Source organism: Dyella subtropica, from assembly GCF_026283965.1.
GTDB classification, from domain to species: domain Bacteria; phylum Pseudomonadota; class Gammaproteobacteria; order Xanthomonadales; family Rhodanobacteraceae; genus Dyella_D; species Dyella_D subtropica.
Genome location: NZ_JAPDPD010000018.1, coordinates 1 through 115,343, shown reverse-complemented (window position 1 = coordinate 115,343; position 115,343 = coordinate 1). Strand labels below are relative to the sequence as shown.

The following is a 115,343-nucleotide window of genomic DNA, read 5'->3' as shown; positions in this document are numbered from 1 at the left end:
CCTTGCGCAAGCCGATCAGCTCCATGCCGCCCCCCTCCATCGCCGGCGGCGTGGCATGGCCGCGATCCACATCCATCTGCGCCTGCCGAAAACCATGCGGCAAGAGCTTGTCGACCCGCTCGCCAATCAACTCGTCTCTGGGGTAGCCAAATACGGCCTCGGCCTGGCGATTGACCAGCGCAATGACACCGGACGGCGCGATCATCACGACCGCATCCGGTGCGAACTCGAAGAGCATGTGGAATCGTTTGTCCACGCGCTTTCGTTCGGCGATCTCGGTGGTGAGCTCGGCAGTTCGCTCGTCGACGAGCCCCTCCAGATGTTCGTACAGGCGGGCGCGCTCCAGCGCGACCGCTACTTGGTGGCCCACGCCGTAAAGCGATTCCAACTCGCCTTCTTTGAAAACGCCCTGCTCCGCCCTGACCAAATTCAATATGCCCAGACTCTGCTTGCCGCTCCACAGCGGTATGTAGGCGTGGTGACTTGGGCGGCGCTTCTTACCCCCCGCTGACTTCAGACGTTCACACTCCTCCATGTTGCTTGCGCACTGCCTTTCACCCGCCAGGAAGCGGCGTTGGCATTCACAACCGCCATCCATCGAAATGCTCCCCTCGGGAAGATTGAGCGCCGCGCCTAAGCGAAAGGAACCCCTGCCATCCCAAAGCGCTATCCACCCAGCCTGGACCCCCGGGAGGTACATGGCATGTTCAAGCGCCTGCTCGCACACATCGCGTTCGCTCAAGGCGAGATTCAAGCCTTCGGCAACGTGGTACAGGCCAGCCAGCATGCTGTTCGAGTCCGCCAACTCACGCTGCCGTTCCTTGAGATCCTCGCTGAGGTGAATGGCCTCTTCGTACACCGAGATGAGCAGGTCGACGATCTGTTGCCGCTCGGCCGTGATGAAATGCTTTTCCCCGCCGAGATAGATTTCCACTCCCATTCGGATCTTCTGGTTCCTGCGCAACTCGTTGGTCATGAGCAGGCAATCGATCCGCGCGAGCAGGTAGCGGTCCTCGTAGGGTTTTCGGATGAAATTATCGGCACCGCACTGCAGTCCCTTCATGATGTCCGACACGTCGGACAGCGTCGTAAGGAGCACGATCGGGATGTCCTGAAACTCTTTGTCTTGCTTGAGTTCCGTGCACAGTTCGAAGCCGTCCATCCCTGGCATCATGACGTCGCTGACGATCAAGACGGGCTTGCGCTGTCGGCATGCCTCCAACGCCTGCAAACCGTCAGTGGCGACCGTCACCGTATGACCATGCCCCTCCAGCAAGAAGCGCAACCTCTCCGCCTGGGTCGGGCTGTCCTCGGCCACCAGAATCTCGACACCGCTCGTCTTGTTGCTGTGTTTCATGGATCGGGTTCCATGACTGATCGTTCGCGATGACTCGCTAGCGTCATCAGCCAGTTGGCGATTTTGTCCGGAGCAAGCACATACATCGCCGCGTCGAGCCGAATGGCCTCACCAGCCATGCCATGCACGACAGAACTGGCCTCGTCCTGCGCGAAGGTGATAGCCCCCAAATCTCTCAATAGCCGCAATTCCGCGGCACCGTCGCGGCCCATCCCGCTGAGCAGGCCGGCGACGGCGTCGCGACCGTAGACCTCGGCGACCGAACGAAATAGGCAGGACGCCGAAGGACACACGCTGTTCTCGCCCAGATCCTTGAGCAGGAGGATTTTGTCGCCGCGAGCCACTTTCATTTGATAGGCATCGGGTGCCAAGTAAACGTGACCCGGGCGGATGGCTTCGCCTTGCCGGGCCACATGTATCGGCAGCTTGACCGACTGTCTGAGCCATTCGGCGAACCCATAGGTAAAGCCATCCGCCATATGCTGGACCACCAACACGGGAAGCGGAAAGGTCTCCGGCAAGCCCGCCAGCAAGATCTGCAGCGCCATCGGCCCCCCGGTCGAAGCGCCGATGGCGACGATGCGCTGCCTCGTCGTTACGGCAGCGCTTGCTTCTCCCCGGCCTGCCCCAGGTGCAGCCAGCCGCCCCTGCGGCCAACGCCGCACGACCCTGACCTCCGACATCAGCTTCATGGTCTGCAGCAGTTCTTTGGCCATCACTTCATGCAGGGCGTGGCCGATACCTGCCGGCCTCGGCTGCACGGTCAAGGCGCCCGCCTCAAGCGCTTTGAAGGTCGTCGCCATCTCCCCAACGTCGCGACTCCCGCTGACGATGACGATGGGGGTCGGCTTGGTTTCCATGATTCGCCGCGTGGCCTCCAGGCCGTCCATGTTCGGCATATGGATATCCATCGCGATCACGTCGGGCCGATAGCGGCCGACAGCCTCGATCGCCTCTACGCCGTCGCATGCCATACCCACTATTTGTATGTCGGGGTCGGCACCGAGAAGGCCGGCGAGCATTTCGCGTATCACGGCCGAGTCTTCCACTATCAACACTTTGATCATGGCGTGGTCTCATGATGCGTCCAGTTTCATCACAACACGGCATCGACAGGCGGATTCACTGGCGCTCATCCTCAGGCACTCATAGAAGCCTGCGAATCACTTCCAGCAAATTGCTCTGGTCGAAGCTACTTTTGACGATATAGGCATTGGCGCCGACGTCGATCCCGCGTTCGCGGTGCTCGCGCGACCCCAGCGCCGTAACCAGTACGATCGGCAGCTCGGCGAGCTGCTTGTCGGCTCGCAGTTTGGCGGTAAGGTCGAAACCATCCATGCGCGGCATCTCCACGTCGGAGACCACCAGGTCGAAGGATCCGGTTTTCAGCGTGGTATAGGCGTCGGCGCCATCCACCGCCGTGGTCACACCAAAGCCCGCCGACTCCAGGATGCCCTTGAGCAGCGAACGCGAGGTGATCGAATCCTCCACCACCAGGATCGATGGATTTTCCACCTCAGTGCCGTTGCCAGCCGAAACGCTCGTCCCGACCGGCATCGGTACTGACACATGTTTGATCGCGGACTTCAGAAGATCGGAAACATTCAACACCGGCACGATCTGTCCGGTTCCGAGCACGCTTGCGCCGGCGACGTTGCGCACGCGCTCAAGCTGCCGGCCGATATGCTTGACCAGAACCTCGTGCTCGTCGATGACCTCTTCCACGCGAAAAGCGACGCGCAGATGCGCCATGCCAAGCACAACCAGCCATACGTAATCGGTCTGCTGAGCATTGGCGTGCGGGCGCGGCAATTCCAGCACATCGCTGAGCCATACCAGAGAAACCGCCTCGCCATCGACCAGCATCGTTTCCCGGTTTTCCACGGTCCGGATGTCGCTTTGGGCGATGCGCGACACGCGTTCGATATGAACCGCGGGGATGGCGAATATCTGCCCGCCTGAGCGAACCAGGACACCGCGAAAATTGGCAAGCATCAGCGGCAGCGCGATGCGAAAACGTGTCCTGGCACCCGCCTGGGATTCGATGGCGATGTTGCCGCCCAGGCGCTCGACCTTTTCACGCACGATCGCCAGCCCGAGTCCGCGGCCGGAGACATCGGTGATGATGGGGCTGGTGCTGATGCCGGAGCGAAACACGAGCGCCAAGGTTTCCTTTTCGTCCACCTGCCCCGCATCCCGCGTGGCGGCGACACCCAGCTTGCGGGCTGCCGCCTGGACCGACGCGGCGTCGATCCCAGCGCCGTCGTCAGCCACGACCACCTCTACCTTGCCGCTGTCTATCTGGGAGATCGACAAGGTGACTCTTCCGCGTGGTGGCTTGCCCTTGGCCTCGCGGACTGATGGCTTTTCGATGCCGTGATCGACACTATTACGCAGAAGATGGATGAGAGGATCTTTCATGGCATCCAGGATGCGCCGGTCGATTTCGATCTCGCCGCCCTGAATCACCAACTCCACCTTCTTCCCTTGCTCGCGAGCGAGTTCGCGGACAAGCCGCGGAAAGACCTCGATCAGCGACGAAAACGGCAGCAACTGCATTTCTTTGACGTCGCGCAACAGACTGTCGGTCATACCGGCCAGCGTACGCTGATCGTGCTCGGCCGATTGGCTCAGCCGTGCCAATCGGTCCTCCAGAACTTTCATTTGCACCTGCTCGGCATCCAGGTATTCGAGCAATCGGGAGAGTTCCTGCGTCCTGCCGGCTACGCCGTTGCCCGTGCCATCGCGGCTGCCGTTTGGTTGCATTCGCCTGGACTCGGATAAGAAAGCGCGCTCGAGCAGACGCAAGCTCGGCTGCAGGCGCAAGCGCTGCTTCTTCCAAAGCGCGAACGCCGCGCCGGCCTCGCGCAGCTCTTGAGCGCGCTGACGCGCTGCCAGTCGCGGCCCCAGCAGTTCCTCCACATGATGCATCACGGTGTCCAGCTTCGCGATGGAAACACGAACCGTCTCAGGCGCCAGAGAGAGCTGCACGGGCTGCGCCTGGGTAACGTCGTCCGCGGAAGGCTCGACCGGCATATCCGGGTCGACCGGCACGTCGATCAAGGCATCGTCCAGACGCCGGACGATGGTCGCCGCCAGCGGGGGCCGCCGCTTGAGCGCGACTTTGTCCATCGACAGCAGCCGACCTATCGCATCCACCGCGTCGTGCAACAAATTGAGTAGAGGCGAAGTCACGCCGAGGCGCCCTTGCTTCAACGCGGCGAAAACGCTTTCCAGCGATTGGCAGACGGACTCGATGGGCTTGAGGTTCACCGCGCGCGCGGCTCCTTTGAGACTGTGCGCATCGCGAAATATCGTTTCTATGATCGCCGTCGACGACTCCCCCTTCGGCATTTGCTCGAGCACGAGCAAGCCGGACGACATCGACTTCAGATGCTCGTCCGCCTCGGACCGAAAGGTCACTAGCAGCCTTTCCAGTGGATCGTCGTTCTTTTCGGCCATGATGTACGCCTTTGTAAGCTCATCGTCGATTCAACTGGCACCGTGGTGTCAGTCCACCTTGCCAGAGCTTCGATCAGGCACTTCGACTCCCGATCAGGTCGCCAAGCCGCTGCCCTAGCGTATGGAGATCCTGTGCGGCAGTTTCCGCCTGGCGGGTTCCTGCGACGTTCTGCGTGCTGGCCAGCTTGATGCTCTCCATCGCCACCACGACTTGATCCATGCCCACCATCTGCTGCTGGCTGGACGCGGCGATCTGCGTCGCCGCCTGCGCAGCCTCGCCAATGCTGTCGGCGAGCAGGCGGATCGATTCGCCGGTTTCGCCGGTCTGCTTCACACCCGCATCCACGGCCTTATTGCTCTGCTCGGTAGCGAGCACCGCCGTGCTGGTGGCCTTCTGAATGTCACCGAGTATGGTCCGCACTTGGGCGGTCGCCTGCTTGGACTGCTCGGCAAGGCTTTTGATTTCCTGTGCCACCACGCCGAAGCCTTTGCCTTGCTCGCCCGCCTTGGTGGCCTCGATGGCCGCGTTCACGGCAAGCAGGTTCGACTGTTCGGCCAGCCCGTTGACGGTGGCGATGATCTCGCCGATCGCCTGACCCTGTTCGCTCAGGCGCACAATGCTGTCGGCAACAGACTCCATCTGTTCTTGAATGCGATGCATACCCTGCACGGCATCCCCCACCGCAGTACGGCCGACGGTCGAGACGTTTGCCGCTTTCTGCGCGCTATCCGACACGTAGCGTGCCTTCTGGTTGGTGAGCTGCGCGGTCTGCTTGACTTGCTCGACCGTCGCGGTCGTCTCGCTGACCGCGGTAGCCGTCTCCATCGCACTCGAAGCCAGCTGGGTGGTCGTTGCCAGAATCTCGGCCGCCGAGGACGATAGTTGCGCGATACTCTCCCGTAATTGATGGGTAATAGTGCGCGTGACCAGAAGACCTAAAAGTGACAGCGTTATAGCGGCAACCGGTATGCCATAAACGATGCCGTAAATAGACATACGCGATCGCGCACTGATTTCATCATCAAGCTGTGCCACCGACATGCGAACCCTGCCACTCATCTGACCTACTATTTTTCTAATATCGTCCATAATTTGTTTACCGCGATCGGTCTGCACCACCTTCAACGCGGCGTCGAAGCCCTTGGATTTTCGAAGTTCAATCGTTTCCTTCAATTCATCCAACTTTGCCGCGACAAGTGGCTCAAGCGCGTCGAGCTCGCGCTGCTGGTCCGTATTGGCTTCAGTCAGCGACCGGAGTTTGCTCAGGTATTTATCGACCGCCGCGATCCCGGACCGGTACGGCTCCAGATAGCGATCCTCGCCGACGATGAGGTAGCCGCGCTGACCGGTTTCGGTATCCTGCATGGCCGACATCACACCTTGGAGGCTATCGATCAACTGATAGTCACTCACACGACGCCCAATGGCCTCCACATAGCCAGTCGCATTTCGATATGAAAGTATGCCGAATGCGGCGAGAACCAATAACGCCAAGGCATACCCGGCTCCGATCTTCACGCCCACGGTCAGTTTCATCTCGCCATCCCCCTTCGCGATCCAGAAGTCTGAGTTTCGTGCTATTCGTACACCTGCTCGTTCACGACGATGTTTGCGTCGGACAGTAGTTTTTCCGCGTCGATAATCACGGTCCGGGCCGAGGTCAAACCCAGCAGATAGGCCGCCCGGATTTTCGTAAGCGTGGGCAGGGAGCGCTGAATATCAGCGGCGGGGACTTGGCGGACGCCGACAACCGAATCCGCCAGCACGCCGAAGATCATGTTCCCGGCCTGCAGAACAATAACCTTGTTCAGATCGGTCAAGCCTGGCGCAGGAAGCTCGAAGAAGATCTTGATGTCGATGACCGAAAGAATTTCACCGTGTAGATTGATGATGCCGAGCACGAACTTTGGCGTACACGGCAGCGGCGTGAGGTTTTCGAGCGGACAGACCTCGCGCACGTAGCGCGAATCGATGGCGTAGCGCTCGTAGGCGAGGTCGAACTCCACCATCTCGATGTATTCATCGGCGCGGGCATCCGGCTCGGCCTCTTGGGCCAGATGCTGCGCCCTCGATTGCAGGATGCGTCGACTCTCGTCTGGCGAGGTCGCCCAGCCATGCTCGATCGCGTGGCGAGCCGTCGCCAGGCGCCGCTCCAGCTCGCGCCAGTCTACGGCCGCTCTTTTCGCCGCTCTTTTTCCCGATGTGCCGGTAGTTGGTTTTGAGCTTGGCATGCTGCTTTCGCCCCTTATGCGTCGGCTGTCTTAGCGCTTGGCAGACTGGAAAGTACGGAGCTGACGATCTCGGCGAGCCGGCCGGCACTCAAGCCTTCCGATTCGGGGACGATGTCGTCCGGTGGGAGCTGCTGCAGGAGTTCGAGCGCATTCCTGAAATGCCGGCCCGCCTCTCGGCGGCGCCCAAGCGCCAGATGCAGGTTGCCCAGCGCGAAATAGGCCAGCACGAAACGGGAGTCGAGATAGACGGCACGTGTCAACGACTGTATGGCGAGATCGTATTGACCTTGCTCCTGTTGGATAACGGCATACAGGTAATGCGGCGCCGGATTCAGTTTGTCGGCGGCCATCGCCTTCTCACAGCATTCGGCCGCTTCGGCGAGCCTGCCTTGGTTGGCATACTCTCGTGCCTTACTACCGTCCATCGCTTGCGGCGGCGGCGATAGCGGCGGCGATGGTCCGTCCGGTAACACCTCTGAACTGGCCGCAACCCAAGACGTCGCGGAGATCTCGAACGAAGCGTTCTGCGGCAGCGCCGTCTCGGCGATTAGTTCCACAGGAACCATCTCGCGCCACGGACCGATCTCCATCCTGTCCAAGGCCGTGTGCAAGGCCGGAGGTTCCGGCAAAGCTTCCGCTTCCGATTTGCGATAGAAAATCGCCCCAGGGAATTCGACGCAGGCGAATCGCGCGTACATGCTCGTCGATGTTTCGGCGGGTGCCACCACCAGCCATCCGCCGTCGACCAGCGAGAGCCGTAGATTCTCCACGACCTTCCTGGCCTGATCCGCCGTGAAATACATCAGTACGTTGCGGCAAACGATCAAATCCATCGCATTGGTATGGTTCGACAGCGATGGGTACACATCGTCGACCAGGTTGAGATAGGTAAATGTCACGCGCTTACGGATGGACGGCCGAATTTCCAGGCCAGATTTGTTATCCCGTGCAAAATAGCGCGCCTGCACCCAGGCCGGTGTGGTGCGGAAGGACCATGCGCCATACACCCCACGTGCCGCCTTTCGCAGCGCCACCGGGTTGATGTCGGTCGCCAGTATGGTCACGTTCCAGTTGCCGAGCCCCACGAGCAGCCGGTCGAGCAGCATGGCCAGCGAATACGGCTCCTCGCCCGTGCTGCAGCCCGCGCACCAGATACGCAAGCGTCGATCGCTGTGCATATGCGCACGCAGCCGCTCCGGAAAGACTTGCTGCTCCAGCGCCGCGAAACAGGCGTCGTCCCGAAAGAAATAGGTTTCGCCGATGGTCAGATGACTGGCCAGGGTCTCAATCTGGTTTCGTGTCAGCGGCGCGGATAACAGCCATTCGGCGCAGGACTCGGCATCGGCGCTCCCGAAAGCGGGCGCAGCGGCGGCAATGCCACGCTCGAGATCACCCCAATGCTCCCGCGGAAAATGCTGGCCAGTCCGCACGGCGAGCAAATCACTTAAGCGCGATAGGAGTTCATGCGGCAAGGTGGTTTGCATAAGGTGCCTTAGGCGGCTCCCATGGCACGATCCACCGACGCCTCTTCCTCCAGGGAGAGGAAAGCGTCGAGATCGTGAACAAGGATCAATCCGTCCTTGAGCCTTATCACCCCTTCAACATAGTCGATGGCTGGGGCCATATTCCTGGCCACGATCAGGTCCTGCTCGGCGCACTCGACGATGTTGATCACTCTGTCGACGAGCAATGCAACGACGCGTCGCGCCGTACGCGCGAAGATGAGTTGGTCGGTCAGAGCGATCGCTCGCTCAAGATGACGAAACCGGCGACGTACATTGATGACAGGAACGATGCGCCCCTGCATGCTGATGACACCGAGAACAATGTCCGGCGCCTGTGGAAGCGCGGTGATGTGGACCGCATGCACCACCCTGTCAACAACAGACAAGTGCAGCGCATAGCGCTGTTCATCGAGGACGAAAACGACATACTGATTGATCATGGCGATAGGCATCTCACGAATCAGTATTCAGTTTTAACGTTGACTTCTCTTCCCCGTCATCCCGACGACGGCCATCAATGGGCGCGAAGCTATACCCAGACGTATGGGTAATCAATACGAGCCTCAGTCTTCACGAACTCTAGACAAAGTTCAGCGCGATGCTGAACTCGTCCCCTCGGAGGCGGCGAGGCACCGACCCGACACTAGGCTTCACCCTTTGCTCACACCTTCAGGCCGTCCTGCGGACGTTCCTCGCGTTAGTCCGCCCCCCCCGGACGGGGATTTGCCCATACCTTCCCAGGCGTCCTGATTAGCGTCGAATCTCAGTTGGCGCGATGCCCCTCCCTCTGCGTGCCCCGAAAAGGGACTTCCTTCGGTCGCAAGGAGGGAGCCAAGAGCTCGCGTCGCTGAAATTCGACGCTAATCAGGCGAGAGGGATGGCCTATTGGGGTGACAACGAATCTGATGCAGAGGCTGTAAATACACCTCATAAATACATTTCGTATGAGACGCTAAAGAATTCCGTGCTTATCAAAGCGAGGTCATGGATAAACATATTATCCATGGCAGTGTCTAACAAGCGTAAGCGGCATAACTAGAAGACCCGAATATTTACTTCCCTCACTTTAACTGAGGAGAGGTCAATGCGTAGGTACGAAGGTCATACGCTGGAACGCACCGCGATCGATGGCCTCCGCTGGGAAGCGAATGCCTCGGCGATGCTTGGCGCGGCCGATCTGGTCGGGGCAAGCCCGGGTCCCCAGGTGGCCGAAATCGTGACTCACGAAGCGGGTTTCACCAATCACCATTACGGCATCCATATCGGTCAGATCGATCGCTTGACGTTCTTCGGCCAAGCCGGGCAACGCATCCACGGCAGTTTTATCGACTGCAGAATAGGTTCGCCGACACTGCACCGGAAGGTATCGCTGGTGTTCGAGCCTTCGCCATTGCGTAAGCTGGTGATCGATCGCGGTATTGCCCATACGTTCAGCCATATCGAACACGTTGTGACACGCGACGAGCCGCTATGGCTGCTTACCGAGCACAATCCCGCCTATAGCTTCGGCAACGATTTGCTTAACTTTCCGCTCGACGTCAGCGGTGAGGCGATTCCGATCGTTCCGGTGAACCACCTGCCCATTCCTGACTGCTGCTACAAATACGTTTTGGAAAGGCAGCATCAGACCTACTTGAAGCAAGTTCCGGTGTATGGCACGCGTTACCGGATATGGGAGGACGGTGCGGAGCGCTATGCGCTGGTCAAGCAGAATACTTGGCAGATGCCCCCTGGCCATGGCGTACCCTGCGCCATACCTGACTGGCTGCGGCAGGCTGCCTGGAGACCTTCCTTCTTCGCTGCATCGGGCGGCGACAGCTACTACATCATCCAAAGTCCCGGCGTGGAGAAGGTGGATTTCATCACTCCCGAACAAACCGGCACCGCATCGCAGATCACCTGGCGGCAGGACGACGGCGGCGCGCTGCTCACCTTTTTCGGGCGCGGCCGTATCCGTGTCACGCTGAAGAGCCCTGGCCGCCTGAGTCCAACACTGCAATTCGCACCGGACCCGCTGCATAGCCTTCGTGTACCGGCCGAAACGGAAATCACCGTGCACAGCAAGGGCTTTCTATTGATCCGGCGCGAGAACCTGGCGGCCTTGCATCCGGCCACCTAATCGCCACCAAGGTCGACGGAAGCATTCACTTGATCGAGAGTCTCGGCGGCGGCGTCTGCGACATGCTGTTTCAAACCTCAAGTGACGATTGCGCGTGGAAAACATTTGGTACATGGCGGAAAAGAACCCGGACTACGAGCTGGCCAACGACAACATCGTGTTCTGGGGCCACGAGCACCCGGACCATTTCCCCACCGTGACCGTCAACGATCTGCCCGTACCGGACACGGTGCAGCAATACGTGCTGGCGCAGCAGCGGCGCCACTGCAGCACCGGCAAGCAGCGTCCGGTGGCCGCCCGCGCCTTGCTCGGAAAAGAGCAGCGCCGACTGCACCTTTCCGCAAAGTGATCTTCATCGACATTGTTCAAGAGGGATGACGCCATGGATCTCGATATGTTGAAGAAACAGCTGGCCACTACCACCGACCCGCAGGAAGCCAAGGGGCTGAAGGCTTTCATTGCGCAGGCCGAGAAACTAGGCCCGGACGTGACCATCATGGGCAAGATCATGCAATCGCCGTTGGTCTTCGGCGACAAGAGCAAGATTGCCGGCGCCAGGACCTTCGATGACCTGAAGAATGCGTTCGGCCCCAACTTCACGGTCAAGCTCGAAAAGCCGTGACGCAGACCAAGCCGAAGTCGGCCGCTCCAACGCCATGCGGCGTCATCGCGGGCGTCGAGTGGAAGCCCAACCTGTGGTTCGACACGGGTAACGGCAACATTCACCTCATCGAAGGCGTGGGTGGTGGCGTCGTCGACGTCCTTCACTACTTTTCCGCCGCCACCTACTCGCAGTCTGCATGTCGGCCAGGTCGATCGGCTCACCTTTTTCGGCCCGGCGGATACGCTCATCCGCGCCTTCTTTGTGGATTGCCGGCGTGGCTCGCCAACCCTCCACCAGCGCGTCGACCTGACGCTCCACCCGGACCCGAGGTTTCATCTGGTGATCGAGCGCGGCATCGGCCACCTGCTCTACAACAAGAGCAGCGTAACGGTTCGCAATGAAACCTTGTGGTACGCCGCCCTCGACAATCCGGACTACGACCTGTCGAACGATTCGATGAACTTCCGCGTCGACGACGACCCGGCCAACTGGCCGGTGGTCGACGTCAATGATCTACCACTTCCCGACGCCGTGCTGCAATACGTCCTGTCTACGCAGCAGCGCGCCCTGATCGAACAGGGTGAGTTCTCGGAGCGAGCGGCCAGGGTCATGCTAGGCGGCGCCCGCAGCGTGGTGTCGGCGCGGGATACATCTATCGGCTAGCCAGTGGCCTGCCACCAGGCCGCTGGCTAGTGCCCTACCTCCATCGCCGTCTCGATAGCTTGACGTGCGAGGAGGTCGGACTCCGCCAGCCAGCGTCGACGCTCGTCCATCGAGCTGGTGGCGACCACGCCAAACAGCGCACGCACGACATGCTGCACGCCGCAGTAGCGCAGGATGCAATCTCTCCAGATGCGTTCGAGGGGATCGCCGAAGACAGCCGTTTCCCGATGGGCTGGCGTGTTGCCCGTGTTGATCACTAGCGCCACCTTCGCTTTCAGCAGACCGATGGGCTCATCACCCTGGTCATCTCCTTTGGCGAAGGTATACGCGGCGTTCGGAGCAAAAACGCGATCAATCCATCCCTTCACGATGGCGGGAGGGGCCCCCCAGCAGTTGGGATGGATCACGGCGAGCAGGTCGCTCTCGCGCAACTGCGCGATGTGCGCCTGGACCAAAGGGTCCGTGGATGGCTCTCCGCGTGCTTCGGCCGCTGTCAGGAGGGGATGGAACCCTTCCCCAGCAAGGTCGTGATACGACACGTCGCATCCGGCCGCCCGCCATGCATCCCGTATGGTCTCTGCGATGGAATGATTGAAGCTGGCCACGGCCGGGTGGCCCACAACAACAAGGGCTTTCATCGGTTATCTCATCCATTGAATGCCAAATATCCGGGCGCCCTATTGCTACCCGCTGCAACGAGGCATGCAACGATCTCCGCTCCCGCTGAAAGCAGAAAGTGTGCTGCCGGCACCGACATCGATCAACTAAGGGGGCTGCCTTCCTCATAACGGCTGATGACAGCAAGGAGCATCTGCGTCAGCTCATCTGCCGTGCCCTCAAAACCATCGACCCCGTCAGCCTCAATGCTCAGCTCCATCGCCGCGCAGGCTCGGGCTGCGTCGCGCTCGCCGAGCATGAGGAGCACACCTTTCAAGGAATGCAGCCGCTCCAACAGAACGGTTTCGTCGCCGCGATGCCAGGCTTCGAGCATAGCCTGGACATCTTGCGTGCCTGATTCGACGAACACTCGCCGCACCTTCTCCGAAGGTTTGCGTACGGGTGTCGGCTGCGGTTCGTTCTGCGCCGCAGCGGCGACATGGCGTGACATGGCGGCGTCGAGCTGCTCCAGCGAGATGGGCTTGAGCAACATGTCGTCGATGCCGGCTTCTTTGCAGCGGTGCTTCTCGCTGGCAAGGGCCATGGCAGTGATGGCAAGGATCGGCAGGGTCTCGCCGCGTTCTCGTAACGCGCGGGTCAGCTCGTAGCCGTTCATGTGCGGCATATTGATGTCGGTCAGCACGGCGGCGTAGAGGCCGGCGTTCCACATGCGCAAAGCCACCCCGCCATCTTCAGCGCCATCGACGCCAAAGCCCAGTTCCTCCAGTTGCTGGAAGATCAATTCGCGATTGACGGGATTGTCGTCGACCAGAAGTACCCTGCCCCGTGTCTGGCTGCCACGTGGCTGCACGCCCATCGGCGCGACGTCATCGGCCAGCGGCCCGGCGGCGCTTTCCTGCAGCATGGCGATTCGCAGGGCGTTGCTGGAATAACAGGAAATATGTACGGTGCCATCGTGCCAAACGGGCGACAACGGCCCATCCGCTAGCGCGCGAACGACGTGTCGCGCACCGGCGATCAGGGCTTGCTCATCCTCGTCGCTCCACGCCGGTTGCGTGCCGAAGATCAGCAGCACGTCAGCGCGCTGCCGCCATGCCTGGTCGAAGTCGGATGGCTGCCCCGCAACGACGACATCGGCGCCCCAGGCGCTCAGCAGCGCGAAAATTTCCGAACGCCATTCCGCGGCGCCCGATAGCAAGGCAATGCGCTTTCCTGCGAGCAAGCTGCCGTTGACAGCCCGTGCCTCAGGGTCGGATTCCGCCGGAACTTCCAACGTGAAAACACTGCCGACACCCTGCGTACTTTGCGCACTGAGAGAGCCGCCAAGCAGTTGCGCCAACTGTTGGCACAAGGCCAGACCAAGACCGCTACCGCCGAAACGACGCGAAATACTGGCGTCCGCCTGAGAAAACGGTTCGAACAACTGCGCCAACTGCGCTTCGGACATACCGATGCCGGAGTCGACCACCTCGAAGCGCAGACGCGGCTTGCCGTCCGGCTGAGTGTCCGCCAGCGATGCGCGCAGGCTGATCCGCCCCGACTCGGTGAACTTCACCGCGTTGCTCACCAGATTGTTGAGGATCTGCCGGATGCGATGCGCATCGGCGATATAGCTCGCAGCCAGCGCGGGGGCGATGCCGAAGTAGAGCTTGAGCCCGCCACGTTGCGCCGACGGCGCGAACAGCAGGACGGCCTGTTCGATCAGTGGACGCAGCGCGAACGGTACAGGATCGATATCCAGCTGCCCTGCCTCGATCCTTGAGAAATCCAGCACGTCGCTGATGATCCCGAGCAAGGTGTCGGCGGAAAGACGGATGCGATCCAGCCGTTCACGCTGCGCCGCTTCCAGTTGCGAGCGGTACAACAGCTCCAGATGACCAAGAATGCCGTTGAGCGGCGTGCGGATCTCGTGGCTCATGGTGGCCACGAACGTGCTCTTGGCATGACTGGCCGCTTCCGCCGCTCGCTTCGCCTGCTCCGAATCGTGACGCGCCTGCCTCAAACGTTCTTCCAACTCGGCCCGCGCCGTCACATCGCGGAGTGCGCATAGCCATACCTGCCGATCGCGATGGCTGATAGGTGCGGCGGCCACGAGCAAATGGAGACGATCGCCATCCGGTCGATGCAGATCCAACTGGAAGTCGATGGCTTCGGGCGCGCCGTAGGCGCTGTCCCGATGCCGCGTGTGCTCGGCAAGTTGTGCGTACAGCGACGTGGAATCACCGACCTGTCCGGCAAGACGACGCATGACGTCATTCTGCAGAACGGGTTGTGCTTGCACGTGGTCGAGCAGGCACAACCCGACCGGCGAGGTCTCGATAATGACCCGGCTGAGTTCTTCGCTCTCGTACACGCGCGATGCGTCGGCCAGCGCGGGCGCCAGCACTCGCCGATCCATCCGCAACAGCAGCGTCCACAAACCCGCCAGAATCAGTAACACGGCCGCGACAATCAGCGCCATGCGCTGCCATATGTCGCCCAGCATCTGTCGCCACGTATAGGTATGGACAATGGCCCAGTCGATACCTTCGAGCTGATCCGCGATCAGATAGGTACCGCCATGGCGACGAAACACCTCGCCGGATGGCCAGGACGACCAAAGCCCGGCCGAACGCAGAAGCGCCTGAGTCTTTGCAGGCGTCGTTTCCCCTTGGCCGCTATCGACCACAATGTCGCCCGCGCGAGTGACGATGGTGAAAGCAGCAGGCGACGTCGAAGGCAAACTTTCCTTGACCCTATCCGCTGACTCAAAGGCCACTCGCCTGAGATAGATTTTCCCGTCCACGGCAAGCGTCATGGCGCACGCCAGCGATGGTTCGCCGGTCACCGGGTTACGTGCAAAGTAGAACGACACCTTGCCACCTCGCGCGAGTACGGCACCGTTCGAGCCCGCCATCGCCGCCTGCCACTGAGCGTCAGGGATGGTCAGGCGTGCGAACGCCTCCTCACGGGTGGAGACCTTCAGCGCGCTGAGCAACTGCGCCTCATCACGCACCCCAGTGATAGCAAACAGCGAGCCACCGGGCTCATAGGCGTACATGGTGAGCGGCTTGGTGGACTCCATCGCAGCGATGGTCGACGAGAGCACGGACGAGTATTCATAGATCAAGCCCATATAGGCGGCCAGGCGCGCTGCTGGCAGCGAGGCGGAACCGCGCCCAAGCACCAGAAAGGGCACCGCCGAATCGTTGGCTCGCAACGTCAACCGCTCGCCCTGAGCGGCGAATTGCTTCGCCAGCGGCTCGCCGTTCTGGAGTAGCAGCGGCTGGCGTGTCACCCACGAGGCGTTGTTGAAATACAGGCTGGCGGTGTAGCCGTGGTTCTTCCGGACGAGGAAGGTGTCGATCGCCTCCCGGCCATCCTGAAAGAGCTGTCGCTGGCTGGTGTGGTAATCATCGATACCGAGCAGGCAGCTGCCGATGGCTGCCAGCAAGATCACCAGCGTCAACAGTCCACCACCGCCATAAAGCAACTGCCGTTGGTGGCTGCGCAGCGACGCCAACTCACGATGACCACCCTGCGCAGGCAGGGAGTTCGACAATGGCCGCTGGTTTTCGGTCTGGCTCATCGATAACCCGGAGATTCGCTGCAGGACGAGGGAGGTTGAGCCTGAATTCGGAGCAATCTATCCGATTTTCTGACGATCTGTTAGCAGGCTGTTGAGAAACAGCCTGCTACTGCAGGCCAGGGATGGCCTGCCGTGAATCAAGCACTTCAAGTGCTTGATTCATCGGAGCCGAGTCCGGACATGCGCCGGACTCGGCGAGTTGGGAAAGGGCAGGAAAGCCCTTTCCCAACATCCTATTGGAACCGAACGGTATCCCTGCCAGAAGCCCTACCCGGCATGCCGCGACAACGACGCTCCGAGCTGGTCGAGCGACAAGGGCTTAAGCAGCAATTCGGTGACGCCGGCCCGTTCGCAACGCAGCCGCTCTTCCTGTTCCGTGCTCGCGGTAAAGGCCAGGATCGGCAGCGTCGCGCCGCGATGGCGCAGGGACCGGGTCAGGTCGTAGCCATTCATCACCGGCATGTTCACGTCGGTCAGCACGATGTCGTACCTCCCTGCCCCCCAGCGCGCCAAGGCGGCGGCGCCATGCTCGGCAGTCTCTACGGCATAGCCCAACAGCTCCAACTGCTGCTGCGCCAATGCCCGATTCGCTGGATTGTCGTCGACGAGAAGGATGCGGCTGCGCCCATGGTGGTTGTTCGGCTCCAGCACGGACACCTGATCCACTCCCCCAGCCGCGTAGCTTGGTTGCAGCGCCCGCAGCAGCGCGTCGCTGGAATAGCAGGACACGGTGGCCCCACCCTCGTGCCATTCGGGCAACAGTGGGCCGTCACTCTGGGCCCGTACGACGCGTCGCGCGTCCAGAGCCGCCTCCTCGTCATCGGTCCAGGCGCCCCACGGCATGTCGAAAATCACCAGGGCCGATGCCGAGGCAATGGCGTCTTGGTTCAGCTCCTCGGGATGCGCCGCCGCGTCAACCAAGGCACCCCATGCCGCGAGTCGATCACCAATCTCATCGCGCCATTCGGGCACACTCGACAGCAACGCCACTCGCATACCCTCCAACGGACGTTCGTGCGTCTGCGTATTGTCGTCAACCTGCAAGGGCAGTTCGACAACGAATGCGCTGCCCACCCCCGGCGTACTGAGCACCGAAATGGATCCGCCCAGCAACTCGCTCAACTGCCGGCATAACGCCAACCCAAGCCCCGTGCCGCCGAAGCGGCGGCCGATGCTGGCGTCGGCTTGCGCGAACGGTTCGAACAACTTCGCTTGCTGCGCTTCAGACATGCCGATGCCGGAATCGACCACCTCGAAGCGCACGCATGTGTGCGAGCCCTCCATCGCAGATACCGGCGACACCCGTACCACCACCTTGCCCGACGCCGTAAATTTGATCGCGTTACTGACCAAGTTGCGCAACACCTGCTCGATACGCGCCGAGCCACCGCGATACCTGCAGTCCAAAGTGGGGTCGATGCGGAAGGACAACCGAATGCCCTTGGCCAGCGCGGCAGGCGCATACAGCAGCGCGACTCGCTCCACCATGGCACGCAGATCAAAGGGCAACACCTCAATATCCAGCTGCCCCGCTTCAATCTTGGACACATCGAGCACATCGCCGATCACCACCAGTAACGCATCGGCCGATTGGCGAATGCGGGTCAGGCGATCGTGCTGATGGGTGCTCATCGGCGTTCTTGCAAACAGCTCCAGATGGCCAAGCATGCCGTTGAGCGGCGTGCGAATCTCGTGACTCATGGTCGCCACGAACACCGACTTGGCACGACTGGCCGACTCCGCCACCTGGCGCGCTTGGCGCAGGGATGCTTCCATGTCAATGCGCGAAGTGAGATCGCGCAGCGCGCATAGCAACACCGGGCGCTCCTGATACATCGTAGGCGCTGCCGCTACCAGCAGATGTCGCTGCGCGCCCGAGCCCCCAAGCGTCAGCTTGAACTCACGCCCTTCCGGCCGTCCCCTGGGTAATTGCGAGGGCGATTGCGCGGGCGATTGCGTAGCCGCCGCATAGCCTTCCACCAGCTGGCGATACAGCGTTCGGTGCGTGTGGTGGACTTCCGTTGCGTACTCCCGCGCCAGGTCGTTCTGAAGAATGAGCGCACCGTCATCCGCAGCGATCAAGCACAAACCCACCGGCGATGTTTCGATGATCGCCCTGCTCAATGCTTCGCTCTCGTACACCCTCGATGCCCGCGCCAGCGCGGGCTTGAAGGTCGAGCGGTCAAGCCAGATCAGCAGAAGCCAAACGCCGAGCAACACCAAACCGGCGAGCGCAGCATCGATCGCTACGGACGCCCCCCGTTCTCGCACGAAATCACGCCAACTGTACGCATACACCAACGACCAGTCCGTGCCCTTGACGCGATCGGCAATGAAGAACTGCCCGCCATATCGGTGCGCCGTGACGCCACTGCGCCATGCGGACCATCCATCTGCCAGGCGAAAGTTCTTCACTATCGTCGCGGTCGCCTGCACAGGCCCGGTGCCGAATACGATGTCTCCTTCGTGAGTGACCAGGGTGAAGTCGCCTTGCGTCACTTCACGCAGCCTATCCACGAACCGCTGCGCCGGCTCGAACATCACCAGTGCGCCAATCCGTTCGTTGCCATCCATCACCGCGAAGGCACCGGTGATGGCCGGCTCACCGGTCACCGGATGCTTGCCCAGAGACATCCGCACCCAGGGCAACTTCGTGCCGTGAGGCGACCACACCGGATGGCCCTGCTCCGCGAGCCGGGCAAACATCGAAGCACGATCAGCCCGCCCGGTGGCTGCACGCCACCCATCCTCGTCAAGGCCGTTGCCGAAAGCGAAGAACGACCCACTGGGATCAAAAAAATAGCCGATGGTCGAGTCTGGCCGACTCTGTTCTGTGATCGGGGTCTGCACGATCGTCGACAGCTCAGTGACCAAGCCAAGGTAGCGATCCAGTGTCGTCCGCGGCAGGGTTGAAGCCCCCTTTCCCAAAACCAACCAAGGCAGGGCCCCCGGGCCAGCACTCACGATCGCCTGCTCACCGTGATCGAGGAAGTCACGCAGGTACGTGCGCCCCTCTGCTGTGAGCGTCGCCCCGCGATGACGCCAGGCATACTGAAGCGTGTTGCGCGTGCGCGCATAGCCCGCGTCGCGTTGAATAAATTGCGACTCGACCGCCAACCTCGCCGTGTTGAACTCATCCAGCTGACCGGTCTGATAGTCCGTCATGCGCTGCGCCAGTACCGCGCCTAACATAAGCACGACCACGAGGCTCAACACCAAGCCGCCGCCATACAGCAGCTGTCGTTGATAACGCCGAAGAGCCGCCAGGTCGCCATCACCCGATACGTGGGTGCGACGCCGGCCAAAGGCGACCATCAGCTTGTCGAGTCGATAGGACATAGGAAACGGTGAGTGACCCTGTGGCGCACTTCGCGCCAAGTCATGCCTCTCTGGGGTGGATATCAGCGGTGTCCGCGCACCGCTCCTCCAGCCGTCCTGGCCTGACTACATCCGTTCAAAGCGGTTATGGGCACACATACGCCTGCGGCTTCGCGTCCATGGCGTGATGAGACAAGGCTAGGGATTAGCCTAATCTGTAGATATCTGACAGGTCCTAAATCGACGGGCTGACGGTAAGCCATTCACACGCTTAGCCGTGCTTCTGGATTATCTATCGCCGATTTGGCCATAAAAAAAAACCCGAATGCGTCGCATCCGGGCCGAAACTTCAACTTCAGGGCACCTCGAATAATCTCTCTTCGCTCGTCATTCCGGCGAAAGCCGGATGCGCTTTACAACAGCGAAGCTGGTTATCCAGTGCCTTGCTCTTCAAGAACGTAAAGTCGCCGGGATGGCGAACTTGATAACGAATTATTTGACATTCCCGATAGCGATCGGTCGTGGTGATGACACATTGTGTGTCGTTATGGAGTCAACCTCGCCGCATGCGTTACCAGCTCGCCATAGTCGCCAATGCTGGTGAAATGCACCTCCAACTTGGCGTCGGCGGTTAGATTCACCTCCTTGAGCGAGAAACGCTGCGTCGCATGGGGGGCGATCATGTTGACATCTTCGCTCTTGATGTCCCTTCCCTCGACGGCCAAAGCCACGCTCTCGAACGAAACGTGATAGGCACTGGGGTTCTCCGCTTGCAGGGCACGCCCCGCGCCATCGGTCACCAGAGTCCAGCGCAATTGGCTCGGCGCATCCGCGGCACTGCCCTTCAGATCTTCAGGCCGGTAGAACAGCTTGATACGCGTGCGGAAGGCCAGTTGCAGCGTGTTGCTTTCCTCACCCTTGGCCACCTTGGGCTTGGGTGGCACTTCCAACACATTCAGCCAGAACACCGATTCTCTATCCGCCGGCAACGGCCGATCTTTGAGGTAGACCACCCGCAGCGCCTGCCCTTTACCCGGATCCATGCGGAACACCGGCGGTGTCAGCAGGAACGGCACATTGAGCTGGTCGGGCGTGCTCTTTTCATTGCCATCATCTATCCAGGCTTGAACGAGGAGTGGCGATTGCTTGTCCTCATTGATCAGCTTGACGGTGACTTCGCGCTGCTGCGCCGGATAGATGACTCGCGTATTGTCGATCACCACGCCCGCCCGGGCTGGCGCTGCTGACAGGCAGGCCAGACACCACGCAGCCAGCACGCATACATAGCGAAAGTAGTGGCTCTTCATCATCCCGTACCTATCGTTAGTCGACATCTCGAAGACCGTCTTTTGCTTGTCGTTCCGGGGAAGGCCGAAATGACGAGCCATAGGGCACCACGAATAACCTCTCTTCGCTCGTCATTCGGGGTTTCGCCGGGATGACGAACTTGGCGCGGAGTTTTTCGAGGTGTCCTATAACAGAGCTTCGACATTAATCCGATTGCAATTTGGCCGCGTAGGTTTGCTCACCGCCATAGTCGTCAACGGCCGAAAAATGCACTTCGGCCGTGGCATCAGGCGTGTGGGTCAAGCCCTTGAGCACGTACCGCCCGGTGCTGCCCGGGCTGAGCATGGGGGGCGCGTCGCTTTGAATGTCTTTGCCGCCCACCCGCAGCGCGACCTTGGCAAACGAAATGTGATAAGCACTGGGATTATGGACCTCCAGCGCCGGTTCGGCGCCGCTGGACACGAGCTTCCATGTCAACTGCGCCGGCGCACCGTCGGGTCGCCCCACCAACCCTTCGGAACGAAAGAACAATTTGATCCGGGTGCGGAAGGCAAATTGCAGAATGTTTCCATCTGCCGCGTCGGCCGGCTTGGGGGGTACCGCCAATACGTTGAGCCAGAACACCGATTCCTTGTCCTTGGGCAACGACCTCGCCTTGTCGCTTCCTGGGATATACATGATGCGCAACGCCTGACTCCTGCCTGCATCCAGGCGAAACATCGGCGGCGTCAGAGTAAACGGCACATCGATATGATCAGGGGGTTCATGCACGTCGCCGCTGTCGATCCAGGCGCGCACTAAACGCGGGTCGGTTTTCTCATCATTGGTAAGCTGGACTGTGACCTCACGCTCCTTGGCGGAATAAATCACACGCGTGCCGTTGATGACGATATCGGCCCGCGCCGGCACGATCAGCAAGCCGGCCAGACAGACCGCAGCAAATACACGGAACAGAGGGGCGAAAAGCACTCGGATCATGTCGTCTCCAAACATAAGATGGGAACATCCATGGCGAAAGAACCCACTAGTTGTACGACAGCATGACGGTTACCACGCTATTGGCCGCACCAGGGGTGACGGCGTCCAATGTTTGCACATAACGTGCGCGCATGGGGTATGTGCTACCTACACCGACCGGGGTCCAGTTCAATAAATCGGTAGTGCTGTTGGGCACCACCGTGGCGCTGCCATCCTGGGTCTGCAGTTGTATGCCGATGCCCCTAGCGCCACCGGTAATCGCAAATAAGCCCTTGTTCGTAGTGTCGGCGTTGCCGTCAAAACCCATATGCAGGGTCACGATATCGGCACTGCATCCCTGCGAGGTGATTGGGAAATTGACCCAGCCCGAGGATGGCGAGGAACCCACGTCGGTAAATTCGCTGGCATCATGCGCGCCCAGGTCCACCGGATTCGTCGAGATGGCACAGGCGCCGCCGCCGATGACGCCGGTGACGCCGATAGCGGCGCTCCCGGCCTGAGCCAGTACAGCGCCGGGTGTCGAGACGATCAAGCCCGCCAATAAAGCGATAGCCCGGCGACGATGCACTAAACAGGACTCATGAAATAGGCGCATGCTCTTCATGTTCGGGCCCATCAGATATAGGTGATCAAAACGGTTATGGTTGCGTTAGCCGGGCCGGTAGTGATTTTGTCAGCGGTTTGTACATAGCGAGCAGAAAAACCATAGCCTCCGCCAGACGCGGCCGGTGTAAACGTGACGGGATACGTTGTGCTGTTGGGTATGGCTTGCCCGCCGCCGGGGCCGCCATTCGTATTGTTCTTTTGCAATTGTATACCGACACCTGCCGCGCCGCCGGTGACCGCAAATAAGTCTGCGTTGCCAGGTGCCGGTGTGCCAGTAAACGTCATCGACACCAGGGAGGCATCGCAGCCAGATGAAATCAAAGATTGATTCGGCGCCCAAGCCGAAAAACTGCCTATATGCGTAAATACCGATTTATCTACGGTACCTATAGGAATCGTGATATTCGACGTACTTAGCGAGCAGGTTGCTCCGGTAATCGTGCCGGTGACATTAATCGTTGCGTTGCCGCTGCTCTGTGCGAAGGCAGCACTAGATGCCAAGGCCATGCCGGCCGCCAACAAAGCGGCAACCCATCGACGCTGGCCTGAACAGATGTTGGCAAATACGTATGTGTTTTTCATGTCGGGCATCTCATCAGGTATACGTGATCAACACAGCGATCGTCGCATTGGCCGGCCCTGTGCGAATGGCGTCGTCAGTTTGCACATAGCGCGCAGCGAACTTGTAGAGCCCACCTGCTGCCGCCGGTGCAAACGTCATCGGGGTACTGCTATTGGGTATGGCTTGTTGCCCACCGCCAAACTGATCCAACTGGATGCCGACACCGGCAGCACCCCCGACAACCGCAAATAATTTGGGATTGCTGGCATTGGCCTGCGCAGTGAAAATCATCGATACCAGGGAAGCATCGCAACCACCGGAAATCAGATCGCCATTCACCCACGCCGAAACACTGCCTACACCTGTAAAGACCGATTTGTTCACAGTCCCCAAAGGAATGGTGATATTGGAGGTCGATAGAGAACACGTTGCCCCGGTAATTGTTCCGGTGACTTTAATCGTTGCGTTGCCGCTGCTCTGTGCGAAGGCAGCACTAGATGCCAAGGCCATGCCGGCCGCCAACAAAGCGGCAACCCATCGACGCTGGCCTGAACAGATGTTGGCAAATACGTATGTGTTTTTCATGCCGGGCATCTCAGGTATAAGTAATCAACACAGTGATCGTCGCATTGGCCGGCCCTGTGCGAATGGCGTCGTCAGTTTGCACATAGCGCGCACCGAACGAGTAGAGCCCACCTGCAGCCGCCGGTGCAAACGTCACCGGGGTACTGCTATTGGGTATGGCTTGTTGCGCCCCGCCGGCCTGGTCCAACTGGATGCCGATACCGGCAGCACCCCCGATAACCGCAAATAATTTGGGATTGCTGGCATTGGCTGGGCCGGTGAAGGTCATCGATACCAGGGAAGCATTGCAACCACCGGAAACCAGACTACCCCCCACCCAAGCCGAAACACTGCCTACACCTGTAAAGGCCGATTTATTCACCCCCCCCAAAGGAATGGTGATATTGGAGGTCGATAGAGAACACGTCGCCCCGTTAATCGTTCCGACGAAATATATATGTGCCGTATCCGCGGCCGAGACCGAACCGGTAGCGATCAAACCTGCCAGCAGGGTGCAATGAAATAGGGGTCTCATCTTCATCCCTTATTGATAGTTGACGGTGACCGTGGCGGTCGCGCTGACCGAGCCGGTGGTGACGACGGGAGCTGTTTGGATATAGCGGGCGGAGAACCTGTAGTTTCCGCCCGCGCCCTGAGGCGCGAAATTGATCGCCCCGCCATTGGGTATGGCTTGCGCGCCGCTGGCTTGCCATAGCTGCATGGCAACCCCTTTCGCGGTACCGGCATTGGCAAACGCACTGGCGTAGGGCGCTGGCGCGGCCGTACCTGCGAACGTCATGGACACCGTGCTGGCATTGCAGCCGCCGGATACCAGGGACTGGTCGGCGACCCATGGATACGTGCTGCCAGCACCGCCGGTAAAGGTCGACGTTGCCAAAGTGCCCATGTTGAAGGTGGCACTGGAGGTGGAGAGGGAGCAGGTGGGGGTAGGCTTTACAATTGTGCCGCCGGTAATGTTGAGCCACATCATAGTTGTGCCTTGAGACATAACTCTGGATGCCATCCCGGTTGTAATGTTTCCACCCGAAGTAATATTTCCTGTTTTGAATAGCCTCACACGGAAAGTGGCGTTGTCATATACCCATCCTCTGGTACCCGGCCCCTGGAGCTCACTTGTTCCAGCATAACTAATCCCAGTAATTCGTATTCCCACCCCCGGTATATTTGTATTGTATACACCATCAATGCCGGATAACGTCGTGAATAAATCAGCAGTAGTATCAACCAATACATAAATACCGGGAGTGGTACAGTAAGGTGCTGATGAAAATCCTGGGGACGAGCGGTACGTTGTTTCTCCAAGCACGGAGCCAATCGGGGCTGACGCAGGCACCGTGATCGTGCCAAAATTGATGGTCTGATGCACCGTTTGTACGGGAAAAGGACCCCTGCACAAAGTTTGTGCTGATGCTGCTCGCGGGAAACACATGAATCCCAGCAAGCACCAAGCCAGCAGTGCGATAGATTTTAGCTTTAAGATGTTCATCCAGCGGCCCTCACTGACAAACCAGAGATTTGATGGTCGATGCGTGCAAGCGCAAAGCCATTCGCATGCATGGACGGTGTACCGTAAACACCCGGATAACGCTGTATCGGGGTGATCGTGGCAACGGGTTTACCTACAGGGCGGTCTTGTGCCTCGGACTTATGGACGGTCGCTGCATCTTCGATCTGGCAGGCGGCATGGATCGTTTGCAGATCGGCCTGACGCCCCTTGCTAACGGGTGGCAACTGCACGTTGATCCGGCACGCCTCTGTCGCGTCCCCGCCCCACTTCACCGTCAAAATGCCAGAAGCTGGCATGTCGCGAATAAACAGCCGACTGCCTTGACCGGCGACGCCGACGCTATTGCCTTGCGCATCGAACACGTCGGCACCGAACGGCACCGGATGTCCATCGGGCAAGGTGGTTTCAATCATCAGCGCACGGCCGCTGGTGGTTTCATAGTTCAACCGCACCACCGAACCTGCGCGCGGTGCGACGTTGGCGGTGGTGGTTTTCAGCTCCACGCCGGCATCGGTGCCCTTGGGGTCGAGCGTGACGGTGTTGAGCTGATACGGCATCAGGTTCGGCACCACGGCGTAGCCGCGTGAATCCACCGCTGCGCCTTGTCCGTTGGACACCGATGCACCGGTGGCGTTGGGCGCATGCACCAGGCCAATGGTTTCGCCCGTGGGCGGCGCGAACGTGATGCCGCCGCTATGCACCACCACGCTGCCCGACGCACCGGCATTGACCTGCTGATAGCCGCCACCCTGGCTGTAGCCCGCGGCGATCTGCGCGAGCGGGCTGCTGTATTGAGCGTTGACACCGCCGGTGGTGCCGCTGCCGTCGGTCTGACCGACGGTGGCACCGTAATTGAATCGATTGTCTGCACCGGCGGAGCCGCTCACCGTGGCCTGGCTGCTGCTGCCGCTGTCCTTGGCGCGATTGAGCATGGCCGTCAGCTGGGGGGCCTGTGCACTGCGGCCGAGCGGCACGCTGACGGTAAACAGAAAAAGGGTGTCGCGACGTCCGGGGGTTTGAAGATTGAATGCACTCGGCGCACCGGGAATCTCGTCGATCGGCGCAACACCTGGCACGCCAATCTGACTGGCACTGATCAGCTGCCGTTGAGCGGTAAAACTGTAGTTGAGCGATTTCCAGCGATTGCTGTAGCCGGCCGAAAAGTTGGTCTGACGCCCGCTACTGTTCCAGTAATCGGTTACCGAGCCCTGGAGAAACAGCTGGCCATAGCGGCTGCCAAGCGCCTGATTGATATTGACGTCCATTCGGCTTCGCTGGCGCGGTATGTAGCTGGCGCCCCAACCGCGTGCGGCCGCGTCGCGCATGGCGACGGCGTCATTGAGGCCGATATAGCCACTGGTCGAATAGCGGTACGCGGCCACCGCGAAATTGGTGCCGGTATCGATGATGTTTTTGTTGTAGCCCAGGCGCAGGCTGGTGCCGCGCGTGGCACTTTGGCCCGGCGCCTGGTTACTCGCGTAAGTGATGTCGGCGGAAAAGGCGCCAACCTTGGTGCTGAGCGCTGCACCCGCCAGCACAGCGCCGTAGCTGTTGGCGAAGGTAGCACCGCCATACGCGGTGACACTGTTGGTGATACCGCGCTGATAGGTGCCTTGCACCATCGTGGGCGTATTGAGCAGATTGAGCTGCTTGACCTTGCCGGCGGCGATGCTGAAGCGGCTTTGCCCGGGGCGAAGCAATTGTGCGACGGCGGAAAAGGGCACCGTAAAGCGCTGAACGCGACCATCGGCTTCGATCACTTCCACATCGAGATCACCGCCGTAACCGGTAGGGTAGAGATCGTCGATGGCGAACGGACCGGGTGCTACGTTGGCGTCGTAGATGATATAGCCGTGCTGCCGGATCACCAGGTGCGCATTGGTTTCGGCGATGCCACGCACGATGGGCGCATAGCCACGCATGGACTGGGGCAGCATGCGATCGTCGGTGTACAGGCGCGCACCACGAAGACGCACGCTGTCAAACATATCGCCGGGCGTGAAGGTGTCGCCCACCACGACCTGGGCCTGCAGCGAGGGAATATCGTGCTGCAGATACGTTGCGGTGTTCTGGTAGCGCTTGCCGGTGCGACTGGACCAGCTCAAGGAGCCCAAGGTATACGCTTGCCAGGAGCCCAGTTTGAGCGATGCGTTGAGGCCGACATAACCGCTGGTCTGGTTCTGGCCGCCATAATTCGAGCGATACAGATTGGTGTTGTAGCCGAGCACCGCCGCATTGATGCCCGCATCCCATTGCGAGGGATCGACATAGCCGCGCGCTGCTTGATTGGTGTAGATCTGCGGTACGGACAGCGACAGCTCCTGCGTACCGATGTCGAAGTCGGCCGTGGCGCCCGGGATGTAGTCCCCGATGGCGCCGCAGAACTGGCCCTCGGGTATTTTCTTGAGCGAAGGATCCTCGGTCTGCGTGAGGACTTTTTTCAGATCCACGCCGAGGCTGATTAGCGTGGCCGCGTCGAAACAGGGCTGTGCGTTGTCCTTGCCCGGCACGGCCACAAACACGAAGTCGTTGCGCGCCTTCCACACCTTGTTGAAGTACACGTCGCCGCGATAGGTGCCCGGCAAGACGACGTTGCCTTTCTCGAAGCGGGATAGATCGACCTTGGGTGCCATGCCGGCCGGAAAAAAGCTCGTATCGAAGCTAATGCCGCCCGGCGAAGCAGGTTCCACAGCAGGGCCGGCTGCCGGGTCGGCCGCATAGGCCGGCGTTGCCAGCGCGCTCAGGATCAGCGCAGGCATCAGAGCACGACGCAACGGCGTCACCGATGGGCCCACAGATAATCCATTAGCGTTGGCCAACATACGGAACCTCTCCTGCAATGACACGGATCAACCGTGATGACGGGCCGCGCCGTGCGCGACCTTCACAAAACTTTTTGGTATCGGTGGGAGCCACGGGCGCTTACGGCGCCAGTGGCTGCACGATCGTGTTGACGGCGCCGAAGTCCGTGATGACGTCGAATTGCGCTTTCACGTCGCCACTCGGCCGGCTGGCGAGGTGCGTGATGGGGAAGGTGGTGGTGCCACCGGGAGCCACCATGCCGCCGCCCTTCTCCATCACGCTTCGTTCGCCGATCTTCAGGCCGACATGCGCGAAGTTGACGTAGTACGGGGTCGGGTTGGCGACATGCAGGGCCACACCCTTACCGCCTTCGCCGTTGACCAATGTCCAGGTCAGTTTCTCCGGCGCGGCGTTGACTTCACCCGGCAAGCCAGCGGGACGGAAGAACAGCTTGATGCGCGTACGGAAGGCGAACTGCAGCAGGTTACGGCCATCATCGGCCGACTTCGGCGGCACTTCGAGCACGTTGACCCAGAACAGCGATTCCTTATCCGTCGGCAAGGGTTCCTTGGTGTACATCACGCGCACAGCCTGGCCCTTGCCTGGCTCCATGCGAAAAATGGGGGGCGACACCGAGAACGGCACCTTGGCAGTGTCGGGCATCGACTTCTCATCACCGGCATCCAGCCAGAACTGTACGAGCGCGGGCATGCTGCCTTGATTAGTGAGCTTGACCGTGACCTCTTTGCCCTCGGCGGGATACACCACGCGCGTGCCGCCGACGACCACCGTGGCTTCGGACTGGCTGGCAAAGATGCCCGTGCAGAGGAACAAGCCCGCCATGGCATAGCGCAATACGTTCGTCATACATCACCTGCTTTTGGGGGAAGGACATCGACGGCCGCCTAGACGGCCGTCGATGCGGGTCACGCAAGCGTGCTGATCGATCAGTTGTAGGTGACCGCGTACACGACGTTGGTGCTGACCAGACCCGGGGTCGCTGCGCCATTGACGGCCAGGTACTGCACGGAGAACGGGATCGTCGCCGTGTTGTTGGCGATCGTCGCCGTCGCGGCGTAGGTGCCAGCAGCCAGATTGATCGGCGTGCCGGCGGCGCCGCCGTCCAGCAGCTGGACCTGGGTGTTGGTGGCTTCGCCAGTCAGGGCGTTCTTCAGGGCGCCGGTGGCTGCATCGACATGGATGCTGGACGGCAGGAACGACATCGAAGCCACCTTGCCGTCGGTGCAGGTGCCCTGACCCGGGCCACCGATGATCACGCTGAAGGCCTTCTTGTTGGCCGTATCGCCAGCGGCTGCCAGCTGGTTGGCATTCACCTCGTCGAGAGCCACACTGAAATTACCGGTACCACCGTCCGAGCCCGCACCGCCCGAAACCGTACAGGTTGCGTCGGTCACCGAGCCGGTGAAGGTGATGGTGCCGCCGGAGGCGGCCTGGGCCGAACCAACCACGGCGATGCCCATGGCGAGTGCGATCGCGGAGGCAAGCTTGATCTGCTTCATAGGAAGGAATCCTTATTGGGTTTGTTGAACAGTTAGGTTCGCAGGGGACGCGAACCGCCTTCGTCGCCCGTCATGCAACTGGCAACAAAGAGGGTGGAACAAACGCCAAAGAAACCACGTTTGATCCGAATATCGGCCGCAAGGGAACGCTCAGAAGGGTTTCGCCTTCTGATGTCGTCTCACCTTATGGAGTTGGTTCTGTTACTGCGAAGCAGGCGCCGATGCGCCTGTGTTATTCGCGGATTTCGTGCCGCTACGTCTTGCTGAATAGACTAAAAAGCGTAACGAACGCATAACATCAGACACGGCTTAAATTGCGTTTGCGATGTCATCAATCGACGAAACTTTTTCCCGGGTGCGGACGATTCTGCGTTGCTCACACCCTGGACACGTCGATCGCAGCCACTAGAAACCCAGAGCCCCGCTCCGAACGATCGAGCAAAGTACCGCGGTGCTGAGTTAGGTATTTCTGCCAGTACGTCTTCGATGACCTGTCAGATTTCTTTGATGTCGTCCGATTTACTGATGAGCGCATTTACATCAGTGGAGAGCATCGCGTGATAGATGGCGGGCTCGCCTGTGGTGGTCGTGACCACCGATGGGAATAACGGATATGCGGTGCGTATGTCTTGCAACCATGCGAGCCCGCCAGCCATGTCGGATTGCGGCATGCGGAAATCGATGACGATCCAATCTCAGGGCTCCGTTTGCGGGAGATGCTGCCATCCATGTCACTTGCCTCACCGGCCACCATGACAACGCGGCCCTGTGTAATGACATCGGCCATGCCTATGAGGGCGACTGGAGGGTCGCTTGCGAGAAGGATGCGGGGAATCACGACTTCACTCCGAGCGCTGTCGTTTGCCGGCAACGAGATGGCTCGCCCCCTCCTCAGTCTTTCCCTGCACACAGGGGGAAAGAGAAGCGCTAAGCGTCTTCTCGCAAACGGAGCATGCTCTTGGCGTTTTCGGCCTTGCTGATCCGCTTCCACCGCTCGATTAACTGGCGACGTTTGCCAGGGGACACAAACAGGAACCCGTTCAATCCATCAACGAAAAGGCTCTGCTCCGCCTTGCTCAGGCTACAGAAGCCTAGCAATAGCAGTGAGACCTCTGCCTCGTTGATTTCTTCCACGTCCTTGCACCTACAGCGCGGCGTTTTTTTATGTGGGTCATGCCTAAATGACCCGTTTTTCAAAAGCCTAGGGACGAGTGGAGAAGAGGACTATGGGACAGCGCCTAATCGGCGCGCGATAGCACATCTTTGCGCGATTCGGCGACGCACATCACACTATTCGTCGGCTTCTTTCGCGCCGCTACGTGCTGACTCCGATGCCTGAACGAGGCCGTGGGCCACCGCGTATCGGAATATATCCGCATCGCGCTGCAGGCCCAGTTTCTTCATCCCGGTGACTTTCTGTGCGCTAACCGTCTTGCGGCTACGACCAATCCGCTCACTGATCTGCGACACCGAGAGACCCTCCGCAAAGAGCCGCATCACTTCCGTTTCGCGCTTGCTGAGCTGTCCACCTGCTTCAGGCGCGAGCGCACCGCTGGCTGACGCGGCCTGCAAGATGCGTTCTATGTCTGGCGAAAGAAAATCCTGCTTATCACGCGCCCGATGGATGGCCGTTTCCAGGCAGGCATAGTCGTCTGACTTGCTGACGATGACTCTGACGTCGATGGCAAGAATGCTACGCAGCACCGTTTCGCTTTCGACGCCGGTAAGCACAACCAGTCTCACCAAGGGGAACCGACGCTGTAGAAACCGCAGCAACGAGATGCCATCGCCGTAGCGCCCCTTGGGCATCGAGAAGTCGGTGATTACGACATCGCAGCTCTGGCTTCCCAGCAGTTGGACCAGCTGGGTGGAATCCGTCACCAGCCCAATAACCGTCATGCCCGCGAATCCAGCCATTAAGTGCTCCATCCCGGCCAGCATGGTCGGATGGTCGTCGGCAATCGCAACCCGAATGGTCAAATGCATGCTCCTTGGCGTTCTGTCGCCATGCGATGGTAACCGCGTTTGTCACGAGGCGGCGCCCGATGCTCACGGGCCATCATTGCGCCCGACGTGTCGATATACTACGGCCGCTCTCGCCATGCCAGTTGGCGGGGCGGCGTCTTCCTTGGACCCAACATTAGCGATCATCATGGATAGCAAACACATTCGCGTCGCCATCGCCGATGATCATCCGGTGATTCGGCTGGGCATGGAAGCTGCGCTGGATGACATCCCAACCATCCGCCGTGTGGGTTCCGCACGAAACTCGTCCGAACTGGTCGCCCTGCTGGATGAACACCCGTGCCACGTGCTGGTGACCGACTACGCCATGCCCGGCGGCAGCCACGGCGACGGCCTGAACCTGCTTTCCTTCCTTGCCGGGCGCTACCCGGAACTCGCCATCGTAGTGATCACCGCCATCGACAAGCCGGTGTTGATACGGACCTTGCTCGCCAGGGGCATTGATCACCTGCTCAGCAAAGCCGATGACATCTCGCACGTCGCCGCTGCCGTGCAGGCAGCGCATGTGGGGCGCCGGTATTTCTCACCGAGTATCGCCACCATCGTGCAATCGTTGTCGGGCGGCGCGCCCATCACCAAGTTGTCGGCACGCGAGACGGAAGTGATCTCGCTCTATGTAGCCGGCAACAGCATCACGGACATTGCCAGGCGCCTGGATCGAAGCAAGCAGACCGTGAGTACACAGAAGGTAAACGCCATGGCGAAGCTAGGCATTAGCTCCGATGCCGACTTGTTTAAATTCGCGGCTGAAGTGGGACTGGTACCACCACCCGAAATCTCCTGAACCCATATGGCAGGCGGAGGCCGCCGCGCTGTGCCTATCGCAACGTCACGACGCATGACCGGGTTCGGAGCCGTTCGGCTTGGGCGGCCTTGCATCTCTGCCGGCGCTCCCCCGGACGTGCTGGTTTCGCGATCGGGTAGTGCTGGGACGAGCTCGATATGCCAGCCCGGGTCGGCATGCTCCAGTGCGGTGACTTGCGCCTGCCTATCCACCTTGTCCAAATGGATGCCGTGGGCGACATGGAGCACAACTTTGCGCTCCATGTCGTCGATAGAGACTTCGCCAAGCTGCCGCAGCGAGAGATCGTGGATGCGTGAGGCAACATCTATGCCCGCCTGCATTTGCATCAGCGATGTAGTGCAGAACCAAACCAAGCGGAATGGCGAGTAGAAGAAAGGTCACCACGATCACGCCCTCCTGCCACGCTGTATGTCGCGGCGAATTGTCGATGCCGAAGCCGTACCAATAGGCGATCAAAGTGATCGCTCAACGCAATCGCCAGAAGATTGGTCATAGACAGGAAGAACGCGCCGCCAGCGATATGCATATCGCCCACGGCCTGCGGCGGCATTCACGCCGTAGCAATTGCCACGCTGACGATGGCCTCACCCTTGCGGGTGATCACCACATAACCACCAGCCACGCCGGAGAACACTGCCACCAGCAAGTCGAACAAGGTAGGCCGCGTTCTCGCCAGAATCTCGCAGGTCGGCTCGCGCAGCGGCGACACCCAGACAAAGCAGATCGCGATAAGCAGAGCCAGGCCGACGCCCACAACCAGCGCCAACAGGGCACGCCGCATCAGGCGGAAATCCACCACGCACAGAAAGAAGCCCAACTGCACAATCGGCCCCATCAACGGCGAGATCAGCACCGTACTGATGACCATCGCGGCCGACGACTGCAGCAGGTCGAGAATCACAATGCCGCATGACATTACTGCCATGGATGCATAGCGCGGCGTAAGGCTGCCCACCTCAGTGACGTTGAATATCACCGCACCATGATCGACACCGCCTACCATGGCTCCCCAACCCTATCGCCACCCGCGCCGCAGGAGAGCACTATCTGTTTAATCGCTGGCGGCTACGACGTGCATCGCGCGGGCTAGCAGGCTCGTCGTCTGCAACGTCAGCCAGCCCCCCCCAAGCTGCACCGGCAAGGTGCGTTATGGGCCCATGTGCACTCGCGGTTGCGGCTGCGCTGGTCGCCTGAGCAAATCGCCGACACACTCAAGGAGCGCTATCCCGAGCAATCAGCCATGCCGGGTGTCCCACGAAACGATCTACACCGCGATCTACGCGATGCCCCGGAGCGAATTGCGTCGCCAGCTCATCGGGCTACTTCGGCAGGCCCGGGGGACGCGCCAAGGCGACGAGACCCGCGACCGCTTGCCGGATCTGCCCAGCGCATTCACCTGCGCCCACCCGAGGCCAACGAGCGTTTGCTCCCGGGGCATTGGAAGGGGACCTGATCATCGGCGCCCATAGCCGCTCGGCGATCAGCACCCTGGCGCGCCACCATAGCCTGTTAACAATGCTGGTCAAGGTGGAGGACAGCACCGCGCTGGGCGTGCTGGAGGGCTTCGCCCGTACGTTCATGCCGTTGCCCGAAGCGATGCGCAAGACGCTGACCCACGATCAGGGCAAGGAGATGGCTTTGCATCACACGTTGAGCGAGCGGACCGGTTTGGCCATCTACGCACAGCCCCTGGCAGCGCGACTTCGCTAAGAACACCAACGGCCTGTTACGCCAGTATTTTCCCAAGGGCACCGATCTGTCCGTGCACAGTCAGGCGCAGCTGGACGCCGTCGCCTGGGAACTCGACACCCGGCCCTGCAAGACGCTCGGCTTGCGTTCGCCGGCCGAAGTGTTCTTCGAGCACTACATCAAGGCCCGCGATGGCTTGGTACCGGCTGATGCACTTGGAGGTTGAAACCGCCAACCGTAAAAAAACCTTCGTAAAAAATGGAGGTCGGGCGCATACAACTGTGCGCCCGATCCTATCCATCACCAGCTCATACGGAAGCCTATTTTCACGCCGTACGAACTGCTGTCGCCGTAGTGCTGCAGACTGGTCTGCGTGAGAGCTTCGCCGTATAGCCGGTAGCGGCCGCTGTTCCAGTTGAGGGAGCCGCCAAGGCCAACGCCGCCCCACAGCGGCGCGTCCTCGCTGACGAGGCCGACGCCCGACACGCCGGCCTTGGTGCCATCGAAGAAGTCGTAATAGAGGTTGGCGATGCCGTAGATGTGCAAGCGCGTCATGCTGCCGTTGTCGCTGCGCCATTCATTCTCGCGGTCCACGGCAAGACCGGCGCGAGCGAGCAGGCTGTCACCCTCCTGGCGTCGCACTGCCGCACCGTAGGGATCGACAAAGTTATCGAAGCGCACCGATGAATACACCAGCTGGCCCTGTGGAACCAACGACCAGCAATCGCTCAGCACGAATTTCTGGCCAGCTTCGAGGCCGAAGTTATGGCCCGTCCCCTTGTTGCCATCAGCTAGCAGGCGAGCCAGCGTGCGCGACGCCAGATCGGTATCGTAACGGTTCCACTGCGCCTGCGCGTCGACGTAGAAACCACCCGCGCCGTACCAGGTGAGCGTGCCGCCGATACCGTAGCCGGTGGTCTTGACCTGACCCAAGCCATAGGTGGAAGCAACGTTGGAATCGGCCTTGCTCCACTGCATGGTGCCGCCCACTACGAGCACACCGGCCTCGCTTTCGTGTACCGTGCCGTCCAGGCCAACCTGCACCTTCAGCGTGGTGGCATCGCGGTGCGTGCCAGTGGTGGAAGTTTCCGGCGTGAGGTCGGCATGGCCGCCATCCACGCGCACCCACGCAGCACTGGTGTTGTCCACGCTGGCGTCCTGCATCCGCGCCTGTCTCGTGAAGTCGCGGTTACCCACGCGCTGTTGCAGTGTGTCAAGTCCGTTGAGTTGCTGCAGCACAGCGGCGTAGGACTCGTAGAGCGGCACACTGGGCGCGTAGAGTGGCGCGGGGGAATGGGCGTCGGTTGGCGAGTTGAGTGAGGAACGCAGATACCAATCACCGTCGTTGGGTGTACTCACACCGTTCTTGTAAAGGCGATAGGCATAAGCCCCCGACACGATGGCCGGCTCGCCCTGGAACATGTAATCCCCGACCAACTCAAACGCGCCGTTCGACGCACCCCGCACGTCGACCACCTTGACACCTTTGAGGGTCGGCGCCCCCTGTTCGCCCGTCTTCAATATCTTCACGTGCGTGCTGCCGGACGTATCGCCCATCACTATCAGCCGGTCTGTCGCCGCGTTGTCGCCGCCCAATGCAGCCTCGATTTGCAGCGTGCCACCCTGGCCAATGTAGTTACCTTTGACGGTGAGCGTACCGCTGGAGTTGCCCGGTGCTACCGTGCCGGCGTTCGTCACATTGCCGACGATGGTGCCCGAACCCCCAAGCGTACCCGCAGCACTCACCATCACGGGGCTAGTGATCGATCCATTGACAGCCAGCTGACCTGCTTCGATCGTCGTAGTGCCGATGTAGGTGTGCATGCCGTTGAATACCGTCGCACCCGTTCCAGCCTGCACCACACTACCGCTGCCGGAGATGGTGCCAGCAAAGGTAACGTTGTCGGAGCGGTTGAGCACGAGCGTGCCGTTATCCACCACATTGCCCGCAATGCCGCCGCTGGCGCCGCCGTTGCCGAGCTGCAGCGCACCGGTGCCAATCGTGGTGACGCCGCCGTACGTATTGTTACCGGTGAGGATGACGGTGCCGCTGCCGTTCTGCATCAGCGCGCCGCCGCCGGAAATCGTGCTGGCGACGATGAGGGTGTCCGTACGGTCGAAGGCCAGCGTCGCGTTGTCGACAATGTCGCCCGCGATGCTGCCGGAAGCGCCGCCATTGCCGAGCTGCAACGTGCCAGCGCTGATAGAACTGCCGCCGGTATAGCCGCTGCCGCCGCCCAAAACGAGCGTGCCGTCACCCGCCTTGGTCATGCTGCCGCTCCCCGTCACTGGGCCATCGAGCGTCAGCGTGGTGCCCGCCTCCGTGAGGAACGTGGCGGTGCCGCTCAGGTTCATCGCGCGCGACGTGGTGATGTCGGTCGTGGTGTGCAGTGTGCCGCCGGTGAAGGCGACTCCACCAGCGGCCGCGCCGAGACTGGTGTCGCTGGCGATGCGCAGCTCACCAGCGTTGATCGTCGTGCCGCCGGTATATGTGTTGGCCTTTGACAGCACCAGTGCGCCCGCGCCCGCCTTGGCGAGGCCACCATTGCCGCCGACCACTCCGTTGAGCGTAAGCGTGGTGCCGCTGTCGGTAAAGAACGTACCGTTACCATTCAATGCGATGCTTCGCGCTGTCGCCATGTCCGCGCTGGTGTTGAGCACTCCCCCGGTAAAGATGATGCCGCCTGCGGCGTTGCCGAGGTTGGCGTCGCTGCCGACGCGCAGCGTGCCTGATGCTATGGTCGTTCCGCCCGTGTAGCTGTTGGTGCCGGAGAGCGTGGCGATTCCGGCGCCCATTTGGCTGACCGAGCCTGTGCCGCTGATGTTGTTGGCGAAGGTAAAGGCATCGATGCGATTGAAGGCAAGCGTGGCGCCGCTCGCCAACGTTGCGTCGCCGATAAAGCTGCCGCTGGTGCCACCGCTGCCGACCTGCAGCGTGCCTTGCTGGACATTCCATGGCGTCGAGTCGGTGCCTTTGCCGACAAGGCTCCATGTGCTGGTGCCGGTCTTCTGAAACTGCTCAAACCCCTGATAGTTACCTATGAAGCGGCCGACCTGGGAGACGTCGAACGTCGCGTCCGTGTTACCACCCAGGCGCAGCGTGTCGTTTGTGGAACCGGTGGCAGAGACGATACCGGCAATCACAGAGCCCGCGTGCAGTTCAAGCGTGAGTGGCGCAGTTACACCAAAGGCCACCGCAATGGCGTAGGGCGACCCAGTGTCCGATCGAATCACGCCGCTGTTGATCAGGGTGATCGCTGCGTTCCCAACAATTACGACACCGCCTTCCATCGCGCCCGCATTGCTGATCAGATTTGTGCCCGAGCGAACGATGAGGCCGACGCCTCGACTCGAGCCTCCGGCACCACTAATGGACGCGCCACCACGGATCTGTCCGTAATTGACCAGTGTTTGGCTCGTACCCGACGCCCCCATGTCAATACCAATGCCACCGATTCCCAGTTGGGAACTTCCTCCTTCGATGGTGCCGTAGTTCGTCATCGAACTGCCGGATTGCACAACGGCGCCGGAGCCACCGGTGACGCTTCCGGTGCTGAGGCCTCCGGTCAGCGTTCCGTTGTTGACAAACGTCGTGGAGGCCAACGTCACGGCTGCGCCAGGAAGAGCAGTCGATGCGCCGCCACCGATAATATGGCCATTGTTGATGATGGACGAAGAGAGCGTGGTGCTCTGGGTCAGAATGCCGGCTCCGCCCATATTTGCGCCGGCCATTGAACCTGCATCGACGCCATGAAACGTGCCAGCAATGGTCAGTGGCGCTCCCGTGTCGAGGAAGGAGAGCGTGCCTGTGAGCGCGTGCGTTCCCGTGTCGATGATCAGCGGATTGACCAGAGTCGGCAACGAACTCGACGGGGTGAGCAGCGCGATGTCGTTCTGGAGCAGAATCGTGGAACTGACGCCGGTCAGCGAGTTCGCCAAGTAGACGGCGTTGGTGAAACTCCCCCCGTCGACCACAGGGTAGGTATCCGCCATTGCGCTTGTGGGCAAGACACAGGCAATGGCCAGCGCCATGGTGATACAGGCGAGCAGTTCACCTTTACAGGTGTTGTGTGACTCGACTGCGCTGCCTTTCCTTTTCATATCCAATAAGTGCTTCCTCGCCATGGGCTTCGCGTCCATAACCATATGGGCTTCGCGTCCATAACCATGCAGGGCCATTCCTGGGCGCCGGCGCGGCAGCAGTCATCCATCAACAACGGGCAACGTCGCGGCGCCCACTTACTCGGGGGACGAGGAAGTTCGACCCCACGCCCCTGCCGTACATCGATCAGACCAAGATCCTCAGGGCATGACCTGAAGCGCATTCGTCTAGCACCGCCTTAACAGATCTGCTGCTAAGTCAGCTCCATCTTCTGGGGGTATTTTTCCCTGGATACGTGACCATCTTGCCATATACCCCCAATTGTTGCGGGATTGGACGGGGCGCCATGAAACCTAATGGCACAAAAAACCCGCTAAATAGCGGGTTTCTTTAGTCTTTTTGGACTCCTCTGGACGTCCTTAGACTTCTTATTGGTGCCCAAGGGGGGACTCGAACCCCCACGACTTGCGTCGCTACCACCTCAAGGTAGTGCGTCTACCAATTCCGCCACCTGGGCAGGTGTCTTACTTAGTTTTTCTTGGCGGGTTCCGTTGCTGCTGGAACTTCGCTGCTGCTCTTAGCGCTGGCGTCCTTGGCTGCAGCCGGGGCCGTAGCGGCTGGCACTTCGCCAGCAGGCGCTGCGGGCTTGGTGGCCTGCGGAACTTCCGCATTGGCCTGGGCCGGTGCAGCGGGCTGCGCATTTTGCGTGGCGGCCGGCGGATTGGCAAGACCGGACATCACGCCGAGATCGTTGCCAGTATTTTGCGGCGCGCCATGACGGCTCAGGTAGATACCCATGCCGAGGCTGAGCAGGAAGAACAGCCCAGCCAGCACGCCGGTGGCGCGCGTCATGAAGCTGGAGGAACCGCGCGCACCGAACACGGTGGCAGAGGCACCGCCGCCGAAGCCGGAGCCCGCATCGGCGCCTGCACCGCGCTGCATCAGGATCAGCACGATCATCGCTGCGGCGATCAGGATGTAAAAGACGCTGAAGATGACGAACATGGGTCGTTAGGAGTCCGTGCGCTTAGTGCGCTGCGGCGCAGATAGCGAGGAAGTCATTGGATGCCAGGCAGGCACCGCCGATGAGTCCCCCGTCCACGTCCGGTTGCGCGAACAGTTCTGCGGCATTTGCCGCTTTGACACTGCCGCCATAAAGCAGCCGAGTCAGACGGGCAATCATAACATCTTCTTTTGCGAGTTGGCTACGAATGAACCCGTGCACGGCCTGGGCCTGCTCGGGGGTGGCCGTACGGCCGGTACCAATGGCCCAAACCGGTTCATAGGCAATCACGGCGGTATCGAAACTGCCGATGCCATTGAGCGCGATCACGGCCTGCAGCTGGCGGGCTATGACGGCTTCGGTCTCGCCGGCTTCGCGCTGAGTCAAGGTTTCACCGACGCACAGAATAGGGGTGAGGCCACCCGCGCGAGCAGCGGCGAATTTGCGGGCGACCAGCTCGTCGCTCTCGCTGTGATATTGGCGGCGCTCGGAGTGGCCCACCAGCACCCACTGCGCACCGCTGTCGGCCAGCATGGCCGCGGAAACTTCACCGGTATAGGCACCCTGCCCTTGGTGCTCGCTCACGTCCTGCGCACCGAAACCCAGGCCGGAGCCTGCGTGACTGTCAGCCAGTGCAGTGATGTAAGGGAACGGGGGAAACACAGCCACATCCACATCGGTCGGCTTGCCGGCGACGATCTCGCCCACCAGCGCTTCTGCCATCGAACGGCTGCCGTGCATTTTCCAGTTACCGGCAACGAGCTTCTTGCGCATGGCCTGCGTCCCTTGTTTCAAAACGCGAAAGCTTAGCGAGCGCTCCATGACACGGCAATGCCGAGCCGGCTGGCGGAAGTGGGTGCCAACCGGCAAGATCGCCGGACTTTATGGCCCAACCCGAGGCAGCTATGTCGCAGTCCCGCCCACTCAGCCTGATCACGGGCGCCTCTGCCGGCATCGGCGCCGCCTTCGCGCGCGAGCTTGCCGCGCGAGGACACGACCTTGTGCTTACGGCACGCCGCGCCGATCGACTTGAAGCCTTGGCCGAGGAACTGAGACAGAAGCACCGTAACCAAGTCACCGTGCTGCCCTGCGATCTCGCCGATCCCGCCGCGCCGCAGCAGCTATGCGATGCGCTCGCTCAACGCGGACTGGCCGTGGACTGGCTGATCAACAACGCCGGTTACGGCGTGCCGGGCACGTTCGAAGCCAATGCATGGAAGACGCACGCGGATTTCATCCAGGTGCTGATGACTGCGCCCGCCGAACTCGCCTGGCGTTTGCTGCCCGGCATGCGTGAGCGCCGCTACGGCCGCATCGTCAATATCGCCTCGCTGGCCGGCCACGTGCCGGGCTCGGCCGGCCACACGCTGTATGCCGCATCCAAGGCATATCTGATCAAGTTCTCGCAATCATTAGCGCTGGAAAACCAGCCACTGGGCGTACACGTATGCGCGCTATGCCCGGGCTTCACCTGGTCGGAATTCCACGACGTCACCGGCACTCGCGACCTGATGAACAAGATGCCTGGCTTCATGTGGCAGACCGCCGAAGACGTGGTGCGCGAAGGTTGCGATGCGGCGGAACGTGGCGAGGTGGTTCACGTCACGGGTCGCGTCAATCGCTTCATCAAATCGCTGGTGAAGCTGATGCCGGATCGGCTGGCATTGTGGCTGTCCGCGCGCGAATCGAAGCGCTATCGCCACGCTACGCAGAACTAACCGCCGATCCACCGCGCCAGCAGGAAGGCGGCCGCCGAAGCGATGCCGCCCACCAACATGGTCTGCACCGCACCACGCAACATGCCGATGCCGGTGAAGTGTGCCTTGGCGGCACCGAATAAGCCGAGCGCGACCAGCGTGCAGACCACCGACACCGATAACGCACGCGATAGCTCGCCGATCAGCATGTAGGGCAGCAGCGGCACCAGGCCACCGATGACGTAAGCACCGCCGATGGTGAGTGCGCTACGCAGCGCGCGGCTCGGTTCGGGCTGTTCCAGTCCAAGCTCGAAACGCATCATGAAATCGACCCAGGCGTCGGGGTCGGTGCGGAAGTGCGCCAGGATCGGTGCGCAGGCGGCGCGATCAAGACCGTAATGCGAGAAGATCTGCACCACCTCGTCCTCTTCCCGATGAGCCAGCTCGCGCACTTCGTAATGCTCGCGAGCGCGCTCCGATTGGTAATGGTCCGCATCGCCACGCGCCGCGAGATAACCGCCCAGCCCCATCGCAATCGCACCCGCCGCAATCTCGGCGACACCAGCCACCACCACGACATGGCTCGCCGCCACGGCGCCCGACAAACCCGCCGCCAACGCAAACGGGACAGTGAGACCGTCGGCCATGCCGATGACCAGATCGCGCACGGTATCCGACGCGGTAAAGTGCCTCTCGGTATGCGGCGTCAGGGGCATGGCGATGGTTCCTTGGAGAAAGGCGCCACTTTAAACCGCAGAGAAGAAAGTGCAGCGACTACGAAAGCGAATTACTGGCGTTTGCAGATCAGCGTATCGCCAACCACGAAATGCCCTTCGCGCATGATGTCCCAGTCAACCGTCAGGGTGCTCGCGTCTTTGCGCACATAGACAAAGCGCTGCGCCGGCTGCAGCTCCGGTGCGGAGGTCCAGGTCAGCGTGTCGCCGTTCCAGCCGTCGGAACTGAAACGCCGGGCACCACCGAAGCTATCCAGGATAGTGGCGTTGAAACGCTGGGCTTTGGCATCGTAACCCCAGGCTTCCACGGCGTGATAGCTCGCAGGCGGCGAGATGTCATCATGGTGCTTGAGCACGGCGTTGCCGCCGAGGTCGGCCTCGAAGCGCATGGTCGAAGCGATGGTCTTGCCGCTGGCGGGAAAGACGCCATCACATTGCCAATGGCCGATCAAAGCATCCATTGCGCGGATGGGTTGGGCTGAAGGCTCGGCAGCGAAGGCTGTGCTCGCACGACCTAGCGCAAGCGCCACAGCAAACAGCAACGGGTAGCGCATGGCTGAGCTCCTCAATGAAGGAGCCGAGGCTAGCCGACTTCCAGCCGGACGGAACCGACCGGAAGTCATGCGTGCCAGCGATCAGATCAGCTTGATCTCGCGCAATCGCTGCAACAAATACTCATGCGAAGTGATCGACGTGTCGTACCGGCTCGGATTCTCGGCTGTCACGCACTGCGGTAGCGGATCAAGCACCACGTCCGGGTTCGGGTGCAGGAAGTACGGCACCGAGTAACGCGGCTTGCGTGCGTTCTCGTTCGGCGGATTGACCACACGATGCGTGGTGGACGGGTACACGTGGTTGGTCAGGCGCTGCAGCATGTCGCCGATGTTGACCACGATGGCGTCACCCTCCGTGGTGATCGGCAGCCACTCGCCCTCACGGGTCAGCACTTCCAGACCCTCGGCACTGGCGCCCACCAGCAAGGTGATGAAGTTGATGTCCTCATGGGCGCCCGCGCGCACGTTCGGGATGTTTTCCTCGGTGATCGGCGGGTAGTGGATCGGACGCAGGATGGAGTTGCCCTGGTCGGTCTTGTCCTCGAAATAGTTCTCGGGCAGGTCGATGTGCAGGGCCAGCGCGCGCAGCACACGCGTACCGAGCTGATCCAGCGCTTCAAACAAACCGTAGCCGTACTGCTTGAACTCCGGCACTTCGGCCGGCCACAGATTGGGGGCCATGACATCGGCAAAACGCGAGTCGCGCGGAATCTCGCGCCCCACGTGCCAGAACTCCTTGAGGTCGGCGTACCGGCTGTCCTTGGCGGTCTCCACCTTGAGCGGTGTGTAACCGCGCGCGCCGCCACTGCCAGGCACGTGGTATTTCATCTTGGTGTCGGTGGGCAGCGCGAAGAAGCGCTGAAAAACGTCGTACGCGCCATCGATCAGCTCGCGCGAAATGCCGTGCCCGCTGATGCAGCAGAAGCCGAATTCGCGGTAAGCCGCGCCGAGTTCGGCCACGAAGGCGGCGCGGTCGGTGTCGTAACGACGGATATCCAGGGTCGGTACTTGTTTCATGTCGTGATCCACAGGTTGGCGTGCGGTCGATTCAGTCCGCCACCGCAGGGGCGGGGCACGTCGGGCCATTCCTTGGCGACCTGGGCAAGGCAACCTGCGCTAAAGGCAGGCCCTTACTGGCTCACGAGCGTTCGGCGGAGGATTTTACGACCTCCGCCAGCTTCTCCGCCATCCGCCTCACCTCGGCCTCGTCGGCCGCCTCCACCGTCACGCGCACCAGCGGCTCGGTGCCGGAAGCGCGCAGCACCACCCTGCCCCGGCCCAGCAACGCCTGCTCCACCTCGGCCAGCGCCTGCTTTACGGCGTCACTCTGCAGCGCCTCGCGGGCGCCGTCAGCACGGACGTTGATCATGATCTGCGGCGCCTTGAGCAGGCCCTGGCGTGCATCGGCGAAATCAAGCCCGCCAAGCGCCTCCAGCACGGCCAGCGCGGAGACGATGCCGTCGCCGGTGGTGGCGCGATCCAAACACAGGATGTGACCGGAGGTTTCGCCGCCGAGCACACCGCCATGCTGCTTGAGCTGCTGCAATACATAGCGATCGCCCACATTGGCGCGGATCAACGGCACACCCAGCGCATCCAACGCCTGCTGCAAGCCGTAGTTGCTCATCAGGGTGCCGACCACCGGCCCTTTCAGGTGACCTTGTGCGTGCCAGGCGCGGGCCAGCACGTAGAGCATGTCGTCGCCATCGGCGAGCATGCCCCTGCGGTCCACCAGCTGCACGCGGTCGCCATCGCCGTCGAAGGCGATACCGAGATCCGCGTGATGCTCCAGCACTGCCAACTGCAGCGCCTGCGGATGGGTAGATCCGACGCCGCGGTTGATATTGAAACCGTCCGGGCGGTCGCCGATGGCGATCACTTCCGCACCCAGTTCGGCAAACACTTTGGGAGCCACCTGATAGGTCGCGCCGTTGGCGCAGTCCAACACCATACGCATGCCGCGCAGGCTGAAATGCTCGTCGACGGTGGCCTTGCAAAACTCCGCATAGCGGGCCACAGCGTCATCGACGCGACTGGCCTTGCCCAACCGTTCGGAGGGCACGGTGGCGAACTCCGCATCCAGCTCCTGCTCGATGGCCTGCTCCAGCTCATCGGAGAGCTTCTCCCCCTTCGACGAGAAGAACTTGATGCCGTTGTCCTGATACGGGTTGTGCGAGGCGCTGATCACGATGCCCGCCTGCGCGCGCAGGGAGCGCGTGAGGAACGCGACGGCCGGCGTCGGCATCGGGCCGAGCAGGCCTACGTCCACGCCAGCCGCTACCAGGCCGGCTTCCAGCGCCGCTTCGAACATATAGCCCGAAATGCGGGTGTCCTTGCCGATCAGCACTTTCGGGCGCGATTTGGCGTTACGCGCAAGAGCCACACCGGCCGCATGGCCGAGACGCAACATAAAGTCCGCGCTGATCGGCCACTGGCCCACCGGGCCGCGAATGCCATCGGTGCCGAAGTATTTGCGTTGGTTCATTGGAGTATCCCGAACGCGTCGTATCGCACGCACGCGCTATCTAGGTTGTTATTCGTCGTCCGGCCAACGGGGTGCCGTCGGGCGACTGTCGCGGCGCACCGGCGTATCCCCTGCCGCCACCGCTTGCCATACCGCCAGCGCATCGACCGTAGCGGCCACGTCATGTACGCGCACCATACGAGCGCCGCGCTGCACGGCAAGGACCGCGGCCGCGACAGAACCCGCCTCGCGCTGCGACGGCTCCATCCTGCCCGTGAGAGTGCCGATCATCGATTTGCGCGACAGCCCCACATAAGCGCCGCTGCCGAGATTGCCAAACCGCTCCAGCGCGCGCAGCAGCGCAAGGTTGTGTTCCAGCGTCTTGCCGAAGCCAAAGCCCGGGTCGACCATCACCTGCCGCTTGTCGATCCCAGCCAGTTCGCAAGCAAACAAACGGTCGGTGAGAAAGCGATGCACCTCGCCCACCACGTCGTCGTAATGCGGCTCGGCCTGCATGCTGCGCGGCTCGCCCTGCATATGCATCAGGCATATCGCCACGCGCAGCTCGGCGGCGGCATCCAGCGCACCGTCGCGGCGCAGCGCGTAGACATCATTGATCATGCCCGCGCCCGCGGCCACGGCGGCGCGCATCACTTCCGGCTTGGAGGTATCGATGGCGATGGGCAGCGAAGTACGGGCGGCCAATTGCTCGATCACTGGCACGACGCGGCGCAACTCTTCCTCTACCGACACTTCGCCGGCACCGGGGCGGGTGGACTCACCACCGACGTCGAGCATGTCCGCGCCCTCTTCCGCCATGCGCAGGCCATGCGCGACGGCCGCCTCGGTAGTGGCGTGGCTGCCGCCGTCGGAGAACGAATCGGGCGTGACATTGAGGATGCCGACCACGCGGGGCCGGTCGAGCCGTAGCGGGCGACCGGCGCAATCGAGCACAGGGGCGAAGAGTTCGGTGGACATATTCACTCCTGGATCACACAGTAAAACAAGGTGCAAGAACGGGATACCGACGCGTCAACCTGCGCCACCCAGCGCGCCCATGTACTGGCGGTAATAGCGCAGCTCGTCGATGGAATCACGGATATCCGACAGTGCGGTATGCGCGGACTCCTTGCTGAAACCCTTGCCGATGCTCGGCGACCAACGGCGCGACAGCTCCTTGAGCGTTGACACATCGAGGTTGCGGTAATGGAAGTAGCGCTCCAGCCGCGGCATCTGGCGATGCATGAAGCGGCGGTCCTGGCAGATGGAGTTGCCGCACATCGGTGACTTGCCGGCGGGCACCCAAGCCCTGAGGAACTCGAGCGTGGCCTGCTCCGCGGCGATATGGTCGTCGGTGGCAGACAGCACCTGCTCCCACAGGCCGGATTTGCGATGCTGGTTGCGGTTCCACGCATCCATCGCCTCCAGTTGCTCCATCGGGTGATGGACAGCGAACACTGGCCCTTCGGCCAGAATGTTCAGATCCTTATCGGTGACAATGGTGGCGATCTCGAGAATGGAGTCGTTGTCGGTATCGAGACCGGTCATCTCCAGGTCGATCCAGATCAGGTTGTCGTCATTGGCTTGGTTCATGCACCCTCCTGGGCGCGCAGTCTAGCAGCAGGTGCTGCATCCTCTTACTTCGCAGCCCCCAGTAGGAGCCCATTCTGTGGGCGACCGGGTGCTCTCGAACCCCGCTGCGTGGGGTGCTCGCCCACAGGGTGGGCTCCTACAAGGTTAGGCAGAGACGCTAAACAGGCTCCTGGATGCCATGCGATCATCCCAGCCATGCAGACCTTCTTCTGGCACGACTACGAAACCAGCGGCGCAGACCCTTGGCGCGACCGCCCCCTGCAGTTCGCCGGCATCCGCACCACCATGGCGCTGGAGATCGTTGGCGAGCCGGTCATGTTCTTCGGCAAGCCTCCGCGCGAGATGCCGCCCCATCCCGACGCCTGCATGATCACCGGCATCACCCCGCAGCAGGCCGAGCGGGACGGCGTGAACGAGGCCGACTTCGCCGCCCGTGTGCATGAGCAGCTGGCCGCGCCCGGCACCTGCGGCGTGGGCTACAACTCGCTGCGCTTCGACGATGAGTTCACCCGGCAAATGCTCTACCGCAACTTCTACGAGCCCTATGGCCGCGAGTGGGAGAACGGCAATTCGCGCTGGGACCTGATCGACCTGGTGCGTATGTGCGAAGCGCTGCGCCCGGAGGGCATCGCCTGGCCGACACGTGAAGATGGCTCTCCCAGCTTCAAGCTGGAGCACCTGGCCGCGGCCAATCATCTGCAGCAGGAACGTGCCCACGACGCGCTTTCCGACGTGCACGCCCTGATCGATCTGGCCCGCCTGATTCGCGTGCGACAACCGCGACTGTGGGACTGGCATTTCAGTCTGCGCCGCAAGCAAAAGGTCTTCGAGCTGCTCGACGTAGTGAACATGACTCCAGTGGTGCACGTGTCGTCGCGCTATCCGGCCAGCCGCCATTGCCTGGCCATCGTCGCGCCGCTGGCACAGCATCCGAGTCGGCCCGGTGAAGTGATCGTGTATGACCTGTCGGCTGACCCGAGCACCCTGCTCGCGTTGGATGAGGACGAAATCGCCGACCGCGTGTTCACCTCACGCGCCGATCTACCCGAAGGCGTGGAACGCATCCCGCTACGCACCGTGCGCGCCAATCGTGCGCCGGCACTGGCGCCGTTGTCCGTGCTAAAGGGAACCGATACCGCGCGCTTGCAACTCGACGTCGAGCGCTGCCTGGCCCATCGCGACGTGCTTGCTTCCATCGACGGACTGGCGGAGAAGTTGCGCCGTGTATTCAAACGCGCCGCCGACCTGCCGCCGCCGGCCGATCCCGAGCTGGCCATCTACGGCAGCTTCCTGCCCGATGCCGACAAACGCCTGCTGGCCGACGTGCGCGCTACGCCGCCGGCTCAGCTCGGTTCGCGTGCCTTTCCCTTCCGCGATTCGCGCTATCCGGAGTTGCTGTTCCGTTATCGCGCCCGCAACTGGCCGGAAACGCTCACGCAGGAAGAACAGGCGCGCTGGGAGGCCTTCCGCCGCGACCGCCTGCTCAAGCCGACCGCGCTGACCGGCCTCACGCTCGACGACTACTTCGCCCGCGTCGCCGCATTGCGCGGCGAGCACTCGCACGACACCAGCAAATTGTCGCTGCTCGACCAGCTGCAAGCGTGGGGTGATCAGCTGGCCGCCGACATCACACCCCTTTCCGCCTGACCCCTACGCCATATGCCCACCAGCTATTTCTCGCCCGCGACCTTCCGCTTCCTGCGCGCGCTCGACCGTAACAACAGCCGCGAATGGTTCCAGGCCCACAAGGCCGAATACGAGCGCGACGTGCGCGACCCGTTTTTGGCCCTGATCACCGATATGCAGGCGCCACTGGCGAAGATCAGCCCGCACTACCGCGCCGATCCGCGCAAGAACGGCGGCTCGCTGTTCCGCATCTATCGCGACACGCGCTTCTCCAACAACAAGCTGCCCTACAAGCCGTGGCAGGGCTCGCGCTTCTTCCACGAGCGTCGCCATGAAATCCCGGCGCCGTCGTTCTATGTGCACATCCAGCCCGGCGATTGCTTCGCCGGTGGCGGCATGTGGCATCCGGAGCCCGACGCCCTCAAACGCCTGCGTGCCTTCCTCGCCGACAACCCAACCGCCTGGAAGCGCGCCACGCAAAGCAAAGCGTTCCGCGAACACTTCACCTTCTGGGGCGAAGCGCTGAGCCGTCCGCCGCGCGGCTTCGATCCGGAGCATGAACTTATCGAAGACATCAAACGCAAAGACTTCGCGGCCGGCGAAGGCTTCGACGAAAAACTCGCCTGCTCGGCCGAACTGCTGCCGTGGATCGTCGCCACGTTCAAGCGCATCGCGCCGATGATCGATTACCTCTGCGCATCACAAGAACTCGAGTTCTAAACCGCCCTGTAGGAGCGCACACGGGTGCGCTCCTACCAAGGGGTGCGCCGCTGTTTGAGCAGATACACAGCCACCGCAGCCGACACCACCGCTGTAACCGCCACATAATGCGCCGGCGCCATCCGCCCCACCCGCTCGGCCAACACATCGATCAGTGTGGCCGTGCTGGCGCCAAACACGGCATAAGCCACGTTGTAGGCAAAAGACAGACCGGAGTAACGGATCGGCGCCGGAAAGGCCGCCACCATCACGGCGGGCACCACACCCACTGCACCCACCAGAAACCCCACCAGCGAATACAACACCAGGAAATGCGCGCCGCCGTTCGCCAGGTCGCCGAACAACACATAAGTGCCGACCAACAACGCCACCGAACCCAGCAGCAAGGCCTGGCGATCACCGATCCGATCGACCAGCCAGCCATAGCTGATGCAACCCAGGCAAAGGAAGAACGCAGCAAGGCTGTTGCCGAGGAACGCCACGTCGGCCGCAAGCCCGAATTGCTTCTGCACCAGATTCGGCAACATCAGGATCAACACCAGGATGGCCGCCGTCAGCATCCAGGTCACCAGCATCGACGTCACCACGCTGCCGCGATGCGAGGTCAGCACGGTACGCAGCGGCAGTTCGCGACTGAGCTCCTTGCGTTCGCGCATGGCGGCGAATACCGGCGTCTCGCTCAACCAGCGGCGCAGCCATACCGCGATAAAGCCGAACACACCACCGAGCAGGAACGGCATGCGCCAACCCCAGGCCAGCACTTCCGCATGGCTGAGGTGATGATTGATCCAGGCCGCCGTCAGCGAGCCAATCAGAATGCCGACAGTCAGACCGGAGGTCAGGCTGGCGCAGGCAAAACCCACCCGCCCCTTTGGCGCATGCTCGGCCACGAACACCCATGCTCCCGGCACTTCGCCACCGATCGCCACGCCCTGCACGATGCGCAGCAGAAGCAGCAGCATCGGCGCAAGCAGCCCGACTTGCGCATACACCGGAAGCAAGCCGATCGCCAACGTGGGCACGGCCATCAGGAAGACGCTCAGCGTGAACATGCGCTTGCGCCCGAGGCGGTCGCCAAAGTGCGCCATCACGATGCCGCCCAACGGTCGCGCGAGATAGCCGGCCGCGAAAATGCCGTACACCTGCAAGTGCGCCAGCCAAGGAGCGGTGCCCTTCGGAAAGAACAGCTCACTCAGCGGCAAAGCAAAGAACACAAACACGACGAAATCGTAGAACTCCAGCGCGCCACCTAGCGCAGCCAGAAACAGCGTACGGAAATCGTTGCGGGAGAGAGGCGAAGCGGACGTCTCAAGCGAGGGCACTGACGGAGCGGCTTGCATCATGGGTGCGCGGTGCGGCATCGGAAGGTGCCGGGCAACATAGCACCAAACGCACTCACCACCGCCAGCCATCGGACGCGCCCCATATTCCCTCGTCCGAACAGTTTGCTAGGCTAGCCCCGCGCATGGGCATGGAGCCCTGCCAACAGGGGCAACAAAACTCTTTTTGGATTTCCCTTCCCGCCGTCGCAAGGAGACCTACACATGAATATAGGCAAGCGCTTGACCGCCGAGTTCTTCGGCACGTTCTGGCTGGTGTTCGGTGGCTGCGGCAGCGCCGTGCTGGCCGCTGCGTACCCCGGACTCGGTATCGGCTTTGTGGGCGTCTCGCTCGCCTTCGGCCTGACGGTGCTGACCATGGCGTACGCGGTCGGCCATATTTCCGGCGGCCATTTCAATCCGGCGGTGACCGTAGGCTTGTGCGCCGGTGGCCGCTTCCCTGCCAAGGACGTGGTGCCCTACATCGTCGCGCAGGTCATCGGCTCCATCGCGGCAGCTGGCGTGCTGTATTTGATTGCCAGCGGCAAGGCCGGCTTCGACGCCAGTGCGGGCTTTGCTTCCAACGGCTACGGCGACCGCTCCCCCGACCACTATTCGCTGCACGCGGCCATAGTGGCTGAGCTGGTGCTTACCGCTTTCTTCCTGATCGTGATCCACGGCTCCACCGACAAGCGCGCACCGGCCGGCTTCGGCCCTCTCGCCATCGGCTTGAGCCTGACACTGATCCACCTGATCAGCATTCCGGTCACCAACACCTCCGTAAACCCGGCGCGCAGCACCGGCGTCGCGTTGTTCCAGGGCAGCTGGGCCATCCAGCAGCTGTGGGTGTTCTGGCTGATTCCGCTGATCGGCGGTGCCGTGGGCGGCCTGATCTATCGTCACTTGCTGGAAAGCAAGGATTGATGAAGTGACATCCACCGGAGTCTGGCCATGCATCGGAGACCGATGCTGCCGGGCTCCGGCTCTTCGCGGCGCCCCACCGCGATACCTCAACCCGCTTCGTACAACTCGATCGGCAAGTCGTCCGGATCGGCGAAGAAGGTAAAGCGACGGCCGGTGTATTCGTCCACACGAATCGGTTCGCAGCTCACACCGCGTTGCTGCAGCGTGGCGACGGCCACCTCCACGTCCGGCACCACAAAGGCGAGATGCCTCAAGCCTTGCGCTTCCGGCCGCGAAACTCGCGGCGGCGGTGACGGGAAAGAGAACAACTCCAGCTGCACACCCGGGCTTACCTCCAGGTCGCACTTCCACGAATCGCGCGCCTCGCGATACACCTCGCGCACGATGCGCAGCCCCAGCGTCTCGCTATAGAACGCCTTGGAGCGCGCGTAATCCGAGCAGATCAAAGCAACGTGGTGAATGGCGGATAGCAGCGGGTTGCTCATGCCTGTTCCATGTTTTTTCGCACGTGCCAGCCGCCGCGCGACTGACCCGTGCGACGCGCTCAAAGCTTGGGCAGATTGCCCCGGAACAGCATGCCGACGCCCAGGGCGATCAGCACCAAAGGCCACCACGTAGCGAACAGCTGACCCAACCGCAGGTCAAAGCCCAGGTTGCGCAGCAGGAACAACACGCCGATCACGATAAGGATCAGGCCGGGAGCGCTCGGTTTCATTGAAGCCTCATAGGTAGTGGCACGCGGGCCACTCTGCGTGGCCGTGGCGGGCGAGTCAATCGAAACCTTTGTGGATATGACTACCTCCAGATGAGCGAGGGTTTGCTCTTGATCTTGGGGGCCCCTGTGGAGCGGTGAGGGCTGGACGATAAGGCCCGCAGGGGGACCGCCATGGATGGCGGTTCCTTTTCGACACGACAGGGACGTCGTGTCGAAAAGCCCGGCCAGACCTCACGGACCCGCAGGCGAAGCCGGAGGGCGCGGAAGAGGGGTGGTCTTTCTCTTGGTTACTTCTCTTGACTCCGGGCATCCATGCCCTCCGCCCTTCGGGCCAGCTGCGCTGTTCGCCTTCGCTCCTGCTCAGGCGTGACCAAACAAAGAGAAGTAACCCGGCCTCCGGCAGGAGGACGGAAGCCCGCCGCAGGCGAGCCAAAGCAATTAAACGTGACAATCGAAGCGCAAAGACACTGGACCCCGGCCTACGCCGGGGTAATGAAATAGAAGCGGTATCGCGAGCACCCGCCCCTCACCCCAACCCTCTCCCCGGCGGGGAGAGGGAGCAGAAGCACACTCATGCACGCGTTGAGTTGTGCACAAGGGACAACCGCTAGCAGAGGGAGCGGCAAAACGCTCAAGCCTCCGCGAACGGAAACGCCAGGACGTCGGCAATGGCATCCGTGCCGGCAAGGCACATCAGCAAGCGCTCCATCCCAAGCGCCACACCCGCGCAATCGGGCATCGCATCCAGCACCGTCAGCAGGTGCTCATCCAGTGGCACTTCGCGCAAGCCGCGCGCACGGCGCACCGCGTTGTCGCGCTCGAAGCGCTTGCGTTGTTCGGTCCCATCGTTCAACTCGTGATACCCGTTGGCCAGTTCGTAGCGCCCCAGGTACAGCTCGAACCGTTCCGCCATCGGCGGGTCGCCAGGGCGAATCCTGGCCAGCGCGCATTGGCTGGCCGGGTAGTCGTGGATCACCGTGATGCGGTCGCGCGGGAAAGCCGGTTGCAGTTTGTGCGTGATCAACAGGTCAAGCCAGTCGTCGCGACCCAGTCCCTCCGGGTCGATACCGAATTCGCTCAACGGCGCGCGCAATGCATCGATCTCGGTATGGATCGGGTCGATCCCCAACTCATCGAGGAACAGCTGCCGATAGCTCTCCACCACCACTTCCCCGCGCCGGCCAACCAGTGTCAGCGCGGTCTCCACCAAAGCGATGGTTTCTTCCATCAACTGGCGATGGTCCCAACCCACGCGGTACCACTCGAGCATGGTGAACTCAGGATTGTGGCGTCCGCCCGCTTCGCCATTGCGGAAGACCCGCCCCAGCTCGTAGCAATCGCCCACACCCGCGGCGAGAAGGCGCTTGAGCGAGTATTCGGGCGAGGTACGCAACCAGCGCTCGCGCGGACCGGCATCGACGTGACCGCTGAAGTTCGCGCTGAAGCTTTCGATGTTCGGATCGGTATTGCCGGCCGCGGACAAGATCGGCGTCTCCACCTCCAACACGCCGCGCTCAGCGAGAAAGTCGCGCACCTGTGCATAGAGACGCGCGCGCAATTGCAGTGGCGCATGATGACGTCCCAACGGAATGACGCGGTCGTCGCCGTCTTGCGTGCTCATGCCCCGCCCTCGTGCTCGGCCAATAAGGCCAGCAGGCGTGCTTCGTCCCACACCTCCACGCCCAACTCCTGCGCCTTGTCGAGCTTGGAACCGGCGGCCTCGCCAGCCACGACGAAGCTGGTTTTCTTCGACACCGAACCGGACACCTTCGCACCCAGCGCTTCCAACCGATCCTTGGCCTCATCGCGGCCAAGCGAAGAGAGCGTACCGGTGAGCACCACGGTCAATCCTTCCAGCGGAGCGACCATGGCGCCCGCCGACGCCGGAATGGCTTCGAGCAGGCGTTGCATGGCGGCTTCGGCTTCGCGCAACGGCACTACGTTCGCCTCGTCGGCAAGAAAGGCGTCGAGATTGATGGCCGCCGAGGAAGGCACACCCGCCACGACCCATTGCGCCTGCCCCGCCGCCATCAGCTGTTTCAGATTCGCGTAGTGCTGGACCAACTGCTTGGTGCTCTTCGGGCCCAGCTTGGAGATCTTCACCATGTCCAGCAGCACGTCCAGCCCGAGGCGCTCGCGCAGCTTGGGCGAAGGCTCGGCTTCGTCGCTGAACACGATACCGGACGCCAGCAAATCGTCGACCACTTTCTGGTTACCCGCCTGCGCGAAGAAGCCGGCGATGGAACTCGCCACTTCGCCGCCGATATCCGGCAACACGCGCAGCACCGGCTCCGGCATGGTGCGCACGTACTCCAGCCGCCCCAGCCACGCGGCCAGCGTCTTCGCCGTGCTCTCGCCGATATGCATGATGCCCAGCGCGAACAGGAAGCGCGGCAAGGTCGTGCGCTTACTGGTCTCGATACCTTCGATCAGGTTCTCGGCCCACTTGGTAGCGACCTTGCCCTGCTTCACCGTTTCCGGCGTGGTGCCTTCGCGTTCGTCGGCGCGGCGCTTCATCTCGAGAAAATCGTCCAGCGTGAGCCGGTACAGATCGGCCGGCGTGTGCACGTAACCGAAATCCACCAGCGCATCGACGAAACGCTCGCCAATGCCTTCGATGTCCATGGCGCGGCGCGCGGCGAAGTGGATCAACGCCTCCTTGCGCTGCGCTGCGCAGACCAGGCCGCCCGAGCAACGCCAGGCCGCCTCGCCCTCTTCGCGCAACAGCGCGGAACCGCACACCGGACAATGCGTCGGCATCGACCACGGCACGGTATGCGCCGGCCGGTGCTCGGGAATCACCCGTACCACTTCCGGAATCACATCGCCGGCGCGGCGCACGATCACCGTATCGCCCACGCGCACATCGAGGCGCGCGACCTGATCGGCGTTGTGCAACGTGGCATTGGTGACCGTAACGCCGGCTACCGGCACCGGCGCGAGTCGCGCCACGGGCGTGGCAGCGCCGGTGCGGCCAATCTGGATCTCGATCGCTTCGACCGTGGTGGTCTGTTCCTGCGCCGGGAATTTGTGCGCAATCGCCCAGCGCGGCGCGCGCGAGACGAAACCCATCTCTTGTTGGCCGGCGTAGTCGTCCAGCTTGTAGACCACACCATCGATGTCATACGGCAGCTTGTCGCGCTTCTCGCCAATGCGACGGTAGAAGGCGATCAATCCATCGAAACCACGCGCCGTACTCACTTCCGGCGATACCGGAAAACCCCACTCGCGCAGCTTCTGCAGCGTTTGCGAATGCGTCGGCGGCATCACGCCGCCTTCAACCACGCCAATGGCATAGGCGAAGAAACTCAGCTTGCGCTTCTTGGTGATCGCCGGATCGAGCTGACGCAACGAACCGGCAGCGCCGTTGCGCGGATTAGCGAGGGTTTTTTCTCCCGCGGCGCGCGCGCGTTCGTTGAAGGCCTCGAAGTCCTTGTGCAGCATGATCACTTCGCCGCGCACTTCGAGCACACGCGGCCAGTCGGTGCCGCGCAGGCGCAGCGGAATCGCGCTAACGGTGCGCAGATTGGCGGTGACGTCTTCGCCGGTTTCACCATCGCCGCGGGTGGCGCCTTGCATGAAGACGCCGTTCTCATAGCGCAGGCTGATAGCCAAACCGTCAAGCTTGGGCTCCACCGAAAACACGGGTTCGCGGCGATCCAGCGTCTGTTCGATGCGCCGCTCGAACTCCGCCACTTCGCGAAAACGCTCGCGGTCGCCATCGCCCTCCTGCTCGAAGGCGTTGCCGAGCGACAGCATGGGCAGCACATGGCGCACTTCCGCAAAGCCGCCCTGGGCGCGGGCGCCCACCCGGCGGGTCGGTGAGTCGGCGGTGGCCAGCGCAGGATGCTCGGCTTCCAGTGCCTCAAGTTCGCGCATCATGCGGTCGTAGTCGGCGTCGGTGATTTCCGGATCGTCGAGCACGTGATAGCGATAGTTGGCACGTTCGATGCGTTCGCGCAGCTCGGCTGCACGGGTCTGAAGAGGGGCGGCAAGGGGGCTCATACGCCAGAGTTTAACGAGTAAGCCGCCCGAAAGCGGACGGGTTTACGTTCGCCACGGATGCGGCGGCGTCCGTCCGTCGCGGGAGGACCGGACCATGCGCACGCTACGGTTCACCGTGCTTCTGCTTACGGTCGCCCTGGGGGCGATCCTGGCACCCCAACAGGCCTGGGCCGGGGGCGGGCCCTTCGGCATCGACCACACCATCCACTACGACAACAGCGGCATCTGGAAGCGCAGCAACCAGCAGGTGCTGCTCTACGGCACCATTCTTTCGGTGAGTGGCGGCGCCCTATGGTTGGGCGACAACGACCAGCTGGGCGACACTCTTTGGCGCTCGGTCGATGCCATGGTGGTGACCAGCGTCGGCACGCAAGCGCTGAAGTGGACCTTCCAGCGCCAACGCCCGACGCAAACCAACAGCCCCAACCGGTGGTTCAAAGGCTGGCACGCGCAGAGCTTCCCTAGCGGAGAGGTATCGACCATCGCCGCCGCCGTCACACCCATCATCGCCACCTACGGCGACGAACACCCCGCCGTATACGCACTGGCCTTATTGCCGGCGTATGACGCCGTGGCGCGCGTAAAAGCGCACGCTCACTGGCAGAGCGACGTGCTGGTGGGCGCGGCCATCGGTGTCAGCGTGGGCCTGTGGGCCGAGCATCGGCAATCGCCCTGGATCGTCAGCCTGCTGCCGGGCGGCGTGCAGGTGGGGTTCTCGAAAAAGTGGGATTGAGGGAGTTAGCTCCTCCACCTGCTGGCAGCTGTCTCTTGTGCACAACTCAATGCGTGTATGAGCATGCTTCTGCTCCCTCTCCCCGCCGGGGAGAGGGTTGGGGTGAGGGGCGGGTGCTCGCGATAGAGCTTCTACTTCGTCACCCCGGCGCAGGCCGGGATCCAGTGCCTTGTCGCTCGGTTGTCACGTCTGCGTGCGCGGGCTCGCCTGCCGCGGGCTTCCGTCCTCCTGCCGGAGGCCGGGTCACTTTTCTCTGTTTGGCCAGAGAAAAGTAACCAAAAGAGAGGCCACCCCGGTTTCGCGCTCTACGGGCTTCGCCCTCCGAGTCCATGAGGTCTGGCCGGGCTTTTCGACACGACGTCCCTGTCGTGTCGAAAAGGCATGGGCATCCATGCCCATGCCCCTGCGGGCCTTATCGTCCAGCCCTCACCGCTGCACAGGGGCCCCCAAGATCAAAAGCAAACCCTCGCTCGTCGGGAGGTGGTCATATCCTCGTAGGGAGCAGGTCGTCCTGAGCACTCGCCCCTCCAAAGCTCAACCGAACTCAGCGATGCATCTGCCCCGCTGCCTCCGGCTGATACCCAATCTCCAGTACGTGCAGCCGCCGCTGCCTGCCATCCGGCGTTGGCCAGTCGATATGCTGCCCCTTGGCCAACCCCAGCAATGCGCTACCCACCGGCGCCAGGATGGACACCGTGCCGGGCGTGCCCGTGCCGTGGGGATAAACCAAGGTCAGCGTGAGCTTTTCGCCGTTGCCCTCGTCCTCGAACGTCACCTGAGAATTCATGGTCACAACGTCGCGAGGCATCTCGGCGGGCTCGAACACCTCCGCCCGGTCAAGCTCCGCGCGCAACGCGTCGTACCCATCCGCCTGCGCCGGCGACAAGCGCTCCAGCAAGGCTTCGATGCGTTCCAGATCAAGACGGGAGAGAACGATGGGTGGCTTGCTACTCATGATGATGTCCTATCCATGCGGCGCGCCTCCGCGCCGATTGCACAAAGACGCGCCGAGGTAAAGATGTCCCCGCGCCGATGGTCGAAACTCGAACGTGAGCTTGTAGAGCCCAAAGTGAAACAGTTGTGACTTTGGTCGAAAAGCATAGGTATTAACGCTTATCTATCGCCAGCGAGCTGCAGATCGTTGCGCCAACGCCAGCGGGGCCGTTTAAGCAGGTGCCAAAGAATTGCGCCAGGCGGATGAACCTACAAGTAGCGATTCGAACTGGGGTCCAACACGGATGAACATTGCACCCGCGCGCGGCGTGAACAGGCTCTTGCCGTTATCATGCGCCGGTCATGCCAGAAAACATCGTCGCCGCGGAAGCCCCCCTTTCTTCCGACCCCACCGGTCGCAATCCATCTGACGGGCAGCCCCCTCCTGCTTCCTCGCGCGAGCGCTATCGCGGCCTGATCTGGCTGGTCGCCGCCTCTTTTTTTATGCAGGCGCTGGACTCCACCATCGTCAACACCGCGGTGCCGGCCATGGCCGATGCGCTGGGTGTGACGCCGCTGGGCATGCGCATCGCACTGACCAGCTATGTGCTGACGCTGGCCATCTTCATCCCCGCCAGCCCCTGGGTGTGCGATCGGTTCGGCACACGGCGCGTATTCGCAGCCGCCATCGCAGTATTCACCATCGGCTCGCTGCTTTGCGGCATGGCGCAAACCCTGTCCCAGTTAGTCGCCGCACGCGTGCTGCAAGGCCTGGGTGGCGCTGCTCTGATGCCGGTAGGCCGCTACGTGCTGGTGCGAAGCGTCGACAAGCGCGACTTCGTGGGCGCCATGAGCACCGTCGCCACGGTGGGGTTGCTTGGCTCGGTGCTGGGGCCGCTACTGGGCGGCCTGCTCGCGCAGTACACCTCGTGGCGCCTGATCTTTCTGATCAATGTGCCGATGGGCGTGATTGGCTATTGGATGAACCGGCGCGAGATGCCGGATTACCGCCTGGACGATCCCCACCGTTTCGACCTGCTCGGCTTCCTGCTGTTTGCCGTCGCCTCGGCCATGCTGCTCACCGCATCGGAAGTCGCCAGCGGTGGTGGCGGGCAATGGCCGCAGATCGCGATCAGCGGCGTACTCGCCATGATCTTCGGCGGCGTTTACGTGTGGCACAGCCGGCGCACGCCCCACCCCGTCGCCGACCTCACCCTGCTGCGCGTACGCAGCGTGTGGGTTGCCCTCGCAGGCAACCTGTTCACCCGGCTGGGCGTGTCCGGCATGTTCCTGCTGCTGGTGCTGTTCCTGCAGGTGGGCTGCGGCTGGTCGCCGACCATGGCCGGCTTGATGATGGTGCCGCAAGCGCTGGGTTCGATCAGCGCCAAATGGGTGATCAACCACCTGCTCACCCGCATGGGCTACCGCCGCTTCCTGCTCACCAACACGCTGATCGTCGCCTTCCTGCTGGCTTCGTTCGCCCTGCTCGGCAAACACTCGCCGATGTGGGTGATCGCACCGATGGTATTCATCTACGGCGGCTTCATGGGCTTGCAATACACCGCCATGAACACGCTGATCTACAACGACCTCGACGTGAAGCACGCCTCGATGGCGTCATCGATGGCTGCCACCGCCCAATACCTGTCGATGAGCTTCGGCATCGCGCTGGCCTCGCTGTTGATGGAGGCGCTGCTGCAAGGCCATGCCCATGACGACTACGTGATCGCCTTCCACTGGACCGTGCTGCTGCTGGGCGTGGTCACCGCCACAGCGAGCTGGGTCTTCAGCCGATTGGCCATGGATCACCCCAGACGGCTCGCCTGAGACGTCTCTCAAGGGACAAGCCAGCGTTGGAGCATGTAGCATGCCGGGCATCTTTGCGTCGAAAAGAGTCTGTGCATGCATCACGCCAGCGACATCCTGCTCACCCTTTTCATCGTCTTTATCGCCGCGCAAATCGGCGGCGAAATCGCTCAACGCCTGAAGCTGCCGGGCGTGGTTGGCGAAATCGCCGCGGGCTGCATCGTCGGTCCTTCGGTATTCGGCTGGATCACTCCCGATCAGATCGCCGTAGGCACGCCGCTGGATGTGCTGGCCGAGATCGGCGTGGTGCTGCTGCTGTTCGCCGTAGGCCTGGAAACCCGGCTGGAAGATTTGAAGAAGGTAGGCAAGGTGGCCTTCCTCGTCGGCGTGCTCGGTGTGCTGGTGCCGTTCGGCATGGGCGGTGTCTGGGCACACCTCAGCGGATTCGATTGGGGCAAGTCGCTGTTCGTCGCCGCCGCCTTCGTCGCTACATCGGCCGGCATCACCGCGCGCGTGCTGCAAGAATTGAATGCGCTGCAGCGCACTGAGAGCAAGGTGATCCTCGGCGCCGCCGTGATCGACGACATCCTCGCTATGCTGCTGCTCGGCGTGGTGGTGTCGCTGCAAGGCGGCGAAGGCTTCAACGTGATGCACCTGGCCACCACGCTGGTCGGCGCCATCGGCTTCATCGCCGTGATCGGCCTCGGTGGTGCGCGGGCGATGCGCTGGAACTCCACCTGGCTCGACAAGCCACATGGGAAACATTCGGCGTTGGCCGTCGTGTTGACCCTCTGCCTGGGCCTGGCCTACATCTCCACCCTGTTCGGCCTGGCCGCCATCATCGGCGCCTTCCTCGCCGGCATGATCGCCTCGGAAACGCGCCAACAGCACACGCTGGAAAAACAGGTTCAACCCCTGCTCGCCCTGCTCACGCCCTTCTTCTTCGTCATCACCGGCAGCAAGATCGACCTGCACCAACTGGCCAGTGCCGATGCGTTGATCATGCTCACCGTGGTTACGGTCATCGCTATCATTTCCAAACTGGCCGGTGGCTTCCTCGGCGCGCTGTCGCTCGGCAAGCGCAGTGCCACCCTCGTCGGCTTCGGCATGGTGCCACGCGGCGAGGTAGGCGTGGTCATTGCCAGCCTCGGCCTTGCCGCAGGTGTCTTTAGCGACCGTATGTACGCCATCATCGTGGCGATGTCGCTGCTTACGGCGATGGTGACACCACCGGTGTTGGCTTGGTTGTTGAAGCGCGGTGGCGACGACAGCACGCAGGCACCAGACGTGCGCGGCTGAGCAACCGCGCGATGCCCTGGCGCGGCGGTTGCGTTGGTAAGCAGCAGATCTTCCGAGATCAAACCTGTCACACGCGTCCTGATCTACCTCCCGGTCTGCGACACGTTTCGTTTTACAGGTGATTCCATGAAAGCCATCCGTTGTTTGGTCCTGATGGTGTTGGTGCTATGCGCCGAGAGTACCTTTGCCGCCAGCTTCGATTGCGGCAAAGCCGAGAGCACAGTGGAGAAACTGATCTGCGGTAACGCGAATGTCTCCCGCCTGGATACGCAACTGCAAGACACCTACCAAAAAGCGCTATCTGCCATCGATCCATCCAGCAAGGCCAAGCTGATCGGCGAGCAACGCCATTGGATCAAGTACACGCGCAATCTCTGTCAGGATGAGGCCTGCTTGAAGGACGCCTACGCCGCCCGGATCGACGTGCTCGGGCGCAATGTGAAATACATCGTGAACAAGGCTTCCTGCGACATCCCTGATGGGAACAGCTGCCGCAGCGTAGTGCTCTGCCGGGACTCAAGCAGCCGAATTGACTCGTTCAACCAGTCTCTGATCAAGCAGAAAATGGCAGGCCAAATCGTGGGCTGCACCTCCCTGATCGCCCTGCCGATAGGCTACGCCGGTAGCAACAACAGCTTCGGTGGCTACTGCACGCTGGAGAACGGAACCGAACGCAGCCACGTGAAGATCTGTAACGACGACATGGTTGGGCATTTCGCCATCGAGAAGGTCACCGAGCCGCCGCTCCAGCAAGATTTGATCGAATTCACCAACGCCAAGTGCTTCGGCGGGTAATTGATCGGCTCACTGCGAAAGCCAAGAAGGCGCCCCGGTTATTGAGCTGCCGCCGGTATTGGCGTGGTTGTTGAAGCGCGGCGGTGGCGAAGGCAGCCCTCCGGCAGCGGACGTGCGCGGTTGAGCAACCGCGCTACGCACAGAATGCGGTAGGTGTCACCGCAGAACTTACTCCAGCAGACCGTCGTTCAAAACCAGCGTGAAGTGGTCGTCGAAGGCTTCGATGGAAACCACTCGATTGTGATTGACAGCCAGCGCGTGCTGCATGCTGGCTGGCTTCTCCGAATCAAACTCAAGAGCGGACATTTGCTGCTCAGGATCCACGACATCGATCGTGTCGTAGTGGTTCGCCTTGGCGAACGCCTGCACCAGACTTACCAGCTGCTTCGGTGACAAGCGGCTCTTGCCGATATAGGTATGGTGATCCGGCCCATGCCCCATCAGCGAAGCCTCGTCGGAGTTCAGCCAGGTCGAGACGCCGAGGGCGTCGATGGGCACGAACCACTCAGGGTACGCCGTGGGGGCTTTGTGGTTGTAGTCGTCGGCGGAGGCAGCCTGAGCCAGGCAGGTCAGGCCGAGGGCGAGGGCGAGGGCGAGGGCGAGGGCAAGTGCAGATAGCGAACGAAAGCTGCGCGGAAACATATGTTCTCCCTAACGTGGTGTGCGCAAAGACTCATGCCGCTCCATGGGGCACGAGGGTGGCGATTATGGCGGAAGCTTGGGACGGTGGCTGCCGGCCGCGACATAGAGCGAATGCCGTATGGACAAAACGCCAGGCCGCGCCGCTTATGTCTCCGGCCGGGTAGCGGTGGATTGCGGCGTCGCGGTCCAGCGTCCCGAGGCCGCCCAGTGAAGCCCAACGTGGAGGATCCGATCATGCCCCGACTCACGTATATCGTTGCCGGAACGCTGCTGTGCGCCCTCTCGTGGCCCGGTTACGCATCCGACTCCGGCGCGGACCAGGCGGACGCCTGCTGGCGCAAAGCCTTTCTCGCGGGCGATGCGGACGCGGAGGCCGCGTGCTACGCACCGGACGCCGTGCTGTGGCCACCGGGCGGGCCGATGGCGATGGGCAACAAGGCCATCCATGACAGCTATGCGAAGTTCTTCGCCGAGCACACCGTGACCAACGTGGAGCTCAAGCGGATGGGCAGCAAGACCATGGGTGCCGACTCGATCGGCTGGGGTACGTATTCGATCACCTATACGCCCAAGGCCGGCGGTGCGGCGACGACCGACACCGGGCGCTACACCGAGGTGGTAAAGCGGATCGGCGGCCACTGGATGTACACAGTGGATCATGCCTCCGCCGACCCGGCCGCAAAGCCCGCAGCGAAGCCTTAGTGGAACGTGCGTCCTCCGGCGGCGTTCCTCCCCCGCAACGGGATGAGGTTCGTGCGCCCAGAGGGCGCGCGAACCTACGTCAACCCGATCATCCAGGAGGCGTGTCATGCGATTCCTACTCAAGGTCACTATTCCCGTCGAATCGGGCAACGCTGCCGCCAGAGCCGGAAAGCTCGGTGCCACGATCGAGTCGATACTGAGCGACCTGAAGCCGGAGGCGACGTACTTCACCGACAACAACGGCCAGCGCTCCGGCCTCATTTTTCTGGACATCCAGGAACCAGCCGAAATCCCGGCCATCGCCGAGCCCTGGTTCCTCGCCTTCAATGCGAGCGTCGAATTCCACCCGGTAATGGTGCCCGAGGACCTGGCCAAGGCTGGCGCTGCCATTGAAGGGGCGGTGAAGAAGTACGCGTGACCTCTTATCGAGAGGGCGCGTCGAGAGGGCGCGCGGGCATGGATACCTGCGGCCCTTCTTCAGTTCTCGATCTGCCCCTCCCAACATCGCGTTGCGATACCGCCATTCATAGCAGCATGTAGCCCTCCAGCGGCGGGCAGGCGGGTGTTGGCGCCTGATGTGCAGATGTTTTTGTTTGACGATCGAACGGTGTGACTGTCGAGCGGTGCTATCGTAGAGCAGCTCACAGGGCCTGACCCACCTCCTGTATCGGTTAGGTGAACCTGAAGACTCACTCGTCGCCTCCCGCGTGAAGCGGTACGTTCGAGACCACGATAGTTTCGACGATCGCCCAGCGACAGGAGACAGCCATGTCGGGGCGCGAACATGCGAACAGATCGTCGAATCGTCGCGTTTGCCTTCACCATGCTTTGCCTTTTCCTTCAGGCATGTTCCACGCTCCCGCTGAGCCAGGGAAAGGAGGAGTCGCATCATTTGCCGCCAGCCTCCGACACAGCTTCCGCGCGGTACGCTCATGCGGAAGTCAACCAGCATCAGAATCAATCCGGCTTTCGATTGCTGACTCTCAGCACGAATGCGCTACTGAGCCGTGTGGCTCTCGCCGATCACGCCAAGCATTCGATCGATCTGCAGTACTACATTTTCGCGAACGACTTGACCGGCCATCTTTTGATGCAGCATCTCCTTGCTGCGGCCGATCGCGGCGTGCGCGTTCGAATGTTGATCGATGGCAACAATTTCACCGATAAGGATCGCCTCTTTGAGGCGCTGAATTCACACCTCAATATCAAGATAAAGCTGTTCAATCCTCTCCAGACACGGGACCCTTCCCTGCTCTCCCGTGCCGCGCAGTTCATGCTCGAGTGGCAGCGCCTCAATCGGCGCATGCACAACAAATCATTCATTGTCGACAACAACGTGGCGATCATTGGCGGACGGAACATCGGCGACCCGTATTTCGATGCTGGTAGCGACACGCACTTTCGGGATCTCGACGTCGTAGCGATCGGCCCCGTTGTCCAGCAGGCATCCGTAGCCTTCGACGCCTACTGGAATTGCGATGCGGCGTATTCACTCCAGAGTCCCGCCAATACCGACGACTCCGCACAACGCCTTGGCACCGCGCGGAAGGTCCTGCAGCGAGAAATGCGCACCTTTGCAGAGTCCGACTATGCGCTATCCGTCTTGGATGAGCTCCCCAATGGCCCGACCGCCGATCGGCGCGGCGCCTGGTTTTGGGGTGACGCCGAACTGGTAGCCGATCAGCCTGAGAAGATCGAGGCCTCGCACGACGTGCCGGCGTTACGCATCGGCCCCAGGCTCAAGGAGATGCTGGATAGTGCACAGCACGAGATCTTGGCCACCACGCCTTACTTCATTCCCGGTGACAAAGGCACGAAACACCTTGCGTCGCTCGCCCAGCGCGGCGTATCGATCAAGGTGCTGACAAACTCTCTTGCCTCCACCGATGAGACGGCAGCGCATGCGGGCTATGTGCACTATCGCAAGGACCTTCTCGATGGCGGCGTCCAGCTCTATGAGTTGAAGCCGTTCGCCGGTCAGAGTCAGCAGCCGACGGCGCTCGGCAAGTCCTCGGGCATCAGCCTGCACGCAAAGACCATCGTGGTGGATGGTCGCCAGGTTTTCATCGGCTCCTTGAACATGGATCAGCGCTCAAAATTGCTGAATACCGAAATGGGCGTCATCGTCGACTCCCCCGGCCTTGCTCACGCCATCGGCCTATTTTTCAATACCGCGACGCTTCCTTCCAACGCCTATCAGGTGACCGTTGATCCCGGCTCTCATCAACTCGTCTGGCACGCCACGGATGATGGCAAGGATGCCACTTACCGGAGTGAGCCCGAGGCGAACACCAAGCGACGTGCGGAAGTAACGCTTCTCCGCCTGCTTCCCATCGACAGCCTGCTGTAACCGCTCACCGCGCCTGGCACCTACATATCAAACGCCACAGTATCTTGCGCTCCTACAAGGAATAGTCGCTTGACTGGCTCATCTTCGCGATCTCACAAGCATCGTGAAGCCACTCATCGATGCGGCTGTGCGTACAACAAAAGACTCACCGCCAGCACCAGCATCGTCAGCGCCGCACCGCGGTGAAGCAGCTGCACATAGCGAGGCGATAACCCGCGTGCGGCATATATGCCCACCAGGGCATACCCGCTCATCAGCACCGCGTCGATCACCACAAAGAGCAAGGCGAGCCTGAGATATTGCGTAGCCAGATTTTGTTGTGGGTGAACAAACGGCGGCAGCAATGCCAAGAAGAACAACCAACCTTTGGGGTTGCCCAGTGCGGCCAGCAAGCTGCGTGCAAATGCGTGGAAGCAGGAAGGTGTGGCCGCCTGCCCCTCTGGCGCAATGGCTTGAGGGTGTTGCCACAGCTTGAATGCCAGCCAGGCCAGATACGCGGCACCGACGTATTGGATCAAGACAAATGCGAGCACCGAGGTGGCGAGCAAGGCACTGATGCCCGCAGCGACGGCAGCCATCAAAAGCAGGTCGGAAAGCACGGCGCCGGCCACGCCGCACGCGGCCAGGCATAAACCGCCACTGGCGCCGTTATGCATCGCCAGTAGCGTGGTGGGTCCCGGTACCGCAACGACAACGGCGGCCGACAGGGCGAACAAGGCCAGCGAAGCGATCACGGCGCTGCCTTCGGCTCTGTCGCGATGCCGCCCGATTTGTAGACGGCGCCGCCCTTCATCACGAAGTCGATGTGGCGCAACAGGCTTATGTTGTCGATGGGATCGCCGGGCACAGCGACGATATCGGCGTACTTGCCGGGCGCGAGGCTACCCAGGTCGCGCTCCCTTTCCAGCAGCTGCGCAGCGTTGATGGTGGCGCTCTGGATGCAGAACATCGGCGGCAAGCCAGCGCTTGCCATCAGTTCGAACTCATGCGCGTTGTCACCGTGCGGATATACACCGGCATCCGTGCCGAAGGCGAACTTCAGGCCAGCTCTATAGGCATCACGCGCCATCTGCTGGTTGCGATTGCCCATGTGCAAGATTTTTTCCGTCACCTGGGGCGAAAAGTAACCGGGCGTTTTCGCCTTGCCGATCAAATAGTCCGGCGGGCTCAAGGTCGGCACGAACCAGGTGCCGTGTTCCTTCATCAGCCGCATGTCTTCGGCGTTCATGTACGTGCCGTGTTCGATGGAGTCGACGCCGCCCAGCACGGCGCGCCGGATCGCCTCCGCGCCATGGGCGTGCGCCGCCACGGTGAAGCCGTAATCGTGGGCGGTGGCGACGATGGCCTTGATTTCTTCCAGCGTCATCTGCGCGCGGTCTGCACTGCGGCTTTCGTCCAGGGCTCCGCCGGACGGCATGATCTTGATCACGTCGACACCATCCTTGTAATGCTGGCGGATAGCCTTCAACGCATCGTCGGGGCTGTTGACGATGCCATCCTTCGGGCCTGGGTCGCCCTGCAAGTCGGCGCGAAAACCGTCGGTGGGATCGGCATGGCCACCGGTGGATCCGATCGGCACGCCGGCAGCGAAGATGCGCGGCCCAGGAACAGTGCCGGTGTTGACCGCATTGCGCAGCGCGATCGACTCGTTGCCGTAGTCGCCAAGATTACGCACAGTGGTGAAGCCGGCGAGCAGTGTGCGCCGTGCGTAGACCGTTGAGGCGATGGCAAAGTCGGCGAGGTTCCGCCGGATCTTGTCGGAAAACGACGAAGGGCTGATCTGGTAGGTGAGATGCGCGTGGCTGTCGATCATGCCCGGCAGGCAGGTGTCGTGCGTCAGGTCGATCAGTTGTGCGTCGGCAGGCGCGGCCTGCCCGTGGACAACGTTCTCAATCCTCTCGCCGCGCACGAGCACGGTGGTCTCTCCCAACGTGCGCCCCTGCTCCACGTCGATCAGGTGGCCGCAATGCAAAGCCTTGAGTGGCACCGACGTGTCGGGGCTGGAGGTGTCGGGCGTGTCCGCGGCGAGTGCTGGAGCCTGCGCAAGAGGCAACGCCAACAGCAGGGCGCCAAGGTATTTTGTGTTGAGCTTGACTAACATCACGTGCATCCTTGGTTGAAGATGCCGCCATGCTAGGCGCAGCCTGCTTGGCTTACTAACGATGATTTTTCGCAAGTCTTGTGAATATTTCTAATCTATATGTCGCGTGAACTGCCACCGTTGAGTGCCTTGCGGGTGTTCGAAGCCGCAGCCCGTCTGCAGAGCTTTTCGCGTGCCGCAGCGGAATTGCACGTGACGCCGAGTGCGGTCAGTCACCAGATCAAATCGCTTGAGGCATTTCTCGGTACGCCGGTATTCCTGCGTCATGGGCGGCGACAGTTGACCCTGAGCAAGGAGGGGCGCGAGCTTGCCGAGCAGGTGAGCATGTCGTTGCAGCGCATCGCCGAATCGGCGGAGCAGATCCGGCGCCGCAAACAGGCCAACCGGCTGGTGGTCAGCATGCTGCCTTCGTTTGCATCACGCTGGCTGATGCCGCGCATGGGTCGCTTTCTCGACGCGCATCCGGGCCTGGACGTCAACGTGCGAACGTCGACAGCGCACGTCGACTTCGCGCGCGAGGAAGTGGACCTGGCCATCCGGTTCGGTCCTGGCGGATGGCCCCATGTCCACGCCGAACTCTTCATGCGCGAGGAACAGTTTCCGGTGTGCCGGCCGGATTTCGCCGGCGGAAAGCTGCCGCGGCGGCCGAAAGACCTGCTCGCACTTCCACTGTTACAAGCCGAGCCGCCCGGCTGGAACCCATGGTTTCAAGCGGCGGGCGTGGGTTTTGTCGAACCGCGCAGCGTGCTTGGCTTCAACGACGCCAACCTGACCTTGCAAGCCGCCATCGACGGACGCGGCATCATGCTGGCCCGTCGCGCCATTGCCGCCCGCGATATCGCACAAGGCTCGCTAGTGCGCCTGTTCGACACCGCCGTCGCCACCGATTACTCGTACTACCTGGTGTGGCCCAAGGACGCCGCGCCATCGCCGGCTGCGGCGAGCTTTCGCGCATGGCTGCTGGAAGAGCGCACGCGCGAGGTATAGGCGTGCTTCGCTCCGATCGCGTCGCGCGGGTCAAAGCTCCAGCTCGGTGCGAAAGGCGACCACAGCTTCGCCAGCGATCTTTACTTCCAGGGGCAGCTGCGACTCCTGATCGATGGTCACCTCGACCTGGACAAGACCCGCCCGTCCCATCGCTTCGCCTTGTCGCATCGTGCAGGAGAACTTGGTCTGCCCCACCGCTAGCGGCACCAGGCGATGCCGTACGAGATACGCACCGAGCGGCCCGTTTGCGTTGCCCGTGACAGGATCCTCGGGAATGCCGATCGCAGGCGCAAACATTCGCCCGTGCGCGAGGACGCCAGGATCTGGATCGGCCAGTGTGAAAAGGTGATAGCCGTTACAGCCGATCTCCTGGCTCAGCAAAGCCAATGCCGAAAGATCGGGCCTCAATCCATCGAGCGTTGCACGATCCCTCAGCGGAACCATGACTTTGGAATGCCCTGTGGAGACGACCGCCACAGGCCCTTGCCCCAGACTCAGCTCGTCGATACCCAAAGCCGAAATCAACGCCTTTCGCCTTCCCTCAGTCAATACAAGACCAAAAGTCGGCGGGCGCTGATGCATCCATATCCGAAAATCTCCGTGCTCTGACGGCTCTATCTCAATCCGCATCACACCTGCCCCCGTGAGCTGATGCACGCACCCACGAACCGCCGTCCGTTCAATGGCACGCACATAGTGCGCGGCAATAGTGGCGTGCCCGCAGACCGGCACTTCGATGGTCGGCGTAAAAAAGCGAATGTGGACATCGTGATCGCTTGCCCTCGGCTTGAAGATGAAAGCCGTCTCGGAGTTGTTGAGCTCTCGAGCTATCGCCTGCATTTGAGGGTCGCTCAGTCCATCCGCATGGGGTACGACACCAGCCGGATTTCCCGTAAAACGCGTGCGGGTAAAAGCGTCAACTTGATAGACGCGATACGTCACTGCCAAATCGCTCTCCTTGAATCACATTTGCCTGGCGAAGGGTCGTTAGGCGTGTGACGCCGAATCTGCCTGGCTCCGCCTCGCCCAGAACGCGCCCAAGCCGTTCATGCCAAAAACCGCGATCAGAATGGCGACCGATCCCACGACTTGCATCGTCTGCAGGCGTCTCCCGAATGCCAGCACGTCCACAGCGATGGCGACGATGGGATAGATGAAGGACAGGGAGCCTTGGATATGAGTGGGAAGGCGATGTATGGCGTCGTACATCAGAATGTAGACCAGCCCCGTATGCACAACACCGATAGTCAGCAACATGCCCCACGTGCCAGCACTTGACGGTGGATGCGCAAGATCGGCGAACGGCATCAGCGCCACAACGCCCACGCAGACATGGATCAGCGCGATCAGATGTGGTGGCGTGCCGGCGAGTTGCTTGGTGACGAGTGCGGCAACCGCCCACGCACAGGCAGCCCCAAAAGCCATGACGATGCCCACGGTGTACTGCGGCCCTGAACTTGCGCCCACCTGGACAATCAAGGCCAGACCACCGAAAGCCAGGGCCAGCCAGGCCAGCTTGGCCATCGTTACTCGCTCACGAAGAAAGTAAGCCCCGAGACACACCAGCATGAAGGGCTGGGTGTTGTAGACCATGGTCGCCATCGCGATCGACGCTCGCGAATAGGCGGCAAACAGCAGTATCCAGTTCAGGACAATGGCGATACCACCCAGCGTCGCCAGCCCCAGCACGCGTTTGGTCAGATGCCCTCGAAAGTGCCCCAGGTAGGCACATGCAACAAAGAGCGCCACCGCACCGAATGCGCACCGCCAGAACACCACATCCAATACCTGCCGCCCTGACGTGACCACGAACCAGCCAATCGTTCCTGCGATCGCCATTGCCACCGACATTTCGGCGGTACCACGTGCCTGCTCGCTCATCCGCCACCCTCGTGTTTCCGAGCACGCAATGTAGAAGCGGAAAGGCCATCACACCATGCAATAAGGCACACTCTTTCGGCAAGAAACCTAATTATCTTAGGCCAAACGCAGCCACAGGCTTCTTCAATGATCGACCGCATCGACTGTTCGATTCTCAAGCTACTTGCCCGCAACGCGCGCCTCTCGCTCAAGGAGCTCGCAGCCGGCATCTCACTATCAGCGCCAAGCACCACTGAGCGGCTCCGCCGCCTGGAAGAGCGCGGCACCATCCGTGCCTACACCATCGACGTCGAACCGAAACAGCTGGGCTATGCCATCCAGGCACTCGTGAGGGTCCGGCCGCTGCCGGGGCGCGTGCAGATCGTTCAAAAGCTGATCGAGTCCACACCCGAAATCGTGGAGTGCGACAAGGTGACGGGCGACGATTGCTTCGTCGCCCGCCTGTTCGTGCGATCCATGGAACATCTCGACGAGGTGTTGGAGAGCCTCGCGGCCGAGGCCGCCACAAGCTCATCCATCGTCAAGAGACAGGTCATTGCGCGAAGGCAGCCGCCTATGGCGCCTATCTAGGGATGCTCTGATCAGAAGACCACTTTTTCAGATCGCTCGACTGATTCCGATCGCATTGTTGATGTTGATCAGTTAAGGCCACGAACCCGCCGCTACATTGACAGCACCAACACGGGATTGCCCGTGGGGCCCAAGGCCTCCACGGGCTACGTCAATGCTCAGGGCGCCGGCAGTTGCGCATCCATGAAGGCGAAGATGTCGGCGAATTCGGTTGCCTCGGCCCCGAGCGAGGCCTGAATACCATGTCCTCCATTGGCGTTGGTACGTATCCAAACCGGCCGTCCGCTGGTGTTGGAAACGCGCAGGCGCGCGGCGAACTTGCCGGTCTCCCAGGGAGAGACGCGGCTGTCGTTGAGGCCAACGTCCAGCATCATCGCCGGGTAGGCAGTGTGCGGACGGATCTGCTGGTAGGGGTCCATCGCCAGGATCGAGGGAAAATCCGAAGCCTTGCGCGGGTCGCCCATTTCGCCGAATTGGTTGGCGCCGTTGGCAGCCTGCGGCAGGCGCACCGGATTGAGAATGCTGACTAGAAACACGGCGGCGCCGAACTGCTTGGGATGGCCTACCACTGCACCGCCAATCAGCAAGCCGCCTGCGCTACCGGAGACCAGCCCGGTACGTTCCGGGCGGCTGTAACCCAGTTCGCTCAACCGCGCCACGCCGGCGACGAAATCTTCCACACCTTTGTGCTTGTTCGGTCCCTTGCCGGCCTGATGCCACGCCTCGCCCTTCTCGCCGCCGCCGCGAACGTGCGCATAAGCGAAGATATTGCCTTGCTTGACCCATTCCAGCCGGACGGGCTTGAACGAAGGCACGATGGACAGCCCGTAGCTGCCGTAGCCGAACAGAATGGCGCGATGACTGCCATCCAGCGCGGCGTCCTTGCGGTGCAGAATCGTGAGCGGCACGTGCGTGCCATCCTGGCTGACCAGCTCAGTCTCGGTCGCCTCGATCATGCTGTAGTCGGCCGGGCTGGCTTGGTCCTGGCCAAGGCTGTGCAGGACCCGGTCCGTCGGATCGTAACGCCAGGATTTCGGCGGCATGGTCCAGCCGCGCAGTTCGAGCAGGAACCCGTCCTGGTTGCTGCCGGCGTGGAACAGCGAGGCCGCGCCAGCCAGCGGCATCGGCACCGTTTCGACTTTGTCCGTGACGTAGTCGATGCGGCGAATGTCGTCGATGCCGTTCTTGGACACCTTCGCGTACAAGGCGTCGTGCGCCGGCGCGAGCGTCTGTGTATCGGTAAGACTGAAGCCGACAATGATCTCGTCGTCTTGCAGCGGCAGGATGGAGCGCGCATTCGCGATCGACGCATCCGGGCGCGACAGGTCCAGCGAGAGTAGCTCGCCGTTGGAGCGTTTGCGGCTGGAGACCAGATAGAGCGTGTCGCCGTGGACGGCGGCCGCCTGTACCTTGTCATCCAGGTCGGCGATGCAGCGCCAAGTCACGTCGGGCTTGATCGCGTCGGACTGGGGGGCTACGCAATAGCGCTTTTCGGACTGCGCACCCGCCGCCACGGCGAGCGCCCAGTGTGAGCCGGTGGGAAATTCGATGACCGGAAAGCGGTTGGCGGGAATCGCAAATGACGAATTGGCGCCTTGCCCCGTGCCTGCCCGTAGCAATACCGGGTCCTGCGCCGACGGCGTACCCAGCCGGTGCAGGCGCAGGCGCATGTCCTGCAGAGGATCGCCGTTGGTGCGCTGATCGGGCGGCGCCAGTTGGGTGTAGGCGAAACCGCTGCCGTCGGGTAGCCACTCGGCGCCGAACTGGCCCCACACGGGTTCGACCGCGTCGCCGGTGGGCTTACCGCTCTTCACGTCGAGCACTTCCAGGCGGGTGATCTCGTTGCCGCCGTGATCGACGTTCACCGCCACCTTGCTGCCGTCCTGCGAGGGCGTGAACAGGGTGATCGAGGCGTGGCCGCCGTCACCGTTCAGTGTCGCCGGATCGAGCAGCGCGCGCTCGGAGCCATCGGCCTCGCGCACCATCAGGGTGCCGTTGCCCTGCGCCACCTCGCGGATGAAGAACAACCTTCCGCCGACATAGCGCTGGGCGCGGTGGATCACAGTGGTGCCACTGGTGTTTTGCAGGGCCTGCTGCCAGGCCTTCAGCGTGGGCAGCGCGTCGAGCTTGGCGCGCGCGTCGTCGCCCTGGGCGCCGAGCCATTGCTGGAATTCGGCGTTGTGCTCACCTTCCATCCAGCGGTAGGGATCGTGCAGGGTGGCGCCGAAGAGATGGTCAACGACGTCGACCGTACGCGCCGTCGGCGGCCCGTCAGCCTGCGCGGCAACAGCAGGCAGCGCGCCGAGTGTCAGGGCACAGGCCGAGGCAGCAAGGCGCAACGAAAGGTGCCAACGGCGCGAGCGGGAAGTGCACGACATGACGATGTCCTTGGGGTACGTGAAGAAATGTCCTGGCGCGTATCCTTGCGCAGCATGTCGCGGCGCGGCACTGCCATCGGTCATGCCGCACACTGGAGCGTGAGCGCCTTCGCAGTTCGCTGCTGCCCCAGGTCAACAGCCATCCCGTCGCTGATGGAATGGATCACAGCAACGCCAAATCGCATCCCTCTACGATCTGCTTCGGTTGACCGATCGCGTTGAATCGGTTCACGTGATCATTTCAATCAGCGTACGCAATCACCCTTTCCCACCGTTCTTTTTTGTGGGCAACTATCAAAGGAGAAACCTCATGGGACCGTGGTCACACGAGTCCTTCAGTGCTTATGGACCTGTGCCGGAAGGCGGATCAGAGAAGTCGATTCGCAATGCCCCACCACCACGCCGCCTTGCTGATCAATATCCACATGGTTGCCATCTGTCCCAGCACGAGCGCGGACAACCCTATGGCGTAAACGGGATGCATGCGGCGCGTCATCAGCCAGTCGCGCAGCATGCCCGCGAGAATCAGTGCATCGACATAGGCGTACCAGGTATGGGACGGAACGAGTTCCTGGGGAAAGCAAGCGAGCGCCCCAGGAAAGGGCAAGTCCTCGCGACGGCTTATCGCTTCAAGGCGGCTTCCGCAGCTTCCACCTCCTTCGCCGCTTCCATGGAGTTCTTGGCGGCCTCAGCCGCATCAGCCTTGAGCTTTGCGACGTAGGCTTTGGACTCTTCCGCCTCGCTGGTGATGTGAATCTGCACCTCGTCGCTGACTTGAGGCACGAAAGCACCAAGTCCGAAATCGGAACGCTTCAAGGTGGTCAGCGCTTCGAAGCCCACGGAAGGCAAATGGCTTCGGATGTTGGTGCCGACCTTGTTGATGGTGACATCCAGCACAACCGGTCGAGTCACGCCGCGCAGGCTCAGATCCCCGGTGACTCTGAGTCGATCCGGCGCGCTTCCTTGCTCAACCCGGGTGCTCTTGAAGGTCGCCGTGGGGAATTGGGCCATGTCGAAGAACCTGGCAGCCCGGAAGTCCTCGTCGAGATCGGGCACGCCACTGGTGAGATTGGCCAATGTGATCGTGGCCGTTACCGAGGCCTTGGTCGGGTTGGCAGGGTCGAACTCCAGCGTGCCCTCCACCTGGCTGAACTGCGCGGTGGGGTTGGAAAAGCCAAGGTGATTCCAGCGAATGACGCCCTGCGTGTGACGAGTTTCCAAAAGATAGGTGGAGGCGAACAGCGGAGCGGAAGCGAGCGCAAGAGCGGCGGCAAGAGCAAGGCGGCGGATCATCAGTAAGGACTCCTTGAGGGATGTGGCAAGGCGTGCGGCGCACCCGGAATGCGGGTGAGCGCAGGCGGCCTTCACTGTGCTTTTCCGGCCGCGAATAGTCCTGATGCAGCCCTGAGAACTTCTGAAGAGTTCTGAAAGCCAAGGTATTCAACGCCTTGCGGCGCCGTCGCTATGAGGCGCAGTGCCTACAGGCAATTGCCGCTGTGCGGGGTAAGTGCGACCATCCGCCGTCCTCGCGTCAGCGAGCTATCAACAACAGGATGGCGAGCGCAAGAAATGGAGTGTCCACCGGGAGCAACGTTGCGCATCGGCGAATGGTCGATCCATCCGGCGACGGATCAAATGTCGCGGCATGGGGAACTGATCCGCCTCGAATCCCGAACCATGCGCCTTCTATTGTGCCTCGCCGAGCACGCGGGCGCCGTAGTCAGCATCGACGACTTGCTGAGCAAGGTCTGGCCCGGAGTCATCGTTACTTCCGATTCGGTTTACCAGGCCGTTGCGTCCTTGCGTGGCCAGCTGGGCGACAATCCAAAGCAACCGACCTACATTGCGACCGTGCCGCGGCGGGGCTATCGACTGGTGGCGAAAGTCGAGGTGCCCGTAGAAGAGCCCTCGCAACCGGCAGCCGCTCCAATCGCAGGCGCGCCTCCACAGGAATCAGCACACCGCCCTGCCCTGGTGCTCGCCGTTGCCGCACTGGTACTGATCGTTGGCTTCGGCGCTTACTGGATGCTCCATCGTTATTCGCCAGCCCCCACTGCACGCGCGTCGTTGCAGACCGAGAACCATCGGCAGTCCATTGCCGTGCTCCCCCTTCTCGACCTCACCGACGCCATGAACGAAGAGCCCTTTGCGGACGGCATGACCGAAGAGCTGATCGATAAACTCAGCAAGATGCCCGAATTGAAGGTCGCCTCGCCCACCGATTCGTTCTTCTATAAGGACAAAAAGGTGGCCATCGCCGACGTCGCCAAGGCCTTGAAAGTAACCTACGTCATGGATGGAAGCGTGCGCAAATCAGGGGCCTCCCTGCGAGTTGCCGCACGGCTCGTTCGCGTCGACGACGGCTTTGTCGTCTGGTCGGAAACCTATGACCGCCCCTATGCCGACAAGCTGGCGATTCAGGATGAGATAGCGAACAGAGCCGCGAATGCTTTGAGAAGAACGATCAACTGAAGCTGAGGAAGTCAGTGGGCGGCCACGGTCTGGTGAATGACGGAGGTTAGCGTCCCCGGCTCGTTCTCCGGCAGGATCCTGGTCGGACGCGACTGCCAACTCTGGAAGACGAAATCATCGGGCTTCATGTTGGGGTCGCTCGCAACGATGCGGTACCTTTCTATCGCGTGACGGGTCCAGTCGATGTCGGTTTTGTCGCCGGGATCTCCGTCGATGATCACGCCGTAGGACATGCCTGTCGCATGGAGCCGCTTGCGCCATTCCACCAATTGCGGTTGCCATTTGTTCTGCCAGATGATGTCGGCCTGCAGAAAGGTCAGTTTCTCGCCCAGCTGTTCGTGAAACACCTTGGCAAAATCCATGATTTCATCCAGCCGATCAGCCGTCTGGTCGGTAACAGGCTCGATATCACCGAACTTAACGCCTGGAAATGCCGCTTTCAGTATGCGGATATTGGGTGCGATGTTTTGAACCAGCGCTTCAGTCGTATAACCGCAGGCGTGGCCGCCATGGCTGAAATGCCCCCAAGTCATCGGCTCATCGAAAGCGACATACTCGATCTTGCCACCCAACCCGGATACGCGATTCGCCAGCTTCTGAATAACCGCCGTGGTCGTGTAGCCAGGTACTCCGTTGCCGCATTGAACGGATGTCGCCAGGATCTCGGCCTCAAGGCCAAGAGCGATGTGGCGCCGACGCAGATCCTGGATGACCGTGGCCAACTGCTGGTCGGTCGCACGGTGTAGGAACTGGGTCGAGACCTTAAAAACCTTGATCGAGGATGCGGATTTCGACCAAGCCGCCTCCGGTTTGAATAGTTCCATGAAGTCATCGGCGGCGGTGCTGGTCATCGCCACATGGCTGGTCGCGCTCCGATCTGCAGCCACGACGGGGTCCACCGCGGATAACCAAGCCTGTCCCGCTGGACTAGGCGCACTAAACGTCGACACTACCAGTGTTGCAGCAAAGAGCAGTGCTACCCGCATAGTTGACTCCATCCTCTGGGTCGTATGGATCTGGCGATCGCATCCGCTCACGTCAGACTGATTTTGGATGCTCGCCAGCTATCAAATCAACGGCGCCAGGCTCGCTTGACCATCACCGGAAGTGAACCTGATCCTACTTTGGCGCCCTTGGTTGGACATGGACTGTCGCCTATGCTGCCCGACTATCAGTCGCGGTGGAGAAACGGATGGCTCACACGCCCCTCTTGGTGCAGTTGCTGGTGATCCTGGTCGTATCCAGGGCCGTGTCGTGGGCGCTGCGTTGGCTGGGGCAACCGCCCGTGATCGGCGAGATGATCACCGGCCTGCTGTTGGGGCCGATCGTGTTCGGCGCCATCGCACCCACATGGCAGAACGCGCTCTTCGCGCCGTCGACCCTTGGAGCGTTGAACAGTCTGAGCACCATCGGACTGGTGCTTTTCATGTTCATCGTCGGCGCCGAGCTGCGCTTCCCCAGCGGCGCCGGAAGGCAACTGAGGGATGCCAGCTATGTCGGCAGCTTTGCCGTTCTGCTGCCCGCCGCGCTCGGCCTTTGCATCGCCCCCATGCTCTACTCAGACTACGCGCCGCGTGGCATCGGGTTCTGGCCGTTCGCGATGTTTATCGCCGTTTCCGTGGCGATCACGGCGCTGCCAGTCATGGCGCGCATTCTCAAAGATCGTCACCTGACGCAAAGCGAGCCCGGGCAGCTGGCGATCGCCGCCGCTGCGATCACCGATGTGTTCGCCTGGGTGGCGCTCGCACTGATCGTTGCCCTCATCTCCGCCCATGGCAACTGGGCACCGTTCTGGCGCACCTGTATCGGCCTCGCAGCCGTGACAGTCGTCGGACTGGGCATGCTGCGCCCGCTACTCATCCGGCTACTGGCCCGGCGGGCGCCAGATGGCCGCCCCGCCAATACGATGCTGGCGATCCTGCTCGCCGGCGCGATCGGCTTCGCCGCGATCACCGACTGGCTCGGGCTGCACGCCGTGTTCGGCGCTTTCCTGTTCGGCCTGAGCCTACCGCGCGACGACCGCCTGCTTCACTCCCTGATAGAACGCATCGAACACGTCGCCGTTCTGGTATTGCTACCCATCTTCTTCGTGCTCTCCGGACTCAACACCACGCCCGACATGCTCACCGACGGAGCGGGCCTGGCGATGGCCGCCGTGCTGGCGGTCGCAATAGTCGGCAAGGTGCTGGGTGGTGTCGCTGGTGCGCGCTTGGCTGGGCGGTCATGGCGCACGAGCTTTGCAGTGGGATCGCTGATGAATGCGCGCGGCTTGATGGAGCTGATCGTCATCAAAGTTGGGCTGGATATCGGTGCGATCGATCAGCGCATGTATACGATCCTGCTGATCATGGCGATTCTGACTACGGTGATGACGACGCCGATGGTGGTGGCGTTTACGCAGCGGGCGCGTGTGAATGAGCCCGCATAAGAGAGATCGTGACGAAGGGTCTTGGCTCAACTAATTCCACTACTGAATGGAACAAGACCATTCACGCTATGCCGCCAGCGAGAGCATCAAAGGCATGCAAGAATGCCCTTCGTCCCAAGGAGCGGAATCTCATGACGAACAGGCTGTTTAAGGCTTTGGGCATTACCATCGGATGCATGGTCGGAACACTGGCGGCAGCTTCATCGCCCCCCAGGCACCCGATACCGCCGATCACAAAACCTTATGCGATGGACAAGGCTGGCAACGTTGCCGCTATCGATTTCTGGGTCGAGAAGGGCAAGATCGATACCCGTCGCCGGCTGATGCTTGCCCTGGACTTCCCCCAGACTGAGAAAGGCGCGGTCGAAGACGCCATTCAACAGCAGAGTTTGCCCATCGAAGTACAAGTCTTCTTTGAAGAAGGCGGACATCGCGTCCCTGTCCCCACGGAAGACAACGACACCATCCTGGCTACTGCTTACGGGGCGGCCGTAAAGGCCGATAACCCCATGGCCCACCTGCACCTTTATGCCACCGACGGCAAGACTTCCAACGTCTTGATTGCAGGGTTTCGCGCCACCCACGATGGACATTACGTTGCGGTCATAAGAACCACCCAGGATCAACCCGTCTTCAAAGACATCAAAACAACGTTGAGAGTGGACGAGTTCTACAACACTGGTGAATGAAGGAGCACATCATGGGAGCTCCAATGGTTGCTTGCGCCGACGTTCGACTGACTCCGCTAGCGACGGATCGAAACTAGCAAAAGGGGATAAGGGCGTCTGTAGGGGATCGCCTGCGCGACATATGTGAAATATGTCGTCCATTGAATACGTTTCCGAATGCTATCGTTGAAGACAGGTGCGGCAGATCACGGGCATCCATGATGCTCAAATGAGCTGTTCCTCGGTGCAACTTTACATGTCTGGAGGACGAAGTGATGAATCGGGCAACGAATGTCTTGGCTGCGCCCCTGCTTTGCCTATCTCTCTTCGGTAGTGCGCTGGCATCGACACCACAAACAACACCCAAAGCGGCCAGCCCGGAAAACCACCAGGCCAAGTCCACCGACGATGGCGATGTTATCAATGGCATTGCCTTGATGCCTGGCGTAGAGCGACTTTCCTACATATCGCCACGGTATTACGGCATCAGGCCTAGTTACGACGCATGCATCAAAGCTACCCAGGAGCAAGTGGCGCTTAAAGGCGATTGTGCCGACACCGAATTTACGTACCAGGATGCGCGCTTGAACAAAGCTTACAAAGCGCTTGTGTCTGCAATTACCGTCTCAGAAGGCAAAGATGCCATCAAGGAGATTCAGGCAGCACAGCGTGCATGGCTTGCCTTCTATGAAAAAGACTGCGCAGTAAGAGCTGACCGATTCGGCTCCACCCCGGGGCCGAGCACCTTGTCAACCTGCCGAATGGAGAGCACAGCCATTCGCGCGCAGGAACTAGAAGACTGGCGCAATAGCTATGTAGCTACTCATCAGCCTTGATCCGCCTCAAGACGAGAAACCGAGCTACGCATGGCATAGCTTGGTTTTGCAGGGACCCAAGATCACCTACAGGAGTTGGCTATGAGCAACGAGACATTTTCCGGCGGCGATGCTCTGGAACCGGGCACGATGCAGTACTACACGCATCAGGCGATGATGCGCAATGAACTAGCAGGTGGCCATGGGGCATATCAGATCAGCAACGCTCAAAAGGCCGCCAGCGGACCCAGCTTTGGTCCGTTTCAGTACGACATCGGTGCCAATCAGCATGGCAGAGATTTGTTAGAAAGCATTGCTACTGATGCGAAGGACGCGCAGGGCAGCCGGATCATCAGCGATCAGGATCTGAGCAACATCAAGCAGCATTTGTATAAGCCCTTTCGGAGCTTTAGCGCCGAAGATAGGGATGTCTATGAGCAGATGAAGCCCAAGCTCGATCAGACCTTGAGTTCTTCGGCTGGGATCCAGGCTATTAATCGAGACTACCTGCCGGTCCTGGATGCCAAGGTCAAGACGATGAATGATGCCGTGGCTGGCATCCAGAACGACGCGAACAGAAACTTTCTTCAAGGCAGTCCTGTTGCCAAATTGATCGTGCTTGATACAGCCAATCAATACGGCTCCACCGTGAACGATGGCCTGAAAGCATTGCTGAATATGTCCAAGGACGACCCGGCCATGCCCATGCCCGGGAGGACTTCTCCAGCGACCATCAAAGTAGAGGGAGAGCTCGGCCTTGAGGATCTGATTCGCTACAAGCTGGAAACTCAGTACGGCCAATCCAATTCGGGCGCCAAGGATGTACTGCGGCGCATTTCCAACATTGTCGAAGCTGTCGGAGTGGATGAGGTCAAAGCCAATTTGTCGGCAGAGGATCGGCAATTCCTAGAAACCGGTCTGAAGGACTACCTTCGGGACCATGGGCGTGACTTGAATATTGTTGAGAACAAGGAACTCAAGGCGCTGGCTCAGCTCGGCGGGTGGCCCGTCGATCATCACCACAGCCAACATGGAGGCCCGCATAGCCACGCAATGAAGCAGGGAAGCACGGGTGACGATGTTGCCAACCTTCAAAGGAGCTTGCAGGGGCTTGGGTATACAGACGCGGATGGCCAGCCATTGCAACCCGATGGGCATTTTGGCCCATCAACGCATGCCGCCGTACAGGCATTCCAGGCAGCACACAACCTAAAACCCGATGGCGTTGCGGGTCCCGCTACCTTGAAGGCCATGGAAGAACAAACCCACTCACTGAGCAAGCCCAATACGAGCTCGTATCAGTGGCAATGCCCTGCCCGCCTGGACGACCCATCGCACCCCGACAACGCGCTCTATCTCCAAACGCGTTCACAGGTTCACCAGCTCGATCAGCAGAATGGCCGCACACCGGACCAGCGTAGCGATCAACTTGCCGCTGCCTTGACCGTTTCTGCCAGGGCAAGTGGTCTGCAACGAATCGACCAGATCGCGCTTAGCGAAGACGCCAACACGCTCTGGGGCGCACAGCGCCCGCCCGGCGTTCGCGATCACTTCTTCGACCAGCATTGCAAGATCGATACCCTGCAGGGCTTGAACATGCCTATGGAGCAGAGCGGAGCGCAGTGGCCGCAAGCCATGCAGCAGTTCCAGAAGCAGCAGGAACAAACGCAACAACAACAAAGCCTGCAACAAGATCAGGCCATGCAGCAGGCAGGCCCGGTGATGCAGCGCTAGCAAGAAATGAGGTCGAGTCGACTTCCGAAGTTTGCTGGCTAGCAGTAAGGCAACTTGCCCCCCATTTTCCCGCGTCCCGTTTCCCTCGGCACTGAACGGTCGCACCAGCGAATTCAATCCGAACCAGGCATCCTCCAGCACAAGCAACACCTTCAGCGCCTGACCGCCTCCGCGGCGACGGACTGGCGGCAGAACGCCGTCGGTCCATCGCGGGTATTAAGCAGGCGCGGCGCATCCGCGCTCAGCCATGCTGATCCGCCTCCGTGAGCTGTAAGGCGTCCCGCCTGCCTCGACACTAGATGCTGGCTAGACGTTGGCTCAAGCTAACCGACTGGGGAGCCAACAGGCACCGTTTGCCTCCCGATGGTGCGACTCGCTTGCAATACACGTTCACGATGGCAACCGTGTTTTGGGCGGAATCGATCAGCTGGAACTGTTTCGCCACGCCAGGGCCGGTCGAGTTGTCGACGGCTACGGCGACATACGGCTGCGGGGCCATACCCATCTTCCGCAGGGCTTCCGAGCTCTCCGCCGCCTGCTGCGCTTGTACGTACTGCCTGTGCGTGTTGCCGACAAAGGCCTCAAACCCGTAGCCCATGGGCAAGTCGAGGACGTAGGTCTCGTACTGGCCTGGTGCGTTGACGGTGACATTTTGCAAGTTGGTGGTGCGCATCTGGTCTTGGGCGGCGCTGCCGCTGCCGGCGCAGACCAGACCGAGCGCGATAGTTGTAGCGATGATCAGGCGTTTCATGGGGGCCTCCAGACGGACGCCGATGTCCGTTCGGCGATTCTGGGCTGGCGCAGAGAAACAAAACGGAAACAAAACGAAAATAAAACGGGTCGGCGGTCGTTGAATGCACTTAACGACCGCCGTCCCGTTTTTCCCATCCCCATCAAGAAGCCGCTGTCCGGCAGCGCTTGCGCTCTGGCGCCAGTTGTACCGCGTTGCTGCTGGCGCGCGATGTTACGGCGGGATGTTCAAGTTCTGTGTAATGCCATACCTAAAAGGACCCCAGCTCCGAGGCGCCTGGAAACCTAGGGAACCCCCGTATTGTCCGCGCCGCTGGCACAGGCGGTAAATGCCCGACAGGTATTCCCCCAGATGGAGATCAGCCATGCTCCCTGTCGAACCCGGCTCCTCGGCCCGATACATCCCGCTCGCCGCGCCGCAGCCACCGCCCTACCAGGTACAGCCAAAAGATACGGTGCAGAGCGTGGCGCAGACGTACAAGGTCACGCCGGAGGAACTGGCGCGGACCAACGGCATTTCCGTCACGACCGATCTTGCGCATATCCAGACGCTGACGCTGCCTGCCAACGCGGTGCCGCCTGCCCACGACGATAGTTCGCAACCGGCGCAGACGCCTGCACAGAAGACCGACGCCGCGATCAGCGCCTACCAGGACGCCGTCAAGCATCGCGACGAGCTCATCCAGAACGCTCCGCACAACGGAGCCATCCGCGCCGACATACGGCAGTCCGAATCACCGGCGGTAGATAGCGCGCAAAAAGCCATGGATACCGCGATCCAGAATGAGATCGCCGGCGAAGTCGCCTACCGCAACAACGGCACGCCCGTTGAGTTCCGCACTCCGACCGATCAACTGATTACCAGCGCCGGCCAGGCGATCCTGCAGCGCCACCAGGGTGACCCGGGCACGCAATCAGCGATCAGCGCTGCAGTCAGCGACTACCAGCTGACCAGCAAGGCGCAAGCGCTGATCCCGTCGTTTTCAGGCGACTTCAGTCCACATGACAAGCTGCTGAGCTTGAGCACCAATCTTCAGGGACAGCCACAGGAGGTGGTCGACCGCGTGCTGGCCGATCCGAATGTGCAGAGCTGGGTCAAGGCCGCGGCGGACCAGGTCGCCCAGCCCTACGCTCACGTCAAATCGGGTAACGAGCACTATGCCGTCGATCAGGCGAGCCAGGCGGCGGGCCAGCTGCAGATGGTTACGGACGGCCTACCCCCTGCGCTCGCCACGGCAGTCACCCAGGCCAGCATGCCGACCATCCAGAAGATCGCGCAGTTGGAGCTCGGCAGCCAAGGCAGCATGGTGCCATTCGACAGCGTGCAGAGCGTGCTCGCCGGTCTCGGCGACAGCGGCCAGGCCAACGCGGTGATCAATCAGGCCGCTGCGGCCTATGCGGGCAATCTCGGCGCCGTGCGTTACCTGACCGCCAGCGGTGCCGCCAACAGCGCCAATAGTCCATTGACGGCCAGCATCAGCCAAAGCCCGGGCTATGGCTCGGCTGGCAGCCCAGCCTTCGCGATCGCGCTTGGCAACCAACTCAGCGGCCGTCCCGGCCTGAACGATCTTGCCAACCGCGCGTTTGATGCTGGCGCGCAAGGTGTACACGACTACCTCGCCAACAATGGCGGCAGCCCGTTGAAAGCCTACGATGCCGCCCATGCCGCAGCCCAGCAGACGGATCAGAAGCTGGCTGAGCTGCTGGCCAAGGCGGGGCCGTTGACCGACGAGCAGAAGCAGGCGGTGATCAAGGCCTATCGCGACGATCCGGACCATGCCAAGGCCTATCAGGCAGATGCCGATGCTGCGAAGAAACTCGCCGGGTACATGCAAACCAACCAGGCGAGCCTGATCTACGCGGCTGGCCGCAACCCGGACGCGGCGCAGCAACTTTATAGCGCGATGAAGGATCTGGCGCAGTCAGGCCAGGGAAAGCTCGCACTACAGTTCGCCGGCGATGTGCAGAACGATCCCGCGGCATTGAAGGCCTTCGGCAAGTTCTCCGACTACGAAAGCAAGTTCCTGCCCGACGCCATGGCATCCGCGCACGGGCAACTGCTGGTCGAGGACGGTGGTGACACCAAGATGGCCGGTAGCCAGTTGCTCGAGCTGGCTTCCCCGGTATTCAAGTTTCGAAACGGCTGGAACCTGGTCAAGGAAAACTTCGAGAAGAAGATCGACGGTAATGGGACTTTCAACGCCAAAGCCTTGGCCCAGGGCTACAAAGAAATGGGTTTGTCCGGTAAGGCCTGGGCGGTGGCGGCGGTGACGACCGACAGCGTCAACGGCGTCAACGTCACGAAGATCAACGAGATGATCGGTGAATTCTCCATGGCAGGTGGCGACGTCACTGAAGTCGGTACCGGCGCACTGAAGACGCTGGCCGATGCCGGCAAGTTCGGCGCCTACAACGCAACGGCTGAGACAATGGCCAAGTTGGGCGCGAAGTTCGTGCCCGGGCTGTCCGTGATTGCCAGCACCGCGGCTTTCGTAACGGACTTCAATGCTGCCAGGGACAATCAGAATCCCGCCTATGCGGGCGCGCTGCTCGGCGACACGATCGCCGTCATAGGCAGCTTTATGGAAACCGCCGGCGTCACCGAGGTGCCAGGTGCGGTCGTGACCGGTATCGGCATACTGATGTCGGCACCGTTCGAGCTGGTCGGCAAAATCATCGACGGCAACAAGGAGCAGAAGGACTTCCAGGAAGAACAGGTGAAATACCTGGAGGCAGGCGGCATCGACAAAGACAAAGCCGAGGTGTTGGCCAAAGATGGCGAGGCGATCAATGCCTTCGCCAAACAACTCGGACTTAGCCCGCAGCAGGCGCAAGACGTACTGATGGCCCATCGCGAAGCCTTCGATCAAGGCGCCGGTAATGCGCAAGGTCTCATTGACGTGGTCAAGGCCTGCCAGATCAAACCCGAAGACGTGGGCGGCTTCGTCGACGCGCTCGCCCATGACAACCCGGATTACGTCCGCTTCTTTAGCCAGCCCCGCGGCACCCCCACCACCCCGCTCACCAACCGCGATGACCTGGCCGACCTGATCGGCGGTGGCGGCTTTACCAACGCCAAGGCCTACGTGCAAAGTCACGCGCCGGATGTGTTCAGCGCCGCCGGCAGCGCGCGCCGCCAGGCCGACCGCCAATACGAAGTGGCGCAATCTTTAAGTGGATCGCCACAGATGCAGATCGGCAATCTACTGAAAAGCAATCACGACCCCGTCTATCAATCCGAGATCATCAAGGTCATGAAGGACAACGGCACACTGGACACCTGGGTGAAGCAGATGGGGACCGAATTTGCCTACAACGGCTGGGACCAGGCGGCGAAGAGCGCGATCCAGAACGCACAGAATACCAACGTACTTTCCGCCGACGAGGCGCAGCGATACCTCGGCCAACTTGGTTAAGGATGCTCTGATCTATTCAACGCAGGCGGCATGATGCCCAGAAGGCTTGCGGTGGGGGTTGCGTGGCGCAGGGAAGGCTGGCCTGCGCGGCACACACCGCGAGCCTTAGCGGCTGCGCGAGCATCAGATGGCTGTTGAGGAAGGCGCGCTATGAGCAAGCTGCCGTTGTTTCGTGACTAGCTTCGAACCTCAATCGCGGCCTGGGAGCACCCTAGGCCGTTTTTGCCGTTCACTCACTCCTCGCCCCTCGCTCCTCGGTCCTCACTCCTAGATCTATGCCCCGCGCACGGCTGCACGCCACACTATGCGCCCACCACGGCAGCGCGACATCATCGCCCCCTCCTGCTGCAGCAAGGCCAAGGCCCGTTCGATCAACTCACGCGGCGGCACGATGCCTTGCGGACGCAGCCACCATTGCTCTATGCCTTCCACGGTATCGGCGCAGGCCGGATTCGCGGCAAGGAAGTCCATGATCACATCGGCAATGGCACGCTCGGTATAGCTGCTCACGACGGCGCCCAGATTCAAGAACCCGACAAATCTTGCTCTTGTTCGACCTGATTGGCGAGACGGTATTTGTGCACCAGCTTGCTAAATGCGCTGCGATCCTGTCCGGCCATGCGCGCGGCGTGGGTGATATTGCCCTGGGTACGATCCAGCATGGTGCGCACGAAGTTCTTCTCGAACTCCGCAATGGTCTTCGCCTTGCCCTGCTTGAAACCCGTTTCGTAACAGACTTCCGGACCAGCCTCCGTCTGTCTGTCACTGGGCATACTGGCCTTTAGCACTTCGCCATCGCACAGCAGGTATTCACGCTGGATAAAATGCTCAAGCTCGCGCACATTGCCCGGCCAGTTATAACAACGGAGAGATGCCAGAAAATCCGGATGAAAATGCTTTACCGCGGTCTGGCCGCGATAATTCAAGTTGAGGCGATCCAGAAATGCCTGCGCCAATTCAGCGACGTCATTGCCGCGCTCGCGCAAAGGCGGCATCACCAGCGGCATCACCATCAGGCGGTAAAGCAGATCGCGTCGGAAATGCCTTGTTTCGACCAGTTGCTCCAGATTGGCATTGCTCGCCGCGATCAGCCGGACATTGGTATGCCGCGTCTGTGTTCCGCCAACGCGCCGATACGTGCCATCCTGCAAAAACCGCAACAGCGCCGCCTGCGCTTTCAAGGACAAGGTATCCACTTCGTCCAGGAACAAGGTGCCACCGTCGGCCTCGCTGATCAGGCCCGGCGCCGATTGCCGCGCATCGGTGAACGCCCCCCGCTCATGCCCAAACAGTTCACTTTCCACCAGCGACTCGGCCAGGGCGCCGCAATTGACTGGGATAAACGGGCGATTCGCGCGCGCACTCAAATAATGCACGGCACGCGCGCCAAGCTCCTTGCCGGTACCGGTTTCGCCGCCGATCAGCACGGCGACATCGAATTTCGCAATACGGCGTATCTGCGCCAGCACGTGCGCGAACTGCGGCGAAGAACCCAGCAGACTGAACTCCATCACATCGCCCATAAAAACCTCCCATAGAAGGGCAGGATGAAGGCAGCAAAACCGACCGCAATGCGCCTGACAAGCACGGCGCGCCCAGGCCAATCAAATCGCTTTACCCCCGTCCCCAGGGTCGCGAATGTAGCCCTGTTTACTTCACCATCGCAATATGCCTGTGATCGATTACTCTAAACTCTCAGCAAGGCCTTCCAGCGTCACGTTTAATAAACATCCGTTTTGATACAGGCGCGATTCGCATGTTAAAGCGATTGGGATTTCTGTTACTACTAGGCTTTGCTTTTGCCGGCGGCGCCTTGGCGCCCGATACTTGGCGCCAATTCATCGCCTTGCAGGCGTCACAACTGCAACGTCATGCCATGGCAACCTGGTCGAAATATGTAAGCACCCCCGCCAACGCGGACAGCCTGGTTATCGGCACTCGAGTCGCCACTCCCGCGATCGCGGAAGGGCAGCCAATCTACGCCTTGCAGTTAGGCGAATTCATCAACGGCGCGCAAGCCGACGCGGCCATGCAACGCTACGAAGCAGCGGCACGCAGGCTGGGCCTGCCCATGACCACACTGGCGGTGGTCGATTCAAACAAGGACCCATGGACGGTGCTGGCCATCGGCCAATTTCCGAGCCAGGATGCCGCCGAACAAGCGGCGCCGCGCGTACAGGCCACCGTGGGACTGGAAAGCACGCCAGCCATCAAACTACCCGCCAAACCCGCGTCGTAGAAACAGGCCGCGCTTCGCATGCTCGGGATCGCGCCAGCCCGCCTCGCCGTAACTATCCACGAAACACACCAAAACCTGCGCCATGCCGATGCTGCAGAAATAGACCCAGCTAGTGGCGTCATAACGATCGCGAGTAATAAACCAACGCGCATCGCCCTGCGCCAGGCCCCAACTGCTCACACGATGCACCCATAAATCGGCCTGTCCGCGATCATTTACCAGGGCCACGCGGACATCCGCTTCGCCCATGGTTTGTGCTTGGTAGATACGTGCCATGGATTCTTAGGAGTGAGTGGAGAGGGGTCAGCAGTGAGAAAAGAGTATATCGTTGATGGCGTATGATCCCGGTTCAGTCGTTTCCACTTCTTCCGGCTTTTATGAAAACACCCAAGCAGCCTGGCGGACGTTCACCTTACGAGCGCATTTCGGTGCTCAAGCTATCCAGCTCCAGCCGCGTGGTGCTGGGGCAGTCGCGACCAGAGCGGGATGATCGGCGGGCGCGCGCGATTCTACGCTGGGGCCATCCGGACAACCCGGCCCGGCCACAACCCAACGCCACCATCGATACACCGCTACCGCAACGGGTGCAGACCGCGCTGTCATATCGCGTCAACGAAGCACTGCAGCGCCGCCTCCATGGCGGCCCTGCCCCGGCGCCGGCTTCACGCAAGGCGGCCATGCAAGTCGTTCAAGCAACGGTTGATCTCGATGCAACGGGCATGACCTGTATCAAGATCTTGGACAGCTTCGAAGACGAATAAGCCCGCTTGACTGACAGCCTGTCTACCAGTTGCGCCTGATGTGCTCTCCCGGAGGCAATGCACCGAATTGCTGGCCCAACTCGGTGCCGGTAACGACCACCCGCTGCTTTATGGCTGGAAAGGCAAGATGTGCATTACTTGCCACCTCGCGCTGTTGTGGCGTGCTGATGGGCCGAAAGACATTTCTTGACCGATGGAGCAACACGCCGTGCAACTCCTCTTGCAATGCCGTCTCGCCACGCGCATTAGTGACATTGTCGAATCGGTACGTATGATGATTTCGCGCCGGTTCCCGGCCAATGTTTGTCGGCAGACGGTGTTCCTGCGTGATATGTCCGAATGTTCCGCTGCGAGTGCGGTAGTAAACAGTGGGTTGCTGGCCTGGGGCCGAGGTGGTACCGATCACGTGATGGGGGTGATACAGCCAAACCTCCGGATTGTCCGCCCGCAAATCCTGTTCGGCCTGGTGTATGGCCTGCTTCCTAGCATCCGTCAAACTGTCGGCGCTGAAGAATGCCTTGACGCGGCCCCACTTGCCGAGCGACCTGCCCATTTTAATATCCACCTGGGCTTTCACACGGTCATATCGCTGCTTGTAGGTCGGGTTCACGATCATTTCCTCTGATTGAGACCTTGGCTGATTCGCGCCAATAGGGGTCGGAGACGTTATCACCCCCTTTATGCCTCCACTCTGCCCCGCTTCCGCCCCGCCCCCGGCAATTCGAGACGCTACCAGTTATGTCTGGTATGAACCCCCTGACCGGCCGCGATAAACTGACGCCCATACTCGGCGCCAGTAACGACAACCCGTTGTTTGACGGCTGGAAAATTGAGGTGCGCGTTATTCGCCGCGTTTTGTTGGGCCTGCGTCACGATAGGTTGTAATGCATTCCGGGATCGGTGGAACAACACTCCAGGTATTTCCTCCTCTAGCACCGGCCTTCCTCCGACATTGACATTTCCATACCTATATGCCGCATGCTTACGCGCCGGCTCCCGGCCAACATTAGTTGGGCCATTGTGCTGCTGTGTGATGTGCCCGAAAGTTCCGCTTTGGGTTCGATAGTAAACAGTAGGAAGCTGTCCCTGGGCCGAAGTCGTTCCGATGACGTTTTGCGGTTGGTATAGCCGATTCTCTGCGCCCTGTTCGGCTTGGTGTATCGCCTGCTTCCTGGCGTCGCTCAAGTTATTTCCACCGAGGAAGGCTTTAAATCGCCCCCATTTACCAAGGGGACGACCCATTTGAGCATCCACCTGAGTTTTGACGCGGTCGTACCTTTGTTTGTATGTCAAGTTCACAATCGCATCCTCATATAGATGTCATACCTTGGGAGCCTCCAACGACTGAGGTATCCCCACGTTTTGAACGGTCATTCCGGCGCAGGCCGGAGGCGCTTCACAACAGCGAAGCTGGTCATCCCGTAGAAGTGCTGTGCGAAGCACTCAAAACAGTTTTTGTGTGCTTCGCACGGCATATTAAAACTGGATCCCTCGCTCCTCAAACCCGAGCACATCCATGTGCTCTCTCCGCGTACCGGCCTGCGCCGGAATGACGAGCAAAACCACGCCTCGTGCCGCATGCGCTCCATTTGTGATTTACATGATTTGACATGCAAAAGAACGTGGGGTACCTCAGCATTCGGACCCCCTATTTAGGAAATTTAGTTGAGGTAGATGGTGGCCTCCAAACTGTCAGAGCTCTCACCCGTTTAACGTAAAGCGCCAGTGCATTGGCAGGGCCGTCGCGATGACCGACACCGGTATTTTTGAATTTATCAAGCTGATAGCCTTTATCTTCCACCGTAAGAAAGGCCAGCTTCCCGTTCTTGCTCCTTGGTCCCGCGATGACATTCCATGTCCTTCCACCAACGTAATGGTGCTCACCGCTTTCGTAATGTAGTGATGGATCGATGACGGTATTTATACGCGAGATACGCTTGCGGTTTGCGGTGACCGCTAGTGCGTTGGATACGCTTTCAGCGAAATGTTTTAACGCGGCAGGGGCCGGAAAATTGGAGAGGAAGGAGGAGGCAGGAATCTTTCGTTTAAGCAAACTGCTCATGACGACTTTCCTTTCAATTGAGTGTGTTTGATGGTGACGGTAAACGCAGCGGCGCAATCATGGGACAGCGCGCCGTTTCGATAGCCCGATAGTGATGTTGTCGCCGGATGACATCGAACCACATACCTCGTGCGGCGAAATGGCAAGCTCGATGGGCGATTTGTTAGCGACAAGCAAGGCCTTCAATCGTTCGCGCCATATATCCCACGGTGTCGGAAGAGCCGCTTCGTCTCTTACAAAGAAAAGCAAATCATCATCAGGCGTCATGGCTTGGAGGGGTAACGACCGGAATCCAAGCGCGTGTAAAGCATCGATCGAGCGATGATTGGTTTGATAAGCGGAGGTGAATAGCCGCTGCAATCCCAGTCGCTCGGCCTGCAGACACAGAAGACGTCCGGCACGTCGACCCAAACCCTTGTTCTGATGCGCACTACCGATCCAGAAGTAGAAGTAGGCGTCCTCGCCATGCGTCTGCACGCTGACCACTCCAATCAGCCCCATGTCGATATGCATCAATGCATACGTGGCGCGTCCGGTCTGGTGCGACTGTTCCGCGATCCACTCACGCGCCATCTCCGGCGTATCCAACTCCGGCAGCCGCGTTAGCTCACCGATTTGCGGATCGCGGTATTGCTCATACAGCTCTTGCGCATGATCCTCATCCAGGGGCACCAGGCACAGCTCGCCGTCATGCGAGCCTTCGGCGTGATACCAACCGAGCGCCTGCCAGCGTGCCAAGCGCTGTTTCAAATCGCTACGCAACGAATCGACAGATGGATCGTCGACACCATCCGCACACAAAAGCGCGAGGTCAACGCGGCCGCCCAGCGAGTAGCACAGGGCCATGCATGCTCTATTTCCATCGTGCTCGAATATAGCTCTGGCGATATCCAGCCGGCCTAGCTGCACCGCGAATACAGCCAAGCTGTGTCGGAGGTCAGTTTCATCGTCGCTACCGGGGCAAACCTGCCACCCGCGCGCGATGGCATCGCCCCAATCACTGCGTTCCACATCAGTAAGTTCGGGGGGATTTTCCATCCAGGCGGCCAGGCTTGATCGAAGCACGCGCGGGTCAAAATGAGCGCCGCGCAACAGAGCCAGATGCATGGAAGCCAGACTTTCCGGCGCCAAGCTGGAGGCAAGCGTTTCCAGCCGGCAGGTATCGTCGGGTTGATAGCGGCACAGGTATTCGGCAAGCCTTGAGCATTCACCATGTGCCGTTGGCATGCCGTCATGACGCCAGATCGCCTGCACGGCCATGCCATCCGTGTGCTGCTGGCCGTGCCAGCACCACGCCCCCTGCCCAGCCTGGTCGTAAGCCAGTGCGTGAAAATTGACGGGTATGCACGGCGCCTCATACAACCAAGTGCTCGGTGGCGACATGGCACCGAAGCGCAGCTGTTGCTCATTGATCACCGCTTGGTCGGCGGCCAGCCATAGAAAGCGTCCGTGGGTTAACTCCGCGATGCGACGTAGCGCATACAAGCCGGCGTCGGGGATCAGCACGCAGCTATTGCTCAGCGTGCGCAGATAGCGTTGCCGCAAGCTTGCGGGACATGACGCATCGTCGTCGATCGCTTGCCAGTCGACATCGAGTTCGCAGCGGTCATCGTGTTCCGCGGTGATAAGTACGCGGCCCTCGAGCCAGTTGCCGTCATGCACGGCGCGCAGTTGACCAGGGAAGGCTTGTAGATAGTTCAATGCAAGCACGATGAGGGGGTTGCTGCTTTGATGCCAGAGATGCGCGTGGCGGCTGCTTGGCGGTGGGTCGTGATCGTCCAAGGGTGACCACGGCAAGGTATCGAAATATTCGTCGACAAGCTTGGGTTCGCCAAAGCCGGGGGCGGCGCAGGCCAGGTAGCGGATGGTCCATGGCCGAGTGGCTTGTTCTCCCCAGCACGGAAAGGATGGCAAGTGTTGCTGCAAGGCGCGCCATAGCAAGCGCGCGAGATGGCCGTTGCCAGGTGCGAGGTCGAGCAGGTACAGCGGCTGGGCCGGATCGAGCTGGCCGGCGCGGTAGGCGGCTTGCCAGCTGGTGATGATGGCTTGTGCCCAGGCGTCGGCGAGGCCAGGACTGGCATAGCGGTCGGCATGGCATGCGGGAGTGCGGATGCTGATGGCGATGCTGGCAAAGGGTTCTGCGATGTAACCGGTGCTCTCTGAGACATTCGCAAGCCGGTCATTGCTCGCTTCAATGGGTCCCTCTCTCTGGCGTAGAGAGAGGGCTTGGGTACTCGCTTCGCTTGCGGAACAGCCAGCCTGTGCTTGCATCGCTCCACTCCTGATCGCAGTCGCTATTTGCGCGTGACGGTGAAACTGTGGAAGCTCTCGACGCCGGTGCCCGCATCGATATGCACGCCGTAAGTGCGCTTCTGCACGGCGCCGTTGTCGTCGAATTCATCCATCACCACCATGCTGCCGCGGCGCTTCAGCGGATTGTCATCGGTGCGATTGAGGTCGATGAACTTGTCGATGCGATTTTCCACCGGCTTGTGCGCGCCAAGATTGATAGAATGGGCTTCGTTGACCAGGTTTTCCTGGCTGCTGGGGCCGCCGAAAATATCCGCCATCAGGTGCGACTTGTGGATTTTCGCTGGTTTGAACGACGGGTTGAGCACGTCAATCTTGCTCAAGGGATCCCGCTTCGCACCGGCCTTGCGGCGCCGGATACGGCCTGACACAAATGCCTTGACCATCTTCTTCTTCGTGAACTCCTGTCTGGCGCCGAATGCCCCTTGCTTCCGTTTGATCTGGGCCAACTTCTTGAACGCCTCATATTTCCCTTTCGTGCTGACGGAATGGGTCAACTGCGCGACGGCTTTGCCGGTCGCCTTGTCTTTAACCGTTCTTCTCTTCCAGTCCGATGACATGCTCTACACCCCTGGTGGCCGTGGCGAGGAATGCTCACTCCTGGAACAGATCCGCCACACTGATCTGCCCGTTGTTCTTTGCGTACAGCTCTTTGTGCAGCGCCGCCGCATCCAGGCCGCCCCATACCACCGCGCGGCGCAGTAGATACGGCACGGGGCTATGCGGCTCGATGCGCGCAAGAAAATCGGCGATATTCGCCAATACGCGATAGGCGCGATCGCGCTCGCTGAAATCGCTTTCGCCATTGGATTCCTCTTCGTCGCCAGACTCGTCGTCCGGCAACGGTTGCGGACGGACATCACGCCGGCTCAGCTCGGCACGTATCGGCGCTTGCACGCTGCCGAGCAAGGCATCGAGTTTGCTTAGCGAGGGCGCCTCCTGCGCCAGCTGGCGGCGCAGGCATTGTTCAAAGGCTTCGATCGCGACACGCGCGGCATCCAGCTCCGCCATGCGCGTGCGCAATTCGCTCAAGGGTATAGCTGTCAATAGCTTGTGCAGATCATCCAGCGTGGCGGCGTCTTCCGCCTCGGCGGGCAGTTCGCCGTTGACCGCGCGCAGGCGTTCGTAGTGATGCGCCAACTCCCAATCAGACCAGCTGGCGAATTGATCGTCCTCGTCGCCGACCAGGGGAACCAGCGACAGCGTGCGCAATAGCTTCTCGTTGACCCAGCGCACAATATTGATGCGCGCATCGAAATCGCCGCGGTCGCCTTGCGGATGCAGGCTATCCCAGCAGGTTTCGCAAAGGCCGTGCATCAGTACGATGCAGGGCGCGATCGCGGCATAGCCACGCTGCTGGATCTCCGCCTCCAGCAGCCACGATGCCAATTGCAGATCTTTCGCGCTGCCCGCCAGCAGATCGGCGATCAGCCGCGACACCTTGGGCCAATTGGCGCGTTTCAATTCCACCGTCCATGAACCCATCGGCAGGCTGGCGTCGTCGTCCTTGCGCGCCTGTTCCACCATCCGGTACATCATGTTGCCGCGCACTGGCAGGCCGGCAGGGTTGACCGCATCGACCGGCGCCAGCAAGCGTGCCAGTGAAGCACCCAGATGAAGTTCGAAGTAGCCGCCGTCATCGAAGCCCATGGTCAGCGTGGATGGCGCGGCGTCTTGGTGCATGCTGGTAGCAGGAATGGTCATGGCGCCACCTCGCATGCAGGGGACGCATGACGGCAAGCTGTGCGATCTGGCTTTTTCATCGGTCACTGCTCCCTTGGCGCCACCTGAGGAAAATCGGGAACGACCAGCGGTGCCATTGCCTTGCTGGCGGGGTCGCGCGCTGACAGTTTCAAGTTCAGATAGAACTGTGCTTTTCCCGTACTTACCGGCGAACCCGCGCCGGCTGGTTGCGACACCGGCAATTGGAATTGCAGCAGTTGCTGCGCCGGATCGAGCGCATTCGAGCCGCCAGCACCCGATATATGCAGATCGCGCAGACGCAGCAGCGCCCATGCGCCACTGGCCTGGAACACGGCGTGATAGCCACTGACACTCAGATCGGTCTGCTTGGCGTCAGGCAAGGGCGTGTAGCGCGACAGATCCGCCCACTGCAGATCCAGCGCCATTGGATCGCCGACATTCCATATCAACGAGGTCGCGGAGCCCGGCCAGTTCGCACTGTTGCCGCCCGCTCGCAGGCTCCAATGGATCATCTGATTGCTGTACGGCGAATCGGCTGCCAAGGCGCGGAAGCCCACGTCGAGCGATATCGGCACACTTTGCGGCGTGGCCAGCAGGTTGCCGGCAAAGAATGTCTGTACTGCGTCCAGCTGATCGATGAAGCCCTTGATGCGCGCCGCCTCCCTGCTCCTGGCAGTGACAAGCCAGGTTTCCAGCGTGGGCTTTTCGTTGGCGTAGTAGACGAAGAAGGCTTTCACTACCGCCGGCGACACTTCCGGCGCGTCCGGCGCACCGAACGGATAGCGTCCGGCCAACTGGCTGTTGAACAAGGCAGAGATGCGCACAAAATGCAGGGACGCATCGCTTTCGCTATTGCCGATGCATGCCACCTGCGCCGTGCGAAGCATCGCCACGCGGCGTTCGGAGAACAGATCATTGCCTGGTTGCGCGGGCGCATAGGTGTTCAAGGCACTGGGGCAATTGCCGTAGCTCAACGCCCCCAGCTGCTTCAGGAAGAAGTCGTTGAGTTGCGCCACCTGCCCCGCTGGATCAGCGAACTGCACCTGGCGATTGAGCTCAGCGATGGTATTGGCCCAATACGTATCGGCCTGAGTGTTGACACGATGGCTGTCATTGAGACCGCCGGAATTCTTCAGCAACGTGGCAAAAGGCGCCGCATAGCCCGCCAGCACCTGCGCGCGCGCCAGCTGCCGATTGAGATACGACTGCAAAACCGGCGTGCTACCCAGATCGAACACCACCGCCCCGTCGTCATGCGCGGTCAGCGCAGGTGGATCGTATAGATGACTCGATGTGGCCAGCCCCGAAATATCCAGCAACATGTCGGCGGCATAGTTGCGCGCGCACTGATCCATTTCGCCGGCCAGATCGTTCATGCCCAGCTGGCGCATGCGCCGCAGCGATTCCAGATACGGCCCTATCGCCTGCGCAAAGTTGGCGCTTTCGGTGGCTAGCATCTGCTCCAGCGGCGAGGTCGCATCCAGCCCCGTATCGACGCCGACATCCAGGTGCGTGCGCTGATTGCGCGCCAGGCTGTCGGCCAGCGCCAGCTTCAATTGGCCGCGCGCCAGCCGATCGAACAACGGTTGACTATCCTGTTGCGTGCCAACCGGACTGATATTGCGCTCAGCCGCGAACACCAGGTATTGCCGCATCTGCGTGGACAACTCCCCAAAGGTGTCGCTACGCCAGCCGCTGGCGGCGCCGTTGCAGCGGTACGGCTGCGGCGACGGCAATTGCATATAGTCCAGATCAACCAGGGCCGTGAGCCCCCTGGCTTCCGCGAACAGACCGGGGTTGATGCCTTCCAGCCGGTGCGTATCCGGATTCACCACGAACAGGGCGCCATACGGCGCCAGGGTGGCGCCGCGCAGAATATCCACCGCCGGCAGATAGCAGTTCTGTGTATCGAAACGGTCCAGACTGGCGCGCAAGCCGGGATCGTAATGATGCTTGTCGATCAGAAGATCGAGATTCGGCTGCAAATCGGCCACGATGCGCGAGCATGGATTGAAGGCCGGCGTCGAGGTCAGCCAGGCTTCGCGAACCCAATCCATCCACGCATTGAAGCGCCGCATCGGCGGAAGCAATGGCGGCTTGTTTTCCTGCAGCACGCTCAGCAAGGAAGTGCCGGCCTGTACCCGCTGCAGCAGCAGACGCTGCGCCTGCTGAGCCAGGGTGTTCATTTCCCGCGAAATTTGCGCGCGTCGCGCCTGGGTCATGTGCGGTGGATCAGGATAGCTGGCCGTGACCAATGCATCGGCAAGGATGTTGTCGCTATTGAGTAGATGTGACGGCAAGGGTTTGCCATAAATATAGTCAGCTAGCGCGCTGAAATCCTGCAGCATGCGCTGATGATCGAGTTCCGAGCCCGTCCGCGATACGTAGGCGAAGCGGTCCAGCTGATTCTCCAACTCATTCAGATCGGCCAACACCTGCCTGACCTGGTTCAGCAGCTTCTGGTTGGCCGTGGCCGGCGCGTCTTCGGCAGTGCCGGCTTGCAGCGATACCGACGACAAGGCATCGATGCGCTTTTCCAGGCTGCAAGCCATCGAAGGCAAGATCACTTGTTCCAGGGCTTGCTTGGCGACCACGTCGCGTATGCCATGCTTGACGCGGGGATCCACCCACGACAGCGGAATCATCAGATAGCGCGTGCGCGTATCCAGCGTCGCCACTTCTTCCAGCAATTGATAGACATGCTCCTGGTCCAGGCAGCCACGCTGACTCAAGCGCTTGCTGCTCACTGACACGTCAACCATGGTGTTGTGCAAGGCTTCCGCCTGGGCATTCACCCGTGCCGCGGTCCATGGCAAGGCAATCGCCAGCAGGATGGCGGCGCCGATCATGCCCAGCTGCAAGTGCCGGATCAGCTGGTTGCGCAGCAGCAGGCCTTTTTGCGTGCGTTGCGCAAGGCGCTGTTCGGCGAATGCCTTTTGCGCGATCAAGTCCTCGACAAAGGCGACATCCCCGCGCGGCGTGGCAGCGGCCGCTCTACCTGCGGAAAGACCCATCACCCCGGTGAAATAGATACCGCGGCAGAATGCGCGCGTCTCATAGGCATCCAGCCGAAACAGCTCACCTAGGAACGTCCGCAACGGAGGCAACAGTTCGCGCATATAGCGCGGAAACAAGAAGAAATTATCCGCATCGTCGATGGCATCGCGGCGTGTGGCCGCCTCCAGCACCAGCGCGCGAAATCCGTCGGTAAGCCGGTCGAACGCCTTGTCCACCCATTCGGCGGGTGTGCCATTGTCGTCAACGCTGGGACTGGACCAGCCGACGATCTCGCCGTGACACGCCTGCGGCTGCGCCAGCCAGAACGCGTCGAAACCTTGCACGGCATCGCAATGACTGATCACTACGTAGACCGGCAAGGCGAAGGCGTAGGCTTCCTGCAATTCATTGATGCGCACGAAGGCGTGCTTGCCCATCGCCTTCCACTGGACTTCGTCGGCGGCCAGCAGGCGCGCGGCGGAAACCACCCAGACGATGCCATCCAGCGCGCGGTCGGGACGCAGGCTGTCGATATCGGCGAGCAAGTTCGGCCAACGCGCATCGCTGGCCACGCCGGGTTCGCCGATCCCGCCTTGCGGGTCGAGCAAAATGCCGCGCCTCAGGAAGCCGCACTGCGCATCCGGCAGGGCGTGGCGCAGCCATGCTTCCTGCTTGGCGTTGCTGCGCAGACTTTCCCGCCTCAAGGGCTCGGGAATCGATGCGGCAAGACTGCTTTTGCCATCGCCGGGAAAACCCATCAACAACAGCCAGGAGCTTTGGTAGCGCCAGTCGCGACGAGCCAGCAGATAACGGCATGCACGATCCACCAGGCGCCAGGTGTCGTCGATCTTGCCGCGCAGACGTGTCCAAAGCGGGAGCCATTGTGCCGTGGTGAGTCGCGGGATTTTCTTTGCCGCGGAAACCAGCAGTTTGACGCTCCGCTGGCGCCATGCCGGCACCAAGGCAACGACGGCAAGCAAGAGCAGCGTCAGCGCCAGGGTGATCATGACGCGGGCATCGCCGATGGGCGGGTCGGGGCAAGCGCAGGCGAACCCCGACGATGCCGGACTTCACTGCACTCGGCCCGACCCTCCCGTTGCCGTCTCATATCGCGCTCCGTATCAGCTTGAGCAGCGACCAGGTCAGTACCAGCCAAACCAGCGACGACAACAACAGGTAAGCCACCGTGCCATACGCCGCCATGCGCAACCATGGCGTCAGCGCCACGCGCGTGTTGTCGCGATCGTAGACCACGGTGTGTTCATAGGCTTGCGCGAACATGCGCGGCTCATCGCCCCCCAGCTTGCGCCCGCTGGCCAGCGGATAGAGCTTGGCGCGGTAGCTGCGCAGAGCCGCCTGCCCTTCCTTGCCTCGATACATGCCCTGGAAGCCGAGCTGCAAGGCCAGCAGCAGGACCGCAGCCAGATCGGCATCCAGCGTCGTGCGTTCACGGCAGTCCAGCTGCGCCTGCACGTAGTCGAAGAACTTGCGGCCGGCGATACGCGTGCCGGCCACCGCGTATTCGAGCAAGTATTCAGGCCAGTATTCCGCGGCAGGCCAAGGCTGGTTGAGAATGAAGATCTCGTCGGCCAGCGCCACCATGGCATAGCGCGCGCGCCGATAGATCTCCATTTCCGCATCGTTGGCCTGCGCGGCAATATCGTGCGATTGCTGATCGATGATCGCGCGCAACCGGTGCGAAACACGCTCCGCCAGCTCCTGTGGCTCGATCGCCTCGTAGGGCTGTTCGGGCTGCAGCAGACGGACCAGCTCCTTGTTCTTGATCGCCAGCTTCACCCGCGCCACTTCTTCATAGAACGAAGCGAAGCTGGCCAGCAGGAAGCGTGGCGAGTCGATCCCAGCCATGGATCAAGCTCCCTGCTCGCGCCGTGTACGCGGCAGATACAGCGTGATGCCGCCCGGTACGTTGTCGTCGGGCTCGCCCATGATCACCAGGGTATGTCCGTCTACGATCAGCGGACGCATGGTCTGGGTATCCACCTCGATGCTGCCATTGATGACCTCGTACACGTAGGCGCCAGGACGCAGATTGAGCGCGGCGACGGTCGTGGCGCCTGCGGCGCGCACGGTGGCGCCGGGATAGCGGCGTCGCACCAGCAGGTAGATCAGTTCTTCGGTCGCGGTGCGCGCGTTGTTCAACCATTGATTCAAGTTGCCGCCGTTCTGTCCTTGGCGCGGGCGCAGTTCGATCAGCAGTTTGTCGGTGGCGATGCCGGACGGCAGCTGGCAGCGGAAGCCGGCGGCGCCGACCTGTTCGAAATCGATCACGCTATAGCCGGCATGCAGGCGCGCCAGCTGCGCGTTCACGTAATCCAGGCCCTGCCGGAACGCCGGCATGCATTGCTCGTGCAGATAGGCAGGCATCGCCGGGGGCGGCTCGGCGCTGGCGATGGCGGCGGTGAAACCCACCAGTTGCGCCAGTGCCTTGTACAGGTCATAGGGGTGCGTGACATCGGCGTGCAGCAGCACATCGAAGAACGGCATGCCCGTCACCAGTTGGTGCGCCGCCAGCACTTGTGGATTGGAATCACCGGCAAAGCGCGCCTCGCCGCGATCTGCGAGACGCAGGCCCAGCAGATCGCGGTATTTGCTCCAAATCGCTTCGGAGAGTTGTTTCAGCGAGGACCGCAAGCCGCTGTCGCCCTGGAACGCACAGGCGGCCATGCGCAACATCGGCGGGTGGTAATCGGTCAGGTGCACGCCGCGCGTATCGCCCTGCAGTTCCAGCAGCGGCATCGCGCCATAGCATTTGGCGATCGCATCGCCGGCAACCAGGCCAATACAGGGGCGCAGACGATCCACCTCGATATCATCGCCACCGGTATTTTCATCCGCTTCCAGCTGTCCCTGCTCGGCGGTGTAACGCTGCAAATCGCCGATCTTGCTCGCTGCGCCCTTACCGCGTACCGGCACACGTATTTGCACCAACACTTTCGGCGCAGCGTTCCAGTCGTGCTTGGACAGATCGAGCGTCAGCGGCTGCGGCGCGAAATAGCCGGGGTATTCCACCAGCAGACCATCGGGCATCACGCAGCGCAGACGCTCGATCACCACCTTGCCTTTCACCAGCTCGGTGTTGTCCAGCGCCATCTCCAGCACGCCCCAGCACCAGGGTTGCAGCACCGAGAGCTGGTGATGCAACAGGCGTCCCCAATAGATATCGTTTTGCTGGAAATGCTGCGGCGACAGCAGCATGCCTTCCGACCACGAGATCGCTTCGGGCAGCAAGGGCGGGATATCGGGCAACAGATTCATGGCATCACCTGCCTTCGCTGATTTGGATTTGCGTGGCGGCCAGCCAGATCACCGCATGACGGTATTGGGTGATATCGCAGCGTGCCTGGCCATCGGCGGACAGGTAATCGGAAAAGCCATACACCGCCACGGCATCGCCCGCGCGCTTGGGCATGCGCGCCGGATCGACCACGGTGGCGGGCGGCACTTGCAAGGACACCACCTCGATCGACTGGCCCAGGCCATTCTGCAAGGCCTGCTTCTGCGCAAACCATTCCGGCCCGGTCTTTGGCAGCATGGCGATGCTGTTCGTGTCGTAGACGAACACCAGATCCAGCGCGGTCGCCGAATCCAGATTGGCGCCAGGCGGTGCGGCCACGCGCACACTCGACAGACTGGTGGTGGGCGTATGGCCGGGTATGAGTTTTTTTAGGGTGCCGCACGCTGTCACGAACGCCATCGCGATCGTGACTGTCAGCAGGATACGGGCGCGCGGCATGGACATCATCCGAGCAGCAACACGACGATTTGCGAGGGAGTCAGCGAAGCCCCCAATGCATTGGGCAGCAAACCATTCTGTCCGAACAAACTGGTCAGCCGCGTGGCCGGGATGCCGCCCATGAAGACATTGAAACTGCCCAGCAGGCCGCGGAACGGCCCCATGAACAGCTGCGAGATGATGCCGCCTTCCAAGCCTGGCGTATCGCCCAGGCTCATCGCGCCGACGGTGGCCAGGTTTTCCGCCAGGCCGCCGCCGATGATGACCTGGAACTGCGAAGGAATATCCATGGTGGACAAAGCGATATTTGGAAATGGCAAAGGCACAGGCACGCCAAGGATCGGCACCTTGCAGACATCCGGGAAGGCGAAATTGAACACGCCTAGAGTGGTATTGGCGAACACGGCTTGTTCCTTCTGATTCAATGATTTCAACCCAAACTCACGCGCTCCGCATCGATCTTCGCGTCCTGCCGCGCCGTGACGATCGTGTGCTCGCCATGCAGCCGCAGCAGTTGCCGTGCGTCCAGCAAATAACGGTCGACCTGCCCCACGAAGCTGCGCGCGATATGCACCAGCGATTCGGCGGCGCTGGTGAATATGTCGCGCGCGCTCAGCGAAAGCCGTCCCTGCACGGCCGTAATCTCCACGTCACAGGCGGCGCGCAAGGCAATCGTCTGGGTCGCCGCGACATCCACATGGCGCTGGCGTATCGACAAACTGTCCGCGCCCGGCACGCTGAGCGTGGCACCGCACCCGTCTTTGCGCGCCAGCACATGCAGCACGTAATGGCTTTCGTCGGCCATGCACACCAGCAGCACGCGATCGCCTGGCTGCGGCGTGATCAGGCATGACGTGGCCTGCCGTGCTGAGCGGCCATCGTCCAGGCGCCACAGCTCATCGCCAAGCGCTTCGTGAATCACAGCTTCGGAGAGCTGCGGGCTGTTGCGGTGGCGCGTCATACTGCGGCGTGAGGCGGCAAACATGGCGATCTCCTGTTCAAATTCACGTGCTCAAATTCACGTGTTCGAATTCATGCGAGTGACAAGGCCCGACGCTCGGCAGCCAGGCGCGCAGGCGACGTGGCGCGCAAACGCTTGCGCCGTGACATAAACCAATTCGTCCAGCTGAAACGCGTGTTATGGCAACTGCTGTAACTCAGATCGGCATAGGCGAAACGAATACGGCGGCCGCGCGCATGATCGAAACGCGCATAGCGCAGCACGGCATGCGAAAAATTCACCTTGTGCAGGCGTGCGTGGTCCCACACGCTTTGCTTGGCCTGCGCCGCGGCGAGATTGACGTCTTTCAAGTTCGCGCCATGCGCGATCAGGTTTTCGCAACGCAGGGCGCGCGCATCCACGTGTTCCAGCACGGCTTCCATCAGCAAGGCACCCGACAGATCGGCGCCACGCAGCGCTGTGCGCAGGAAGCGGGCCTGGCGGCAGTTGGTTTCGCGCAGATCCGCCCCGCACAGATCGGCATCGGCAAAGCTTGCCGAATCCAGCTGACAGCGGCGCAGCGATAGCCCCCGCAAATCCATGCCATCAAAACAGGCCTGGTGCAGCACACAGGCTTCCGCCACCAGACCGCTCAAGCGCAGCAGGCGAAAGTCGACATTCGGCAGCGCCGATTGCAACAGCTTCACCTGCTCCAGATTCGCGCCATCCAGCTGGCAGCTTCCGATCATGCAGCGTTGCCATTGGCCGCGCGCGAGGATGGCATCGCGCAGGTCGCAGCTATGGACCACGCTCATCGATACCTCGGCATCGCGCCAATCGCTGTAAGCAAGCTTGCATTCGGCCAAGGCCGATTGTTCGACGCGCGCGCCATGCCAGCGCGCCCCGCCGAGATCGCAGCGTGTGAAGGTACAGCTGTCGATCACCGCGCCCTCAAGATCCGCCCCACTGAGGTCGCAATCGACGAAGGTCAGTTCACGTAACTGGCTGCCCCGCAGCGCGGCCCCGCGCCATACCACCTTGGTGAACACCAGGTGCTCGATCGCGCGGCCGCTGCCGTCGAGCGCACCCAGATCCGTGTCCTGAACCGGGCGGCCCATGCGCTGCAATCGTTCGATATCGGCCCAGCTGCTCATGACCGCAACTTCCTGCCCAGCTCGATGCGGATGCCATCCAGCCGCGCCCGTTCGAAATGCGCCTCGCCACATTCGGCCTGCATAAAATTGGCGTGCCGCAAATCCGCGCCACGAAAATCGGCGCGGCGGCAACTGGCCTGGAAGAAATCCGCTGACTCCGCGTGGCAGCCGCTCAGGACGCCCCCCATGAACAAGGAGCGATAGAACAGCGTGCGTTCCAGCGCCGCATCGGTCAGACGCGTGCCGCTGAAATCGCAGGAACGGAATTCACCATCGCTGAGATTCGCCTCGCTCAGCGTCGCATCACGCCAGCTGCTGTGCTCGGCGCGCATATGACTGAGGTCGGCGCGACTCCAATCAGCGCCACCGCCAGCCTGCACGCGGCTCAAGATCGCGCTGTTCCATACACTGTCGACCAGGCAACTCTCCATCAGCACGCTGCGGGTCAACGCCGCCTCCTGCCATTCGCTTCCGCTGAAAGAGGAACCCAGCGCGATCGTTTTCTGCCACACCGTATGCGACCAGCGGCTGCCATTGGCCTTGGCGTGCAGGATCACGCTATCGCTCAAGACGGTGTGCGCCAGGTTGGCACCGGTCAACCGGATATTCGGCGCGGTCCATTGCTCGAAGCGCGCGCCGCTGAGATCGGCGTGGCTCCAATCGGCATCGGACGCCTGTACGTCACGAAAACTCGCGCCACGGAATACTGCGCGATGCGCGCGCGTCCGGGACAGATTCGCGCCATCGAGCCGAGCGGCGTCGCCGTTGACGTCATCCAGCGTGGCACCGGTCAGCGCCACCTCGCTGAGATCCGCGCCATCGAGTCTGGCGCCGCTCAAGTCGGATGACTCCAGCAGCGCGCCACGCAAATCCGCGCCGGACAATTCCGCCCCGCGCAGATTGGCGCCAGCCAGATCGCAGCCATGCAAGGAGGCGCCTTCGCGCACGCGCAGCAGCACCCATTGGCCGATCGCCGCCGCCGCTTCAGGCGACGGCGGCGTCACCGGCGCGGTAGCTTGCGGCGCGGCCAGGCGCGCACGGCGCTGCAAGTCGTGCAGGGATTCGATGGTTGCCGCCGGCACCGCATGCTCCGCGCTGAATTCAGCCAGGCTGGCCATGCGTTGATCCCGGCCGCTGGCGCGAGCGAGTACTTCGTCCACGGTGGCGCTGGCAGCCGTTACTGGCGCTGACAGGTCGGCAAGCTTGGCCTTGGCCTCTGCCTCATGCTTTTCCGCGACGGCCTTGACCTGCGCAATCATGGCGTCGGCGCTGTCGAGCATGGCGCCAAGATCAAAATCCCCACGCCGCATCGCCGCGATCGATGGCGTCGCCAGTTCCGGCATATCCGATGCGGGCGCCGGGGGCATCTCCATGCCGGTGCTGGACTTGAATTCCTCCGCCAGCGCCGCCTTGAAGGCGAGCTGTTCGGCTTCGCGCTGCGCGCGCTCCTGCAGGTCTTCCTGCGCCCGCGCCGCACGCAGGGCGGCATTGGGCTCCGGCGTCAACTGCGCTTCATTGAACACATGGCGGATCGCGGTATCGCGGTTCATGCGCAAGGCCAGCACTTCGCCGTAATGCGAGAGCGTGCGCGGCGGGTCAGCGAGATGCTCATAGCCGACCATCACCGCATCCACATCCAGCGCAAGACTGTCTTGCACGTCCACTTCGCCGCGATGAATGGCAATGCCCAATTCGGCATCGGGCAGAAACCACACCGTATCGAAAGCCAGCGGCACTTCGTCCACCGCGTCGGCCGCCGCGTTCTGCCGATGCACGAAGGCGCGCGGACGAAAATCCGGCAGACGCCCTTCGATCACCGGCATGTCCGGATGCATGCCCTCCAGGCGGTATGCCTCACCACCCTGGAAAGGACCGGCAATGCGCTGATCGCAAGGCGCGGCATTGAAGAATTCCGGATTCGTGTCATGCGCCATACCGGCACAGCCATCCTTCCGCCAGCGCCATCCATAGCTGCCCACCCAGCCCCGCCGCGGCTGCCAGCTCACATCCAGCGCAGCGAAACCCGCGGGCGCATAACGGCGCAGACGGCTGCGCACGGGATGATCGGGGTCCTCCACATTCGGCATCATCATGGGCTTGCGCGAAAACAGGCCAGCGAAGGGATTGCGCGCATAGCCGCAACCTTCCGGATTGCCCGGATGACGCGGGCCGCCAAAGGCACGGCTCCATACCAGGGGCATACTGGTGAACGGCGCGGCTCTGAGCTGGCGAAACCACGGCAGAAAGCCGTCGAACCAGCGCCGATCGCCGATCACGCGCAAGCGCTTGTCGATGCTGCCAAGCTTCAGGCGCACATCCTGTTGCGTCGTCGCCAGGCCATCCTCGGCATAGGCACTACCCGCCAGCAATACTTCGCCGCGCGCCTTGGGCATCAACTCATCCAGTGCGCGGCCTGATGGCAAGGCCGCCATCACCTTGCGCCATTGCAGGTTGTCGCGCAGCAGCGTTTCGGCACGTCCGCCCAGCTGGAAGAACGCCACCGTTATCACCAGCAGGCGATGGCGCCCCTGCCAGCGATAGGGGCGATGCATCAGCCCAAGTGTCATGGGTTTGATGATCTTCATGCGTTCCTCATAGGAAGATGCGAAGCATGGGAATCTTCACCACCAATTGCTCGATCGACATCTTTCCGCGCTCTGGCGACAGATCGATATCGCCGCCGACGGAGCGACGGGTCACGCTAAGGCCCGCGCCGATCACATTGATCCTCACATCGGCGCCGGTAATGCTTATTTCCGAGCTGGCGCCGGTCACCGACACTGTGCTGCCGACACCGGTGATATTCGTGCGCTGCATCGCGCCGGTGATATTGGTATCGACGCTGGCCCCGACGATATTGGTTTGAGCCATCGCACCGGTGATCGACACCACATTGCTGGTGCCGGTGGTGGTGGTCTGCTTATTGCTGTCGTATGTGGTGGTGCTGGTTTCCGAGCCGATATCGGTCGTGTTGTCGACCTTACCTTGCGTGGTGTTGTTGGTGACGCTAGTCGCATGGGTGGTCGTACTCACCGTGCCTTGCGTGATGTCATTGGTTTCGCTGTCCACCGTGCTGGTGTTGTTCACCGTGCCCTGGGTGGTGGTGCTGGTGACCGTGCCCTGATGGGTGGTGTTCGTTTCGGTGGTCACGGTGGTGGTGTTGTTCACCGTGCCCTGCGTGGTGGTGTTGGTAACCGTGTCCGCCGTGGTCGTGGTGGTCACCGTGCCCTGATGAACCACATTGGTTTCAGTACCTACCGTGGTGGTGTTGGCCACCGTGCCTTGCGTGGTGACGTTGGTGACGGTGCCCTGGGTAGTGGTGGAGGTGACCGTGCCCTGCTCTACCACATTGGTCTCGGTACCTACCGTGGTGGTGTTGTTCACCGTACCTTGCGTGGTGGTGTTGGTGACCGTGCCCTGCTTCACCACATTGGTCTCGGTGTCCACCGTGGTGGTATTGCTTACCGTGCCTTGCGTGGTGGTATTGGTGACGATGCCTTGCGTCGTTACGCTGGTCACCACGTTGTCGGTGGCGGTGCTGTTGACGATATTGCGAGTGGAGATGGACGTCGCCGTGCCGCTGACCGTCTCTTCGCTGAAACTGTCGACGATGCTGGAGTAGCTGGTGCTTTGCGTCAGCGTGCTCTTGTTCCAGGAGATTTCCCCCTGGTGCGTGCTGTAAGTGCGTCCGATGGTTTCGGTGGTGCTGAGCATGCCGCCATAGCCCTCGACCGCCGAGGTATAGCTGTAGCTGCCACCCAGGGTGTAGCCGCATTCGATGAACTGGCCGGTATCGTAGGCGTCGCTGATCGTGGCGATCGCGGTATCCAGGTCGTAAGGCGTATTGCGGCCAAAGCGGATGTTCTTGGTATCGGCATAGTTGGTGGAATAACTGCTGCCGACGTGGGTCGTCGCGGTCCAGCCCGACGGGGTGACCGTCATCGTGCCGTTCGCCTGCACGATCTGCTGGATTTCCGGCAGTTCCGACTCGTCCTGCGCGCGCGCCACCAGCACCGTCACGCCGATTTCCGGCACGGTCTGCATGCCCGCGCCCAGCTTCACCCATACCGGCTTGCTGCCGCCGCCGGGCGTGGAAAACTGTACGTACACGCCTTGGGCATGCAGCTCGCGCGGATTGGCGGTGCTGTCGCTATAGACGCTGGATTCGGGATCGAAATTGCTCGGCTCGTAATAACGCCAGTCGGCCGGACGCTGTCCTTGGGTATCCACCACGCGCGCCAGAATCACGCCCTGCTGCGTATCGGAAACCGAGAACGCGGTAAGCATGCCGCTGGCGTCGGTGGCTTCGAATTCATTGGTATAGCCGCCATCAGCGCTGGCCTTGTGCGTGACCTTGCTCAGCACGAAAGGCTTGCCTTCCAGCGTGGGACGCACTGGCGAAGGCTGCACGCCAGCCGCCATGTCGCCGCTCAGCGTGAATTGATGGCCTACACGGAAGCCCGTGCAGGTACTGCTGCCCGAGAGCTGCCGCGCCGAGCTGGCAAGGCTGGACGCGGTGCGCTTCATATAGTCCCGCGTTTCCGCGCTGTCGATGCCGTACTGGTAGGTGCGATACAGATTGAACGGCAATTCGCCGGTATCGGCGGGAGTCGTCGCGGCATAGGTCTGGAAGCTGGGCACTGGATCCATATTCCAGGCGCTTTCCTGATACACGAACGAGGTATTGATACCGCTGCTGGTCATCGACTGCTGATAGCTGTACTGGAACACTACATCGTTCTGGTGCCGCCCCAGCTCTTCCAGCGTGGTGTGGGTATAGCGCAGCGGGCGATGGCCGAATGCTTGCGGATAGGCCGGCCGATTGGCGAATACCACCGTATGGCGATTGCCGGTGTGGGTGACGTAGTAATAGATATGCGCCTTCGACATCAGGCGCTGCAGGAACTCATAGTCGCTTTCGCCCGCCTGCAGCCAGTCCTGCACCCGCGTTACGGCCAGATTGTCATTGCCGGAAACCGCTTCCAGCGAGTAATGGATGTAATGCTCGCGCATCACGGCGGCGATCACGTCGCGCACACTCATCTGCGCATGCACGTAGTAACGGTTGGTAAGCGTCAGCTTCCACAGCGCCGGCTTCATGCCAAGCCGGTACACGCCGGGTTCGTCCATCGCGAACGAACTGACGATGCCGTTGTACAGCGTGATATCCGGCGCGGAGCCAGTGCGCAGCGCCTGCATGAAGCGCGCGGCGGCATCGGGCTGGCTGACTTTCGTGGGATCGTTGATACCGACCGTGACGGGCCGGCCGATCACCGCTTCGAAACTCAGCGGCCGGCCATCTTGCGGCGCCGTATTGCCGCGCAGCTGCAACTGATATTCGAAAGGCTGGGAAACATTCTCCTCGCCTTCGAAAGAGAGCAGCCGGAAGGTTTCATCGCTGAGCCAGGTATTGCCCTGTATGCAGATACCGCAGTGCAGATAGAGCAAGGGTGAATCGGACTGGCCCGCGCGGCCGATCGGCGCGATCGCGGTGCGGCCGATCGTGTTGGAAACCATGGCATTCATGCCGCCTCCACCACCGCGTCCGCCGCGATCGTGAAGCGCACTTGCCGCACTGCCTTCGGACGACCGCGCAGCCACGCTGTCTGTCCCAGCCGCAAACCGTGGCTGCCGAAGCCCGCCAGCAGACGCGGACGCCACAAGGTGGGCGGCGGAATAGCCGCTTCGTCCACACTGATCGTCACCACCACATCGACTTGTCGGTCGAACAGGTAATGCAGCATCGCTGCGAAGTTCCGATACGCACGGCCGAATCGAAGCCCCGTCTTCGCGCCGCGCGTGCGATCCGGCAACAGACCGCACAGGCGCTCATACGACACCGGACCCAAGGCCAGCGCCACCGCCGCATGATTCACCCACACCCGCTTCCCCAGCGGCGCGGTATCGCGCAAACGGCGCCGCCCCAGCAAGCTGCGGTCGCGCGGATCGATCTTGCGCCAGGCGCCATGCAGCGGCTCGATCGTCAGCGGCATGCCGAGATAAATGCGCAGCACGATCAAGGCTTGCGCCAGGCCGCGGCGTCCATCGGCGGCCAGGCCGCACAAAGCCAGCAAGGCGCGCCGTGGCATCGGCACCCGCTGCGCCAGCATGCGCGCGCCTTCCCCTTCGAACGCGGTCAGGCCCATCAGCGCGCCGGCTGCTTCCGCGCAGCGCGTGTATTCGGGGCGCAAGGCATCGAAGGCCGGCACGCTGGCCGCTTTCAATTCGTAGCGCAGCGTGCTGAGGCGGTGATTGAAGATGTCCAGAAACTCGGCCATCGCGGTATCGCGCAAGCCCAGCTGCTGCCGCACCCATTCGGTGTAACTGTCGGGCAAGGGGCCAAGCACGCCGGCCAGAGTGAAATTGGTGACATACAAATCGATGCGCTTGAGCGCCTCCACCTGCGCCGGCATGCCAGCGGCACGCACGGGAAGGCGCATACGCCCCGCCGAAATTTCGCTACCGGGAAAAGCCGGCGACAGCTCGCCGCGAAAACGCAGCCGCGGGCTGACCTGGCGCACACCGTGCTCCACCGCATAAGGCGTCATCGCCACGCCAGCCGGCCAGGAGTTCAGCCGCACCCATTGGAAAAAATCGAAGCTCGCCGGACGCCGCGCGAGCCGCAGGCTTAAAGATTCGCCCGTGCGCCAGTCAGCGGTGGCCATGATTTCAATTCCCCATGCAGATCGGACGATTCAAGAATCAGCTCGACGACGGTGTTGACCTCCGCGTACAAGGACAGGAAACGGTGCAGCACGCTGCCGAACAGCACCGCGCTACCGCCCTCGAAATGCCCAAGATCCACCTGCGCGTGCACCTCGATGCAATCGGCGAAACCGCGCCACACCTCGCGGCGCGGCATACGCCGCTGCACGCGCCGGCTGCTGAGCGCGCGCAGGCCGTCGATCTGGCGGTAGCCGGTGGCGCTGGCCGGCCCCACATGCAGGCGCAACATGTTCTTCAGCACCGGCGGGCCGCGTTCGCCATCGATCAGCGATAGATGGTTCAAGCACAACTGCGACACCAGGGCCCAGGGACGATCGCCCACCATCTGCGGCGGCTGGTTCGGCGTGGGCTTGCTGGCCACGGTCAGCGTCGATACCGGTCCCGCGCCTTCCAGATACAGAGGACTGCCCAGCTGCAGCTGCGAAGGCAGGCGGCGGTTGGTGCACAAGGCGCTGCCGCCGATCATTTCCTCGGCCGGCAGCATCGGATCGAAATTGGGGTCCAGAAACGACACATAGGTCTCGGTGCCCTGCACCGCACCGGTCTGGTTCACCTCGCGGCGCAGCGCATAGAAGTAATCCAGCTTTTCCATGTACTGCATCTCGTCGAGCGAAAAATACGGCGCGATCGGACGCGGACTGCTATCGGAGCGGATCGAGACCAGTTCGTCCAGGCTGTGAATTTCGCAATAGCGATGGTTCTGCTGATCGCCGATCAAACGGTATTCGTAATGCTGCTGATCCAGCACGAAAGGCTCGATGCGCTGCGGATACAAGTTGATCAGCGGTACGCAATTGAGACGCAGCAGGTCGCGATCCAGAGGATTCTGTTTCGGCGCGGGCGTATCGAGCAGAAACAGCAGCTCGAACTGCTTGCCCACGCCCGACCAATCCAGCCCACCTATTTCGAAAAACAGGAATTTCTGCGGAAAGGCAAAGTATTCCTGCACCAGCCGGTAGCCGGGATGGGTCAGCGGATGCGTGCCTAGCAGTGCTTCGTCATCGTCAAAGCCGCACCAGCGCAGCTGATCGGCATCGATATAGCGCAGCTCGCCGGTTTCCGGCACGCGCAAGGCGATCCGTACCAGATGCGTCGACAAGGCGTCGTAAAACGGGTAGGCGTGCTTGTGCTCGGCGTGAATGCAAAAGCGCAGCTGCGGCATCTTCATCGCATGCGCCGGGTCCTTGCCCTGGCATTCGATGCTGGCCCGCGCGATGGATAAAGTGCGGGTGTCGCCGCGACGTAAGGGATAGGTATTGGCGCTGACCATGGCCAGATCGGTCAGCTTCAAGGGCCATAGGGGCGTATCGCAGCCGGTGCGGAAGCGGCAGCGCAGCTGTTGTCCGAGGTCATTGACCGCTGTGGCGTACACGTAACGTCCGCGCCCCAGGGTCACGCCATGCATGAAATTGGCGCCTTCCGGCCGCACTTCGATCTCGGCCAGCAGCATCGACGGCAGCGGCGCTTCCAGGTGCGGATACAGCAGGCCCAACAGCGCATTGGGCAACACCGCCTGATCAACTTCCAGCTGGTAGCGCAAACGCCCGGCCATCCAGCCGAAGGATTGCAGCAGCATCTCCACCTGTGGATCATTGCTGCGCCCGCCGCTCAGCTCCAGGCTCTTGGCGATCGCGGGAAACGCCTGCCCGAACTCCACCGCGTCCGCGCGCAGCGCCGCCATCTCCTGCTCGAACCACATCTTCAGGCGCGGCGCGGCGGCGTTATTCATGCGGCCGCCCCCTGCATCGGCAATTCAAAACGGAAGGAGTGGTTTTCCGCCTCCTGCTGCAGGCGTCCAGTCACCACCAGGGTGCGTCCGCTGGGCAGCCATTCCAGCCGCAGGTCGCGCAAGCGCGGTTCGTACTGCGCGATCGCCTTGGTCAGGGCCGCACCGTAACGCTCCTGGTCGTGCAGGCCAGTGCCGAGATCGACGATCGCGGGCATGCCGAAATCGCACACATGCACACCGCCTGGCGCGATATACGGACGGCATTCCACCAGCCGCTGGATCTGCGCGGCAACGTGATCGGCCAAGCTGGCGTGTGCGTGCTGGAGGCGTTCGAGCAGAAATGGCATGCGGTCTCCGGTACGGTCCCGCTCCCTGTCAACGCATTCATCGTCAAAGGAACGGCCGAAAAACAGGCTTATGAAGTGAACTGTCCGATCGGCCGGTTCCTCGCCACGCTCCATCCCGCGAGCATGTTGCCGGCGGCGTCGGTTTCGGCGTTCTGCACGGTGTAGGTCCACAGCACTTCGGTGAAGTTGAGCTTGAATTGCTCGGTGGGCATGTCGTCGGCGTTGGTCTGGAACTGGATCTCGCTGATGATCGCGTCGCGCAGTTCCATGGTGAGGATATTGGCGGTGTTCTTGCCAGAGTTGCGCGCGATATAGATCTTGGTGGGCTTGTCCTTGCCCTTGCCCAGCGGCTCGGCGCGCAAGCAATAGTCATAGAGTTTTACCGACGTCTTGTCCACGTACTTGACGCAGGTGAACTCGGTAATGATCGGTCGGCCCGAGGTACGCGCCGAGTTGCTGACATCGGTGGTGATCTGCTGTTGCATGCCCTGATGCACGGACATCAATTCCATGCACTGCCCCAGTTTCAGCACCTGGTCGCGCCATTCGCCGTCGATCAGGCTGCCACCCATTTGCCAGTTATTGGGCGAACCGAAAATGGCAGGGTCGCCGGGTTGCAAAAGTATCAGGTCCATATTCGCTCCTGTGATCTGTTAGCCGTGGCCGATGCCTGCTCAGGCCGCCGGCAGATCCGCCACAAGGCGAATCGAGGTGGTGAGTTCTTCGAGCTGGAAGTGAGGTTTGATGAATACCGTCGCCTTGTACGCACCGGGCGAACCGGGTACGTCGGTAACGCTGATCAGCGCGGCACGCAACGGATAGCTGGCCTTGACCTCTTGCGAGGCGTTGTCATCCAGCAATACGTACTGGGCGATCCAGGTATTGAGATATCCCTCGATATTCCCGCGCGTCAGAAAGGCGCCGATTTTCTTGCGCATGATCACCTTGATGTAATGCGCGAAACGCGATGCGGCGAGAATGTACGGCAGCATCCCCGACAGCTTGGCATTGGCGTTTGCTTCGTCGGTGATGTACTGGCGCGGCTGATTGGCGGTCTGCCCGCCGAAGAACGCCGCCTGCCCGGTACCCTTGCAATTGCATAGCGCGATAAAGCCGAGATCATTCAATTCTTTTTCGCGCCGGTCGGTAATCGACACCTCGGTGGGACAGATCATGTTCACCATGTCCGCATCGTCGCGATAGGTGTACACCGGCAGGCCATCGACCAGGCCACCGCCTTCCACGCCACGGATCGCCGCGGTCCAGTGATACAGCGCGAAAGCATGGGTGACGCGTTCCGCCAGCACGTAGGAGGCATTGCCCCACAGGAAGTTCTTGTGCTCGGGCCCGTTGTCGCCGGTGACGGTCTCCTCATACTTCACGCCTTCGGCGGGACGCGAATCCTTGCCATACGGCAAACGCATCAAGGCATGCGGCAGAGTCAGCGCCACATAGCGCGAATCCTCGCTGCCCCGGAACTCCGTCCATTGCGCCAATTCCGGCGACTCGAACAGCTGCCCCAGATCGCGCGGCTTGGCCAGTTTGTCGAAACCGTCCAGACCAAACAGGCCCGGAGACGCGGCCGCGATAAACGGCGCGTGCGCGGACGCGGCCACCTGGGTCATCTTGCCGAGCAGCGACATATGATTGGGCGAATGGTCGAATTCGTAGCCGCCCACCAGCAGGCTGTAGGGTGAGCCGCCGTAGGTGCCGAATTCGGCCTCGTAGATCATTTTGAAAATGCAGCTCTGATCGAAATCCGCCGCCTTTTCCAATTCCTTGCGCAAATCGTCCATCGACGCGTTATACACGCGCAATTTCATCAGCCGGCCGGTTTCGGTACGCGATACCAGGTAATACAAGCCCCGCCAGGTCGCTTCCAGTTCCTGGAATTTCGGCGCATGCATGATCGCGTCCAGTTGCAGGCCGATCTGCATATCGATGCCGCCGGCGCGCTCGTCGATCATGCCGCTGACACCCAGCGCGACACTGTTCAGTTCCTTCGCGCCCATCGGCACGATGATCTCGTTGGTGAAGCGTCCAACCAGACGGCGCGCCTTGGACAAGGGATCGACCGTCAGATACGACTGCATGCGATCGCTGGCCGTCTGCGCGGTATTGACCATCAACTTATTGGCCGCATCCGCCTGCGACTGCGCCAGCAACAGAGCCGCATCGGCATCGTTCTTCGTCTTCTGCGCGGCAACCAGGGCGGCATTGGCATCGGCGATGGCTTTGTCGCCCTGGGCCGCTTTCACATTGTCGCCGGCCGTGCCTAACGCGGTGGCGGCATCCTTCGCCGCCTGCTTCGCGGTGGTCAGAGCGGTTACCGCCGTATCGTTATCCGTCTTGGCTTTATCAGCCGCCTGCTTCGCCGCATCGGCCGCGTCCTTGGCCGCATCAGCCATCGCCGCATTGCCCGCCATTTGCGCGGCCAGCAAGGTCACCAGCGCGACGGGCACATCCTTGCCAGTGCTGGGCAGCGGCGACACCGTGCTGGGAACCAGCGTGGCATTGACCCAATCAGCCGGCACCTGCGTGCCGAAGGCACCTTTCAAGGCACCGATCGCATCGGCATCGATCAGCGAACCATCCAGCACCGAGGCCAGCGAATCATTGCACTCGCCCATCGACTGCAAGGCACGCAGATCGGCACGGGCGTCGTAGCGCTGCTTCAGGCCATCGACCTTTCCAATGATCGAAAGCGGCTCGAAATCGGCCAAGCTGCCGAATTGCATTGGGCCATTGAGCTTCTTCCCGCCACCGGCGATCAGATCGGCAATGCCATCGAGCTTGATCGTCGGCGTGCACTCCGCGAGTACCTTGTCGAACGACTCGCTATCGATATCGCGCATGCGCCGGTCTTTCATCGACGGCAAGGTGTTGGCAGGCACCTCGCCCGACAGATCGGCAAAAATGCCCACGATAAAAGCCAGCTCCACCTTCTCGATCGCATCGCCGGTTTCGACATCGTAAGTAATGCGTACGCGCGGCGGCCTCACACGCAGCAGCTTCTTCTGGATGCTTTCGACAGTCATGGACAGGCCTCGCTGAAATGGCGGCAACTTGGATTCGATCGATCGGTGTGCACGCGTTGCGGATCAGATGATTCAAGAGCCGTGCCAACCAGGCAAAGCATTGAATCCATTGAACATCCATGTATGCACCAGCCATGCAGACACAGGGTGCCGTGTGAATTTCCACACGGTGTGCGTGTTGCTATGGCCAGGTTCAAGTGAGGGAAGCGATTGATAAGGCGCGTGAACGACCACTATCGGGAGCAGTCGCGCGGCCGTGTGAAAATCTCTCGGAGGTGTGTGGGAAACGTCACGGTGTTCGTCGTCCCGCGAAGGTCATCTCACGTCGGCATGGAACTGCTCTTTCGACGCGACGGGACTTGATGGCCCTCCGATGAGCGAGGGTTTGCTTTTGATCTTGGGGGCCCCTGTGCAGCGGTGAGGGCTGGACGATCAGGCCCGCAGGGGCATGGGCACGGATGCCCATGCCTCCCGACAGGACACCAAACGTCGTGTCGAAAAGCCCGGCCAGACCTCACGGACTCGGAGGGCGAAGCCCGTAGAGCGCGGAAGAGGGGTGGTCTTTCTCTTGGTTACTTCTCTTTGACCAAACAAAGAGAAGTGACCCGGCCTCCGGCAGGAGGACGGAAGCCCGCCGCAGGCGAGCCCGGTCGCGATAACGCGAACATCAAACGGCAACGCCACTGGACCCCGGCCTACGCCGGGGTGACGAGATTGAGAGGCCATTGCGAGCACCCACCCCTTGTAAGTTTGCTTTACCCCCGCCAGACCGTTGCCCCTCGGATCACGAGATCGTAGGTGAGCCTGGGTCGGCGGGGACTTTTCCTCACAACCCGAACAGTTGCCTGGGCTTC

At 61.4% G+C, this 115,343-nt stretch carries 97 protein-coding genes, 1 tRNA gene and 2 pseudogenes (1 of these 100 running past the window's edge); 28 read left to right on the top strand and 72 right to left on the bottom strand.

The genetic code is table 11. The features are described from left to right. The 8 genes and pseudogenes from OUZ45_RS15985 to OUZ45_RS15955 form a co-directional block, all read right to left on the bottom strand. Nucleotides 1-1,357, bottom strand: the beginning of a protein-coding gene (locus OUZ45_RS15985) for an EAL domain-containing protein (protein WP_266171136.1). Its footprint begins 1,946 nt before the window's first position; only the first 1,357 of its 3,303 coding nucleotides appear in the window; its start codon is at nucleotides 1,355-1,357; its stop codon lies beyond the left edge, outside the window. Then, complete coding sequence (gene cheB / locus OUZ45_RS15980) at nucleotides 1,354-2,424, bottom strand: chemotaxis-specific protein-glutamate methyltransferase CheB (protein ID WP_266171135.1); 1,071 nt, start codon at nucleotides 2,422-2,424, stop codon at nucleotides 1,354-1,356. The genes OUZ45_RS15985 and cheB overlap by 4 nt, the downstream gene beginning before the upstream one ends. A 79-nt stretch (nucleotides 2,425-2,503) precedes the next feature. Beyond that, on the bottom strand, nucleotides 2,504-4,411 hold the full coding sequence (locus OUZ45_RS15975; protein ID WP_266171145.1) for a hybrid sensor histidine kinase/response regulator: 1,908 nt from the start codon (nucleotides 4,409-4,411) through the stop codon (nucleotides 2,504-2,506). A gap of 105 nt (nucleotides 4,412-4,516) precedes the next feature. Then, nucleotides 4,517-4,819, bottom strand: a pseudogene (locus OUZ45_RS20890) (Hpt domain-containing protein); the annotation flags it as partial. A gap of 73 nt (nucleotides 4,820-4,892) precedes the next feature. Further along, nucleotides 4,893-6,356, bottom strand: coding sequence for a CHASE3 domain-containing protein (locus OUZ45_RS15970; protein ID WP_266171134.1), 1,464 nt, complete (start codon nucleotides 6,354-6,356; stop codon nucleotides 4,893-4,895). A 41-nt stretch (nucleotides 6,357-6,397) separates the two neighbouring features. Next, on the bottom strand, nucleotides 6,398-7,051 hold the full coding sequence (locus OUZ45_RS15965; RefSeq protein ID WP_266171133.1) for a chemotaxis protein CheW: 654 nt from the start codon (nucleotides 7,049-7,051) through the stop codon (nucleotides 6,398-6,400). A gap of 14 nt (nucleotides 7,052-7,065) precedes the next feature. Next, a complete protein-coding gene (locus OUZ45_RS15960) occupies nucleotides 7,066-8,535 on the bottom strand; it encodes a CheR family methyltransferase (protein WP_266171132.1) in 1,470 nt (489 codons plus the stop codon). A gap of 8 nt (nucleotides 8,536-8,543) precedes the next feature. Beyond that, a complete protein-coding gene (locus OUZ45_RS15955; RefSeq protein WP_266171131.1) occupies nucleotides 8,544-9,008 on the bottom strand; it encodes a chemotaxis protein CheW in 465 nt (154 codons plus the stop codon). 632 nt (nucleotides 9,009-9,640) lie between these two features. Between OUZ45_RS15955 and OUZ45_RS15950 the strand changes: the two genes are divergently transcribed. The 4 genes from OUZ45_RS15950 (at nucleotide 9,641) to OUZ45_RS15935 (ending at nucleotide 11,942) form a co-directional block, all read left to right on the top strand. Next, nucleotides 9,641-10,675 (top strand): hypothetical protein, encoded by a 1,035-nt coding sequence (locus OUZ45_RS15950; protein WP_266171130.1) that lies wholly within the window; start codon nucleotides 9,641-9,643, stop codon nucleotides 10,673-10,675. 94 nt (nucleotides 10,676-10,769) lie between these two features. After that, on the top strand, nucleotides 10,770-11,024 hold the full coding sequence (locus OUZ45_RS15945; protein WP_266171129.1) for a hypothetical protein: 255 nt from the start codon (nucleotides 10,770-10,772) through the stop codon (nucleotides 11,022-11,024). A 33-nt stretch (nucleotides 11,025-11,057) separates the two neighbouring features. Continuing rightward, complete coding sequence (locus OUZ45_RS15940) at nucleotides 11,058-11,297, top strand: hypothetical protein (protein ID WP_266171128.1); 240 nt, start codon at nucleotides 11,058-11,060, stop codon at nucleotides 11,295-11,297. 123 nt (nucleotides 11,298-11,420) lie between these two features. Next, nucleotides 11,421-11,942: a hypothetical protein gene (locus OUZ45_RS15935; protein WP_266171127.1), complete on the top strand. Its 522-nt coding sequence runs from the start codon at nucleotides 11,421-11,423 to the stop codon at nucleotides 11,940-11,942. 26 nt (nucleotides 11,943-11,968) lie between these two features. Here the strand turns inward: OUZ45_RS15935 and OUZ45_RS15930 are convergent, their stop codons facing one another. The 15 genes from OUZ45_RS15930 to OUZ45_RS15855 all read right to left on the bottom strand — a co-directional run bounded on the left by OUZ45_RS15930 (nucleotide 11,969) and on the right by OUZ45_RS15855 (nucleotide 31,273). Next, on the bottom strand, nucleotides 11,969-12,580 hold the full coding sequence (locus OUZ45_RS15930) for an NAD(P)H-dependent oxidoreductase (RefSeq protein ID WP_266171126.1): 612 nt from the start codon (nucleotides 12,578-12,580) through the stop codon (nucleotides 11,969-11,971). A gap of 122 nt (nucleotides 12,581-12,702) precedes the next feature. After that, nucleotides 12,703-16,128 (bottom strand): hybrid sensor histidine kinase/response regulator, encoded by a 3,426-nt coding sequence (locus OUZ45_RS15925; RefSeq protein WP_266171125.1) that lies wholly within the window; start codon nucleotides 16,126-16,128, stop codon nucleotides 12,703-12,705. 267 nt (nucleotides 16,129-16,395) lie between these two features. After that, the gene (locus OUZ45_RS15920) at nucleotides 16,396-19,467 is read right to left on the bottom strand and encodes an ATP-binding protein (RefSeq protein ID WP_266171124.1); all 3,072 of its coding nucleotides are present in this window, start codon (nucleotides 19,465-19,467) and stop codon (nucleotides 16,396-16,398) included. Nucleotides 19,468-19,991: 524 nt separating this feature from the next. Beyond that, nucleotides 19,992-20,753, bottom strand: coding sequence for a fimbria/pilus periplasmic chaperone (locus OUZ45_RS20780; protein WP_323137570.1), 762 nt, complete (start codon nucleotides 20,751-20,753; stop codon nucleotides 19,992-19,994). A gap of 184 nt (nucleotides 20,754-20,937) precedes the next feature. Beyond that, nucleotides 20,938-21,711: a fimbria/pilus periplasmic chaperone gene (locus OUZ45_RS15905; protein ID WP_266171123.1), complete on the bottom strand. Its 774-nt coding sequence runs from the start codon at nucleotides 21,709-21,711 to the stop codon at nucleotides 20,938-20,940. A 46-nt stretch (nucleotides 21,712-21,757) separates the two neighbouring features. Further along, nucleotides 21,758-22,315, bottom strand: a complete 558-nt coding sequence (locus OUZ45_RS15900) for a fimbrial protein (RefSeq protein ID WP_266171122.1) — start codon at nucleotides 22,313-22,315, stop codon at nucleotides 21,758-21,760. A gap of 11 nt (nucleotides 22,316-22,326) precedes the next feature. Next, on the bottom strand, nucleotides 22,327-22,899 hold the full coding sequence (locus OUZ45_RS15895; protein WP_266171121.1) for a fimbrial protein: 573 nt from the start codon (nucleotides 22,897-22,899) through the stop codon (nucleotides 22,327-22,329). 13 nt (nucleotides 22,900-22,912) lie between these two features. Then, a complete protein-coding gene (locus OUZ45_RS15890; protein WP_266171120.1) occupies nucleotides 22,913-23,464 on the bottom strand; it encodes a fimbrial protein in 552 nt (183 codons plus the stop codon). 10 nt (nucleotides 23,465-23,474) lie between these two features. Further along, nucleotides 23,475-23,978, bottom strand: coding sequence for a fimbrial protein (locus OUZ45_RS15885; RefSeq protein WP_266171119.1), 504 nt, complete (start codon nucleotides 23,976-23,978; stop codon nucleotides 23,475-23,477). 9 nt (nucleotides 23,979-23,987) lie between these two features. Further along, a complete protein-coding gene (locus OUZ45_RS20885; RefSeq protein WP_425601699.1) occupies nucleotides 23,988-24,893 on the bottom strand; it encodes a fimbrial protein in 906 nt (301 codons plus the stop codon). Nucleotides 24,894-24,946: 53 nt separating this feature from the next. Beyond that, nucleotides 24,947-27,793, bottom strand: a complete 2,847-nt coding sequence (locus OUZ45_RS15875) for a fimbria/pilus outer membrane usher protein (protein WP_266171118.1) — start codon at nucleotides 27,791-27,793, stop codon at nucleotides 24,947-24,949. Between the two features lie 100 nt (nucleotides 27,794-27,893). Further along, nucleotides 27,894-28,640 (bottom strand): fimbrial biogenesis chaperone, encoded by a 747-nt coding sequence (locus tag OUZ45_RS15870; RefSeq protein ID WP_266171117.1) that lies wholly within the window; start codon nucleotides 28,638-28,640, stop codon nucleotides 27,894-27,896. Between the two features lie 80 nt (nucleotides 28,641-28,720). Then, complete coding sequence (locus tag OUZ45_RS15865) at nucleotides 28,721-29,293, bottom strand: fimbrial protein (protein ID WP_266171116.1); 573 nt, start codon at nucleotides 29,291-29,293, stop codon at nucleotides 28,721-28,723. Nucleotides 29,294-29,787: 494 nt separating this feature from the next. After that, a complete protein-coding gene (locus tag OUZ45_RS15860) occupies nucleotides 29,788-29,964 on the bottom strand; it encodes a hypothetical protein (RefSeq protein ID WP_266171115.1) in 177 nt (58 codons plus the stop codon). A gap of 619 nt (nucleotides 29,965-30,583) precedes the next feature. Next, entirely contained in the window at nucleotides 30,584-31,273 is a 690-nt protein-coding gene (locus OUZ45_RS15855) for a response regulator (RefSeq protein ID WP_266171114.1), read from the bottom strand. A gap of 172 nt (nucleotides 31,274-31,445) precedes the next feature. On the opposite strand from OUZ45_RS15855, the gene OUZ45_RS15850 reads away from it, so the two are divergent. Then, a complete protein-coding gene (locus OUZ45_RS15850) occupies nucleotides 31,446-32,102 on the top strand; it encodes a response regulator (protein ID WP_266171113.1) in 657 nt (218 codons plus the stop codon). A 158-nt stretch (nucleotides 32,103-32,260) separates the two neighbouring features. Continuing rightward, on the top strand, nucleotides 32,261-32,419 hold the full coding sequence (locus OUZ45_RS15845; RefSeq protein WP_266171112.1) for a hypothetical protein: 159 nt from the start codon (nucleotides 32,261-32,263) through the stop codon (nucleotides 32,417-32,419). A 254-nt stretch (nucleotides 32,420-32,673) separates the two neighbouring features. On the opposite strand, the gene OUZ45_RS15840 is transcribed toward OUZ45_RS15845, so the two are convergent. Then, nucleotides 32,674-33,126: a DUF389 domain-containing protein gene (locus tag OUZ45_RS15840; protein WP_266171111.1), complete on the bottom strand. Its 453-nt coding sequence runs from the start codon at nucleotides 33,124-33,126 to the stop codon at nucleotides 32,674-32,676. Nucleotides 33,127-33,177: 51 nt separating this feature from the next. On the opposite strand from OUZ45_RS15840, the pseudogene OUZ45_RS20880 reads away from it, so the two are divergent. Continuing rightward, nucleotides 33,178-34,038: pseudogene (locus OUZ45_RS20880) on the top strand (IS30 family transposase); the annotation flags it as partial. A 74-nt stretch (nucleotides 34,039-34,112) separates the two neighbouring features. On the opposite strand, the gene OUZ45_RS15825 reads toward OUZ45_RS20880, so the two are convergent. From OUZ45_RS15825 to tpiA, 4 genes are all read right to left on the bottom strand, one after another. Then, nucleotides 34,113-37,805: an autotransporter outer membrane beta-barrel domain-containing protein gene (locus tag OUZ45_RS15825; protein ID WP_266171108.1), complete on the bottom strand. Its 3,693-nt coding sequence runs from the start codon at nucleotides 37,803-37,805 to the stop codon at nucleotides 34,113-34,115. A gap of 541 nt (nucleotides 37,806-38,346) precedes the next feature. Beyond that, nucleotides 38,347-38,431 (bottom strand) — tRNA-Leu (locus OUZ45_RS15820). Nucleotides 38,432-38,442: 11 nt separating this feature from the next. Then, nucleotides 38,443-38,919 (bottom strand): preprotein translocase subunit SecG, encoded by a 477-nt coding sequence (secG, locus tag OUZ45_RS15815; protein WP_266171107.1) that lies wholly within the window; start codon nucleotides 38,917-38,919, stop codon nucleotides 38,443-38,445. Nucleotides 38,920-38,941: 22 nt separating this feature from the next. Then, nucleotides 38,942-39,691 carry a triose-phosphate isomerase gene (gene tpiA, locus OUZ45_RS15810; RefSeq protein ID WP_266171106.1) on the bottom strand — a complete coding sequence of 250 codons (750 nt, stop codon included), beginning with the start codon at nucleotides 39,689-39,691 and terminating at the stop codon, nucleotides 38,942-38,944. A gap of 131 nt (nucleotides 39,692-39,822) precedes the next feature. On the opposite strand from tpiA, the gene OUZ45_RS15805 reads away from it, so the two are divergent. After that, entirely contained in the window at nucleotides 39,823-40,635 is an 813-nt protein-coding gene (locus OUZ45_RS15805; protein ID WP_266171105.1) for an SDR family NAD(P)-dependent oxidoreductase, read from the top strand. On the opposite strand, the gene OUZ45_RS15800 is transcribed toward OUZ45_RS15805, so the two are convergent. The 6 genes from OUZ45_RS15800 to orn all read right to left on the bottom strand — a co-directional run bounded on the left by OUZ45_RS15800 (nucleotide 40,632) and on the right by orn (nucleotide 45,959). Then, nucleotides 40,632-41,330 carry a VIT1/CCC1 transporter family protein gene (locus OUZ45_RS15800; protein WP_266171104.1) on the bottom strand — a complete coding sequence of 233 codons (699 nt, stop codon included), beginning with the start codon at nucleotides 41,328-41,330 and terminating at the stop codon, nucleotides 40,632-40,634. The two genes, OUZ45_RS15805 and OUZ45_RS15800, sit on opposite strands and share 4 nt — an antisense overlap. A gap of 71 nt (nucleotides 41,331-41,401) precedes the next feature. Continuing rightward, nucleotides 41,402-41,902 (bottom strand): hypothetical protein, encoded by a 501-nt coding sequence (locus tag OUZ45_RS15795; protein ID WP_266171103.1) that lies wholly within the window; start codon nucleotides 41,900-41,902, stop codon nucleotides 41,402-41,404. Nucleotides 41,903-41,983: 81 nt separating this feature from the next. Continuing rightward, the gene (locus OUZ45_RS15790; RefSeq protein WP_266171102.1) at nucleotides 41,984-42,919 is read right to left on the bottom strand and encodes an isopenicillin N synthase family dioxygenase; all 936 of its coding nucleotides are present in this window, start codon (nucleotides 42,917-42,919) and stop codon (nucleotides 41,984-41,986) included. A 121-nt stretch (nucleotides 42,920-43,040) separates the two neighbouring features. Further along, a complete protein-coding gene (glmM, locus tag OUZ45_RS15785) occupies nucleotides 43,041-44,387 on the bottom strand; it encodes a phosphoglucosamine mutase (protein WP_266171101.1) in 1,347 nt (448 codons plus the stop codon). A 48-nt stretch (nucleotides 44,388-44,435) separates the two neighbouring features. Continuing rightward, nucleotides 44,436-45,344, bottom strand: coding sequence for a dihydropteroate synthase (gene folP, locus OUZ45_RS15780; protein WP_266171100.1), 909 nt, complete (start codon nucleotides 45,342-45,344; stop codon nucleotides 44,436-44,438). 54 nt (nucleotides 45,345-45,398) lie between these two features. After that, a complete protein-coding gene (gene orn / locus OUZ45_RS15775; RefSeq protein ID WP_266171099.1) occupies nucleotides 45,399-45,959 on the bottom strand; it encodes an oligoribonuclease in 561 nt (186 codons plus the stop codon). 195 nt (nucleotides 45,960-46,154) lie between these two features. Between orn and sbcB the strand changes: the two genes are divergently transcribed. Together sbcB and OUZ45_RS15765 are read left to right on the top strand one after the other, a co-directional pair. Then, the gene (sbcB, locus tag OUZ45_RS15770) at nucleotides 46,155-47,606 is read left to right on the top strand and encodes an exodeoxyribonuclease I (RefSeq protein ID WP_266171098.1); all 1,452 of its coding nucleotides are present in this window, start codon (nucleotides 46,155-46,157) and stop codon (nucleotides 47,604-47,606) included. 12 nt (nucleotides 47,607-47,618) lie between these two features. Further along, on the top strand, nucleotides 47,619-48,305 hold the full coding sequence (locus OUZ45_RS15765) for a DUF2461 domain-containing protein (RefSeq protein WP_266171097.1): 687 nt from the start codon (nucleotides 47,619-47,621) through the stop codon (nucleotides 48,303-48,305). 32 nt (nucleotides 48,306-48,337) lie between these two features. On the opposite strand, the gene OUZ45_RS15760 is transcribed toward OUZ45_RS15765, so the two are convergent. Beyond that, entirely contained in the window at nucleotides 48,338-49,648 is a 1,311-nt protein-coding gene (locus OUZ45_RS15760; RefSeq protein WP_425601698.1) for an MFS transporter, read from the bottom strand. A gap of 201 nt (nucleotides 49,649-49,849) precedes the next feature. Here OUZ45_RS15760 and aqpZ point away from each other — a divergent pair, with 201 nt between their 5' ends. Further along, nucleotides 49,850-50,548, top strand: a complete 699-nt coding sequence (gene aqpZ / locus OUZ45_RS15755; protein ID WP_266171096.1) for an aquaporin Z — start codon at nucleotides 49,850-49,852, stop codon at nucleotides 50,546-50,548. An 86-nt stretch (nucleotides 50,549-50,634) separates the two neighbouring features. On the opposite strand, the gene gloA2 is transcribed toward aqpZ, so the two are convergent. The 4 genes from gloA2 to ligA all read right to left on the bottom strand — a co-directional run bounded on the left by gloA2 (nucleotide 50,635) and on the right by ligA (nucleotide 55,268). After that, nucleotides 50,635-51,033, bottom strand: coding sequence for an SMU1112c/YaeR family gloxylase I-like metalloprotein (gene gloA2, locus OUZ45_RS15750; protein ID WP_266171095.1), 399 nt, complete (start codon nucleotides 51,031-51,033; stop codon nucleotides 50,635-50,637). Between the two features lie 59 nt (nucleotides 51,034-51,092). Then, entirely contained in the window at nucleotides 51,093-51,263 is a 171-nt protein-coding gene (locus tag OUZ45_RS15745; RefSeq protein ID WP_266171094.1) for a LiaI-LiaF-like domain-containing protein, read from the bottom strand. Between the two features lie 631 nt (nucleotides 51,264-51,894). Then, nucleotides 51,895-52,884 (bottom strand): EF-P lysine aminoacylase EpmA, encoded by a 990-nt coding sequence (gene epmA, locus OUZ45_RS15740; RefSeq protein WP_266171093.1) that lies wholly within the window; start codon nucleotides 52,882-52,884, stop codon nucleotides 51,895-51,897. After that, nucleotides 52,881-55,268 carry an NAD-dependent DNA ligase LigA gene (gene ligA, locus OUZ45_RS15735; RefSeq protein ID WP_266171092.1) on the bottom strand — a complete coding sequence of 796 codons (2,388 nt, stop codon included), beginning with the start codon at nucleotides 55,266-55,268 and terminating at the stop codon, nucleotides 52,881-52,883. The genes epmA and ligA overlap by 4 nt, the downstream gene beginning before the upstream one ends. 94 nt (nucleotides 55,269-55,362) lie before the next feature. Here ligA and OUZ45_RS15730 point away from each other — a divergent pair, with 94 nt between their 5' ends. Beyond that, the gene (locus OUZ45_RS15730; RefSeq protein WP_266171091.1) at nucleotides 55,363-56,001 is read left to right on the top strand and encodes a phosphatase PAP2 family protein; all 639 of its coding nucleotides are present in this window, start codon (nucleotides 55,363-55,365) and stop codon (nucleotides 55,999-56,001) included. 544 nt (nucleotides 56,002-56,545) lie between these two features. On the opposite strand, the gene rnk is transcribed toward OUZ45_RS15730, so the two are convergent. Next, nucleotides 56,546-56,956 (bottom strand): nucleoside diphosphate kinase regulator, encoded by a 411-nt coding sequence (gene rnk, locus OUZ45_RS15725; protein ID WP_266171090.1) that lies wholly within the window; start codon nucleotides 56,954-56,956, stop codon nucleotides 56,546-56,548. Nucleotides 56,957-57,297: 341 nt separating this feature from the next. Here rnk and OUZ45_RS15720 point away from each other — a divergent pair, with 341 nt between their 5' ends. The 3 genes from OUZ45_RS15720 to OUZ45_RS15710 all read left to right on the top strand — a co-directional run bounded on the left by OUZ45_RS15720 (nucleotide 57,298) and on the right by OUZ45_RS15710 (nucleotide 60,834). Then, nucleotides 57,298-58,761: an MFS transporter gene (locus OUZ45_RS15720; RefSeq protein ID WP_266171089.1), complete on the top strand. Its 1,464-nt coding sequence runs from the start codon at nucleotides 57,298-57,300 to the stop codon at nucleotides 58,759-58,761. Between the two features lie 75 nt (nucleotides 58,762-58,836). Beyond that, nucleotides 58,837-60,039 (top strand): cation:proton antiporter, encoded by a 1,203-nt coding sequence (locus tag OUZ45_RS15715; RefSeq protein ID WP_266171088.1) that lies wholly within the window; start codon nucleotides 58,837-58,839, stop codon nucleotides 60,037-60,039. 126 nt (nucleotides 60,040-60,165) lie between these two features. Continuing rightward, the gene (locus OUZ45_RS15710; protein ID WP_266171087.1) at nucleotides 60,166-60,834 is read left to right on the top strand and encodes a lysozyme inhibitor LprI family protein; all 669 of its coding nucleotides are present in this window, start codon (nucleotides 60,166-60,168) and stop codon (nucleotides 60,832-60,834) included. Nucleotides 60,835-61,002: 168 nt separating this feature from the next. Here the strand turns inward: OUZ45_RS15710 and OUZ45_RS15705 are convergent, their stop codons facing one another. Then, entirely contained in the window at nucleotides 61,003-61,476 is a 474-nt protein-coding gene (locus OUZ45_RS15705) for a hypothetical protein (RefSeq protein WP_266171086.1), read from the bottom strand. A gap of 234 nt (nucleotides 61,477-61,710) precedes the next feature. On the opposite strand from OUZ45_RS15705, the gene OUZ45_RS15700 reads away from it, so the two are divergent. From OUZ45_RS15700 to OUZ45_RS15690, 3 genes are all read left to right on the top strand, one after another. Further along, nucleotides 61,711-62,178, top strand: a complete 468-nt coding sequence (locus OUZ45_RS15700) for a YybH family protein (RefSeq protein ID WP_266171085.1) — start codon at nucleotides 61,711-61,713, stop codon at nucleotides 62,176-62,178. A 106-nt stretch (nucleotides 62,179-62,284) separates the two neighbouring features. Next, nucleotides 62,285-62,596, top strand: coding sequence for a hypothetical protein (locus OUZ45_RS15695; protein WP_266171084.1), 312 nt, complete (start codon nucleotides 62,285-62,287; stop codon nucleotides 62,594-62,596). 366 nt (nucleotides 62,597-62,962) lie between these two features. Beyond that, complete coding sequence (locus OUZ45_RS15690) at nucleotides 62,963-64,528, top strand: phospholipase D family protein (protein WP_266171083.1); 1,566 nt, start codon at nucleotides 62,963-62,965, stop codon at nucleotides 64,526-64,528. A gap of 113 nt (nucleotides 64,529-64,641) precedes the next feature. Here the strand turns inward: OUZ45_RS15690 and OUZ45_RS15685 are convergent, their stop codons facing one another. Both OUZ45_RS15685 and OUZ45_RS15680 read right to left on the bottom strand, forming a co-directional pair. Then, nucleotides 64,642-65,262: a LysE family translocator gene (locus OUZ45_RS15685; protein WP_266171082.1), complete on the bottom strand. Its 621-nt coding sequence runs from the start codon at nucleotides 65,260-65,262 to the stop codon at nucleotides 64,642-64,644. Next, complete coding sequence (locus OUZ45_RS15680; RefSeq protein WP_266171081.1) at nucleotides 65,259-66,629, bottom strand: metal-dependent hydrolase family protein; 1,371 nt, start codon at nucleotides 66,627-66,629, stop codon at nucleotides 65,259-65,261. The genes OUZ45_RS15685 and OUZ45_RS15680 overlap by 4 nt, the downstream gene beginning before the upstream one ends. Nucleotides 66,630-66,728: 99 nt before the next feature. On the opposite strand from OUZ45_RS15680, the gene gcvA reads away from it, so the two are divergent. Next, nucleotides 66,729-67,616 (top strand): transcriptional regulator GcvA, encoded by an 888-nt coding sequence (gene gcvA / locus OUZ45_RS15675; protein WP_266171080.1) that lies wholly within the window; start codon nucleotides 66,729-66,731, stop codon nucleotides 67,614-67,616. A gap of 30 nt (nucleotides 67,617-67,646) precedes the next feature. Here the strand turns inward: gcvA and OUZ45_RS15670 are convergent, their stop codons facing one another. Together OUZ45_RS15670 and OUZ45_RS15665 are read right to left on the bottom strand one after the other, a co-directional pair. Further along, on the bottom strand, nucleotides 67,647-68,558 hold the full coding sequence (locus OUZ45_RS15670; protein WP_266171141.1) for a PhzF family isomerase: 912 nt from the start codon (nucleotides 68,556-68,558) through the stop codon (nucleotides 67,647-67,649). 45 nt (nucleotides 68,559-68,603) lie between these two features. Next, the gene (locus tag OUZ45_RS15665; protein WP_266171079.1) at nucleotides 68,604-69,497 is read right to left on the bottom strand and encodes a DMT family transporter; all 894 of its coding nucleotides are present in this window, start codon (nucleotides 69,495-69,497) and stop codon (nucleotides 68,604-68,606) included. Between the two features lie 126 nt (nucleotides 69,498-69,623). On the opposite strand from OUZ45_RS15665, the gene OUZ45_RS15660 reads away from it, so the two are divergent. Beyond that, nucleotides 69,624-70,067, top strand: a complete 444-nt coding sequence (locus OUZ45_RS15660) for an Lrp/AsnC family transcriptional regulator (protein WP_266171078.1) — start codon at nucleotides 69,624-69,626, stop codon at nucleotides 70,065-70,067. 158 nt (nucleotides 70,068-70,225) lie between these two features. On the opposite strand, the gene OUZ45_RS15655 is transcribed toward OUZ45_RS15660, so the two are convergent. From OUZ45_RS15655 to OUZ45_RS15645, 3 genes are all read right to left on the bottom strand, one after another. Further along, nucleotides 70,226-72,445: a prolyl oligopeptidase family serine peptidase gene (locus OUZ45_RS15655; RefSeq protein ID WP_266171077.1), complete on the bottom strand. Its 2,220-nt coding sequence runs from the start codon at nucleotides 72,443-72,445 to the stop codon at nucleotides 70,226-70,228. A 367-nt stretch (nucleotides 72,446-72,812) separates the two neighbouring features. Continuing rightward, nucleotides 72,813-73,052 carry a hypothetical protein gene (locus tag OUZ45_RS15650; protein WP_266171076.1) on the bottom strand — a complete coding sequence of 80 codons (240 nt, stop codon included), beginning with the start codon at nucleotides 73,050-73,052 and terminating at the stop codon, nucleotides 72,813-72,815. 14 nt (nucleotides 73,053-73,066) lie between these two features. Beyond that, nucleotides 73,067-73,738, bottom strand: a complete 672-nt coding sequence (locus OUZ45_RS15645) for a YceI family protein (protein WP_266171075.1) — start codon at nucleotides 73,736-73,738, stop codon at nucleotides 73,067-73,069. A gap of 300 nt (nucleotides 73,739-74,038) precedes the next feature. On the opposite strand from OUZ45_RS15645, the gene OUZ45_RS15640 reads away from it, so the two are divergent. Continuing rightward, nucleotides 74,039-74,917: a winged helix-turn-helix domain-containing protein gene (locus OUZ45_RS15640; RefSeq protein WP_266171074.1), complete on the top strand. Its 879-nt coding sequence runs from the start codon at nucleotides 74,039-74,041 to the stop codon at nucleotides 74,915-74,917. An 11-nt stretch (nucleotides 74,918-74,928) separates the two neighbouring features. Here OUZ45_RS15640 and OUZ45_RS15635 read toward each other — a convergent pair whose 3' ends face one another. Continuing rightward, nucleotides 74,929-75,903, bottom strand: a complete 975-nt coding sequence (locus OUZ45_RS15635) for a hypothetical protein (protein ID WP_266171073.1) — start codon at nucleotides 75,901-75,903, stop codon at nucleotides 74,929-74,931. A 206-nt stretch (nucleotides 75,904-76,109) separates the two neighbouring features. Here OUZ45_RS15635 and OUZ45_RS15630 point away from each other — a divergent pair, with 206 nt between their 5' ends. The 4 genes from OUZ45_RS15630 to OUZ45_RS15615 all read left to right on the top strand — a co-directional run bounded on the left by OUZ45_RS15630 (nucleotide 76,110) and on the right by OUZ45_RS15615 (nucleotide 80,562). Continuing rightward, complete coding sequence (locus OUZ45_RS15630) at nucleotides 76,110-77,345, top strand: cation:proton antiporter (protein WP_323137571.1); 1,236 nt, start codon at nucleotides 76,110-76,112, stop codon at nucleotides 77,343-77,345. A gap of 131 nt (nucleotides 77,346-77,476) precedes the next feature. After that, nucleotides 77,477-78,034: a hypothetical protein gene (locus OUZ45_RS15625; protein WP_266171072.1), complete on the top strand. Its 558-nt coding sequence runs from the start codon at nucleotides 77,477-77,479 to the stop codon at nucleotides 78,032-78,034. A gap of 254 nt (nucleotides 78,035-78,288) precedes the next feature. Next, nucleotides 78,289-78,849, top strand: a complete 561-nt coding sequence (locus tag OUZ45_RS15620; protein ID WP_266171071.1) for a lysozyme inhibitor LprI family protein — start codon at nucleotides 78,289-78,291, stop codon at nucleotides 78,847-78,849. A gap of 81 nt (nucleotides 78,850-78,930) precedes the next feature. After that, a complete protein-coding gene (locus OUZ45_RS15615; RefSeq protein WP_266171070.1) occupies nucleotides 78,931-80,562 on the top strand; it encodes a peptidoglycan-binding domain-containing protein in 1,632 nt (543 codons plus the stop codon). Between the two features lie 295 nt (nucleotides 80,563-80,857). Here OUZ45_RS15615 and OUZ45_RS15610 read toward each other — a convergent pair whose 3' ends face one another. Next, nucleotides 80,858-81,313 (bottom strand): hypothetical protein, encoded by a 456-nt coding sequence (locus OUZ45_RS15610; RefSeq protein WP_266171069.1) that lies wholly within the window; start codon nucleotides 81,311-81,313, stop codon nucleotides 80,858-80,860. Between the two features lie 364 nt (nucleotides 81,314-81,677). Between OUZ45_RS15610 and OUZ45_RS15605 the strand changes: the two genes are divergently transcribed. Continuing rightward, on the top strand, nucleotides 81,678-84,728 hold the full coding sequence (locus tag OUZ45_RS15605) for a LysM peptidoglycan-binding domain-containing protein (RefSeq protein ID WP_266171068.1): 3,051 nt from the start codon (nucleotides 81,678-81,680) through the stop codon (nucleotides 84,726-84,728). 273 nt (nucleotides 84,729-85,001) lie between these two features. Here OUZ45_RS15605 and OUZ45_RS15600 read toward each other — a convergent pair whose 3' ends face one another. Then, nucleotides 85,002-85,238, bottom strand: coding sequence for a hypothetical protein (locus OUZ45_RS15600; RefSeq protein WP_266171067.1), 237 nt, complete (start codon nucleotides 85,236-85,238; stop codon nucleotides 85,002-85,004). 14 nt (nucleotides 85,239-85,252) lie between these two features. After that, nucleotides 85,253-86,251 carry a sigma-54 interaction domain-containing protein gene (locus tag OUZ45_RS15595; protein WP_266171066.1) on the bottom strand — a complete coding sequence of 333 codons (999 nt, stop codon included), beginning with the start codon at nucleotides 86,249-86,251 and terminating at the stop codon, nucleotides 85,253-85,255. A 233-nt stretch (nucleotides 86,252-86,484) separates the two neighbouring features. On the opposite strand from OUZ45_RS15595, the gene OUZ45_RS15590 reads away from it, so the two are divergent. Continuing rightward, complete coding sequence (locus OUZ45_RS15590) at nucleotides 86,485-86,967, top strand: SPOR domain-containing protein (protein ID WP_266171065.1); 483 nt, start codon at nucleotides 86,485-86,487, stop codon at nucleotides 86,965-86,967. Here OUZ45_RS15590 and OUZ45_RS15585 read toward each other — a convergent pair. Then, nucleotides 86,944-87,243 carry a 7(1) septoil knot domain-containing protein gene (locus OUZ45_RS15585; protein WP_266171063.1) on the bottom strand — a complete coding sequence of 100 codons (300 nt, stop codon included), beginning with the start codon at nucleotides 87,241-87,243 and terminating at the stop codon, nucleotides 86,944-86,946. The genes OUZ45_RS15590 and OUZ45_RS15585 overlap by 24 nt on opposite strands. A gap of 101 nt (nucleotides 87,244-87,344) precedes the next feature. Between OUZ45_RS15585 and OUZ45_RS15580 the strand changes: the two genes are divergently transcribed. Beyond that, complete coding sequence (locus OUZ45_RS15580) at nucleotides 87,345-87,728, top strand: hypothetical protein (protein WP_266171062.1); 384 nt, start codon at nucleotides 87,345-87,347, stop codon at nucleotides 87,726-87,728. 22 nt (nucleotides 87,729-87,750) lie between these two features. On the opposite strand, the gene OUZ45_RS15575 is transcribed toward OUZ45_RS15580, so the two are convergent. From OUZ45_RS15575 to tssC, 19 genes are all read right to left on the bottom strand, one after another. After that, nucleotides 87,751-88,338, bottom strand: coding sequence for a hypothetical protein (locus OUZ45_RS15575; RefSeq protein ID WP_266171061.1), 588 nt, complete (start codon nucleotides 88,336-88,338; stop codon nucleotides 87,751-87,753). 1,038 nt (nucleotides 88,339-89,376) lie between these two features. Next, nucleotides 89,377-89,790, bottom strand: a complete 414-nt coding sequence (locus tag OUZ45_RS15570; RefSeq protein ID WP_266171060.1) for a hypothetical protein — start codon at nucleotides 89,788-89,790, stop codon at nucleotides 89,377-89,379. Between the two features lie 57 nt (nucleotides 89,791-89,847). Continuing rightward, a complete protein-coding gene (locus tag OUZ45_RS15565; RefSeq protein ID WP_266171059.1) occupies nucleotides 89,848-92,061 on the bottom strand; it encodes a GNAT family N-acetyltransferase in 2,214 nt (737 codons plus the stop codon). A 23-nt stretch (nucleotides 92,062-92,084) separates the two neighbouring features. Beyond that, nucleotides 92,085-92,660, bottom strand: a complete 576-nt coding sequence (locus tag OUZ45_RS15560) for a DNA/RNA non-specific endonuclease (RefSeq protein ID WP_266171058.1) — start codon at nucleotides 92,658-92,660, stop codon at nucleotides 92,085-92,087. Nucleotides 92,661-92,694: 34 nt separating this feature from the next. After that, nucleotides 92,695-93,804, bottom strand: a complete 1,110-nt coding sequence (tssA, locus tag OUZ45_RS15555) for a type VI secretion system protein TssA (protein WP_266171057.1) — start codon at nucleotides 93,802-93,804, stop codon at nucleotides 92,695-92,697. Nucleotides 93,805-93,866: 62 nt separating this feature from the next. Continuing rightward, on the bottom strand, nucleotides 93,867-97,808 hold the full coding sequence (locus OUZ45_RS15550) for a type VI secretion system protein (protein WP_266171056.1): 3,942 nt from the start codon (nucleotides 97,806-97,808) through the stop codon (nucleotides 93,867-93,869). 97 nt (nucleotides 97,809-97,905) lie between these two features. After that, entirely contained in the window at nucleotides 97,906-98,667 is a 762-nt protein-coding gene (locus OUZ45_RS15545; RefSeq protein WP_266171055.1) for a DotU family type IV/VI secretion system protein, read from the bottom strand. 3 nt (nucleotides 98,668-98,670) lie between these two features. Beyond that, a complete protein-coding gene (gene tssK / locus OUZ45_RS15540; RefSeq protein WP_266171054.1) occupies nucleotides 98,671-100,077 on the bottom strand; it encodes a type VI secretion system baseplate subunit TssK in 1,407 nt (468 codons plus the stop codon). A 4-nt stretch (nucleotides 100,078-100,081) separates the two neighbouring features. After that, a complete protein-coding gene (locus OUZ45_RS15535) occupies nucleotides 100,082-100,555 on the bottom strand; it encodes a hypothetical protein (RefSeq protein ID WP_266171053.1) in 474 nt (157 codons plus the stop codon). Between the two features lie 5 nt (nucleotides 100,556-100,560). Beyond that, on the bottom strand, nucleotides 100,561-100,989 hold the full coding sequence (locus OUZ45_RS15530; protein WP_266171052.1) for a DUF4150 domain-containing protein: 429 nt from the start codon (nucleotides 100,987-100,989) through the stop codon (nucleotides 100,561-100,563). Beyond that, nucleotides 100,986-101,540 (bottom strand): DUF3540 domain-containing protein, encoded by a 555-nt coding sequence (locus tag OUZ45_RS15525; RefSeq protein ID WP_266171051.1) that lies wholly within the window; start codon nucleotides 101,538-101,540, stop codon nucleotides 100,986-100,988. The genes OUZ45_RS15530 and OUZ45_RS15525 overlap by 4 nt, the downstream gene beginning before the upstream one ends. A gap of 47 nt (nucleotides 101,541-101,587) precedes the next feature. After that, nucleotides 101,588-102,649, bottom strand: coding sequence for a pentapeptide repeat-containing protein (locus OUZ45_RS15520; RefSeq protein WP_266171050.1), 1,062 nt, complete (start codon nucleotides 102,647-102,649; stop codon nucleotides 101,588-101,590). Beyond that, nucleotides 102,646-105,234, bottom strand: coding sequence for a DUF2169 domain-containing protein (locus tag OUZ45_RS15515; protein ID WP_266171049.1), 2,589 nt, complete (start codon nucleotides 105,232-105,234; stop codon nucleotides 102,646-102,648). The genes OUZ45_RS15520 and OUZ45_RS15515 overlap by 4 nt, the downstream gene beginning before the upstream one ends. A 7-nt stretch (nucleotides 105,235-105,241) precedes the next feature. Then, complete coding sequence (locus tag OUZ45_RS15510) at nucleotides 105,242-108,175, bottom strand: contractile injection system protein, VgrG/Pvc8 family (protein WP_266171048.1); 2,934 nt, start codon at nucleotides 108,173-108,175, stop codon at nucleotides 105,242-105,244. After that, on the bottom strand, nucleotides 108,172-109,314 hold the full coding sequence (gene tssG / locus OUZ45_RS15505) for a type VI secretion system baseplate subunit TssG (RefSeq protein WP_266171046.1): 1,143 nt from the start codon (nucleotides 109,312-109,314) through the stop codon (nucleotides 108,172-108,174). Before tssG ends, OUZ45_RS15510 begins: the two co-directional genes overlap by 4 nt. Continuing rightward, nucleotides 109,278-111,104, bottom strand: a complete 1,827-nt coding sequence (tssF, locus tag OUZ45_RS15500; protein WP_266171045.1) for a type VI secretion system baseplate subunit TssF — start codon at nucleotides 111,102-111,104, stop codon at nucleotides 109,278-109,280. Before tssF ends, tssG begins: the two co-directional genes overlap by 37 nt. Continuing rightward, nucleotides 111,101-111,451 (bottom strand): GPW/gp25 family protein, encoded by a 351-nt coding sequence (locus tag OUZ45_RS15495; protein WP_266171044.1) that lies wholly within the window; start codon nucleotides 111,449-111,451, stop codon nucleotides 111,101-111,103. Before OUZ45_RS15495 ends, tssF begins: the two co-directional genes overlap by 4 nt. A 68-nt stretch (nucleotides 111,452-111,519) precedes the next feature. Then, nucleotides 111,520-112,086, bottom strand: a complete 567-nt coding sequence (locus OUZ45_RS15490) for an Hcp family type VI secretion system effector (protein WP_266171043.1) — start codon at nucleotides 112,084-112,086, stop codon at nucleotides 111,520-111,522. A gap of 39 nt (nucleotides 112,087-112,125) precedes the next feature. Then, nucleotides 112,126-114,489: a type VI secretion system contractile sheath large subunit gene (gene tssC, locus OUZ45_RS15485; protein ID WP_266171042.1), complete on the bottom strand. Its 2,364-nt coding sequence runs from the start codon at nucleotides 114,487-114,489 to the stop codon at nucleotides 112,126-112,128. Nucleotides 114,490-115,343 lie beyond the last annotated feature (854 nt).

Bases quoted from the DNA above. Each gene is read 5' to 3' on its own strand.
- OUZ45_RS15535 (WP_266171053.1), bottom strand. From the start codon at position 100,555: ATGCCGCGCGCCCGTATCCTGCTGACAGTCACGATCGCGATGGCGTTC.
- OUZ45_RS15805 (WP_266171105.1), top strand. From the start codon at position 39,823: ATGTCGCAGTCCCGCCCACTCAGCCTGATCACGGGCGCCTCTGCCGGC.
- folP (WP_266171100.1), bottom strand. From the start codon at position 45,344: ATGTCCACCGAACTCTTCGCCCCTGTGCTCGATTGCGCCGGTCGCCCG.
- OUZ45_RS15625 (WP_266171072.1), top strand. From the start codon at position 77,477: ATGACGAACAGGCTGTTTAAGGCTTTGGGCATTACCATCGGATGCATG.
- OUZ45_RS15875 (WP_266171118.1), bottom strand. From the start codon at position 27,793: ATGTTGGCCAACGCTAATGGATTATCTGTGGGCCCATCGGTGACGCCG.
- OUZ45_RS15895 (WP_266171121.1), bottom strand. From the start codon at position 22,899: ATGAAAAACACATACGTATTTGCCAACATCTGTTCAGGCCAGCGTCGA.
- tssA (WP_266171057.1), bottom strand. From the start codon at position 93,804: ATGACCATTCCTGCTACCAGCATGCACCAAGACGCCGCGCCATCCACG.
- OUZ45_RS15630 (WP_323137571.1), top strand. From the start codon at position 76,110: ATGGCTCACACGCCCCTCTTGGTGCAGTTGCTGGTGATCCTGGTCGTA.
- tpiA (WP_266171106.1), bottom strand. From the start codon at position 39,691: ATGCGCAAGAAGCTCGTTGCCGGTAACTGGAAAATGCACGGCAGCCGT.
- OUZ45_RS15700 (WP_266171085.1), top strand. From the start codon at position 61,711: ATGCCCCGACTCACGTATATCGTTGCCGGAACGCTGCTGTGCGCCCTC.
- OUZ45_RS15730 (WP_266171091.1), top strand. From the start codon at position 55,363: ATGCGCACGCTACGGTTCACCGTGCTTCTGCTTACGGTCGCCCTGGGG.
- tssF (WP_266171045.1), bottom strand. From the start codon at position 111,104: ATGAATAACGCCGCCGCGCCGCGCCTGAAGATGTGGTTCGAGCAGGAG.
- OUZ45_RS15645 (WP_266171075.1), bottom strand. From the start codon at position 73,738: ATGATCCGCCGCCTTGCTCTTGCCGCCGCTCTTGCGCTCGCTTCCGCT.
- OUZ45_RS15885 (WP_266171119.1), bottom strand. From the start codon at position 23,978: ATGAGACCCCTATTTCATTGCACCCTGCTGGCAGGTTTGATCGCTACC.
- OUZ45_RS15620 (WP_266171071.1), top strand. From the start codon at position 78,289: ATGAATCGGGCAACGAATGTCTTGGCTGCGCCCCTGCTTTGCCTATCT.
- cheB (WP_266171135.1), bottom strand. From the start codon at position 2,424: ATGATCAAAGTGTTGATAGTGGAAGACTCGGCCGTGATACGCGAAATG.
- OUZ45_RS15715 (WP_266171088.1), top strand. From the start codon at position 58,837: ATGCATCACGCCAGCGACATCCTGCTCACCCTTTTCATCGTCTTTATC.
- OUZ45_RS15840 (WP_266171111.1), bottom strand. From the start codon at position 33,126: ATGGTAGGCGGTGTCGATCATGGTGCGGTGATATTCAACGTCACTGAG.
- OUZ45_RS15890 (WP_266171120.1), bottom strand. From the start codon at position 23,464: ATGAAAAACACATACGTATTTGCCAACATCTGTTCAGGCCAGCGTCGA.
- tssK (WP_266171054.1), bottom strand. From the start codon at position 100,077: ATGAATCTGTTGCCCGATATCCCGCCCTTGCTGCCCGAAGCGATCTCG.
- OUZ45_RS15515 (WP_266171049.1), bottom strand. From the start codon at position 105,234: ATGAAGATCATCAAACCCATGACACTTGGGCTGATGCATCGCCCCTAT.
- OUZ45_RS20780 (WP_323137570.1), bottom strand. From the start codon at position 20,753: ATGAAGAGCCACTACTTTCGCTATGTATGCGTGCTGGCTGCGTGGTGT.
- OUZ45_RS15795 (WP_266171103.1), bottom strand. From the start codon at position 41,902: ATGCGCTACCCGTTGCTGTTTGCTGTGGCGCTTGCGCTAGGTCGTGCG.
- OUZ45_RS15570 (WP_266171060.1), bottom strand. From the start codon at position 89,790: ATGAGCAGTTTGCTTAAACGAAAGATTCCTGCCTCCTCCTTCCTCTCC.
- gloA2 (WP_266171095.1), bottom strand. From the start codon at position 51,033: ATGAGCAACCCGCTGCTATCCGCCATTCACCACGTTGCTTTGATCTGC.
- OUZ45_RS15845 (WP_266171112.1), top strand. From the start codon at position 32,261: ATGCCAGCCCGGGTCGGCATGCTCCAGTGCGGTGACTTGCGCCTGCCT.
- OUZ45_RS15550 (WP_266171056.1), bottom strand. From the start codon at position 97,808: ATGATCACCCTGGCGCTGACGCTGCTCTTGCTTGCCGTCGTTGCCTTG.
- OUZ45_RS15710 (WP_266171087.1), top strand. From the start codon at position 60,166: ATGAAAGCCATCCGTTGTTTGGTCCTGATGGTGTTGGTGCTATGCGCC.
- OUZ45_RS15595 (WP_266171066.1), bottom strand. From the start codon at position 86,251: ATGGGCGATGTGATGGAGTTCAGTCTGCTGGGTTCTTCGCCGCAGTTC.
- OUZ45_RS15615 (WP_266171070.1), top strand. From the start codon at position 78,931: ATGAGCAACGAGACATTTTCCGGCGGCGATGCTCTGGAACCGGGCACG.
- OUZ45_RS15765 (WP_266171097.1), top strand. From the start codon at position 47,619: ATGCCCACCAGCTATTTCTCGCCCGCGACCTTCCGCTTCCTGCGCGCG.
- OUZ45_RS15695 (WP_266171084.1), top strand. From the start codon at position 62,285: ATGCGATTCCTACTCAAGGTCACTATTCCCGTCGAATCGGGCAACGCT.
- ligA (WP_266171092.1), bottom strand. From the start codon at position 55,268: ATGAGCCCCCTTGCCGCCCCTCTTCAGACCCGTGCAGCCGAGCTGCGC.
- OUZ45_RS15930 (WP_266171126.1), bottom strand. From the start codon at position 12,580: ATGAAAGCCCTTGTTGTTGTGGGCCACCCGGCCGTGGCCAGCTTCAAT.
- OUZ45_RS15965 (WP_266171133.1), bottom strand. From the start codon at position 7,051: ATGCCAAGCTCAAAACCAACTACCGGCACATCGGGAAAAAGAGCGGCG.
- OUZ45_RS15565 (WP_266171059.1), bottom strand. From the start codon at position 92,061: ATGCAAGCACAGGCTGGCTGTTCCGCAAGCGAAGCGAGTACCCAAGCC.
- OUZ45_RS15580 (WP_266171062.1), top strand. From the start codon at position 87,345: ATGAAAACACCCAAGCAGCCTGGCGGACGTTCACCTTACGAGCGCATT.
- OUZ45_RS15960 (WP_266171132.1), bottom strand. From the start codon at position 8,535: ATGCAAACCACCTTGCCGCATGAACTCCTATCGCGCTTAAGTGATTTG.
- OUZ45_RS15560 (WP_266171058.1), bottom strand. From the start codon at position 92,660: ATGTCATCGGACTGGAAGAGAAGAACGGTTAAAGACAAGGCGACCGGC.
- OUZ45_RS15800 (WP_266171104.1), bottom strand. From the start codon at position 41,330: ATGCCCCTGACGCCGCATACCGAGAGGCACTTTACCGCGTCGGATACC.
- OUZ45_RS15590 (WP_266171065.1), top strand. From the start codon at position 86,485: ATGTTAAAGCGATTGGGATTTCTGTTACTACTAGGCTTTGCTTTTGCC.
- OUZ45_RS15490 (WP_266171043.1), bottom strand. From the start codon at position 112,086: ATGGACCTGATACTTTTGCAACCCGGCGACCCTGCCATTTTCGGTTCG.
- OUZ45_RS15760 (WP_425601698.1), bottom strand. From the start codon at position 49,648: ATGATGCAAGCCGCTCCGTCAGTGCCCTCGCTTGAGACGTCCGCTTCG.
- OUZ45_RS15665 (WP_266171079.1), bottom strand. From the start codon at position 69,497: ATGAGCGAGCAGGCACGTGGTACCGCCGAAATGTCGGTGGCAATGGCG.
- OUZ45_RS15635 (WP_266171073.1), bottom strand. From the start codon at position 75,903: ATGCGGGTAGCACTGCTCTTTGCTGCAACACTGGTAGTGTCGACGTTT.
- tssC (WP_266171042.1), bottom strand. From the start codon at position 114,489: ATGACTGTCGAAAGCATCCAGAAGAAGCTGCTGCGTGTGAGGCCGCCG.
- OUZ45_RS15870 (WP_266171117.1), bottom strand. From the start codon at position 28,640: ATGACGAACGTATTGCGCTATGCCATGGCGGGCTTGTTCCTCTGCACG.
- OUZ45_RS15585 (WP_266171063.1), bottom strand. From the start codon at position 87,243: ATGGCACGTATCTACCAAGCACAAACCATGGGCGAAGCGGATGTCCGC.
- OUZ45_RS15925 (WP_266171125.1), bottom strand. From the start codon at position 16,128: ATGAGCCAGACCGAAAACCAGCGGCCATTGTCGAACTCCCTGCCTGCG.
- OUZ45_RS15495 (WP_266171044.1), bottom strand. From the start codon at position 111,451: ATGCCATTTCTGCTCGAACGCCTCCAGCACGCACACGCCAGCTTGGCC.
- OUZ45_RS15905 (WP_266171123.1), bottom strand. From the start codon at position 21,711: ATGATCCGAGTGCTTTTCGCCCCTCTGTTCCGTGTATTTGCTGCGGTC.
- tssG (WP_266171046.1), bottom strand. From the start codon at position 109,314: ATGGCCACCGCTGACTGGCGCACGGGCGAATCTTTAAGCCTGCGGCTC.
- gcvA (WP_266171080.1), top strand. From the start codon at position 66,729: ATGTCGCGTGAACTGCCACCGTTGAGTGCCTTGCGGGTGTTCGAAGCC.
- OUZ45_RS15970 (WP_266171134.1), bottom strand. From the start codon at position 6,356: ATGAAACTGACCGTGGGCGTGAAGATCGGAGCCGGGTATGCCTTGGCG.
- OUZ45_RS15860 (WP_266171115.1), bottom strand. From the start codon at position 29,964: ATGCCGCAATCCGACATGGCTGGCGGGCTCGCATGGTTGCAAGACATA.
- rnk (WP_266171090.1), bottom strand. From the start codon at position 56,956: ATGAGTAGCAAGCCACCCATCGTTCTCTCCCGTCTTGATCTGGAACGC.
- OUZ45_RS15900 (WP_266171122.1), bottom strand. From the start codon at position 22,315: ATGAAGAGCATGCGCCTATTTCATGAGTCCTGTTTAGTGCATCGTCGC.
- OUZ45_RS15950 (WP_266171130.1), top strand. From the start codon at position 9,641: ATGCGTAGGTACGAAGGTCATACGCTGGAACGCACCGCGATCGATGGC.
- glmM (WP_266171101.1), bottom strand. From the start codon at position 44,387: ATGAACCAACGCAAATACTTCGGCACCGATGGCATTCGCGGCCCGGTG.
- OUZ45_RS15510 (WP_266171048.1), bottom strand. From the start codon at position 108,175: ATGAATGCCATGGTTTCCAACACGATCGGCCGCACCGCGATCGCGCCG.
- OUZ45_RS15690 (WP_266171083.1), top strand. From the start codon at position 62,963: ATGCGAACAGATCGTCGAATCGTCGCGTTTGCCTTCACCATGCTTTGC.
- sbcB (WP_266171098.1), top strand. From the start codon at position 46,155: ATGCAGACCTTCTTCTGGCACGACTACGAAACCAGCGGCGCAGACCCT.
- OUZ45_RS15705 (WP_266171086.1), bottom strand. From the start codon at position 61,476: ATGTTTCCGCGCAGCTTTCGTTCGCTATCTGCACTTGCCCTCGCCCTC.
- OUZ45_RS15525 (WP_266171051.1), bottom strand. From the start codon at position 101,540: ATGTTTGCCGCCTCACGCCGCAGTATGACGCGCCACCGCAACAGCCCG.
- OUZ45_RS15955 (WP_266171131.1), bottom strand. From the start codon at position 9,008: ATGCCTATCGCCATGATCAATCAGTATGTCGTTTTCGTCCTCGATGAA.
- aqpZ (WP_266171096.1), top strand. From the start codon at position 49,850: ATGAATATAGGCAAGCGCTTGACCGCCGAGTTCTTCGGCACGTTCTGG.
- OUZ45_RS15605 (WP_266171068.1), top strand. From the start codon at position 81,678: ATGCTCCCTGTCGAACCCGGCTCCTCGGCCCGATACATCCCGCTCGCC.
- OUZ45_RS15745 (WP_266171094.1), bottom strand. From the start codon at position 51,263: ATGAAACCGAGCGCTCCCGGCCTGATCCTTATCGTGATCGGCGTGTTG.
- OUZ45_RS15825 (WP_266171108.1), bottom strand. From the start codon at position 37,805: ATGGCGGATACCTACCCTGTGGTCGACGGGGGGAGTTTCACCAACGCC.
- secG (WP_266171107.1), bottom strand. From the start codon at position 38,919: ATGTTCGTCATCTTCAGCGTCTTTTACATCCTGATCGCCGCAGCGATG.
- OUZ45_RS20885 (WP_425601699.1), bottom strand. From the start codon at position 24,893: ATGTGTTTCCCGCGAGCAGCATCAGCACAAACTTTGTGCAGGGGTCCT.
- OUZ45_RS15610 (WP_266171069.1), bottom strand. From the start codon at position 81,313: ATGAAACGCCTGATCATCGCTACAACTATCGCGCTCGGTCTGGTCTGC.
- OUZ45_RS15720 (WP_266171089.1), top strand. From the start codon at position 57,298: ATGCCAGAAAACATCGTCGCCGCGGAAGCCCCCCTTTCTTCCGACCCC.
- epmA (WP_266171093.1), bottom strand. From the start codon at position 52,884: ATGAGCACGCAAGACGGCGACGACCGCGTCATTCCGTTGGGACGTCAT.
- OUZ45_RS15680 (WP_266171081.1), bottom strand. From the start codon at position 66,629: ATGTTAGTCAAGCTCAACACAAAATACCTTGGCGCCCTGCTGTTGGCG.
- OUZ45_RS15660 (WP_266171078.1), top strand. From the start codon at position 69,624: ATGATCGACCGCATCGACTGTTCGATTCTCAAGCTACTTGCCCGCAAC.
- OUZ45_RS15655 (WP_266171077.1), bottom strand. From the start codon at position 72,445: ATGTCGTGCACTTCCCGCTCGCGCCGTTGGCACCTTTCGTTGCGCCTT.
- OUZ45_RS15850 (WP_266171113.1), top strand. From the start codon at position 31,446: ATGGATAGCAAACACATTCGCGTCGCCATCGCCGATGATCATCCGGTG.
- OUZ45_RS15545 (WP_266171055.1), bottom strand. From the start codon at position 98,667: ATGGCTGGGATCGACTCGCCACGCTTCCTGCTGGCCAGCTTCGCTTCG.
- OUZ45_RS15920 (WP_266171124.1), bottom strand. From the start codon at position 19,467: ATGTCCTATCGACTCGACAAGCTGATGGTCGCCTTTGGCCGGCGTCGC.
- OUZ45_RS15520 (WP_266171050.1), bottom strand. From the start codon at position 102,649: ATGAGCAGCTGGGCCGATATCGAACGATTGCAGCGCATGGGCCGCCCG.
- OUZ45_RS15865 (WP_266171116.1), bottom strand. From the start codon at position 29,293: ATGAAGCAGATCAAGCTTGCCTCCGCGATCGCACTCGCCATGGGCATC.
- OUZ45_RS15940 (WP_266171128.1), top strand. From the start codon at position 11,058: ATGGATCTCGATATGTTGAAGAAACAGCTGGCCACTACCACCGACCCG.
- OUZ45_RS15790 (WP_266171102.1), bottom strand. From the start codon at position 42,919: ATGAAACAAGTACCGACCCTGGATATCCGTCGTTACGACACCGACCGC.
- orn (WP_266171099.1), bottom strand. From the start codon at position 45,959: ATGAACCAAGCCAATGACGACAACCTGATCTGGATCGACCTGGAGATG.